The organism is Mycobacterium sp. 050134 (assembly GCF_036409085.1).
In the GTDB taxonomy this organism is placed as follows: domain Bacteria; phylum Actinomycetota; class Actinomycetes; order Mycobacteriales; family Mycobacteriaceae; genus Mycobacterium.
Genome location: NZ_JAZGLV010000002.1, coordinates 280634 through 364103, shown reverse-complemented (window position 1 = coordinate 364103; position 83470 = coordinate 280634). Strand labels below are relative to the sequence as shown.

78 protein-coding genes, 3 pseudogenes and 1 riboswitch (1 of these 82 only partly in view) are annotated in these 83470 nt (G+C 69.4%); of the genes and pseudogenes, 44 read left to right on the top strand and 37 right to left on the bottom strand.

What is annotated here, in order from left to right:
- On the top strand, nt 1-605 hold a 605-nt coding region (locus SKC42_RS03825; RefSeq protein WP_330962963.1), incomplete at its 5' end, for an HNH endonuclease signature motif containing protein.
- Nucleotides 606-673: 68 nt separating this feature from the next.
- Nucleotides 674-2131, top strand: coding sequence for a peptidase (locus tag SKC42_RS03820; protein ID WP_330962962.1), 1458 nt, complete (start codon nt 674-676; stop codon nt 2129-2131).
- Here SKC42_RS03820 and SKC42_RS03815 read toward each other — a convergent pair.
- Genes SKC42_RS03815 through thiC form a run of 3 tightly spaced genes read right to left on the bottom strand, consistent with a single transcriptional unit; the run spans nt 2119 to nt 5246 of the window.
- The gene (locus tag SKC42_RS03815; protein ID WP_330962961.1) at nt 2119-2760 is read right to left on the bottom strand and encodes an alpha/beta hydrolase family protein; all 642 of its coding nucleotides are present in this window, start codon (nt 2758-2760) and stop codon (nt 2119-2121) included. The two genes, SKC42_RS03820 and SKC42_RS03815, sit on opposite strands and share 13 nt — an antisense overlap.
- Nucleotides 2761-2770: 10 nt before the next feature.
- Nucleotides 2771-3607 (bottom strand): bifunctional hydroxymethylpyrimidine kinase/phosphomethylpyrimidine kinase, encoded by an 837-nt coding sequence (gene thiD / locus SKC42_RS03810; RefSeq protein WP_330962960.1) that lies wholly within the window; start codon nt 3605-3607, stop codon nt 2771-2773.
- A 19-nt stretch (nt 3608-3626) separates the two neighbouring features.
- Nucleotides 3627-5246 carry a phosphomethylpyrimidine synthase ThiC gene (thiC, locus tag SKC42_RS03805; protein ID WP_442931969.1) on the bottom strand — a complete coding sequence of 540 codons (1620 nt, stop codon included), beginning with the start codon at nt 5244-5246 and terminating at the stop codon, nt 3627-3629.
- Nucleotides 5247-5248: 2 nt separating this feature from the next.
- Nucleotides 5249-5359: riboswitch (TPP riboswitch) on the bottom strand.
- Between the two features lie 136 nt (nt 5360-5495).
- Here thiC and SKC42_RS03800 point away from each other — a divergent pair.
- The 3 genes from SKC42_RS03800 (at nt 5496) to SKC42_RS03790 (ending at nt 10534) form a co-directional block, all read left to right on the top strand.
- Complete coding sequence (locus SKC42_RS03800; RefSeq protein ID WP_330962990.1) at nt 5496-6170, top strand: PAS and ANTAR domain-containing protein; 675 nt, start codon at nt 5496-5498, stop codon at nt 6168-6170.
- 123 nt (nt 6171-6293) lie between these two features.
- Nucleotides 6294-6656, top strand: coding sequence for an STAS domain-containing protein (locus SKC42_RS03795; protein WP_330962958.1), 363 nt, complete (start codon nt 6294-6296; stop codon nt 6654-6656).
- Nucleotides 6653-10534, top strand: coding sequence for an ATP-binding protein (locus tag SKC42_RS03790; protein WP_330962957.1), 3882 nt, complete (start codon nt 6653-6655; stop codon nt 10532-10534). The genes SKC42_RS03795 and SKC42_RS03790 overlap by 4 nt, the downstream gene beginning before the upstream one ends.
- A 7-nt stretch (nt 10535-10541) precedes the next feature.
- On the opposite strand, the gene SKC42_RS03785 is transcribed toward SKC42_RS03790, so the two are convergent.
- Complete coding sequence (locus SKC42_RS03785; RefSeq protein ID WP_330962956.1) at nt 10542-10820, bottom strand: hypothetical protein; 279 nt, start codon at nt 10818-10820, stop codon at nt 10542-10544.
- A gap of 60 nt (nt 10821-10880) precedes the next feature.
- Between SKC42_RS03785 and SKC42_RS27665 the strand changes: the two genes are divergently transcribed.
- The gene (locus tag SKC42_RS27665; RefSeq protein WP_442931967.1) at nt 10881-11174 is read left to right on the top strand and encodes an Rv1535 domain-containing protein; all 294 of its coding nucleotides are present in this window, start codon (nt 10881-10883) and stop codon (nt 11172-11174) included.
- Here SKC42_RS27665 and SKC42_RS27660 read toward each other — a convergent pair.
- The 5 genes and pseudogenes from SKC42_RS27660 to SKC42_RS03760 form a co-directional block, all read right to left on the bottom strand.
- Nucleotides 11146-13278, bottom strand: a pseudogene (locus SKC42_RS27660) (cation-translocating P-type ATPase); the annotation flags it as partial. The gene SKC42_RS27665 and the pseudogene SKC42_RS27660 overlap by 29 nt on opposite strands.
- A 2071-nt stretch (nt 13279-15349) precedes the next feature.
- Nucleotides 15350-15796 (bottom strand): hypothetical protein, encoded by a 447-nt coding sequence (locus tag SKC42_RS03775; protein WP_330962954.1) that lies wholly within the window; start codon nt 15794-15796, stop codon nt 15350-15352.
- Between the two features lie 121 nt (nt 15797-15917).
- Entirely contained in the window at nt 15918-16724 is an 807-nt protein-coding gene (locus SKC42_RS03770; RefSeq protein WP_330962989.1) for an exodeoxyribonuclease III, read from the bottom strand.
- Nucleotides 16725-16774: 50 nt separating this feature from the next.
- Nucleotides 16775-16915: pseudogene (locus SKC42_RS03765) on the bottom strand (putative acetyltransferase); the annotation flags it as partial.
- Nucleotides 16915-17508: a peptide deformylase gene (locus tag SKC42_RS03760; protein WP_330962953.1), complete on the bottom strand. Its 594-nt coding sequence runs from the start codon at nt 17506-17508 to the stop codon at nt 16915-16917. The gene SKC42_RS03760 and the pseudogene SKC42_RS03765, both read right to left, overlap by 1 nt.
- A gap of 147 nt (nt 17509-17655) precedes the next feature.
- On the opposite strand from SKC42_RS03760, the gene SKC42_RS03755 reads away from it, so the two are divergent.
- From SKC42_RS03755 to SKC42_RS03735, 5 genes are read left to right on the top strand one after another with little or no spacing between them, the layout of a single operon-like run.
- Complete coding sequence (locus tag SKC42_RS03755; RefSeq protein WP_330962952.1) at nt 17656-17964, top strand: DUF3263 domain-containing protein; 309 nt, start codon at nt 17656-17658, stop codon at nt 17962-17964.
- Between the two features lie 19 nt (nt 17965-17983).
- Nucleotides 17984-18460: a LytR C-terminal domain-containing protein gene (locus SKC42_RS03750; RefSeq protein ID WP_330962951.1), complete on the top strand. Its 477-nt coding sequence runs from the start codon at nt 17984-17986 to the stop codon at nt 18458-18460.
- Between the two features lie 28 nt (nt 18461-18488).
- Nucleotides 18489-19148: a superoxide dismutase[Cu-Zn] gene (gene sodC / locus SKC42_RS03745; protein ID WP_330962950.1), complete on the top strand. Its 660-nt coding sequence runs from the start codon at nt 18489-18491 to the stop codon at nt 19146-19148.
- Complete coding sequence (locus tag SKC42_RS03740; RefSeq protein ID WP_330962949.1) at nt 19138-20268, top strand: glutamate--cysteine ligase; 1131 nt, start codon at nt 19138-19140, stop codon at nt 20266-20268. Before sodC ends, SKC42_RS03740 begins: the two co-directional genes overlap by 11 nt.
- Nucleotides 20268-20906, top strand: a complete 639-nt coding sequence (locus SKC42_RS03735; RefSeq protein WP_330962948.1) for an LON peptidase substrate-binding domain-containing protein — start codon at nt 20268-20270, stop codon at nt 20904-20906. The genes SKC42_RS03740 and SKC42_RS03735 overlap by 1 nt, the downstream gene beginning before the upstream one ends.
- Before the next feature lie 23 nt (nt 20907-20929).
- Here the strand turns inward: SKC42_RS03735 and SKC42_RS03730 are convergent, their stop codons facing one another.
- The 4 genes from SKC42_RS03730 to SKC42_RS03715 all read right to left on the bottom strand — a co-directional run bounded on the left by SKC42_RS03730 (nt 20930) and on the right by SKC42_RS03715 (nt 26177).
- On the bottom strand, nt 20930-22339 hold the full coding sequence (locus SKC42_RS03730; RefSeq protein ID WP_330962947.1) for an MFS transporter: 1410 nt from the start codon (nt 22337-22339) through the stop codon (nt 20930-20932).
- A gap of 90 nt (nt 22340-22429) precedes the next feature.
- Entirely contained in the window at nt 22430-24598 is a 2169-nt protein-coding gene (locus SKC42_RS03725; RefSeq protein WP_330962946.1) for an AAA family ATPase, read from the bottom strand.
- Nucleotides 24595-25458, bottom strand: a complete 864-nt coding sequence (gene pssA, locus SKC42_RS03720; RefSeq protein WP_330962945.1) for a CDP-diacylglycerol--serine O-phosphatidyltransferase — start codon at nt 25456-25458, stop codon at nt 24595-24597. Before pssA ends, SKC42_RS03725 begins: the two co-directional genes overlap by 4 nt.
- Nucleotides 25455-26177 (bottom strand): phosphatidylserine decarboxylase, encoded by a 723-nt coding sequence (locus SKC42_RS03715; protein ID WP_330962944.1) that lies wholly within the window; start codon nt 26175-26177, stop codon nt 25455-25457. The genes pssA and SKC42_RS03715 overlap by 4 nt, the downstream gene beginning before the upstream one ends.
- A 63-nt stretch (nt 26178-26240) precedes the next feature.
- Here SKC42_RS03715 and SKC42_RS03710 point away from each other — a divergent pair, with 63 nt between their 5' ends.
- The gene (locus SKC42_RS03710) at nt 26241-27404 is read left to right on the top strand and encodes an MFS transporter (protein ID WP_330962943.1); all 1164 of its coding nucleotides are present in this window, start codon (nt 26241-26243) and stop codon (nt 27402-27404) included.
- Here SKC42_RS03710 and moeA read toward each other — a convergent pair.
- From moeA to SKC42_RS03695, 3 genes are all read right to left on the bottom strand, one after another.
- Nucleotides 27397-28602 carry a molybdopterin molybdotransferase MoeA gene (gene moeA, locus SKC42_RS03705; protein ID WP_330962942.1) on the bottom strand — a complete coding sequence of 402 codons (1206 nt, stop codon included), beginning with the start codon at nt 28600-28602 and terminating at the stop codon, nt 27397-27399. The genes SKC42_RS03710 and moeA overlap by 8 nt on opposite strands.
- A gap of 18 nt (nt 28603-28620) precedes the next feature.
- A complete protein-coding gene (locus SKC42_RS03700; RefSeq protein WP_330962941.1) occupies nt 28621-29556 on the bottom strand; it encodes an SDR family NAD(P)-dependent oxidoreductase in 936 nt (311 codons plus the stop codon).
- A 440-nt stretch (nt 29557-29996) separates the two neighbouring features.
- Complete coding sequence (locus SKC42_RS03695) at nt 29997-30491, bottom strand: cupin domain-containing protein (protein ID WP_330962940.1); 495 nt, start codon at nt 30489-30491, stop codon at nt 29997-29999.
- Nucleotides 30492-30521: 30 nt separating this feature from the next.
- Between SKC42_RS03695 and SKC42_RS03690 the strand changes: the two genes are divergently transcribed.
- On the top strand, nt 30522-31223 hold the full coding sequence (locus SKC42_RS03690) for a M24 family metallopeptidase (RefSeq protein ID WP_330962939.1): 702 nt from the start codon (nt 30522-30524) through the stop codon (nt 31221-31223).
- Nucleotides 31224-31233: 10 nt separating this feature from the next.
- On the opposite strand, the gene SKC42_RS03685 is transcribed toward SKC42_RS03690, so the two are convergent.
- On the bottom strand, nt 31234-32148 hold the full coding sequence (locus tag SKC42_RS03685; protein WP_330962938.1) for an SDR family NAD(P)-dependent oxidoreductase: 915 nt from the start codon (nt 32146-32148) through the stop codon (nt 31234-31236).
- A gap of 102 nt (nt 32149-32250) precedes the next feature.
- On the opposite strand from SKC42_RS03685, the gene SKC42_RS03680 reads away from it, so the two are divergent.
- The 3 genes from SKC42_RS03680 (at nt 32251) to SKC42_RS03670 (ending at nt 35625) form a co-directional block, all read left to right on the top strand.
- The gene (locus SKC42_RS03680; RefSeq protein ID WP_330962988.1) at nt 32251-32817 is read left to right on the top strand and encodes a TetR/AcrR family transcriptional regulator; all 567 of its coding nucleotides are present in this window, start codon (nt 32251-32253) and stop codon (nt 32815-32817) included.
- A 194-nt stretch (nt 32818-33011) separates the two neighbouring features.
- Nucleotides 33012-34637 carry a chaperonin GroEL gene (gene groL, locus SKC42_RS03675; RefSeq protein ID WP_330962937.1) on the top strand — a complete coding sequence of 542 codons (1626 nt, stop codon included), beginning with the start codon at nt 33012-33014 and terminating at the stop codon, nt 34635-34637.
- 151 nt (nt 34638-34788) lie between these two features.
- The gene (locus SKC42_RS03670; protein WP_330962936.1) at nt 34789-35625 is read left to right on the top strand and encodes an endonuclease domain-containing protein; all 837 of its coding nucleotides are present in this window, start codon (nt 34789-34791) and stop codon (nt 35623-35625) included.
- Between the two features lie 45 nt (nt 35626-35670).
- Here the strand turns inward: SKC42_RS03670 and SKC42_RS03665 are convergent, their stop codons facing one another.
- Genes SKC42_RS03665 through SKC42_RS03655 form a run of 3 tightly spaced genes read right to left on the bottom strand, consistent with a single transcriptional unit; the run spans nt 35671 to nt 39281 of the window.
- Nucleotides 35671-36069, bottom strand: coding sequence for a pyridoxamine 5'-phosphate oxidase family protein (locus SKC42_RS03665; protein ID WP_330962935.1), 399 nt, complete (start codon nt 36067-36069; stop codon nt 35671-35673).
- An 18-nt stretch (nt 36070-36087) separates the two neighbouring features.
- Nucleotides 36088-37503, bottom strand: a complete 1416-nt coding sequence (locus SKC42_RS03660; protein WP_330962934.1) for a PPE family protein — start codon at nt 37501-37503, stop codon at nt 36088-36090.
- A 38-nt stretch (nt 37504-37541) separates the two neighbouring features.
- The gene (locus tag SKC42_RS03655) at nt 37542-39281 is read right to left on the bottom strand and encodes an N-acyl-D-amino-acid deacylase family protein (RefSeq protein WP_330962933.1); all 1740 of its coding nucleotides are present in this window, start codon (nt 39279-39281) and stop codon (nt 37542-37544) included.
- A 63-nt stretch (nt 39282-39344) separates the two neighbouring features.
- Here SKC42_RS03655 and SKC42_RS03650 point away from each other — a divergent pair, with 63 nt between their 5' ends.
- Both SKC42_RS03650 and SKC42_RS03645 read left to right on the top strand, forming a co-directional pair.
- Entirely contained in the window at nt 39345-39857 is a 513-nt protein-coding gene (locus tag SKC42_RS03650; protein WP_330962932.1) for a mycothiol transferase, read from the top strand.
- 9 nt (nt 39858-39866) lie between these two features.
- Nucleotides 39867-40742, top strand: a complete 876-nt coding sequence (locus SKC42_RS03645) for a hypothetical protein (protein WP_330962931.1) — start codon at nt 39867-39869, stop codon at nt 40740-40742.
- Here SKC42_RS03645 and SKC42_RS03640 read toward each other — a convergent pair.
- The 7 genes and pseudogenes from SKC42_RS03640 to SKC42_RS03610 all read right to left on the bottom strand — a co-directional run bounded on the left by SKC42_RS03640 (nt 40729) and on the right by SKC42_RS03610 (nt 49382).
- Nucleotides 40729-42405: a cytochrome c biogenesis protein DipZ gene (locus SKC42_RS03640; protein ID WP_330962930.1), complete on the bottom strand. Its 1677-nt coding sequence runs from the start codon at nt 42403-42405 to the stop codon at nt 40729-40731. The genes SKC42_RS03645 and SKC42_RS03640 overlap by 14 nt on opposite strands.
- A 10-nt stretch (nt 42406-42415) precedes the next feature.
- Nucleotides 42416-45286 carry an MMPL/RND family transporter gene (locus tag SKC42_RS03635; protein WP_330962929.1) on the bottom strand — a complete coding sequence of 957 codons (2871 nt, stop codon included), beginning with the start codon at nt 45284-45286 and terminating at the stop codon, nt 42416-42418.
- Nucleotides 45283-45729: an MmpS family protein gene (locus SKC42_RS03630; protein WP_330962928.1), complete on the bottom strand. Its 447-nt coding sequence runs from the start codon at nt 45727-45729 to the stop codon at nt 45283-45285. Before SKC42_RS03630 ends, SKC42_RS03635 begins: the two co-directional genes overlap by 4 nt.
- A 426-nt stretch (nt 45730-46155) precedes the next feature.
- Nucleotides 46156-46617, bottom strand: a complete 462-nt coding sequence (locus tag SKC42_RS03625) for a DUF5078 domain-containing protein (protein WP_330962927.1) — start codon at nt 46615-46617, stop codon at nt 46156-46158.
- Between the two features lie 65 nt (nt 46618-46682).
- Nucleotides 46683-46936: pseudogene (locus SKC42_RS03620) on the bottom strand (crotonase/enoyl-CoA hydratase family protein); the annotation flags it as partial.
- 76 nt (nt 46937-47012) lie between these two features.
- A complete protein-coding gene (locus SKC42_RS03615) occupies nt 47013-47324 on the bottom strand; it encodes a hypothetical protein (RefSeq protein ID WP_330962926.1) in 312 nt (103 codons plus the stop codon).
- Nucleotides 47325-47354: 30 nt separating this feature from the next.
- Nucleotides 47355-49382, bottom strand: a complete 2028-nt coding sequence (locus SKC42_RS03610) for a prolyl oligopeptidase family serine peptidase (RefSeq protein WP_330962925.1) — start codon at nt 49380-49382, stop codon at nt 47355-47357.
- A gap of 64 nt (nt 49383-49446) precedes the next feature.
- Between SKC42_RS03610 and exaC the strand changes: the two genes are divergently transcribed.
- Genes exaC through SKC42_RS03580 form a run of 6 tightly spaced genes read left to right on the top strand, consistent with a single transcriptional unit; the run spans nt 49447 to nt 54003 of the window.
- Entirely contained in the window at nt 49447-50970 is a 1524-nt protein-coding gene (exaC, locus tag SKC42_RS03605; protein ID WP_330962924.1) for an acetaldehyde dehydrogenase ExaC, read from the top strand.
- Nucleotides 50970-51449, top strand: coding sequence for a DUF779 domain-containing protein (locus SKC42_RS03600; protein WP_330962923.1), 480 nt, complete (start codon nt 50970-50972; stop codon nt 51447-51449). Before exaC ends, SKC42_RS03600 begins: the two co-directional genes overlap by 1 nt.
- A gap of 20 nt (nt 51450-51469) precedes the next feature.
- Nucleotides 51470-51745 (top strand): putative holin, encoded by a 276-nt coding sequence (locus SKC42_RS03595; RefSeq protein ID WP_330962922.1) that lies wholly within the window; start codon nt 51470-51472, stop codon nt 51743-51745.
- A complete protein-coding gene (locus SKC42_RS03590) occupies nt 51738-52292 on the top strand; it encodes a hypothetical protein (RefSeq protein ID WP_330962921.1) in 555 nt (184 codons plus the stop codon). The genes SKC42_RS03595 and SKC42_RS03590 overlap by 8 nt, the downstream gene beginning before the upstream one ends.
- A gap of 38 nt (nt 52293-52330) precedes the next feature.
- Nucleotides 52331-53725 (top strand): dihydrolipoyl dehydrogenase, encoded by a 1395-nt coding sequence (gene lpdA / locus SKC42_RS03585; RefSeq protein WP_330962920.1) that lies wholly within the window; start codon nt 52331-52333, stop codon nt 53723-53725.
- A 2-nt stretch (nt 53726-53727) separates the two neighbouring features.
- On the top strand, nt 53728-54003 hold the full coding sequence (locus tag SKC42_RS03580; protein WP_330962919.1) for a hypothetical protein: 276 nt from the start codon (nt 53728-53730) through the stop codon (nt 54001-54003).
- Here SKC42_RS03580 and SKC42_RS03575 read toward each other — a convergent pair.
- The gene (locus tag SKC42_RS03575; RefSeq protein WP_330962918.1) at nt 54000-54578 is read right to left on the bottom strand and encodes a carboxymuconolactone decarboxylase family protein; all 579 of its coding nucleotides are present in this window, start codon (nt 54576-54578) and stop codon (nt 54000-54002) included. The two genes, SKC42_RS03580 and SKC42_RS03575, sit on opposite strands and share 4 nt — an antisense overlap.
- Complete coding sequence (gene ramB / locus SKC42_RS03570; RefSeq protein WP_330962917.1) at nt 54575-55996, bottom strand: acetate metabolism transcriptional regulator RamB; 1422 nt, start codon at nt 55994-55996, stop codon at nt 54575-54577. The genes SKC42_RS03575 and ramB overlap by 4 nt, the downstream gene beginning before the upstream one ends.
- A gap of 162 nt (nt 55997-56158) precedes the next feature.
- Between ramB and SKC42_RS03565 the strand changes: the two genes are divergently transcribed.
- From SKC42_RS03565 to SKC42_RS03550, 4 genes are all read left to right on the top strand, one after another.
- On the top strand, nt 56159-56953 hold the full coding sequence (locus SKC42_RS03565) for an acyl-[acyl-carrier-protein] thioesterase (protein ID WP_330962987.1): 795 nt from the start codon (nt 56159-56161) through the stop codon (nt 56951-56953).
- A gap of 268 nt (nt 56954-57221) precedes the next feature.
- A complete protein-coding gene (aceA, locus tag SKC42_RS03560; protein ID WP_330962916.1) occupies nt 57222-58508 on the top strand; it encodes an isocitrate lyase in 1287 nt (428 codons plus the stop codon).
- A gap of 270 nt (nt 58509-58778) precedes the next feature.
- Nucleotides 58779-59642, top strand: a complete 864-nt coding sequence (locus SKC42_RS03555; RefSeq protein ID WP_330962915.1) for a 3-hydroxybutyryl-CoA dehydrogenase — start codon at nt 58779-58781, stop codon at nt 59640-59642.
- A gap of 105 nt (nt 59643-59747) precedes the next feature.
- Complete coding sequence (locus tag SKC42_RS03550) at nt 59748-60626, top strand: cyclopropane mycolic acid synthase family methyltransferase (protein ID WP_330962914.1); 879 nt, start codon at nt 59748-59750, stop codon at nt 60624-60626.
- Between the two features lie 37 nt (nt 60627-60663).
- Here SKC42_RS03550 and pcaA read toward each other — a convergent pair whose 3' ends face one another.
- Both pcaA and SKC42_RS03540 read right to left on the bottom strand, forming a co-directional pair.
- Nucleotides 60664-61527 (bottom strand): cyclopropane mycolic acid synthase PcaA, encoded by an 864-nt coding sequence (gene pcaA, locus SKC42_RS03545; RefSeq protein ID WP_330962913.1) that lies wholly within the window; start codon nt 61525-61527, stop codon nt 60664-60666.
- A gap of 183 nt (nt 61528-61710) precedes the next feature.
- Nucleotides 61711-62430 (bottom strand): TetR/AcrR family transcriptional regulator, encoded by a 720-nt coding sequence (locus SKC42_RS03540; protein WP_330962912.1) that lies wholly within the window; start codon nt 62428-62430, stop codon nt 61711-61713.
- 63 nt (nt 62431-62493) lie between these two features.
- Here SKC42_RS03540 and SKC42_RS03535 point away from each other — a divergent pair, with 63 nt between their 5' ends.
- The 6 genes from SKC42_RS03535 (at nt 62494) to deoC (ending at nt 66652) form a co-directional block, all read left to right on the top strand.
- The gene (locus tag SKC42_RS03535; protein ID WP_442931957.1) at nt 62494-63894 is read left to right on the top strand and encodes a DUF445 domain-containing protein; all 1401 of its coding nucleotides are present in this window, start codon (nt 62494-62496) and stop codon (nt 63892-63894) included.
- 84 nt (nt 63895-63978) lie between these two features.
- Nucleotides 63979-64407 carry a helix-turn-helix domain-containing protein gene (locus SKC42_RS03530; RefSeq protein WP_330962986.1) on the top strand — a complete coding sequence of 143 codons (429 nt, stop codon included), beginning with the start codon at nt 63979-63981 and terminating at the stop codon, nt 64405-64407.
- 127 nt (nt 64408-64534) lie between these two features.
- The gene (hbhA, locus tag SKC42_RS03525) at nt 64535-65128 is read left to right on the top strand and encodes a heparin-binding hemagglutinin HbhA (protein ID WP_330962910.1); all 594 of its coding nucleotides are present in this window, start codon (nt 64535-64537) and stop codon (nt 65126-65128) included.
- A 90-nt stretch (nt 65129-65218) separates the two neighbouring features.
- A complete protein-coding gene (locus tag SKC42_RS03520; RefSeq protein WP_330962909.1) occupies nt 65219-65506 on the top strand; it encodes a DUF2516 family protein in 288 nt (95 codons plus the stop codon).
- 4 nt (nt 65507-65510) lie between these two features.
- Nucleotides 65511-65963 (top strand): DUF2599 domain-containing protein, encoded by a 453-nt coding sequence (locus SKC42_RS03515; RefSeq protein WP_330962908.1) that lies wholly within the window; start codon nt 65511-65513, stop codon nt 65961-65963.
- Nucleotides 65963-66652 (top strand): deoxyribose-phosphate aldolase, encoded by a 690-nt coding sequence (gene deoC / locus SKC42_RS03510; RefSeq protein ID WP_330962907.1) that lies wholly within the window; start codon nt 65963-65965, stop codon nt 66650-66652. The genes SKC42_RS03515 and deoC overlap by 1 nt, the downstream gene beginning before the upstream one ends.
- A gap of 15 nt (nt 66653-66667) precedes the next feature.
- Here the strand turns inward: deoC and SKC42_RS03505 are convergent, their stop codons facing one another.
- Genes SKC42_RS03505 through SKC42_RS03495 form a run of 3 tightly spaced genes read right to left on the bottom strand, consistent with a single transcriptional unit; the run spans nt 66668 to nt 69080 of the window.
- Nucleotides 66668-67693: an LmeA family phospholipid-binding protein gene (locus SKC42_RS03505; protein ID WP_330962906.1), complete on the bottom strand. Its 1026-nt coding sequence runs from the start codon at nt 67691-67693 to the stop codon at nt 66668-66670.
- Nucleotides 67690-68520 carry a carbon-nitrogen hydrolase family protein gene (locus SKC42_RS03500; protein ID WP_330962905.1) on the bottom strand — a complete coding sequence of 277 codons (831 nt, stop codon included), beginning with the start codon at nt 68518-68520 and terminating at the stop codon, nt 67690-67692. The genes SKC42_RS03505 and SKC42_RS03500 overlap by 4 nt, the downstream gene beginning before the upstream one ends.
- A 35-nt stretch (nt 68521-68555) precedes the next feature.
- The gene (locus tag SKC42_RS03495; RefSeq protein ID WP_330962904.1) at nt 68556-69080 is read right to left on the bottom strand and encodes a DUF2505 domain-containing protein; all 525 of its coding nucleotides are present in this window, start codon (nt 69078-69080) and stop codon (nt 68556-68558) included.
- Nucleotides 69081-69106: 26 nt separating this feature from the next.
- Between SKC42_RS03495 and SKC42_RS03490 the strand changes: the two genes are divergently transcribed.
- Together SKC42_RS03490 and SKC42_RS03485 are read left to right on the top strand one after the other, a co-directional pair.
- A complete protein-coding gene (locus SKC42_RS03490; protein WP_330962903.1) occupies nt 69107-70222 on the top strand; it encodes a UDP-N-acetylmuramate dehydrogenase in 1116 nt (371 codons plus the stop codon).
- Between the two features lie 48 nt (nt 70223-70270).
- Complete coding sequence (locus SKC42_RS03485; RefSeq protein WP_330962902.1) at nt 70271-71644, top strand: L,D-transpeptidase; 1374 nt, start codon at nt 70271-70273, stop codon at nt 71642-71644.
- Here the strand turns inward: SKC42_RS03485 and SKC42_RS03480 are convergent.
- Entirely contained in the window at nt 71622-72377 is a 756-nt protein-coding gene (locus SKC42_RS03480; RefSeq protein ID WP_330962901.1) for an SDR family oxidoreductase, read from the bottom strand. The two genes, SKC42_RS03485 and SKC42_RS03480, sit on opposite strands and share 23 nt — an antisense overlap.
- Nucleotides 72378-72555: 178 nt before the next feature.
- Here SKC42_RS03480 and SKC42_RS03475 point away from each other — a divergent pair, with 178 nt between their 5' ends.
- From SKC42_RS03475 to regX, 6 genes are all read left to right on the top strand, one after another.
- Entirely contained in the window at nt 72556-73863 is a 1308-nt protein-coding gene (locus SKC42_RS03475; RefSeq protein WP_442931955.1) for an ROK family protein, read from the top strand.
- 59 nt (nt 73864-73922) lie between these two features.
- Complete coding sequence (gene mshA, locus SKC42_RS03470) at nt 73923-75263, top strand: D-inositol-3-phosphate glycosyltransferase (protein ID WP_330962900.1); 1341 nt, start codon at nt 73923-73925, stop codon at nt 75261-75263.
- On the top strand, nt 75260-75832 hold the full coding sequence (locus tag SKC42_RS03465) for a YbjN domain-containing protein (protein ID WP_330962899.1): 573 nt from the start codon (nt 75260-75262) through the stop codon (nt 75830-75832). The genes mshA and SKC42_RS03465 overlap by 4 nt, the downstream gene beginning before the upstream one ends.
- Nucleotides 75833-75842: 10 nt before the next feature.
- On the top strand, nt 75843-76592 hold the full coding sequence (locus SKC42_RS03460; RefSeq protein WP_330962898.1) for a phosphoglyceromutase: 750 nt from the start codon (nt 75843-75845) through the stop codon (nt 76590-76592).
- Between the two features lie 149 nt (nt 76593-76741).
- Nucleotides 76742-77962, top strand: a complete 1221-nt coding sequence (locus SKC42_RS03455; protein WP_330962897.1) for a sensor histidine kinase — start codon at nt 76742-76744, stop codon at nt 77960-77962.
- A gap of 49 nt (nt 77963-78011) precedes the next feature.
- Nucleotides 78012-78695, top strand: coding sequence for a two-component sensory transduction protein RegX (gene regX, locus SKC42_RS03450; protein ID WP_085258800.1), 684 nt, complete (start codon nt 78012-78014; stop codon nt 78693-78695).
- 212 nt (nt 78696-78907) lie between these two features.
- Here the strand turns inward: regX and SKC42_RS03445 are convergent, their stop codons facing one another.
- Nucleotides 78908-79126, bottom strand: a complete 219-nt coding sequence (locus SKC42_RS03445) for a ferric uptake regulation protein (RefSeq protein WP_330962896.1) — start codon at nt 79124-79126, stop codon at nt 78908-78910.
- Nucleotides 79127-79673: 547 nt separating this feature from the next.
- On the opposite strand from SKC42_RS03445, the gene SKC42_RS03440 reads away from it, so the two are divergent.
- The gene (locus SKC42_RS03440; RefSeq protein WP_330962984.1) at nt 79674-80096 is read left to right on the top strand and encodes an MmpS family transport accessory protein; all 423 of its coding nucleotides are present in this window, start codon (nt 79674-79676) and stop codon (nt 80094-80096) included.
- Entirely contained in the window at nt 80093-83029 is a 2937-nt protein-coding gene (locus tag SKC42_RS03435) for an MMPL/RND family transporter (protein ID WP_330962895.1), read from the top strand. Before SKC42_RS03440 ends, SKC42_RS03435 begins: the two co-directional genes overlap by 4 nt.
- 329 nt (nt 83030-83358) lie before the next feature.
- On the opposite strand, the gene SKC42_RS03430 is transcribed toward SKC42_RS03435, so the two are convergent.
- Nucleotides 83359-83470 carry the 3' portion of a GMC family oxidoreductase gene (locus SKC42_RS03430; RefSeq protein ID WP_330962894.1) on the bottom strand. Its footprint extends 1748 nt past the window's final position, so the window shows 112 of its 1860 coding nt (coding positions 1749-1860); the start codon falls outside the window, past its right edge; the stop codon is at nt 83359-83361.

The following is an 83470-nucleotide window of genomic DNA, read 5'->3' as shown; positions in this document are numbered from 1 at the left end:
GGGCGGACGGGTTGATCAGCCCCGAGCTGCTGCGGGAGCTGGCTCGGTCGGCCCGGTTGGTGGCGCTGGTGCATCCGGTCGACTCTGCGCCGGAGAGCGGCTACGTGCCGTCGCGGGCTCTGGCCGATTTTGTGCGGTGTCGGGACTTGACGTGTCGGGCGCCCGGCTGTGACCGGCCGGCCACCGGATGCGACGTGGACCATACGATCCCGTGGGCCCAGGGTGGGGCCACGCACGCCTCGAACCTCAAAAGCTTGTGCCGTACGCATCATTTGCTGAAGACGTTCTGGGGCTGGCGCGACGAGCAGCTCGCCGATGGCACGGTGATCTGGTGGCTGCCTGACGGGCGCACCTATGTCACGACCCCGGGCAGCGCGCTGCTGTTCCCCAGTCTGTGTGCCCCCACCGGCATTCCGCGCCGACGCTCAGTGGGCGCCGACCAGCGCTGCGGGGAGCGCGCCGCGATGATGCCCCTGCGCCAGCGCACCCGGGCCCAGAACCGCGCACACCACGTCGCCACCGAACGCCATCACAACCGCCACGCCCGACAGCCAACCCAAACAGGCCCCGCCCCACCCGAAGACGACGATCCGCCGCCCTTCTGAGGGCGCCGGGATCTAGAATGAAACGCCCTTTGATGCTGCCGTGCAGCCCGGCCGGGACGAGGTACGTCATGAATGAGCGCGGGCCCAAACGACGTCTCAAGGCCGCCATCGCAGGGGCCGCGAGCGCACTCGTGGTGGCGGGCTGCGCCACCTTCGTCGACGGGCAGGCGCTGTCGATGCTCAACGACCCGTTCCGGGTTGCGGGCCTGCCCGCCACCAACGGCCCCAGCGGGATTCGCTCGAACGCGGCGAGCCCGGACGGCACGGTGGTCAACACCGACAACGGTCCGATCGACAAGCTCTCGTTGCTGTCGGTCACCGACATCGAGGGCTACTGGAAATCGGTGTACAGCCAATCGCTGAAAGGAACGTTCGTCCCGGTCGGCAAGCTGGTGTCCTACAACTCGAAGGACCCCGACAGCCCGATCGTCTGCCACAACGAAACCTACAAGCTCGTCAACGCCTTCTACACCTCGCGCTGCAACCTGATCGCCTGGGACCGCGGCGTGTTCATGCCCGTCGCGCAGCGCTATTTCGGCGACATGTCCGTCAACGCGGTGCTCGCGCACGAGTTCGGGCACGCGTTGCAGCAGATGGCGAAGCTGGTGACGCGCAAGGACCCCACCATCGTCCGTGAGCAGCAGGCCGACTGTTTCGCCGGCGTCTATCTGTTCTGGGTCGCGGACGGCAAGTCACCGCGCTTCACGCTGAGCACCGCGGACGGGCTGGATCACGTGCTGGCGGGCATCATCACCACCCGCGACCCGGTGATGGACACCGACACCGAGAACGATGACGAGCACGGGTCCGCGCTGGACCGGGTGAGCGCCTTCCAGATGGGCTTCATCAACGGCGCCTCGGCGTGCGCGAGCATCAACAAGAAGGAGATCGAGCAGCGCCGCGGCGACCTGCCCAACGCGCTGCGGGTCGACCCCAGCGGGGATCCGGAAACGGGCGAGGTGCCGATCAACGAAGACACCCTGACCACCCTGATGGAACTGCTCGGACAGGTCTTCACGCCACAGACCCCCCCGACGCTGTCCTATCGGCCGGCCGACTGCCCGGACGCCAAGCCCAGCCCGCCGGCGTCCTACTGCCCGGCCACCAACACGATCGTCGTGGACCTGCCGGCGCTGGCGGCGCTGGGCAAGGTCGCCGACGAGAAGGAACAGACGCTGCCGCAGGGGGACGACACCGCCCTGTCGGTCGTGATGTCGAGGTACGCGCTCGCGGTGCAGCACGAGCGCGGCCTGCCGATGCAGAGCCCGTGGACGGCGCTGCGCACCGCGTGCCTGACCGGGGTCGTGCACCGCAAGATGGCCGAACCAATCGACCTGCCGTCCCATAAGCAATTGGTGCTGACGGCCGGCGACCTCGACGAGGCCGTCGCGGGGCTGCTGACCAACCACCTGGTGGCCAGCGACGCCGACGGCACCTCCGTCCCGGCGGGCTTCACCCGGATCGCCGCGTTCCGCGGCGGCGTCGGCGGCAAGATGGACGCGTGCTACTCGCGCTATCCCGGGTGACGGGGTAGGCCGCCCGCGAGCAGCCGCAGCGCGGCGTCGACGGCCAGCGCCGGGACATCGAGGGTCTTCGAGCGCAGGTCGTGGCGGGCCCCGGTGATCTCGACGACCTCGGTCGGGGCGGCGATCAGCGCGGCGGCGGCGCGCACTTCGGCCGGGCTCCCGAATGGATCCGACGTGCCGTGGGTGAACATGGTGGGGACGCGGATGTCGGGCAGGTGCTCGGTGCGCGGGCGTTCCGGCTTGCCCGGCGAATGAACCGGATAGGAGAACAACGTCAGCGCGTCCACGACGGCGTCGCCGGCCGCGACCGCCATGGACGTCTGTCGGCCGCCGTAGGAATGCCCGCCGGCGAGCAGCGGACCGCCGGCGAGGCCGCGGCACAGGGTGATCGCCTCCGCGATGCCGGCCCGGTCAGTGGCCGCCGAACCCGACGGCGGGCCGGTGGGACGGCGGCGCCGGAAGGGCAGGTTGTACCGGACCGCGAGCCAGCCGCGGCGCGCCCATTCGTCGCAAATCTGCTGCAGGAGCGGCGATTCCCGGTTGCCGCCGGCACCGTGCGTGAGCACTACGACACCGAGCGGATCACCCGCCGGCTGGTGCGCGACGCCCGCGATGTCGTCGAGGCTCATGCGCGGGCAATCATGAGAGCCGGAACAGGGGAGAGACCGGGCCGTGGCCGTGGCCCAGCGGGTAGGCGGCGCGCAAAGACTCGGTGACCCAACGCTTTCCGAATCCCACGGCGTCCGGCACGGCGAACCCGTGCGCCAGCGCGCAGGCGACCGCGGAAGCCAGCGTGTCGCCGCCGCCGTGGTCGTTGCCGGTGGGCACCCGTGGGGCCTCGAATTCGTAGAAGTCGGCGCCTTCAGCGGGACCGTAGAGCAGATCGCAGCTGCGTTCCGACGACCGCAGGTGCCCGCCCTTGACCAGCGCCCAGCGGGGGCCAAGCGCATGCAGCGCCTTCGCCGCCGCCCGCTGCGAGGCGGAGTCCACGACGTCGACGTCCACCAGCAGCCGCACCTCGTCCAGGTTCGGTGTCACCAGCGTGGCCAGCGGAAAGAGTTGGCTACGCAGGGTTTCCAGCGCATCGCGCGCCAGCAGGGCATCCCCGTGCATGGAGGCGCAGACCGGGTCGACGACGAGCGGGACGCCGAGCCCGAGCCGGCGCCAGGTGTCGGCGACCGAGTCGATGATGGCCGACGAGGCGAGCATCCCGGTTTTCGCGGACTGGATGCCGATGTCGCCGACCACGGCGTCGATCTGACCCGCGACCACATCGCCGGGGATTTCGTGGAATCCCTTGACACCCAGGGTGTTCTGCACGGTGACGGCGGTGACGGCGACGCAGGCGTGCACGCCCAACAACGCCATCGTGCGCATGTCGGCCTGGATGCCCGCGCCGCCCCCGGAGTCCGATCCGGCGATGGTCAGCACGCGCAGCGGCGTGGCGCCCGGCGGCGCGAGCGGCAGGTAACTCACTGGGTGATCGGCAGACAGCTCACTGGGTGATCGGCAGGTACACCCGGTTGCCGTGCTCGGCGAACTCCCGCGACTTCTCGTTCATCGCGGCCTCGATCGCCTCTTCGCTGTCGAGCCCGTGTGCGGCGGCGTAGTCGCGGACGTCCTGGGTGATGCGCATCGAGCAGAACTTCGGCCCGCACATCGAGCAGAAGTGGGCGCTCTTGGCGGGCTCGGCCGGCAGCGTTTCGTCGTGGTACTCCCGCGCCGTGTCGGGATCCAGGGACAGCGCGAACTGGTCGTTCCAGCGAAACTCGAAGCGCGCCTTGCTCAACGCGTTGTCGCGCTCCTGGGCGTGGGGGTGGCCCTTGGCCAGGTCGGCCGAGTGCGCCGCGATCTTGTAGGCGATCACGCCGTCCTTGACGTCCTTGCGGTCGGGCAGTCCCAGGTGTTCCTTCGGGGTGACGTAGCACAGCATCGCCGTGCCGGCCTGGGCGATGATCGCCGCCCCGATCGCCGACGTGATGTGGTCATAGGCCGGCGCGATATCGGTGGCCAGCGGTCCCAGCGTGTAGAAGGGGGCCTCCTCGCACAGCTCCTCCTCCAGGCGCACATTCTCGACGATCTTGTGCATCGGCACGTGGCCGGGGCCCTCGATCATCACCTGCACGCCATGGGATTTGGCGATCTTGGTCAGCTCCCCGAGGGTGGCCAGCTCGGCGAACTGGGCGGCGTCGTTGGCGTCGGCGATCGACCCCGGGCGCAGTCCGTCGCCCAGCGAGAAGGTGACGTCGTAACGGGCGAAGATCTCGCACAACTCGTCAAAGTTGGTGTACAGGAACGACTCCTGATGATGCGCGAGGCACCAGGCCGCCATGATGGAGCCGCCGCGGCTGACAATGCCGGTCACCCGCCGGGCTGTGAGCGGCACGTACCGCAGCAACACGCCGGCGTGCACGGTCATGTAGTCGACGCCCTGCTCGCACTGCTCGATCACGGTGTCGCGGTAGATCTCCCAGGTCAGCAGCGTCGGATCGCCGTTGACCTTCTCCAGCGCCTGGTAGATCGGCACCGTGCCCACCGGCACGGGCGAGTTGCGCAGGATCCACTCCCGCGTCTCGTGAATGTTCTTGCCGGTCGAGAGGTCCATGATCGTGTCGGCGCCCCAACGGGTGGCCCACACCATCTTGTCGACCTCCTCGGCGATCGACGACGTCACCGCCGAGTTGCCGATGTTCGCATTCACCTTGACCGCGAACGCCTTGCCGATGATCATCGGCTCGCTCTCGGGGTGGTTGTGGTTGGCCGGGATCACCGCACGGCCGCGGGCGACCTCGTCGCGCACCAGCTCGGCCGGCACCCCCTCGCGGGCCGCGATGAACGCCATCTCGGCGGTGATCTCGCCGGCGCGGGCCCGCTGCAGCTGGGTGCCGCGGTCGCGGACCACCCCCGGCCGGGCCGCCAGGCCCACCGTCAGGTCGATCACCGCGTCCGGATCCGTGTAGGGCCCGGAAGTGTCGTAGAGGTCGAAGTGGTCCCCGGTCGACAGGTTCACCCGACGGACGGGGACCCGCGCTCCGGGCACGCCCTCGATTTCGCGGTACGCCTTGGTGCTGCCGGCGATGGGGCCGGTGGTAACCGAAGGAGCGGTGCTGGACATGGTGTCGGTCATTTTCATCTCCCTACGCCGGCATTACCCGGTCAGGTTCGTACGGTCGACGGCCCCAAGCCGTCCTCTCAGCGCACTCGGCGTGCGCTCCCGCGTCTGGTGGATGGTCCGCACGCGACGTTACTCCCTAATGAGCGGTGGCCGCTCAAATGCCCCGGATGGAAAGATGTACCCGGAGGGAAAGATGTACCCGGAGGGAAAGATGTACCCGGCGGGAAAGATGTAAATGTGCAGCAGCCAATGCGGAAGGCCGATCCGGTCGAGGCTGCCGGCGCGGGACATCTGAACGTCGGCACCATCCGCTTCTGGTTTGTGGGTCAGCGGTGGGAATGGTCCGACGAGGTGGCCCGGATGCACGGCTACGACCCGGGCACCGTGCAGCCGACGACCAAGCTCATGCTCGCGCACCGGCACCCCGAGGACCGCGCCCACGTGCAGGAACTGCTCGACTATGCGCTGCAATTCGAGGGGTCGTTCTCGAGCCGGCACCGGTTCGTTGACACCGCCGGTCGGGAGCACGACGCCATCCTGGTCGCCGATCGCATGCTCGACGACGCCGGCAAGGTGGTGGGCAGCGCCGGTTACTACATCGACCTCACCAACACCTTCGACGAGACGCGCCACGAGACCCGCAGGGAGGTGCTCGATTCGGCCCTGCCCGACCTGTTCGAGAACCGCGCGGCGATCGAACAGGCGAAAGGCGTGTTGATGTACGTCTACCGGGTCAGTGCCGAGCAGGCCTTCCGGGTGCTGCAGTGGCGGTCCCAGGAGACCAACGTGAAGCTGCGGTCACTGGCCAAGCAACTTCTCGCCGAGATCACGGCGCTGCCGGGTCCCACCGCCCTGGTGCAGAGCGAATTCGACCACGTGCTGCTCACGGTGCACGAACGGGTCTCCGACGAACCCGGTGATTAAAGACCGGAATTTGGGGAATAAGCCAGCCCAGCAACCGGATAGGCTCGAGGCACCTTCGATGCGCGCGCTGAGCATCCGTGCCGCGAAGGTGTAGCGGAACGAACCTTCGAGGCGGCGAGAGGCATGGGGATGTTGGCGGTCGATCACGAGGCCCGGGAGGACGCTGTGGTGGTACGGGTCAAGGGTGACGTCGACTCGAGCACCGTCGACGAGCTGACCCCCCACCTGACCGCCGCCCTGGAACTCGCCGCGACCCACCCCGCCCGGTTGGTGATCCTGGACCTGCAGCCCGTGACGTTCTTCGGCAGCGCGGCGCTAAACGCCGTCCTCGATTGCCATGAGGCGGGCAAGGAGGCCGGCACGGCCGTGCGCCTCGTGGCCGACGGCGACAACGTGCTGCGCCCCATCCAGGTGACCGAGCTCGACCAGATCCTCGACATCTACCCCACCCTCACCGAAGCCCTTCATCGCAAGCAACAGCGATGACCGCCCGCCTGCCCGGCGACTTGGCGGCGGCGGTGGGTCTGGGTGGGGAGATGGGCCGTCTTTTTGCCGAATTCGACTGGACGACACATCCGTTGGGTTCACCGGGCGAGTGGTCCAGCGAGGTCCGCGCCGCCGTGGCGATGACGCTGACGTCCCGGTTCCCCATTGTGCTCTGGCTGGGCCGGACGGACCTGTTCCTGGTCTACAACGACGGCTACGCCCAGATCCTCGGCGACAAGCACCCGGCCGCCCTCGGCTGCCCCGCGAAGCAGGTGTGGTCGGAGATCTGGGAGGAGATCGGCCCCATGCTCGCGGGCGTCTTCGCGACCGGCAACGCCACCTGGTCGGACGACCTGATGCTGCCGCTGGTCACCGGGGGCCTCCCGCTCGAGCGGTACTTCACGTTCACCTACAGCCCGATCCTCGGCGGCGACGGCGGCGTCTCCGCGATTTTCTGCGCGGTGATCGAGACGACCGAACGGGTGCTCAGCCAGCGGCGCCTGCACCTGGTCAACGCCGTGGCCGCTGCGACCATGGAGACCCGAACCGTCAACGAGGCCGTCAGTGCGGCCGTCGCCGCCTGCGCGGCTCAGCCCGCCGACCTGCCGTTTACGGCCGTCTACGTTCAGGACGCGGGGGCCGGCGGGATCACCCTGCGCGGGGCGACGGCGTCCGTATTGCCGCTGCTGCCGGCCGAACTCGGCCAGCTCACCGTCTGGGACGTGGCGTCGCGCCCGCGGACGGAGCTACGGCTCATCGACGGGGTGGCCGACGCAATCCCCGGCATCGAGGAGGTCCTGGGGGGCGGCTGCTGCGAGCAGGCGGTGGTGTTGCCGCTGGGCGAGGGCGCGACCGCCGGGGCGCTGGTGGTCGGCACCAGCGCGCGCCGTCCCCTCGACGACCAGTACCTCGGCTTCTGCCAGCTCCTGGCCGACCAGCTGTCGTCGGCCTTCACGTCGATCGACTCCTACGAACGGGAACGCGAACGGGCCGACGCGCTGGCCGAACTGGACCGCGCGAAGACGGCCTTCCTGACCAACGTCAGCCACGAGTTCCGCACCCCGCTCACACTGCTGCTCGGGCCGATCGACGACGCGCTGGCCGACGCCGCGCCGGACAGCGCGCTGGCCGAGCGGCTCGGCACCGCGGGACGCAACGCGCGGCGCCTGCAGCGGCTGGTGGACTCGCTGCTCGACTTCTCCCGCATCGAGGCCGGCCGGGCCAACGCACACCTGGTGTGCACCGACGTCGGTGCGCTCACCGAGCACATCGCGTCGTCGTTCACCGAGCTGTGTCACCGGGCGGGATTGGAGCTGGTGATCGAGTGCGACCCGGCGCCCGCGGACATCGACCCGGGGATGTGGGAGACCATCGTCCTGAACCTGCTGTCCAATGCGGTCAAATTCACGCTGCGGGGCGCGATCTCGGTAGCGGTTCGCACCGACGCCACACACTGCCTGGTGACGGTCCGCGACACCGGGGTGGGCATCGCCGCCGACGACCTGGCTCGCCTGTTCGAGCGGTTCTACCGGGCCGAGAACGCGCGGGGCCGCAGCGTGGAGGGCACCGGCATCGGGTTGGCCCTGGTCCGCGGGCTGGTCGAGCTGCACGACGGCACCGTGCGGATCGACAGCGAACCGGACCGCGGGACGACCGTCACCATTCGGCTGCCGCGGTCCCTCGGCGCCGCTGTCGAGCAATCGCTGGTTGTTCCGCCGGACGAAACCAATCCGTACGTCGCCGAGGCGCGCCAGTGGCTGACGCCCGTGTCGGGGCCCGACAGGGGGCCCGGCGATGGGCCCGCGGGGTTCCACCGGCCGCGCCAGTTGGTGCTGATCGCCGACGACAACGCCGACATGCGAGCGCATCTGGACCGCGTGCTGTCCGCCCACTGGGACACCGCGCTCGTCGCCGACGGCGGGTCGGCGCTGGCCGCGGCCCGCAGGCTGCGCCCGGACGCGATCGTCACCGACGTGATGATGCCCGGCGTGGACGGCTTCGAGTTCCTCGCGGCGATCCGCGCGGACGCGACGCTGGCGGCCACGCCGGTGCTCATGCTGTCCGCCCGGGCCGGGGCCGAGGCCGTCACGGAGGGTTTCGCCGGCGGCGCGGACGACTACCTGCCGAAGCCGTTCCGGTCCCAGGAGCTGGTCGAGCGAGTGGCGTCGAGGCTGTCCGCGGTGGCCCGCGAGCGCGATCGGCAACGGCGCGAGGCGCAGCTGTGGCTCGCGTCGGACCTGGTGCAGCTCGACTCCGCGCTGCAGGCCGCCGACTCGGTCGCGGGGATCCTCGACGCCCTGCTGCGTTCGCCGTTCGGTTCGGGCGGTGCCGCCGCCGTGGCGATCGGCGTGCTCGACGACGAGCGTCACATCCGGTTCGAATACGCCGGTGACATTCCCGTCGAGCTGCGCGACCGCTACCACGTAACGGCGATCGACTCGCCGCTGGTGGGTTCGGACGTCGTGCGCGGCGGCGCGCCGATGATCATCCCCGACACGCTCGACCTGCCGCCCCGCTACCAGCACGCCGCGCAGGACACCGCCGGCAGCGTGCGCGCGTGCGTCGCGCACCCCCTGCGCGACGCCGCCGATCGCGTCGTGGGGGTGCTGCTCCTGCTGTGGCCGGCGCCCCGCGAGTTCGAGCCCGAGGAGCGTGAGACCTTCGCCGGCGTGGCGGAGCTGACGTCTTCGGCGCTGGACCGGATCCGCGTCATGGCGCACGAGCACCGCATCGCCGTCGACTTCCAGGAGCACCTGCTCGACCTGGACCACAGCTCGACCGCCGCGGTGGTCGCCGCCGTCTACCAGCCGGCCGGGGAGGCCCTGCGGGTCGGCGGCGACTGGTATTCGGTCACCCCGTTGGACCGGTCGAGCAGGATCGCCATATCGGTCGGCGACGTCGTCGGGCACGGCCTCGCCGCCGCGATCGTGATGAGCAGGCTGCGCGCCGCGGTGGCGGCCTCCGCCCTCACCGCCGCGCAACCGGCCGCGGTGCTCGGCGCCCTCGACAAGTACGCGGCCGGCGTCACGGGTGCGCGCTGCGCGACCGTCGCCTACGCCGTCGTCGACGCCGGCGGCGTCAACCCGGGCCTCGCCGCCCGCCTCAGCTACAGCTGCGCGGGCCACCCGTACCCCCTGCTGGTCACCCCCGCCGGGCCGCCGGTGTTCCTGGAGTCCGGACGACGCCCGCCGGTCGCCGTCCAGGAATTACCGGGGGAGGGCGCGCCCGGTCCGACCGCGGAGGCCGACCTGCCGCCGGGCAGTCTCGTCGTGCTCTACACCGACGGCCTCATCGAGCGGGCCGGCGAGAGCCTGGACGTGGGATTCGCGCGGTTGCGTTCCGCGGTCGCCGACTGCGCCGACCGTCCCGTGGAATCATTCTGCGCCGAGGTGTTGAGCCGGATGGCTCCCCCGGACGGGTATCGCGACGACGTCGTGGTGCTCGCGCTGCGCCCCCGCCACGCCGCCCCGCGCAGCTTCGCCACCGTGCTTCCGGCGGTACCCGCCCAGATCCCCGTCGGGCGCGGGCGACTGCGCGACTGGTTGACCGGCATCGCCGTCCCGCCACGACGCGAAATGGACATCCTGTTGGCGACCGGCGAGGCCGTGACCAACGCGATCGAGCACGGCAGCCGCGGCGAGCCACGCAAGACGGTGTCCGTCGAGGCGTTCCTGCGGAAGGAAACCGTCTCGGTGACCATCAGCGACACCGGCCGGTGGGTCGGCGACTCGTCGGCCAGCCTGCGCAGCCGCCGCCGCGGGCGCGGGCTCACCCTGATGAGCGGCCTGGCCGACCGGGTCGGCACGGTGCGCACCCCGGCGGGCACCCAGGTGACGCTGGAGTTCGACCACGCGGTCGCGGCGAACGCGCTCGGTTAGGCCTCGGTTAGGCCTCCTCCATCGCGTCCCCGAGCTCCTCGAGGATCTTGTTGTGGTGGTTGGCCGCCAGCAGGTGCCCGGCCGCGATCACCACGGCCACCGGCCAGTCGATGAGCTCGAACGCGGCCAGGGCGGCCAGGCCGCCGAAGTAGGCCAGCTGCTCGGGGCGCGGGATCTCGATCGAGCCGAGCACCGGCAGATTCACCGCGAACGTCTCGCCCTCGCGGATCTTCTGCACCGCGTCGCGTTGTGACGTCCCACGCCGCGCTTTCTTTTCCGCCATCATTTGCCTTTCCGTAACGAAGGATTTGCCCCCTCGCCGGGTGCCGCAACGACCGTCGGACCTATGGCTAGGACCGACCCCGGGACCGACTCCGTGACCGATCCGCTGGTGTCGTCGATTGTTTCCGTGCTGAGGGTTCCTCTGGTGGAACTTTATGCGCTGTTGTGGCGGGTCGGCGTCGTGGAGGTTCGGCGGGCCGATCCGGCGCCCCGGGCGGCCGGCGAGGGGTGTCCGAAATGCCCAACCCCTCCGACACCAGGTTCGCAACGCCGATCGCGACCGTCGCCGCAGCCGCGCTCCCCAGGGCCTGCGCCCACCCGACCGGGCCGAGCGGCGTACAGCCGAGCAACTGGCTGACCACCGGGATGCTGATGATCGTCCCCATCGCCGCGAGCGAACCCCCGGCGGTGAGCAGCACCAGCGGGGCGCGCGAGTCCAGCAGCGTCTGACCCAGCTCGGCGCCCACCAGCGCGACCAGCGCCACGGTGGATGCGCGCTGCGGGCGCCCGGTGACGCTCGCCATCATCCAGGCCGCGGTAGTCGCGGCGGCGGTGGTGACGCCCCGGATCGCGACGGCGCGCCACAGCTCCGGCTGGTCCGGGCCGCGCTTGCCGGGGTCGACCGGCCCGCTGGGCTTGCTGACCGCCAGGGCGGCGGCCGGCAGCGCGTCGGTCATCATGTTGACCAGCAGCAGCTGCCGCGTGTTCAGCGGTGACGTGCCGGTGATCGCGCTGCCGATGATCGCGAACAGCACCTCGCCGGCGTTTCCGCCGAGCAGCACCGACACCGCGGACTGCACCCGCTGCCACAGCTGGCGCCCTTCGATGATGGCGTGCAGCAGGCCCTCGATGCGGGCGTCGACCAGCACCACATCCGCCGCCATATGGGCCGGGTCGCTGCCGCCGGCGACGACGCCGATCCCCACGGTGGCGGCCCGGATGGCGGCGGCGTCGTTGGAGCCGTCGCCGACCATCGCGCACAGCACCCCGGCGGCCTCGAGCGTCTGGACCACCTGGACCTTGTTCTCGGGTGTCATGCGGGCGAAGATCACCCGCTCGGTCACGACGCGCTCCTGGTCCTTGCGCGACAGGGCGTCCCACTCGGCGCCGCTGATCACCTGCTCGGCGGTCACCGCGAGGCCCAGCTCGCCGGCGATGGCCTTCGCGGTGATCGGGTGGTCGCCGGTGATCAGCTTGACGCCCACCCCCTGGTCCCGCAGGTTCGCGAGCAGACCGGCGGCCTCGGGCCGCGGGGTGTCGGACAAACCGAGGAACCCGGCCAGGGTCAGCCCGTCGGCGGCGAACTCCGCGATCGCGTCCGGGTCGTCGCCGATGGCCCGCGCCTGCTGCGGGGTGAGCTCGCGCCGCGCCACCGCGATCACGCGCAGCCCCTCGGCGGCCAGCCCGGCGACCGTCTCGTCCGCCGTCGGGTTGGCGTCCGCGCAGGCGGTCAGCACCACCTCGGGCGCGCCCTTGACCGTCAGCTCGCGGTCGGTGATCGAGGCGGAGAACGACCTGCCGGACCGGAAGGGCAGGTGGGCCCTGACTTGCCCGGCCTGCGGGACCGGGTCCGCCCCCGCGGCCCGGGCGGCCTCGACGATGGCGGCGTCGGTGGCGTGCACGTGCGGGTCGCCGTTCGACGCCGGCGCGGCGTGGGCGGCGTAGCGGAGCACCTCGTCGGGGGAGTGGTCGGGCGCCGGGTGGACCTGCGCCACCCGCAGGCGGTTCTGGCTGAGGGTTCCGGTCTTGTCGAAGCACACCACGTCGATGCGGCCGAGCGCCTCCACCGAACGCGGGACGCGGACCAGGGCGCCGAATTTCGTCAGCCGCCGCGCCGACGCCGCCTGCGCCAGCGTCGCCACCAGCGGCATGCCTTCGGGCACCGCGGCCACGGCGATCGCGATGCCGCTGGCCACCGCCTGGCGCAGGGTCGAGCCGCGCAGCAGCCCCAGCGCGCCGACCAGGCCGCCGCCGGTCATGCTGACGGGGAAGGCCCGGTTGGTGAGCTGGCTGAGCTGGTGCTGCAGGCCGATGTCCGACGAGCTGTCGGCCGACACCAGTTCGGCGGCCCGGCGTTCCTGGGTGTCGCCGCCGACGGCGGTCACCACCGCCAGCGCGGTGCCCGCTACCAGGGTGGTGCCCGAATAAACCATGCACCGGCGCTCGGCGAGGTCGGCGCCGGGGGTGGCCTCGACCTGTTTGTCCACCGACAGCGACTCACCGGTCAGCGTGGACTCGTCGACTTCGACGTCGACCTCGTGGAGGATGCGAGCGTCGGCCGGCACCACCTCGTGGGTTCGCACCTCGATGATGTCCCCGGGCTCCAGCTGCGCGGCGAGAACGTCGGTGTACACCCGCTCCCCGTCGGGACCGGACGTCACCTTCCTGGCCGGCGGGATCTGTTGCGCCAGCAGAATGTTCAAGCGATTCTCGGCGCGCAACCGCTGGCTGGCCGCCAGCATCGAGTTGCCGGCCAGCACCGAGAACACCAGCACCGCGTCGACGGGCGAGCCCAGCACCGCGCTGGCCGCCGAGCCCAGGGCGAGCACGGGCGTCAGCGGGTCGCTCAGCTCCGCGCCGACGGCTTTGACGAACTGCCACAACGCATTCCCGGCCGGCTCGCCGAACTGCGCGGCCTCCCGGCTGGTCGGCGGCCGCGCGCCCGCCGCCAGCGTCCTGCGCACCTGATCGGGCGACATGGCGTGCCATTCGTGCACGGCGGCGGGCCGCGGCGCCTCCGCGCCGACGATGCCGCGCGCCAGCAGGTAACCGGAGAACATGCCCGCCGCGGCGCCGGTGGTGACCGGCCCGCGGCCGATCCCGCGGACTCCGGGGATCATCAGCAGCGACCCCATTGCCGTTGCGCCGGCTGAGATCTCGATGCCGCGCCGCGCGGCGGCCCTGGCCGCCGGGAGCGCGTGCAGCATCCGCCAGGCGGCCGCCAGGTCGGGCAGGAGCAGGTCGGCAGACCACGGCGGCGTTCCGGAACCGGGCCGCGGCAGCAGGCCGAGCGCCACGTCGGCCGACCAGATCGCCTGCGCCGCAGTCGAGGACAGCACCGCCACGACGCGGCCCGTCTCCCGTAGCTCCTCGACCGTCCGGGCCAGGGCATCGTCGATCGATCGGCCCGCCGGCCTGACGTTGTCGAACGCGGCGCGCAGTTCGCCGAGCGAATCGTCGTCGACGGACACCAGTTCGGCTTCGGCGCGGTGCGCCTCGGCGACCACGGCCGCCGCCAATGGGTCGTGGGCCAGGGCGAAGAGCGCCTCCACCTTCGTTTCCGGCCCGCTGGCCGTTATTCCGGGCAGCGGGCGCCAACCCGGCTTCAGGCCGCTGTTCTCCAGCATCAGCTGGGCGCGGTTCCACGCCGCGGGCAGGTCGTGCTCCTGGGCGCCGCGGATGCGCGCCACTCGCAGTCTGTCGCTGCACAGCACCCGGGGGTCGATGACGATTGCGTCCACCCGGTGCAGGTGGCGCAGCGCCTCGGGCCGCAGCGGCAGGACCCCGTGCCGCGCCGCGAGGCCCTGGCCGAGCCCGGCGGCGAAGGCCTCCGGGGTGGTGCGGTTGGCGGCGGGGGTGGTCACCAGGAGCGCGGTGGCGGCCGTCATCGGGTTGCGGCTGGTGGCACCGACCACCGCCGCGCTCACGGCCTGGACCAGCGCGAAGCGATTGGCGTGGCGCTCCGGGGGCCGGCCGCGCGGCGGCTTGAGCCGGGTGAACTCGCCGGCGCGCGGCTGGTCGGCGTACCGGGCCAGGTCCGGCTCGTGTCGTTGCCAGGCGCGCGCCTCGGCGCGCGCCTCGGCCGCTTTCAGCGACTGCATCAGCAGCCCCACCGACAGGGAGGCCGGGTACTGCGTCACCGTTTCCGCGGCGGTCACGGCCAGGGTCATCAGGGTGTCGGTCGCCGGCCGGCCGATGCGGTCCTCGATCAGGCGGCGCAACCAGGGTTGGTAGTCCACCGCGACGACGCCGGCCAGGGCGGCGACCGGTACGCGCGGCCACCGCAGCGCCCGGCCGGTCAGCGCGAGGCCGAGACCGGTCGCGGTGGCCGCGACCGTCAGCGCCCGGGTGGCCAGCACCACGCCGTCGCCCGGCAGGCTGGCCGCGGGCACCGTCACGGGCTCGAGTTTGGTTGCGCGGCTGTCTTTTTCGGCGCTATCGACGATGCGGCACAACTCGCTCAGCGACGTTCCCGGCCCGCCGAGGCCCACGACCACGCGCGACAGGGGATGGTTCAGGCTCGCCGACGTGGTGCCTGGGTGCGCCTCGATCGCGTCGAGCACGCGGCGGCCGAGCCCCTCGTCATCGAGGCCACGCACCTCGATCCAGGCGCGGTCCTCGCCCCGCCAGCAGCGCCGGCTCAGCGTTGTCTGGTAGCCGGAATCCCCCGCGATCGCCCGGGCGCCCTCGCGCACCGGGATTGCGACGATGCCAACCAGGGTGGTGGCCGCGTTGACGCTAGTCGCGACGGCGCGTACGGGCAGCGTTCGTCGTATCGAGGTGGCAATGCTCAAGCTGGCTCTGCGGGCCCTTCTAGTTCGTGCTGCGCAGTTCGGTCGTGCTGCCGGCGGCGCGGCGCCGGGCCGTCTTCTTTGCGGGCGCCTGCTTCGCGGCGGCCTTCGGTTCGGCCGGCTTGTCGGGCGCCGCCGCCACCGGCACCGGCTTGAGGTTCGCCTTGGCGGGCGGCTGCGGCTTGCGGGTCAGCCGTTGCAGCAAGAGCGCGCCGCCGCCGACCGCCAGCAGCACGGGCCACTCCACCAGGCCGGCCACCCCGAGCGCGCCGAACGCCACGGCGGCCGCGGGTGCCGAGTGGCTGCCGCTGCTGATCCCGCGCTTGACGCCCTCCGCCGCCCCGGTCACGCCGCCGACGACCCCGTTCACGGCGGCGCCACCGATCGCGCCGGCGGCCGCCGTGGTTGCCGTTGCCGCGCGGTTCACCGTCTGGCCAACCCCCCGGATCGCCCCGCCGATGACACTCATGCTGACTCCCTGGCTTTTGGTGCTCTTGCGGCACGTGAATAATGTGAAAGCCTGCCACGTTGTGTACCCGCAGACAACGTGAGTACGCATCTTATTTCCCCTGCGTTAACCCGCACCCGCCCTATTCGGGCCGGATGTCGACGAAGACGGGCGCGTGATCGCTGGGCGCCTTGCCCTTACGTTCATCGCGGACGATCTGCGCACCGGTCACCCGCCCGGCCAGTGCCGGCGAGGCGAGGATGAAGTCGATCCGCATGCCCTGGCGCTTCGGGAACCGCAGCTGTGTGTAGTCCCAATAGGTGTAGACCCCCGGGCCGGGCGCGAAAGGTCTTACCACGTCGGTGAATTGGGTGTCGACGATGTCGTTGAACGCGCGACGCTCCGGCGCCGAGACGTGGGTGGCGCCGGCATAGAACTCGGGGCTCCAGACGTCCTCGTCGGTGGGGGCGATGTTCCAATCGCCGACCAGCGCGATCGGTGCCGCGGGGTCGTCGCGCAGCCATCCGGCGGCGGTATTGCGCAGCGCCGCAAGCCATTCCAGCTTGTAGGTGTAATGCGGGTCACCGAGCGCCCGGCCGTTGGGCACGTAGAGGCTCCACACCCGGATTCCGGCGCAGGTGGCGCCGAGCGCGCGCGCCTCCGCGGTCGCGGCCACATCGGGCTTGCCGCTCCAGGTGGGCTGCCCCTCGAAGCCGATTCGGACGTCGTCGAGCCCGACCCGCGAGGCGATGGCGACGCCGTTCCACTGGTTGAAACCGACGTGGGCCACCTCGTAGCCGAGCTCGAAGAACGGCAGGGTGGGGAACTGGCCGTCTGAACACTTGGTCTCCTGCATGGCAAGCACGTCCACGTCGGCGCGGGAGAGCCAGTCGACGACGCGGGGCAGCCGGGTGCGGATCGAGTTGACGTTCCAGGTGGCCAGGCGGATGGGGTGCGGCTCGCCGGGCATGGCTAGACGGTATCCCAGCGGCCGGGGGAGGCCGCCGCGTCGGTGGGCGCGAACTCGACAGGGCTGACCTGGAGCAGGTGACCGACCGCGTCGGTCAGTGGCGGAACCGATCCCGCCGCGGGCCGGTAGCGCACCGCCACCCGCGTGCCGAGCGGCGGCCACGAGATCATCAGTGCCCGAACGGGTCTGGACCCTCGCCCGGCAGCCAGGACAGGCCTGGAACGCCCCAGCCGTGACCTTTGACCGTCCGTTTCGCGCTACGGGCGTACCGGCCGATGAGACGGTCCAGATAGAGGAAGCCGTCCAGGTGCCCGGTCTCGTGCTGCAGCATCCGCGCGAACAGGCCGGTGCCCTCGATGTCGACCGGCTTGCCCTCGGCGTCGAGCCCGGTGACCCGCGCCCACTGCGCCCGCCCGGTGGGGAACGACTCGCCCGGGACCGAGAGGCAGCCCTCCTCGTCGACGCCCGGGTCGGGCATGGTCTCGGGAATCTCCGAGGTCTCCAGGACGGGGTTGATGACGACGCCGCGGCGGCGGTTGGCCATCCCGCGGTCGTCGGAGCAGTCGTACACGAACACCCGCACCCCGTGGCCGATCTGGTTGGCGGCGAGCCCGACGCCGTGCGCGGCGTCCATGGTGTCGTACATGGTCTCGATCAGCTCGGCCAGGCCCGCCGGCAGCGATCCGTCGGCGCCGACCGGTACCGGCGTCGTCGGGGTGTGCAGCACCGGATCGCCCACGATGCGGATGGGTACGACTGCCATGGTCGGCTAAGGTACCGCACGACGCGCGGGTCTTGATGACCGCTTGAGGGTTCGCGGCGTGATTCAATAAGCGCCGAAACATGCCCCTAGGTAAGTCAAATCAGTTGAGCAGTTCGAGAATCTCCGGAAGGGTCCAGGGGAAGCGATATGGACAGCGCCATGGCGCGGGCAAATCGAGCGGGGGACGACGCTGAGATCGCCGATGGGCTCACCCGCCGCGAACACGACATCCTGGCGTTCGAGCGGCAGTGGTGGAAGTACGCCGGGGTCAAGGAAGACGCCATCAAAGAGCTGTTCTCGATGTCGGCGACGCGCTACTACCAGGTGCTGAACGCTCTCGTGGACCGGCCGGAGGCGCTGGCGGCCGACCCCATGCTGGTGAAGCGGCTGCGGCGGCTGCGTGCGAGCCGCCAGAAGGCGCGGGCGGCCCGCCGGCTCGGCTTCGAGGTCACCTGACTAGCTACAGTAGGGCTCGATGAAAGAGCGAGTTCCCGACTCCACGGGCCTTCCGCTGCGGGCCATGGTCATGGTGCTGTTGTTTTTGGGCGTCATCTTCCTGCTGCTCGGGTGGCAGGCCCTGAGCTCGTCGGGGAAGGCCGACGACGAGTCGTCGTCGCCCGCCTCGAGCGTCACCACCAGCTCGTCGCAACCGTCGACGAGCGCCAAGCCCGCGGCCGCCAACCAGGCCGAGGTGCGCGTGTACAACATCTCCTCGAAGGAGGGGGTGGCCTCGCGCACCAAGGACCAGCTCACGGCGGCGGGCTTCAAGGTCACCGACGTCGGGAACCTGTCGTTGTCCGATGTCCCGACCACCACGGTGTACTTCACCGACGCCGAGGGGGAGCGCGCCACCGCCGACGCCGTCGGCCAGCTGCTGCAGGCGCCCGTCCAGCCGCGCATCCCTGCGCTGAGCAACCAGCCGCCCGGCGTCATCGTCCTGGTTACCGGCTGACGCTCGCCCGGCGCGTTACGCTTCCGCTATGCCTAGGCCCGACTGTCGTCACATCCTGCTCGCACTCTCCGCCGCCACCTGCGCCGCCGCGGTGGCCGCATGCTCGTCGCCCCAGCACGCGTCGACCAGCCCCGGCACCACGCCGGCGGTGTGGACCGGGTCGCCCGGCCCGTCGGCGGCCGCGGGCCCCGAGGCCGCCCAGCCCGCCGCGGAGGGCATGATGGCCCGGTTGCGGGGACCCGACGGGGTCGAGGTCGCCACCGCCAAGTTCGACTTCGGGAACGGCTACGCCACCATCACCATCGCGACGAGCGGCCCCGGCCATCTCGCGCCCGGACTGCACGGCGTGCACATCCACAAGGTCGGCAAGTGCGAGGCCAATTCGGTCGCCCCGACCGGTGGCGCGCCCGGCGACTTCCTCTCCGCCGGCGACCATTTCCAGGTGCAGGGGCACACCGGCGAGCCCGCCAGCGGTGACCTGAGCTCCTTGCAGGTCCGCAAGGATGGCACGGGCGAGCTGGTCACCAGCACGGATGCGTTCGCGATGGAGGACCTGCTCTCCGGCCAGAAGACCGCGGTCATCATCCACGCCGGCGCCGACAACGCCGCGCCGTCACCCGACGGCATGTCCATGGCCACCGGTGACCCCGGCAAGCGGGTGGCGTGCGGTGTCATCGGTGCGGGCTAGCGGGGCCGGCACCCGGATCGATTTCGCGCCCTCGCCGCGGCCGACAATCGGCGTCGAGTGGGAGTTCGCTCTCGTCGACGCGCATACCCGCGACCTGAGCAACGAGGCCACCGCGGTGATCGCCGAGATCGGCGAAAGCCCGCACGTGCACAAGGAATTGCTGCGCAACACCGTCGAGATCGTCACGGGCGTCTGTAACAGCGCGGGGGAGGCGATCGAAGACCTGCGCGGCACGCTGGGGCCGGCCCGGCGCATCGTCCGCGACCGCGGCATGGAGTTGTTCTCGGCGGGTACCCACCCGTTCGCGCGGTGGTCCACGCAGAAGCTCACCGACGCGCCGCGCTACGCCGAGCTGATCAACCGGACACAGTGGTGGGGCCGCCAGATGCTGATCTGGGGCGTGCACGTGCACGTCGGGATCTCCTCGGCGAACAAGGTGATGCCGATCATGTCGTCGCTGCTGAAGTACTACCCGCACCTGTTGGCCCTGTCGGCGTCGTCGCCGTGGTGGGGCGGTGAGGACACCGGCTACGCCAGCAACCGGGCGATGATGTTCCAGCAGCTGCCCACCGCCGGGCTGCCGTTCCAGTTCGAGACCTGGACGGAGTTCGAGGGTTTCGTCCACGACCAGAAGAAGACCGGCATCATCGACCATATGAATGAAATCCGTTGGGACATCAGGCCATCCCCACATCTGGGCACGCTCGAGGTGCGGGTCTGCGACGGGGTGTCCAACCTGCGCGAGCTCGGGGCGCTGGTCGCGTTGACACACTGCCTGATCGTCGACCTGGACCACCGGCTCGACGCCGGCGAGACGCTGCCGACCATGCCGCCGTGGCACGTGCAGGAGAACAAGTGGCGCGCCGCCCGTTACGGGCTCGACGCGGTGATCATCCTGGACGCCGACAGCAACGAGCGCCTGGTGACCGAGGACCTCGCCGACGTGCTGACCCGGCTGGAGCCGGTCGCCAAGTCCCTCGACTGCGTCGACGAGCTGGCCGCGGTGGCCGACATCCCGCGCGCGGGCGCGTCCTACCAGCGGCAGCGGCGGGTGGCCGAGGAGCACGAGGGTGACCTGCGCGCGGTGGTCGACGCGTTGGTGGGTGAGCTGGAGATCTGATGCTGAACTCGATTGAGCTGCCGATGTTTCCGCTGGAGACCGCGATGCTGCCCGACGAGGACCTGCCGTTGCGGATCTTCGAGCCCCGCTACGGCGCGCTGGTGCGGCACTGCACCGAGAACGGCGACCCGTTCGGTCTGGTGCTGATCGCCGGGGGCCGCGAGGTCGGTGGCGGCGACTCGCGCTGCGACGTCGGGGTGGTGTCGCGGATTGCCGAATCGGCCGACCAGGGCGGGGGCCGGTACACGCTGCGCTGCCGGACCGGGGAGCGGATCCGGGTGGCGGAATGGCTGCCCGATGATCCCTATCCGCGGGCGCTGGTGTCGCTGTGGCCCGACGAGCCGGGCGCCGCGGTGACCCGGGCGCAGCTGCGCGACATCGAGGACCGGGTGATGGCCCTGTTCGAGCGGATCGCGCAGGCTCGGGGCGCGGTGCTGCCGGATCGGGATGTGCTGCTGGGCCGCGACCTCGGCCGCGACGCCGGTCTGCGGCTCTTCGAGTTGGCGTCCCGGATCCCGATCGGCACCGCCGACCGTTATTCGGTGCTGGCGGCCCCCACGGCCGCCGGCCGGCTGGCCGCGCTGAGCGAGGCCGTGAACGCCGTTGCCGACATCGTGGAGTTCCAGCTGTCCGAATGAGCGACGTGGCGGTGCCGCCGCGGTCACGCTTCGACACCGGCGCGGTCGGCCCGGTTGCGGATGGCGAGCCCGCCGAGGGCCGCGCCCACGAAAAAGAGCACGGCACTGACCCGAAGCAGCTGGGCGAAGCTGGCATCGGTCAGCCGATTGGACGTGATCACACCCATGACGGCCACCGCGATCAGGGCGGACGTCCGGCCGGTTGCGTTCTGGATCGCGGCGGCGATTCCGCTGTGCGCGGCCTTGACCGCGGACAAGCCGACGGCGGTCAGCGGCGTGATCGCGAGGACCATGCCGATGGCCAGCACGATCCTGCCGGGCAGCACGTCGGCGACAACGTGGCCGCCGTGGGCGATCGGGCGGATCAGCAGCAGGCCCACCCCGGCCAGCGCCGGACCCGCCATCAGGAAGACGCGTGGCCCGATCCGGGCGGCCACGCCGCCGACGCCGCGCGCGAACAGCAACGACATGATGGGGCTGGGCAGCGTGATCAGGCCCGAAGCGGTGGCCGAATAACCCCCGACCTCCTGCAGGTACAGCGCGATGGCCAGCGAGCCCATCGTGATGCCGCCGTAGACGAAGGCGGTGACCAGGTTGGCGCCGGCGAAATTGCGTGTGGTGAACAGGCTGGGCGGCACCATCGGGTAGGGCGCCCGGCGCTGCCACGCGACGAAGGCGCACAGGGCGGCGACGCCCGCCACCAACGCCCCGCCGACCAGCGGGTCGTCCCAGCCCCGCCGGCCCTGTTCGATCAGGGCGTACACCGTGGCGGTCAGCCCCACCGCCGACAGGGCGGCGCCGGGGACGTCGATGCGCGCGCGCTCGGAGGGCGCGGGCACCGGCCGCAACCAGAACGTCAGCGCCACGCCGATCGTCACCGGGATCGCCGACAGCACATAAATCCAACGCCAGCTGAGGAAGTCCACGGCCAGCCCCCCGAGCAGCGGCCCCACCGCGAAGGCGGTGCCGGTCCAGGCCGTCCACGCACCGAGCGCCCGCGCCCGTCCTTGTTCGAACGACGAGTTGATCAGCGCCAGCGAGCCGGGCACCAGAAACGCGCCGCCCAGCCCTTGCACCACCCGCCCGGTGATCAGCATCGACGGGCTGCCCGCGGTGGCCGCCAGCGCGCAGCCCGCGCCGAACGCCACGAGGCCCAGGCGCATCACCGGTATGCGACCGAACAGGTCGGAGATCGCGCCGCCCGGCAGGACCATGGCCGCAACGGCCAGCAGGTAGGCGTCGACGATCCATTGCTGCGTGCACATGCCGCCGCCGATGTCGCGCGCGGTGGCCGGCAGCGCCAGGTTCACGACCGTGCCGTCGAGGAAGACGACGGTGGACGCCACGATCGCCACCAGCAGCACCCGCGTCGTCGGCGCGACGCCGCGCATGGCGGTAGACGGTTCGATCGCGGTCATTGGGGCGGCGGTCACGGGGTCTCCTTCGGGTCCGGTCATTGTTGAGTAGCCGAACCGGTTACAGCCGGGCCCACGACGTCGTCACGGGCGACGACGCCCAACGGTTCACCCCCGGGCGAACGCGCGCAGCGAATCCACCTGCCCCGGATCCAGCGAGGGCCGGACGACTTGGCGCGCGGCGGCGAGGTCGGCCGCCGTCACGTTGGTGGCGTCGATCGATCGGCGCATCGCGGTCAGCGCGGCCTCGCGCAGCAGCGCCACGCAGTCGGCAGCGCTGTAGCCGTCGAGGTCGGCCGCCACCTGGTCGAGGTCGACATCCGCGCTGAGCGGGACGGATTTGCCCGCGGTGCGCAGGATCTCGCGGCGCGCCGCGGCGTCGGGCGGCTCCACGAACACCAGGCGTTCCAGCCGGCCGGGGCGCAGCAGCGCGGGATCGATCAGCTCGGGCCGGTTGGTGGCGCCCAGCACGACGACGTCGCGCAGCGGGTTGACGCCGTCCAGCTCGGTGAGCAGCGAGGCGACCACCCGGTCGGTCACGCCCGAGTCGAAGCTCTGGCCGCGCCGCGGGGCCAGCGCGTCCACCTCGTCAAGGAACACCAGCGCGGGGGCGGAATCCCGGGCGCGCCGGAACAGTTCGCGCACGGCGCGCTCACTGCTGCCCACCCATTTGTCCATCAGCTCCGAGCCCTTAACGGCGTGCACGCTGAGCTGGCCCGTGCTGGCCAGGGCGCGGACCACGAACGTCTTCCCGCAGCCCGGCGGCCCGTACAGCAGGACGCCGCGCGGCGGCTCGACCCCCAGCCGGGCGAACGTGTCGGGATGCTGCAGCGGCCACAGCACGGCCTCGGTCAGCGCCTGGCGCGCCTCGACCATGTCACCGACGTCGGCGAGCGTCACGTTGCCGACCGTCACCTCCTCGCCCGCCGAGCGGGATAGCGGCCGGATGACGGTCAGCGCGCCGAGCAGGTCCTCCTGGCTCAGCTGGGGCGGCCGGCCGTCGGCACTGGCCCGCGACGCCGCGCGCAGCGCGGCCTCCCGGATCAGGGCCGCCAGGTCGGCGACGACGAAACCGGGCGTGCGGCCGGCGATCTCGGCCAGCTCGACCTCGCCGGTCGGCACCGGCTTGAGCAGCGACTCGAGCAGCGCCTTGCGCGTCCCGGCGTCGGGCAGCGGCAGGCTCAGCTCTCGGTCGCACAGGTCGGGCGCCCGCAGGCGGGCGTCGAGCTGGTCGGGGCGGGCCGAGGTGGCGATCAGCGCGACGCCCTCGGTGGCCACGGCGGTGCGCAGCTCGCCCAGGATGAGCGCGGCCACCGGTTCGGGGCTGGCCGGAAGCAGGGCGTCGACGTCGGTGATCAACAGCACGCCGCCGCCGTCGCGCACCGCGGCGACCGCCGCGGCGACGGCGCGCAACCGGTCCTCGGCGTTCAGGGCACCGACCTCCGGCCCGTCGAGCTTGACGAGCCTGCGCCCGTCGCACACCGCCCGCACCAGCGTCACCTTGCCCACCCCGGCCGGGCCGGACACCAGCACGCCCAGGTTCGCGCCGGCGCCCAGCGTCTTGAGCAGGTGCGGTTCGTCGAGCGCCAGCTTCAGCCATTCGGCGAGCTTGGCGGCCTGCGGCTGCGAGCCCTTGAGCTCCTCGACGACGGTTTCCGGGCTCGCGACGCCGACCAGCTCCTGCGCGGGCGGGGCCGCGCCGACCGGGACGCCGGTGCCCCAGGTGACCAGCGAGTTGGGCTGCACGCTGACCGGCCCGGCGGGGTCGACGCCGGTGACCGTCAGCAGCTCCGAGGTCCAGCTGATGCCGACCGAGGCGGCCAGCGCGCGGGTGGCGGCCGAGCTGGACGTGCCCGGGCCGAGGTCGCGCGGCAGCAGCGACACGGCGTCGCCGACGGTCAGCACCTTGCCCAGCAGCGCCTGCCGCAGGGTCACCGGCGAGATCGACCGGACGGCCAGCGACGACCCGGACAGCGTCACCGACCGCGCGCCGTACACGGTGACGGGGCCGACGATCACCGGCGTGTCCTCGCGCAGCCCGGCATTGGACAGCGTCACGTCGTCGAGCAGCGCGGTGCCGACCGGGGACCCGGGGCCGGTCAGGCCGACGACGGCGGCGGTGGTGCGCGACCCGGTCAGCGACACGGCGTCCCACTCCCGGATGCCCAGGGCGGCGACGACGTTCGGGTGCAGGCGCACGACGCCGCGGCGGGAGTCGACGGCGGACGTGTTCAGCCGCGCGGTCAAGGTCAGTTGCCGGGCCGCGCCGGGGATCATGGCAGGCGCCCGCCCGGTTTGCGCAACCCCAGCCGGGCCACCGACCGGCGGCTGGGGTGCGCCCGGCGGTTCGCGCGCCGCGCGGCGCGGCGCTGCTCCGGCTTGTCCGTCCAGGACTCCGGGTGGGCGGCGAGCCAGCGCTGGTTGCGCACGGCGAATGGCACGTGACACAGGTAGGCGACGATGATCACCCAGATCAACAGGTAGGGGGCCAGCACCGCGGCCGCCGCCGCGATCGCCAGCAAGGCCAGCAGCGGGGCGGCCCAGGTCGGCGGCACCGCGGCGGCGTGCATCTTGCGCATCGGGATCTTGCTGATCATCAGCATCGACGTCCCGACGATCCAGATGCACAGGAACGTCGTCGACGTCCACCAGCCCTCACCGAACTGCAGCTTGAGGCCGATCAGCCCGATCATCGACACCGCGCCCGCCGGCGCGGGCATGCCGACGAAGAACTCGTGGGTGTAGGCGGGCTGGCTGCCATCGTTTTGTAGCGCGTTGTACCGCGCCAGCCGCAGGACCACGCACACCGCGTAGAGGAGGATCGCCACCCAGCCGGGCGGCGACTTCGTCAGCATCGTCACATAGAGCACGATCGCCGGCGTCACGCCGAAGTTCACCGCGTCGGCCAGCGAGTCGATCTGCTCGCCCATGCGCGACTGCGCGTCCAGGATCCGGGCCACGCGGCCGTCGAGGCCGTCGAGGATGGCGGCGGCGGCGATCAGCGCCATCGCGGCCTTGGGCTGGTGTTCGAGCGCGAACTTGATCGAGGTGAGGCCCGCACAGATGGACAGCACGGTCATCGCGCTGGGCAGGATCTGCAGGTTGACCGGCCGCCTGGCGCGGGGCTTGTTGATCATGGCAGGACGGCCAGCGTGGTCTCGCCGGCGATGGTGCGCTGCCCCACCTGCACCACCGGCTCGGTGCCGGCCGGCAGGTAGGTGTCGAGCCGGGAGCCGAACCGGATCAGGCCGTAGGTGTCGCCGATCGACAGCTTGTCGCCCAGATGGGCGTCGCACACGATGCGGCGGGCCAGCAACCCCGCGATCTGCACCGCCACCACCTCGGCGCCGGACGCGGTCCGGATCCGCAGGCTACTGCGCTCGTTGTCGGTGCTGGCGGCGGGGAGGTCGGCCGACCCGAACCGGCCCGGCCGGTGCTGTACCCCGATCACCTCGCCGCTCACCGGCGCCCGCTGCACGTGGGCGTCCAGCAGCGAGAGGAAGATGCTGACCCGCGGCAGTGGCGTGTCCGGCATGCCGAGTTCGGCGGGCGGGGCGGCCATGTCGATCACGCACACCACCCCATCGGCCGGCGCCACCACGACGCCGGGCCGCGACGGCGGCACGCGCGGGGGGTGGCGGAAGAAACCGGCGCACGCGCCGGCGGCGAGCAGGCCGGCCCGGCGCAGCCAGCGGTGGCGGCGCCCGGCCAGGGCCACCCCCAACCCGGCGGCGACGAACGGCCGCCCGGCCGGGTGGACCGGCGGAACGGCGGAGCGCACCAGCTCCAGCACGTGCTGCGGGCTGAAGGCCGGGTCCTGCGCGGTCGGACCGATCGTGCGGGGGCGTCGTGCCACGCGGCCATCTTACGAAAGGCGCGGGATTCGCCGCGGGTCGCAACGGGAACGCCATACTTCGACATGCGATCGGGGACGAAGCTGCGCCGGGCGAAGGTCGGCGTCATCGCCGTTTTCCTCATCCACGCCGTGGTGTTCTCGTCGTGGGCGGCCCACATCCCGCGGGTGAAGGCCGAACTTGGCCTGTCCGACGCCGCGCTGGGGACGGCCCTGTTCGGGGCGCCGCTCGGCTCGGTCGCCGCGACGGTCCTCTGCCACTGGGCGCTGCCCCGCTGGGGCAGCCGCCGCCTGGTCCGCCTCACGCTCGCGGGCTACGCCGCGGCCGGGACCACGGTCGGCCTGGCCGGTTCCGGCGCGGCGCTGTTCGCCGCGCTCGCGCTGTGGGGCTTCTTCCAGGGGGCGCTGGACGTCGCGATGAACACCCAGGCCGCCGCGGTCGAGCGGCTGGAGCGGGCGCCGATCATGGCGCGCTTCCACGGCATGTGGAGCGTCGGCGCGATGCTCGGCGCTTTGCTCGGGGCCGCGTGCGTCGGCGCGGGGATCGGGCTGACGCCCCAGCTGGCCGTCGTCGGGATGCTCGTCCTCATCGGCGGGGAGGCGCTCACCCGCCACCTGATCGCCGACGCGGAGCCCGGGTCGCCGGGGGCGGTGCGGACCGGCCGGAGCTGGATGAACCCGACCGTGGCGATCCTCGCGGCGGTGGCGTTCGTGTCCTTCCTGTGCGAGGGCGCCGCCACCGACTGGTCGGCCACCTATGTGCGCGACGTCGTCGGCGCCGGCGTGGGCGTCTCTGCGCTGAGTTACGCCGCCTACACGTGCACGATGGTCGTCACCCGGTTCGGCGCGCTGCGCCTGCACGCCCGGGTGCCGGGCCGCCGACTGTTGCCGGCACTGGCGCTGGTCGCCGCGACCGGCATGAGCGCGGCGCTGGCGACGGGTGCCGCGGGCGCCGCCGTCGTCGGGTTCGCCTGCCTGGGCGCCGGCGTGGCGCTGCTGGTGCCGAGCGCCTTCAGCGCGGCCTACTCGGCCGGCGCGGCCGGGTCGTCGATCGCCGTCGTGGCCGCCACCGGATGGGTCGGCTACCTGCTGGGGCCGCCGCTGATCGGCCACCTGGCCGGGCGGTTCGGCCTGTCGGTCGCGCTGGTGACGATCCCGGTGATGATGACGATCGTGGCGATCGCCATCCGCTGCAGCCCCGCCTTCGACCCGCTGGCCGCGCCTAGCTGAGGTCCCACACCGGCAGCCGCGTCCCGGCGGCCACCTCGACCACGTCCTCCGGGATGTCCAGTAACCCGTTGGCCGACGCCAGCCACCGCAGGTGATGCGACGCCGGGGGGCCGTAGCTGATCACGGTGCCGGCCCCGCGGTCGAGGATGGCCCGACGGAACTGGCGCTTGCCGCGCGGCGATGTCAGCGACTCGGCCAGGACGGCGTCCCGGTGTGGTCGCTCGGCGTCGGGCAGCCCCATCGCGCGGCGCAGCGCGGGCCGGATGAACACCTCGAAGGAGACCAGCGCGCTGACCGGGTTGCCGGGGAGGGTGACGATTGTGGCGCCGGCGACCCGCCCGATGCCCTGCGGCATCCCGGGCTGCATGGCCACCTTGACGAATTCGACGCCCTGGTCGCCCTCCCGGCCGAAGGCGTCCTTGACGACTTCGTAGGCGCCGGCGCTGACCCCGCCGCTGGTGATGATGAGGTCGGCGTCCGGTGCGTACCGGTCGATTAGCGCGCTGAACTGCGCGACCTCGTCTTCGGCGGTGGCCACGGCCGTCACCTCCGCGCCGGCCTCGCGCACGGCGGCCGCGAGCATGACCGAGTTGGACTCGTAGATCTGGCCGGGCCGCAGCGCGTTGCCCGGCGCGACCAGCTCCGACCCGGTGGACAGCACGAGCACCCGCTGGCGGGGAGTCACCCGCAGCTCCGCCATGCCGAGCGCCGCCACCAGGCCCAGCACCGCGGGCGTCACGACCTGGCCGCCGCGCAGCACGGTGGTCCCCGCCGCGACGTCCTCGCCCGCTCGCCGGATGTGCTTGCCGGCCTCCCGCGGCTGCCGGATCGCGACCTCGTCCACGCCGCCGTCGGTGTCCTCGACCGGCACGATGGCCGTGGCCCCGGCGGGCACCGGAGCCCCGGTCATGATCCGGTGCGCGGTCCCCGGCCGCAGGGCGAGCTCGTCGGTGCGCCCGGCGGGGATGTCCTCGGCCACCGGCAGGACCACCGGCCGCTCCGGCGTCGCGCCGGAGGTGTCCTCGGCGCGGACCGCGTAGCCGTCCATCGCGGAGTTGTCGAAGACCGGCAGGGCCAGCGGCGCGACCACGTCGCCGGCCAGGACGAGGCCCAGGGCGTCGGCCAGCGGGACGGCGACGGGCGGGCGCGGGCGGATCAGCCCGCTTACGACACGCTGATGTTCATCGACTGAGCGCACCCGGCCATTATTCGCCCGTCACTCGAACCGGATGCCGGTGAGTTCTTCGGAAACCGCCCAGAGCCGGCGCTGCAGTTCCTCGTCGTGCGACTGCGCGCTGGATTCCACGAGCTTGGGCTGGCCGCGCTGCTCGAGGAAGCCGCTGGGGCCGTAGTACTGCCCGCCGCGCACGGCGGGATCGGTCGCCGCGCGCAGCGTCGGCAGCGCGCCCATCGCCGGGCTTTGGAACAGCACCGGCCCGAGCACCGCCTTGAGCGGCTGGAAGATGCCGGGCAGGTTGCGGGCCAGGTCGGTGTTGGATCCGCCGGGGTGGGCGGCCACGGCGATGGTCTTCGCGTCGGGACAGGCCGCCAGCCGGCGCTGCAGCTCGTAGGTGAACAACAGGTTGGCGAGCTTGGACTGCCCATAGGCGGCGATGCGGTCGTAGCGGTGTTCGGATTGCAGGTCGTCGAAGTGGATCGCCGCACGCAGCCGGTGGCCGAGGCTGCTGACGGTCACCACCCGCGAACCGCGCACCGGCAGCAGGTGGTCGAGCAGCAGGCCGGTCAGCGCGAAGTGGCCGAGGTGGTTGGTCCCGAACTGCAGCTCGAAGCCGTCCTCGGTGGTCGACTTCGGGGTCCACATCACGCCGGCGTTGTTGATCAGCAGGTCGATGCGCGGGTAGGCCTCGCGCAGCGCGGCGGCGGCGGACCGCACGGAGTCCAGCGACGACAGGTCGAGCCGTTGCAGCGTGACGTCCGCGCGCGGACTGGCCGCCACGATGCGCGACAGGGCGGCGTTGCCCTTCTGCAGGTCGCGCACCGCCAGCACGACGTGCGCGCCGCGGAACGCGAGGACGGCCGCCGTGTGATAGCCGATGCCGGTGTTCGCACCCGTGACGACGACGACGCGGCCGCTCTGGTCAGGCACGTCGGCCTCCGACCAGCCGGGCTTCTCGATGGCGGTTGCAGCCATGGTCCAAAAATACCCATCCGGCTGCCCGGACGGGTGCAAGGTGGCCGATCCCGAACTCCGCGCAAAGCTGACGCCGGCCTACCCGGTCAGCTGGAAGCGCCGTGGCTCGCGTGCGCGAACTACTTCCGCCGCCCCAGCGGCAAGGTTGTCACCCAGTTGCCTTACCGCGGACGGACTTTCTCCGAGCGCACCCGCGAGCCGGTCGACGGCGACTACCGCTTCGGGCGGTAGCGGCCGCCGGGTGGCCCGGCTGCTGCGCGGTCCTCGCGAAATATCCCGCCCGCCGCCGGGGGAAGCGCGGTTCCCCCTTCAGGCGTTCACTCGCTCGGATCGGGGCGCTCATCGCCATGTCGATTTTCTGCCGCAAGTTGGCCGCGGCCCGCTTCGAGCGCTTCTTCGCCGGCACGGCCACACCCTACGCAGCATTCCGGGCGGCCGGGTTAATGCACCCAGAAATTGTCGTGGCGGACAAACCACTCGCGCCGCTCGTCGTCGGTCATGTCGGCCAGCTCGGCAAAGCCCTCGAAGTAGGCCTCCCGCGGAGCGCCCGGCGCGAAGAGCATCAGAATGGACGCCGGCTCGTTCGCCCCGTTGCGGAAGCCGTGTACCCCACCGGGCGGCACATAGAGGAAGTCGCCCTGATGGCCGTCGACCCAGTCGCTGCCGTCGTAGAGCTTCATCGTCCCGGACAGCACGAAGAACGCCTCGGACATCGCGCGGTGAAAGTGCGGCCCGGGCCCGCCGCCGCCCGCGGGGATGTCGACCCGGTACAGCCCGTAGTCGCCGTCGGTGGCCCGTTGGTCGGCCAGGTAGTGGTACTTGACGCCCCCGGTTTCATAGTCCGGCGGTGAGTCGGCCCGCTTGAGCCAGGCGCTGACTTCCGGCCGGTCCTTGGTGTAGCGCGGTGGGGGATAGGGCGGCACGACCAAGGACATGCGTCCAGCCTGCCAGCTAGCATCGCCGATGTGGAGGGTCCGGCGACCGAAGAGAGCGTGCGGGTGCGGCGACTCCTCAATGCCGAACGCCAAGCGGCGCAACTGTTCGACGAGATCGACCGTCGCGCCATGGTCCGCCCCGGCGTCGGCGAGCGGGAACTCTCCGATGAGATTCAGCGCCTCGCCGCCGACCTGTTCGGCGTGACCCGGCACTGGCACCGGCGGATCGTGCGGGCCGGCGAGAACACCCTGCAGCCGTTCGCCGAGCGTCCGCCGGACCGGGTGATCGCCGCGGACGACATCGTCTTCCTGGATCTGGGCCCGATCTTCGAGGAGTGGGAGGCCGACTTCGGCCGTACCTTCGTGCTCGGCGGCGATCCGGCCAAAACGGCCGTCCGCGACGCGCTTCCGCGGGTGTGGCAGGCCGGGCGCGGGTACTTCCACGAGCACGAGGGCGTGACGGGCGCGGAGTTGTTCGACTTCGTGGTCGGTGTGGCCCACGCCGAGGGCTTCGAGTGGGGCAGCCCGATCGCGGGCCACCTGGTGGGCGAGTTCCCGCACCGCAAGATCGCCGGTCCCGGCCGGCAGTGGTACATCATGCCCGGGTCGGGCAGGCCGATGCGCCGCACCGATCCCGCCGGCCGGGTCTGCCACTGGATCCTGGAGATCCATTTAGTCGATCGCGCCCGCGGTTTCGGTGGCTTCTACGAGCAGCTGCTCGACCTGCCCTGACCCCGGCTCGTCAGTCGACGGGGTAGGTCACGCCCGTGAGCTGTTCGGAGACCTCCCACAGCCGCCGCTGCAGCTCGGCGTCGTGGGACTTGTTGCTCGAGCCCACCACCTTCGGGTAGCCACGGGTCTCGGCGAACCTGTCGGGGCCGTAGTACTGGCCGCCCAGCACCCCGGGGTCGGTGGCGGCGCGCAGCGTCGGGAGCGCGCCCATGGCCGCGTCCTGCGCGATCACCGAGAAGAACACGTTGACGAGCGGCCGGAACGCCGTGGGCGTGTAGCGGCCCAGTTCGGTCTTTGACCCGCCGGGGTGGGCGGCGGCGGCGATCGTCGTGCCGTGCGGGGCGAGCCTGCGCTGCAACTCGTAGGTGAACAGCAGGTTGGCCAGCTTGGCCTGCCCGTAGGCCGCGACCCGGTTGTAGGAGCGCTCCCACTGCAGGTCGTCGAAGTGGATGTCGGCGAAGATCCGGTGGCCCATGCTGCTGACGGTCACGACCCGCGACCCGGGGACCGGCAGTAGCCGGTCCAGCAGCAGTCCGGTGAGCGCGAAGTGGCCCAGGTGGTTGGTGCCGAACTGCATCTCGAAGCCGTCTTTGGTGGTCTCCTTCGGCGTGTACATGACGCCGGCGTTGTTGATCAGGAGGTCGATGCGGTCGTGCGCCGACCGGAGCTGCTCGGCGGCCGCGCGGATGGATTCCAGCGACGTCAGGTCCAGTTCCTGCAGGGCGACGTCGGCCTGGGGGCTGGTGGCCGCGATCCGCGCGGCGGCGTCCTTGCCCTTGTCGAGGTTGCGCACCGCCAGCACGACGTGCGCCCCGTGGGCGGCCAGCGCCAGGGCGGTTTCGTAGCCGAGGCCGGTGTTCGCGCCGGTGACGACGGCGACGCGGCCGGTCTGGTCGGGAATGTCCGAGGTGGTCCATTTGGCCATGAGGGGCTCCTCAACTAGTAAGCTAAACGGGGCGATCGCTCCGGTTGATCCCGACTATACGGAACGAACGCCCCGTTTTGTCAACCGATGGGTGGTGAACACTTGGCCGAACCCGCCCGGCGGTTGCGCGCCGACGCGGCGCGCAACCGCGCCCGCGTGCTGGAAGTCGCGTACGAGACCTTCGCGGCCGACGGATTGTCGGTGCCGATCGACGAAATCGCCCGCCGCGCCGGCGTCGGCGCCGGGACGGTGTACCGCCACTTCCCGACGAAGGAATCGTTGTTCGCGGCGGTCATCGCGGACCGCATGCGGCATCTCATCGACGAGGCGCGCGGCCTGCTGGCGAGCGAAGGGCCGGGCGAGGCGCTCTTCACGTTCCTGCGCGCCACCGTGTTGCGGTGGGGCGCGACCGACCGCGGCCTGGCCGACGCCCTGGCGGGGCTGGGCATCGACATCGAGACGGTCGCGCCCGACGCCGAAAAGGCGTTCCTGGACATGCTCGCGGACCTGCTGCGCGCCGCCCAGGAAGCGGGAACGGCGCGGCCGGACGTCGGCGTCCGCGAGGTGAAGGCGCTCCTCGTCGGCTGCCAGGCGATGGAGGCCTACAACCCCGCGCTGGCCGCGCAGGTGACCGACGTCGTCATCGACGGTTTACGCGCCAAGCGATAAGGCCCGACTCTTCTTGCACTCGGCATAGGCGAGTGCTAAGAATGACGTTGGCACTCGCGACCGTTGAGTGCTAGGTCGGGACGGTGAGACCAGTCTGGTCGTCCGTCGCGGGCACTGCACCCGGCCAGCGTAAGTAATGGTGGCCCGCACGTGGTCACCAGGAGTCATCCCCAATCCGGAGGAATCACTTCGCAATGGCCAAGACAATTGCGTACGACGAAGAGGCCCGTCGCGGCCTCGAGCGGGGGCTCAACGCCCTCGCCGACGCGGTAAAGGTGACGTTGGGTCCCAAGGGCCGCAACGTCGTCCTGGAGAAGAAGTGGGGCGCCCCCACGATCACCAACGATGGTGTGTCCATCGCCAAGGAGATCGAGCTGGAGGACCCGTACGAAAAGATCGGCGCAGAGCTGGTCAAGGAAGTTGCCAAGAAGACCGACGACGTCGCCGGTGACGGCACGACGACGGCCACGGTGCTCGCCCAGGCGCTCGTCAAAGAGGGCCTGCGGAACGTCGCGGCCGGCGCCAACCCGCTGAGCCTCAAGCGCGGCATCGAGAAGGCCGTCGAGAAGGTCACCGAGACCCTGCTCAAGCAGGCCAAGGAGGTCGAGACCAAGGAGCAGATCGCTGCCACCGCGGCCATCTCGGCCGGTGACCAGTCGATCGGCGACTTGATCGCCGAGGCGATGGACAAGGTCGGCAACGAGGGCGTCATCACCGTCGAGGAGTCCAACACCTTCGGCCTGCAGCTCGAGCTCACCGAGGGCATGCGGTTCGACAAGGGCTACATCTCGGGTTACTTCGTGACCGACGCCGAGCGTCAGGAAGCGGTCCTCGAGGACCCCTACATCCTGCTGGTCAGCTCCAAGGTGTCGACGGTCAAGGACCTGCTGCCGCTGCTGGAGAAGGTCATTCAGGCCGGCAAGCCGCTGCTGATCATCGCCGAGGACGTCGAGGGCGAGGCCCTGAGCACCCTGGTCGTGAACAAGATCCGCGGCACCTTCAAGTCGGTGGCGGTCAAGGCCCCCGGCTTCGGTGACCGCCGCAAGGCGATGCTGCAGGACATGGCGATCCTCACCGGTGGTCAGGTGATCAGCGAAGAGGTCGGCCTGTCCCTGGAGAGCGCCGACGTCGCGCTGCTCGGCAAGGCCCGCAAGGTCGTCGTCACCAAGGACGAGACCACCATCGTCGAGGGCGCCGGTGACACCGACGCGATCGCCGGGCGGGTGGCCCAGATCCGCAGCGAGATCGAGAACAGCGACTCCGACTACGACCGCGAGAAGCTGCAGGAGCGCCTGGCCAAGCTGGCCGGCGGTGTTGCGGTGATCAAGGCCGGCGCCGCCACAGAGGTGGAGCTCAAGGAGCGCAAGCACCGCATCGAGGACGCGGTCCGCAACGCCAAGGCGGCCGTCGAGGAGGGCATCGTCGCCGGTGGTGGCGTGGCCCTGCTGCACGCCGCCCCGGCCCTGGACGAGCTGAAGCTCTCCGGTGACGAGGCGACCGGCGTCAACATCGTGCGCGTCGCGCTCGAGGCTCCGCTGAAGCAGATCGCCTTCAACGGTGGTCTGGAGCCTGGTGTGGTGGCCGAGAAGGTCCGCAACTCGCCCGCCGGAACCGGCCTGAACGCCGCGACCGGTGAGTACGAGGACCTGCTCAAGGCCGGCGTTGCCGACCCGGTCAAGGTGACCCGTTCGGCGCTGCAGAACGCGGCGTCCATCGCGGCGCTGTTCCTGACGACCGAGGCCGTCGTCGCCGACAAGCCGGAGAAGGCGGCCGCTCCCGCGGGCGACCCGACCGGTGGCATGGGCGGCATGGACTTCTAGAAAGTCAACGAGAGAGCCCGGCTTGCCTTGCGCAAGCCGGGCTTTTTCGTGCGCCGAGCGTGGGGCCCAGGTACGTCCACACCTCGAATTTCGTCCACAGGCCCCACGCTCGGCGCATACATGGCGGGGCGGTGGCAGCGAACATGCCGGCATGCACCCGTTTCTCGGCAGCGAAGCGCTGAGCGGCGGCGCCCTCACCCGCAACCAGTTGCGCACCCGCTATCGCCCGGTGTTCCGCGATGTGTACATCGCCCGCGACGTGGAACTGACGGCGGACCTCAAGGCGCGGGCCGCGTGGCTGTCGACGGGTGCAACGCTGGCCGGCGTGTCGGCCGCCGCGGTGCTCGGCACGAGATGGCTCGACGGCGCCGCCCCCGCCGAGATCGCCCGCGCCGACCGGCACGCTCAGCCCGGCATCGTCGTCCACAGCGATCGGCTGGCCGATGACGAGGTGCACATCAGGCGGGGAATGCGCCTGACGACCGCGGCGCGGACCGCATTCGACATCGGCCGCCGCCTGCCCGTCACTAGGTCGGTACCGGTCCTGGACGCGTTGCTCAATGCGACGGGCATCAAGCCGGTGGACGTCGCCGCAGTGGCTGACCGGCACCCCGGGACGCGTGGCGTCCGGCGGCTGCGCGCCGCGCTCGGCGTGGCTGACGGCGGGGCGGCGTCGCCGCAGGAGACCAGGCTGCGACTCGTGCTGGTCAATGCCGGACTGCCCAAGCCGGAGACGCAGATCGAGTTCCGAGAGCTGCGGATTCGGGTCGACATGGGCTGGCGCGAGTGGCAGGTGGCCGTCGAGTACGACGGCATCCAGCACTGGGTGGACCGTTATCAGCGGTCGTGGGACATCGAGCGAATCGCGCTGCTGGAAGCGGCCGGCTGGTGTGTGGTCAGGGTGAGCGCCGAGATGCTGGCACGCCGGCCCGAGGCGATTGTCGAGCGGGTGGCCACGAAGCTCCGCGAGCGTGGGGCCTTTGGATGAGATCCGGCCCCGGGACGTCCACAGGGCCCACGCTCGGCGCAGACGTCAGGCGGGCAGGGAGAACACCACGCAGTCGTGCAGGCAGCCCTTGGCCGCCTCCGGGGAGTCGGGGTCGGCGTCGCGGTGCAACAGCGCGCGGCTCGGGACGACGTTCAAGCGGCCGGCGTCGTCACCGGAGACTTCGGCCGCACCGTCGACGATCAGCGAATACCCACCGGGCTCGCGCGGCGGCCACAGCAGCGTGACCTCGGCGCGCCGTGCCAGGTTCTCGCGGGTGCGGCCGCCGATGGCCCCGACGTCGAGCACCGAGCCATCGCGCAGTCGCGGCTCAACGGTCACCGTGTGCACGCGATAGCCGTCGTCAACGGTGATCAGATACGCGAACGGGTAGTCGGGGAGGGCGGCGGCGAGCCGGTCCAGGTCGACCTTCTTCTTGGCGCGCATGGCTTCGAGGATAGGCCGCTATTCGGGGAGGAACGGCTCCCTGGTGCCCGGGGTCGGCGCGTCCGGCGTCCGGTCCTTGGGGAAGAAGCCCGAGCTGGGAATGCCGGGCTCGCGGGTGACCGCCGGGTTGCGGAAGGCCGCGTCGTTCGCCGCGGGGACGACGGGCCCGGGGGCCGACGTCGTGGTGCGCAGGGCGGGCGGGATGGGGGTGGGCCCGCCGGCCGCCGCTGCGACGCCCGCCGCCGCGCCGCGCGACTCGAGGGTTCCGGCGATGGCGCTCGCGTCACCCGGTCCGCCGAGGGTCGGGGCCGCCGGCGGGTTGAGCAACGCCTGCGACGAGAGGCTGCCGGTGACGCCGCCGGTGTTCGCGACCGAGTTGAGCAGGCCCGAGCTGAGATTGGCCGCACCCGCGCCGCCGGTGAGGTAGTGGGAAGCGGTCAACGGGGTGGACTCCGCGGCGCCGGAGGCGGCCAGACCGTTCTCCTGGAAGAAGCCGGTGTTGGCCGTGCCGGAGTTGAAGAAGCCGGTGTTGACCGTCCCCGAGTTCAGTACGCCGGTGTTGGACAAGCCGGCGTTGCCGATGCCCAAGTTCCCCGAGCCGGAGTTGAAAAAGCCGATGTTGTTGTTGCCGGAGTTGAACAAGCCGATGTTGCCGGTCCCGGAATTGAAACCACCGAAGCCGATTTGGTTATTGCCGGTCAATCCGATGCCGAAATCGTTGTTACCGGTATTGCCGAAGCCGAAGTTGTTATTGCCCAGGTTGCCAAAGCCGAAGTTATTGTTGCCGGAGTTTCCGGATCCGACGTTCTGGGTGCCGCTGTTGCCCATCCCGAAGTTCGACCCACCGGGCGTCAACGGCACCGGGCCCCAGCTGATCTGCCCATTGCTGAACGAGAACCCGAGCTTTTGCAGGGCCTCCTGCCATGGCGCCAGCTGCGCGGCGGCGTTCGACGCGTCGGCGTGGTATCCGAACATGGCCGCCACGTCGGCGGCCCACATCGCCTCGTACGCGGCCTCGGTGTCCATGATGGCGGGGATGTTGAACCCGAACCAGTTGGTGGCGGCCAGGGCCTGCACTAGCGCGCGGTTGGCCGCGACCACCGCCGGTTGCACGGTGGCCGCCAGGGCGGCCTCGAAGGCTCCCGCGATGGCCGCGGCCTGGGTGGACGCAGCCTCGGCCTGGGCCGCGGCCGCGGTCAGCCAGGTCACGTACTGGGTGGCGACCTGCATCATCGCCGTCGCCGACGCGCCCTGCCACGAGCCGTTGACGAGATCCGAGGTCACCGAGAAGAACGACGATGCCGACGAGGCCAGATTCTCGGCCAGCCCGTCCCAGGCTTCGGCCGCAGCAAGCAGCGGCGCCGCTCCCGGACCGGCGAAGATGAGTGCCGAGTTGATTTCTGGCGGCAACCACGCAAAATGCGGGTTCGTCACTGACCCAACTTAACCGGGATGGGTGGCCCTTCGTGGCGTTATCGGGCAGGTACGGGAATGGGTCGTCGTCCCCGTACCAACTTGCCCGGACGGGCGTCGGTGGGGATGCCATTTTCGGCGATTATTGCGCCGGAAACGACCGTTGTCACGTATCCGTCGGCGTTTTGGTCTAAGCGGCGGCCGCCGGCGGGCAGATCGTAGGAGATGACCGGCTTGTGCAGGCGCAGGGCGGCATGGTCGATGACGTTCAGGTCGGCCTTGTACCCGACGGCGATGCGGCCGCGGTCGCCGAGCCCGGCGACGCGGGCCGGCGCGGACGTCAGCTCGCGGACGGCCTCGGCCACCGTGAACCGGCCCGCCTTCCGGTCGCGGGCCCAGTGCGTCAGGAAGTACGTCGAGTAGCTGGCGTCGCAGATCATCCCGTAGTGGGCGCCGCCGTCGCCCAGACCCAGGACCACGTCGTCGCGGTGCAGGAGTTTGCCGACGGTGTCCAGGGAGTTGTTCGGCAGGTTGCTGGTCGCGACCAGCAGGGTCGCGTGGCCGTCGTCGTCGAGCAGCCGGTCGTAGGCCTCCTCCATGGGGCTGACGCCGCGCGCCCGCGCCCGGGCGGCGATGGACGTCGACGGGTCGGGCTCGTAGTCGGGCACGTCGCCGAGCGGGTAAATCCAGTCCCACGCCTGCGCCACGTACAGGATGGGGTGCCCGTGGCCCGGCTTGTCGGCCAGGATGCGGGCGCGCACCTCGGGCTTGCGCATCTCGGCGACCCGCTCGGCCAGCGGCAGGTGCGCGATCTCGCGGTAGCTGGGATACAGCACGAACGGGTTGGCGCTCAGCTCCAGCCCGATGATGAGCCCGATCGGCCGGGGCAGCAGCTGCGCGGTGACCCTGGCCTCGCCGCCCGCGTTGGTGTTGGCCTTCTCGACCATCGTGATGGCGTCTTCCCACGTCGGGTCGCCGGAGTTCGCCACGACCAGCGTGAACGTCACCGGCAGCCCGACGTCCTCGGCGACGTCGAACACCGTCTGGAGCACCGGCTGGTAGCCGCCGGCCGGAATGTCCGGCACGAACTGCAGCAGGCCGCCGCCGTCGACCACGCCCCGGGCGATCGCCTCGATCTCCTCACGGGCGGCGTCGTAGCTGGGGATCGGCGAGCCGCTCTCCGTCTTGTGGATGGTGAGCCGCGACGACGCGAAACCCAGGGCGCCCACCTCGATGGCTTCCTTCGCCAGCGCCCGCATCTTCGCCAGGTCATCGGCGGTGGCCGGCTCGCGGTCCGCCCCCCGCTGACCCATCACGTACACCCGAAGCGGGGAATGAGGCAGGTAGGCGGCCACGTCGATGTCGCGCTTGCCCGCCTCCAGCGCATTCAGGTACTCCGGGAACGTCTCCCAGGTCCACGGCAGACCGTCGGTCATGACGACGCCCGGAATGTCCTCGACCCCGGCCATCACGTCGACCAGGACGTCGTGGTCGGACTGGCGGCACGGCGCGAAGCCGACCCCGCAGTTGCCCATCACCACCGTGGTCACGCCGTGCGCGGACGACGGCGTGAGGCGCTCCGACCAGATCGCCTGACCGTCGTAATGCGTGTGGAGGTCGACGAAGCCGGGCGTGACCAGCAGCCCGGTCGCGTCGATCTCGCGGGCGGCGCCGCCGGAGTCGATCGAGGGACCCACCGCGGCGATGACGCCGTCACTCACCGCCACGTCGCCGACGTACGGCTCACCTCCCAGCCCGTCGACGATGGTGCCGTTGCGGATGATCAGGTCGTAAGCCATCCCAACAATTTACGACCGGTGGCGGGGTCGTGCCAGGCGCCGGCTGTCCGTACTGTCGCAGGTATGGCAAGCCCCGACCAGACCGTGCAGGAACTGCTCCGCGACGCGTTCACCCGGCTGATCGAGCACGTCGACGACCTCACCGACGGCTTGACCGACGAGGTGTCCGACTACCGGCCCGCCCCCGGCGCCAACAGCATCGCGTGGCTGCTCTGGCACAGCGCGCGGGTGCAGGACATCCAGCTGGCGCAGGTCGCCGGGGTCGAACAGGTGTGGACCCGCGACGGATGGGTCGACCGGTTCGGCCTGGACCTGCCGCGCAACGACACCGGATACGGGCACGGGCCCGACGAGGTGGCGAAGGTGCACGGGCCCGCGGACCTGCTGTCCGGCTACTACCACGCCGTGCACAAGTTCACGCTCGAATACGTCGCCAGCGTGACCGCCGACGAGCTGGCCCGCGTGGTCGACGACAACTGGGATCCTCCGGTGACCGCCAGCGCCCGGCTGGTCAGCATCATCGACGATTGCGCCCAGCACCTCGGTCAGGCCGCGTACGTGCGGGGAATTCGCTAGGTTCGCGCGGTGCGGTTTGCGGTGGCGACGGTGCTATGGTTCGCCGCCACGGTCGCCCTGGCCGCGGCGATCCCCGCGGCGTGGGCCCAGCTTCACGTCGTCGACTCCGACGGCTACGCCGCGCTGGCCCGCGAGGCGGCCGGCGACCCGGCCCTGCAATCCGCGATGGCGTCCGAACTGACCACCCGCGCCATGGCGCTCGCCAACCAACGGGGCGCCCGCTACGCGCTCGACGTCTCGGAGGTGCACGCCGCCGCCAGCGCCTTCACCGCCGGCCGCGCGTTCCCCGCGCTGTTCGCCCAGGCCAACCGGGCGGTGCACAGCTGGCTGTTCACCGACCCGGGTGCCGGCTTGGGTGGCGAACCGTGGGTCATCGACCTCGCCCCGATGCTCAAGGACGGCGCCATCGCGGCGCTGCTGAGCCGCCACCACGTGACCGTCCCCGATACCCTGGCGGTCCCGGTCACCGAGTCGCTGCCGCGCTCGTGGCGGCAGGGCCGGCTGAGCCGGTTCGCCACCTGGGGGCCGTGGGCGAGTGCGGGCGCGGCGGCGCTCGCCGGTTGCTGCGCGTTGCTGACGTTGGCCGCGGCGCGCAGCCGCGGCAAGGCGCTCAGCAGCCTGGGGGTGTCCGCGCTGCTCGTCGGCGCGGTGGGTTGGGCCGGGATCGAGGTGGGCCGTGGATACGTCAACGGCGCGCTCAACCTGACCACCGGCGACCTGCGCGACATCGCCGACGTGATGATCGGGCACGCCGAGGTCGGTTTGCACCACTGGCTGAACCTGACGCTGGTCGCGGGCGGAGCGCTGGTGGGAGTCGGCGTCCTCGCCGCGGTCGCGGCTGGCCTGCGCCGAAAGCCGGCGGACGGGACGGCTAGCCGAACGTGAACGAGAAGACCTGCAGGCCGGGGCTGACCTGCAGGTCGAGCTGGTCGCGGCCCGCGGCGGGGTCGGCGACGACCTGATGCAGGGTGGGTGGGCCGCCGATCGCCGTCGTGGTGGTCTTCCCGCCCCGGTTCGCCGTGATCGTCCCGGTGCCGCCGACCACGACGTAGACGTCCTTGGCCGTGTAGTTGAGCCGGATGGCGGCGCCGGGCCCGTCGGCGGTGGCGCCCTGGTCGTCCAGCGTCCACCGGCCGGTTAGGGCGAACCGGTCGTCGGGCAGTGTCGCGGGGTAGCCGAACGTGGCGGTGCCCTTCTTGTAGTCGGCGCCGCCGCCGTAGTTGACGGCCCGGTCGACGCCCAGATAGGTCTCCGGGGTGAGCCGCGTGCGCGGGGTGGTGTCCTCGGTGTGCGTCGCGCCGGGGAGGCGTGCGTTCGGGTTGGCGCTCGTGAGCAACTCGCGGATCAGCCTCTCGGTGACGTCGTAGTCGCCCTCGCCGAACTTGGTGTGCCGGACCGTCCCGTTGGCGTCGATGAGGTACTCGGCCGGCCAGTACAGGTTTCCGAAGCTGTTCCAGGTCGCGTAGTCGTTGTCCAGCGCGACGGGGTAGGTGATGTGCAGGTCCGCGGCGCCGCTGGCGACGTTCGCCGGGACCCGTTCGAAGGCGTACTCGGGGGTGTGCACGCCGATGACGACGAGTCCGTCGTCGCGGTAGCGGTTGTACCAGTCGACGACATGCGGGATGGCGCGCTGGCAGTTGATGCACGAGTACGCCCAGAAGTCGATGAGGACGACCTTGCCGCGCAGGGACGCCGGTTCGATCGGCGGGGTGTTGAGCCACTGGGTGATCCCGGTGATCGGGGGCGCCTGGCCGCACCGCTGCAGCTGGTCGGCACCGTCGGTGCAGTCGGCGAGTTGGCCCTTGGGTCCGGGGTTGAGCTCGTGGCGGATGTTGTTCGCGCCGATCCCCCGCTGCATGGCGGTCGTGTAGTCGGGGACGGCGCGCTGCAGCACCGCCGGCAGGTTGAAGACCAGCGCCACGGCCAGCACGATCATCGCCACGCCGCCGGCGACCTGGATCGCGCGTTGCCGGCGGCGGAACGCGGCGACGCGTTCGGTCACGCCCCGCCCGGCCAGCGCGAACGCCAGCAGCGGCAGCGCCGTGCCGACCGCGAAAGTCGCGGTGAGGACGAGGATCGGCACCCCGATCGATGCGGTGCCGCCGGCGACCACGATGGCCGCCAGCACGGGGCCCGCGCAGGGCACGTACAGGGCGCCCAGGGTCAGCCCGAGACCGAATCCGCTTCGGCCGCTTTTCGTTTCCCGCAGCGGGATGCGAGCAAACGGCCGCTCGACCAACCGCTGCAGCGGCGGGAAGATCAGGCCCAGGCCGATCACGGTGAGCGCCACGAGCGCAGCCCAGCGGATCGCGTCCTGGGGCAGGTGCAGCGCCGAGAGCAGGCTCGAGCCGGCCAGGGTCACCACGCTGAAGCTGCAGACCAACCCGGCGATCACCAGGTACGGGCGGGAGGCGGGCGTCGCGTCCTTGCCGCCGCCGACGCCGACGCCGACGCCCGAGAAGAACACCACCGGGAGCACCGGGAGGATGCACGGCGAGATCCCGGTGATCAGGCCGCCGAGGAACCCGATCAGGGCGATGGTCTGCATGACTACCGGTTTAGTCGCTCAGTGCGAACGACGAGTCCCGCGGCTGTGGTTCGGCCGGCCGGGCGGGGATCCGTGGCGGCCGGGATCGTACGCGTATGGGCCACCAGAACCAGCGGCCGAGTAGTGCGGCGATGGAGGGGGTCATGAATGCGCGCACGATGAGGGTGTCGAAGAGTAGGCCGAGGCCGATGGTGGTGCCGACTTGGCCGATGACGCGTACGTCGCTGACGATCATGGAGGCCATGGTGAAGGCGAACACTAGGCCGGCGTTGGTGACGACTTTGCCGGTGCCGCCCATTGATCGGATGATGCCGGTTTTGAGGCCGGCGTGGATTTCTTGTTTGAACCGTGAGACCAGCAGCAGGTTGTAGTCCGAGCCCACGGCCAGCAGCACGATGACTGACATGGCCAGCACCAGCCAGTGCAGTTGGATGCCGAGGACGTGTTGCCAGACCAGCACCGAGAGCCCGAATGAGGAGCCCAGCGAGACCGCGACCGTGCCGACGATCACCGCGGCGGCCACCAGTGCGCGGGTGAGGATCAGCATGATGATGAAGATCAGGCACAGCGAGGAGATGCCGGCGATGACCAGGTCCCACTTGGCGCCCTCGGAGATGTCCTTGAACACCGCGCCCGTGCCGGCCAGGTAGATCGTGGCGTCTTCGAGTGGGGTGCCCTTGAGTGACTCCTCGGCCGCGGTGCGGATCTTGTCGATGCTGGCGATGCCCTCGGCCGAGGCGGGGTCACCGCGATGCAAGATGATGAACCGCGCCGCGTGCCCGTCGGCGGACAGGAAGTTCTTCATGGCGCGTTTGAAGTCGGCGTTGTGGAACACCTCCGGCGGCAGGTAGAACGAGTCGTCGTTTTTGGCCGCGTCGAACGCGTGGCCCATGGCCGTGGCGTTGTCGCTCATCTGGTCCATCTGGTCGAAGATGCCCGACATGGTGCTGTGCATCGTGAGCATCATGGTCCGCATGTTGACCATGGTCTCGATCATGGTGGGGAACTGCGCCACCATCTGCGGCATCAGCCGGTCGAGCTCCTTGATGTCACCGACTAGGACGTTGAGCCGCTCGTCGATCTCGTCGACGCCGTCGAGCGCGTCGAAGATCGCCCGGATCGACCAGCAGAGCGGGATGTCGTAGCAGTGCCGCTCCCAGTAGAAGTAGCTGCGGATCGGCCGGAAGAAGTCGTCGAAGGTGGAGATCTCATCACGTAGCTGGTTGGTGATCTGCTGTATCTGTTCGGTGTCGCCGACCATCTTGTGCGTGACGCCCTCCAGCCTGGTCATCAGGTCGTACATGCGCTGCATCGTGGTGATCGTCCGGGTCATCTCGTCGGCCTGCTTGAGCAGGTCGTTCATCCGGTCGCGCTGGTATTTCATGTTCTGCAGCTGACCGGCGTTTTGCATGCTGATCTGAAACGGGATCGACGTGTGGTCCATCGGCGTCCCGTCGGGCCGGGTGATCGCCTGCACCCGCGAGATCCCCGGCACCCGAAACACGCCCTTGGCGAGCTTGTCGAGCACCAGGAAGTCGGCGGGATTGCGCAGGTCGTGATCGGACTCGATCATCAGCAATTCCGGCTTCATCCGGGCCTGGGAAAAGTGCCGGTCGGCGGCCAGGAACCCCTCGTTGGCCGGGATGAAGTCCGGCAAGTACTCGCGGTCGTTGTAGTTGGCCTGGTAGCCGGGCAGCGTGAGCAGCCCCACCAGGGCGACCGCGCAGGTCACCGCCAAGATCGGCAGCGGCCAGCGAACCACCGCGGTCCCAACCCGCCGCCAGCCGCGGACCTTCAGCAGCCGCTTGGGGTCGAACAGGCCGAACCGGCTGCCCACCGTCAGCACCGCGGGCCCCAGCGTCAGCGCCACCGCCACGGCCACCAGCATCCCCACCGCGCACGGGATGCCCAGGGTCTGGAAGTACGGCATGCGCGCGAAGCTCAAGCAGAACGTCGCCCCGGCAATGGTCAACCCCGAACCCAGGATGACATGCGCCGTCCCCCGATACATCGTGTAAAACGCGGCTTCCTTGTCCTCGCCGGCCTGCCGGGCCTCCTGGTAGCGCCCAATGATGAAAATCCCGTAATCGGTGCCCGCCGCGATCGCCAACGACGTCAACAGCGACACCGCAAACGTCGACAACCCGATCAGGCCGCTATGCCCCATCAACGCAACCGCCCCACGCGCCGCGGTCAACTCGAAACCCACCGTGACCAGCAACAGCAAGACCGTGACGATCGACCGGTAGACGAACAGCAGCATGATCAGGATGACCGCGACGGTCGTCAGGGTGATCCGCACCATCGACTTGTCGCCGCTGTGGTGCAGGTCCGCGGCCAGCGCCGACACCCCGGTGACATAAGCCTTCACCCCCGGCGGCGCCGGCGCGCCGTCCACGATCTTGCGGACCGCCTCCACCGAATCATTGGCCAGCGGCTCCCCCTGATTACCCGCCAAGTTCACCTGGACCGTCGCGGCCTTACCGTCGTTGCTCTGCGCGCCCGCCGCCGTCAGCGGATCACCCCAAAAATCCTGGATGCTCAGCACGTGCGTCTTGTCCGCCCGCAGCTTGCGGATCAACACGTCATAGAACCTATGAGCGTCGTCGCCCAGCGGCTTGTCCCCCTCCAACACCACCACCGCCGAGCTGTCGGTCTCCCCTTCCTGGAAGGCGTGACCGATGCGCTTCAGCGCCACGAACGACGGCGCGTCGGTCGGGCTCAGCGAGACCGACCGCTCCTGCCCGACCACCTCCAGCGAGGGGACGAGGACGCTGATCGCGACGGCGACGCCGACCCAGAACAAAATGATCGGCACCGCGAAGGTATGGATGAGACGCGCGAACAGCGGCCGCTCGGCGTGCGGAGCGGGGGCGCTCACGCGGACTTCACCAGGCAGAACGTGTACGCGTTGACCTCGTTGGAGATCCGCTCGGCCTTCACCACGTCGTCCACCGTGATGCGGCACCCGATGCTGTCGCTATTGCCCTGTGCCACAAGGTTTCCCATTACGGCGGCCTTGTCCGTGGTGATGCGCAGGGTCCACGGCAACGGGGCTTGGTCCACCCGTTGCGGATCGGCGTTGACGTCGAAGTAGCTGATGTCGGCGACCGTACCCGCGGGCCCGAACACCTCGTAGGTGATCCGCTTGGGGTTGAAGGGCTTGGGGTTCTGCAGGTTGCTGTCGGCGTACGACTCCCGCTTGCCGGAACCGAAGTAACCGTGCACCCGGTCCACGATGAAGCCCCCGACGGCGACCACAGCCAGGACCACCAGCGGGATCCAGAACCGCGACAGAAACCTGAAAATCTCCCGTCCCCTCACCGCTTGGCAGTGCGCCGGCGGACGGTCCGGCCGGCCGCTCGAATGTGTCGGCTACGGAGGGCGGCGCCGCCTCGCGGCGCGCGCGACACGGCCCCCAAGGCAGCCAAGGCTTGCCTAAGTAAACCATGTCCGTGTGGCCGCCCGGACCGGACCGTCGACGCTTCCGTTGCGCACCCAGGAGTGTAACGCATATCACGTGCGTAACGGAGGCGTTACCGTGCGCAATATCCGCATGACGCTGCCGCCGCAGGGCTCACCGCCGACGGGTTCCGGCTGCGCCGCGCTACTGAGTCAGGAGGCCGGGCGTTCTCGACCGTGCATTCAGGGACTCGACTGTGCAACCCAGAACGCGAATCATCCGATACTTCCGCTCTCAAAGCGCACTTGACGCCCGGAATGCACACTCAAGCTTCTGCGCCGGGAAAGCTAGGACCAGTTCCAGACTGACATGTCGCCCTTGGGGTACTGGTCGCACACGTCGGTGGACTTGGCGACGACACCCTTGTTGTTGAAGAAGATCTTCATGTGGTTCGGCCAGGCGAACCACAGCGGGTCGCCGCCGGAACCCAGGGGCGGGTAGAAGTTCTCCGAGTAGTTCCGGCGGTCCGCGGCCGACAGCGAGTAGAACCAGTGCGCCTTGTCGATCGTCGCCTGCTGGACGTTCGGGTGGTTGTTGAAGTCGATCATGTACCGCTGGTAGTACACCGGGCTGGTGTCCCGGGTGGCGGCCAGGATCTGCTCGGCGTCGCAGTCGGTGTTGATCATCCGGCGTGGGATCGGGAAGTCTTCCGTCGAGTCGGCCCGAGCGGTGCTGGGCAGGGCCGTGGCGGCAACGCCGAGGGCGAGGAAAAGTGCGCCTGCACGCAGGCTAGAAATCAGCCGAGACATAGTTGTAACCGTAGCACTTCCCGGCCCCGAAGTAGAGCCCGAGCGCCAATTCGTAGCCCAGCTCACTATCCTTTCTGATCAGGGATGATGACGTGGCTCGGGTCGGGTCGCAGCTCCGGCGGCGCCTGCCGCGGGACTCGGCCGGCGTGATGAACTCGAGGGCGTCGGGGGTGTTGCGCATCAGTCCGTCGAGGATCCCGCCCAGGGTCCGGGTGCTCGCCCCGCCCGTGTTCTCCTAGGCCTGGTTCACGATCAGCTTCTGGGCCTGCAACTGCGACAAGGGGATTCGCGACAGCTCGGCGGCGATTTCGGCGACGCGCAGCACGATGACCTTGACCGCGGGGTCCCGCTCGCCGTGTAAGGCAGGGTCTCGAAGTCGGGCATAGCCGGGCGGCCTACGGGTCGGGCTGGCGGTCTTCCGGGTTCGAGGCGTAGATGCGACCGTTGATCTTGAGGTAGGGAGTCATCAGGTAGGCCGAGCCCACGATGATGGCGGTGAAGAAGGCCGCGGCGAGGATGGCGTTCGGCCAGAGCTTGCCCACCCCGACCGCGAAGCAGACGACGCCGAGCGCCGACGTCGTCCAGTAGTACCGTCGGCCCGCGCGGCGGTGCGAGATGTAGCGAAAGCGCGCCTGGGTCGCCCCGGCCGCGATGCAGATCAAGCCGGTCACCAGCAAGGTGAGTTCGATGCGTTCGGTCGCGGACACGTCGATGATCTTAGGTTCTGTCGGGCCGGTTTATCGGGGCGCGCCCAGCATCCGCCACAGGAACGAATAGGTGAGCGCCGACTTGAAGGCGACCTGCTCGTTGTCGGCCGCGCCGGCATGGCCGCCCTCGATGTTCTCGTAGTAGAAAACCCGGTGACCCGCGGCTTGAAGGGCGGCGGCCATCTTCCGGGCGTGGCCCGGATGCACCCGGTCGTCGCGGGTCGACGTGGTGAACAGCACGGGCGGATACTCGCGGGTCGCCGAAATGTTGTGGTAGGGCGAGTATTCGGAGATGAACGCCCAGTCGTCGGGGTTGTCGGGGTCGCCGTATTCGGCCATCCACGAGGCGCCGGCGAGCAGGAGGTGATAGCGCTTCATGTCGAGCAGCGGCACGCTGCACACCAGCGCCCCGAACTTCTCGGGGTACTTCGTCAGCATGATGCCCATCAGCAGGCCGCCGTTGCTGCCACCCTGGGCGCCGAGCTGCGCGACGTCTGCGATGCCGCGGTTCACCAAATCGGTTGCCACGGCGGCGAAGTCCTCGGCCACCTTGTGCCTGTTCCCGCGCATCGCCTGCGTGTGCCAGCCCGGTCCGTACTCGCCGCCGCCGCGGATGTTGGCCAGCACGTACGTGCCCCCGCGGGCCAGCCACAACCGGCCCATCACCCCGCTGTAACCCGGCGTGTTGGCGGACTCGAATCCCCCGTAGCCGTACAGCAGGGTGGGGCCCGGACCGTCGGCGTCGTTGGGGCGCACCACGAAGTAGGGGATCGGTGTGCCGTCCTCCGACGCGACGAAATTCTGCGTGACCGAGAACCTTTCGCCGTCGAAGAAGGAGGGTGCGGATTTGACCTGCTCGAGCCGGAGGTCGCCGGCGGCGCGCATCAGCCGCGACGGCGTGACGAAACCGCTGGAATCGAGGAAGAATTCGTCACCCAGGTCGTCGGCCGCGGCGACGACGGTGTTGGTCGCGGCCGGAACGCCCGCAAGCGGCTTACGCTTCCAGTCTCCCGGTGTGGCTACCTCGACCCGGCTGGCGACGTCGGCCAGGGTGACGATCAGCAGGCGGTCCCTGGTCCAGGCGTACTGGTACAGGGCGGTGTGCTCGTCGGGTTCGAAGACGACGCGAAAGTTCGCCGTGCCGGAAAGGAACTCCTCGTAATTCGCCGCAAGCAACGAACCCGCTCGATAGCTCCGTTCGCCGAGGTACCAGTCGGTGCGCAGCTCGACGAGCAACCATTCGCGGTGGATCGACACGCTGGAGTCGGTGGGCGTGTCGATGCGGATGAGTTCCGGGCCGCGAAGCTCGTAGACCTCTTCGTTCCAGAAGTCGACGGCGCGGGACAGCAGGATGCGCTCGAATCCGGGCGTCCGGTCCACCGCCACCGTCACCATGACGTCGTCGGGGGCGCCCTCGAACACCGTCTCCGCGGCGCTCAGCGGGGTGCCCCGGCGCCATCGCTTGATCACCCGCGGATACCCGGAATTGGTGAGCGTGCCGGGTCCGAAGTCGGTGCCGACCATGGTGGTGTCGGGATCGGCCCAGGAGATGTAGGATTTGGCCTCCGCCAGCGCAAACCCGTCGACAACGAATTGCCTTGTGGCCATGTCGAACTCCCGGACGATGGTCGCATCCGAACCACCCCGGGACAGCCCGATCAATGCGCGGGTGTGGTCGGGTTCGATCACCCGCGCGCCTCCCCACACCCACTTCTCGCCGTCGGCGCGGCCGAGCTCGTCGACGTCGATCAGCACGTCCCAGTCCGGGGAGTCGGTGCGGTAGCTGTCCAGGGTGGTGCGTCGCCACAACCCGCGCGGGTTCTCGGCGTCGCGCCAGAAGTTGTACAGGTATTCGCCGCGACGGGTTACGTACGGGATCCGGGCGTCGGTGTTGAGCACCTCGAGCGCCTCGGCGCGCATGCGCTCGAACTCCGGGCCGCCGAATTCGGCGAGGGTCGGTTCGTTGCGCGCCCGCACCCAGTCCAGTGGCTCGTCGCCGGTGACTTCTTCCAGCCACAGGTAGGGGTCGTCGGGGGAGGCGGGGGCTTGCGACGTCATGGAGCCATTCTGTCTCCGGCGGTAGTGTGAGCCGTATTACACAGTGGAACAAGGAGTCGAGAAGATGACCGTCTTCGCACGTCCCGGAACCGCCGGGGCACTGATGTCGTACGAATCGCGGTACGAGAACTTCATCGGGGGCCAATGGGTGGCGCCGGTGGCGGGCCGGTATTTCGAGAACCCGACACCCGTGACGGGGCAGCCGTTCTGCGAGGTCGCCCGCTCGGAGGCGGCCGACGTCGACAAGGCGCTCGACGCCGCCCACGCCGCGGCGCCCGCGTGGGGCAAGACCGCCCCCGCCGAGCGGGCCGCGATCCTGAACAAGATCGCCGACCGGATCGAGGCGAACTCGGCCGCGCTGGCGGTGGCCGAGGTCTGGGACAACGGCAAGCCGATCCGCGAGACGCTGGCCGCCGACATCCCGCTGGCCGCCGACCACTTCCGGTATTTCGCCGCGGCGATCCGCGCCCAGGAGGGCTCGCTGTCGCAGATCAACGACGACACCGTGGCCTACCACTTCCACGAGCCGCTCGGCGTCGTCGGCCAGATCATCCCGTGGAACTTCCCGATCCTGATGGCCGCCTGGAAGCTCGCCCCCGCGCTGGCCGCCGGCAACACGGTGGTGCTCAAGCCGGCCGAACAGACGCCGGCGTCGATCCTCTACCTGATGTCGCTGATCGCCGACGTGATCCCGCCCGGTGTGGTCAACATCGTCAGCGGATTCGGGGTCGAGGCCGGTAAGCCGCTGGCGTCCAGCGACCGTATCGCCAAGATCTCGTTCACTGGGGAGACCACCACCGGCCGGCTGATCATGCAGTACGCGTCGCAGAACCTGATCCCGGTCACCCTCGAGCTCGGCGGCAAGAGCCCCAACATCTTCTTCTCCGACGTGATGGCGGCCAACGACAACTTCCAGGACAAGGCGCTGGAGGGCTTCACGATGTTCGCGCTCAACCAGGGCGAGGTGTGCACCTGCCCGTCGCGCAGCCTGATCCAGTCCGACATCCACGACGAGTTCCTGGAGCTGGCCGCGATCCGGACCAAGGCGGTCCGGCAGGGCGACCCGCTGGACAGCGAAACCATGATCGGCTCGCAGGCGTCCAACGACCAGCTGGAAAAGATCCTGTCCTACATCGAGATTGGCAAGGGGGAGGGCGCCAAGATCATCACCGGCGGCGAGCGCGCCGAGCTCGGCGGTGACCTGTCCGGTGGCTACTACGTGCAGCCGACGATCTTCTCCGGCAACAACAAGATGCGCGTCTTCCAGGAGGAGATCTTCGGGCCGGTGGTGACGGTGACGTCGTTCACCGATTACGACGACGCGATCGGCATCGCCAACGACACCCTCTACGGCCTGGGCGCCGGCGTGTGGAGCCGCGACGGGAACATCGCCTACCGCGCCGGCCGCGACATCAAGTCCGGCCGGGTGTGGGTCAACTGCTACCACATGTATCCGCCGCACTCGGCGTTCGGCGGATACAAGCAATCCGGGTTCGGCCGCGAGACTCACCAGATGGCGCTCGACCACTACCAGCAGACCAAGAACCTGCTGGTGTCCTACACCGACAAGGCGCAGGGCTTCTTCTGATGGTGTCCGGGGCCGTCATCACCGCACCCGCCGCCGAGTTGGTGGCGTCGCTGCAGGATCGGCACGGCCCGGTGATGTTCCACCAGTCCGGCGGGTGCTGCGACGGGTCGTCGCCGATGTGTTACCCGCGCGGCGACTTCCTCGTCGGCGACCGCGACGTCCTGCTCGGCGTCCTCGACGTGGGGACCGACGGTGTGCCGGTGTGGATCTCGGGCCCGCAGTACCAGGCCTGGAAGCACACCCAGCTGGTGATCGACGTGGTTCCGGGCCGCGGCGGTGGATTCAGCCTCGAGGCCCCCGAAGGGGTGCGGTTCTTGTCCCGCGGCCGCGTCTTCTCCGACGGCGAGCAGGCCGAATTGCAGGCCGGCCCGGTCATCACCGGTGCCGATTACGAGCGGGGCGCGCGCCCGTCGACGCGAGGTCAGGTGGTGGATTCGGACCTGGCGGCGGGCCTGAGAACCTGCCCTCCCGCCCGGTAACCAGCAGTACAGTCGTCAGCGTGGTGCCCCTTCCGCGTCCCGGGCTGCTGGCCAGCGCCATGCTGGTCGGCGCGGCGGTCGGTTTGCTGGCCGGGGTGGGATTCGCGGTGGCGCATCCGGGAATCCGGCCGGAGCTCGCCCTGGCGCTGGTGGTCGGGATCCCCAGCGTCACCGGGGTGTTGATGATCCTGTTCTCCGGCCGCCGCTGGGTGACGATGCTGGGCGCGTTCGTCCTGGCGCTGGCGCCCGGTTGGTTGGGTGTGCTCGCGGCCCTACAGGTGGTCTCCGGTGGCTGACCACGACCCGGAGTCCAATCCGGGGACCGCGCCGTTCGTGCCGGATTTCTCCGACGACGAGGACACCGGTACGCACTCGTGGGTGCCCGACTTCTCGGACGACACCGGCCCGCAGCCGGCCGCCGGACAATCCGAACCCGCCGACGGCAAGGAACAATCCGAGGTGGCGGGCGGCGGCGAGCCGGGCGGCGTGCCCGTGCAGTCGGTCACCGTTCCGGGCCGCTACCAATACCTCAAGTGGTGGAAGCTGCTGCTGGTCATCCTCGGCGTGTGGTTCCTGGCGGCCGAGGTCGGGCTGGGCCTCTGCTACTGGTGGTATCACGCCGTGGACAAGACGGCGGCCGTGTACGTGGTGCTCGTCTACGTCGTCGCCTGCACGGTCGGCGCCGTCATGCTCGCGATGGTGCAGGGCCGGCCGCTCGTCGCGGCGCTGTCGCTGGCGCTGATGTCGGGGCCCTTCGCCTCCCTCGTCGCCGCGGCTCCGCTGGACGGCTACTACCACTGCGCCCGGTTGGGTCACTGCCTGATCGGCGTCATTCCCTACTAGCAGTTTCGCCGTCCGCCCCGGCCACTAGGGTTGGGGGCGTGACTCACTATGACGTCGTCGTCGTCGGGGCCGGCCCGGGCGGATATGTCGCAGCCATCCGCGCCGCACAGCTCGGCCTGAACACCGCGATCATCGAACCGAAGTACTGGGGCGGGGTGTGCCTGAACGTCGGGTGCATTCCGTCCAAGGCGCTGCTGCGCAACGCCGAACTCGTGCACATCTTCACCAAGGAGGCCAAGACCTTCGGCATGACCGGGGAGGCGACCTTCGACTACGGGGTCGCCTTCGACCGCAGCCGCAAGGTGGCCGAGGGCCGCGTCGCGGGCGTCCACTTCCTGATGAAGAAGAACAAGATCACCGAGATCCACGGGTACGCCAGATTCACCGACCCCCACACGATCGCGGTCGAGCTCAACGACGGGGGCACCGAGGAGGTCACGTTCGACAACGCGATCATCGCCACCGGCGCGAGCACCCGGCTGGTGCCGGGGACGTCGCTGTCGACGAACGTCGTCACCTACGAAGAGCAGATCATGTCCCGGGAGTTGCCCGAGTCGATCGTCATCGCGGGGGCCGGCGCCATCGGCATGGAGTTCGGCTACGTGATGAAGAACTACGGCGTCGACGTGACCATCGTGGAGTTCCTGCCGCGGGCGCTGCCCAACGAGGACGCCGAAGTCTCCAAGGAGATCGAGAAGCAGTTCAAGAAGCTGGGCGTCAGGATCCTCACCGGCACCAAGGTCGAGTCGATCACCGATGACGGCTCGCAGGTAACGGTCACCGTCAGCAAGGACGGCAAGTCGGAGGAGCTCAAGGCCGCAAAGGTGTTGCAGGCCATCGGCTTTGCGCCCAACGTGGACGGGTACGGGCTGGACCGGACCGGCGTGGCGCTGACCGACCGCAAGGCGATCGGCATCAGCGAGTACATGCAGACGTCCGTTCCGCACATCTACGCCATCGGGGACGTCACCGGCAAGCTGATGCTGGCCCACGTCGCCGAGGCCATGGGTGTGGTGGCGGCCGAGACCATCGCAGGCGCGGAGACCATGTCGCTCGGCGACTACCGGATGCTGCCGCGCGCGACGTTCTGCCAGCCCCAGGTCGCCAGCTTCGGGCTGACCGAGCAGCAGGCCCGCGACGAGGGCCACGACGTCGTCGTCGCCAAGTTCCCGTTCACCGCCAACGCCAAGGCGCACGGCCTGGGCGACCCGAGCGGGTTCGTCAAGCTGGTGGCCGACGCGAAGTATGGCGAGCTGCTGGGCGGCCACCTGATCGGCCACGACGTCTCCGAGTTGCTGCCCGAGCTGACCCTGGCGCAGAAGTGGGACCTGACCGCCAACGAGCTGGCCCGCAACGTGCACACCCACCCGACGCTGTCCGAGGCGCTGCAGGAATGCTTCCACGGCCTGGTCGGCCACATGATCAACTTCTGAGGATGATTCGCAGCGACACCGCCGTGGGCGCCATCGCGGGCGCCGCCGCCGGATACGTGCTGTGGCTGGTGGCCTTTTCGATCGCCGACGACAACGCGGCGGTGGGCCACTGGGCCCCGACGGTGCTGCTGGGATCGGTGGTGCTGGCGGTCGGCGCGCTGCTGTGGGGTTCGCTGCAGCGCAGGCGCCGCAAGTACCTGTGGTCGGCGTTCGGGTTCGGCCTGCCGGTGTTGCCCCTCGTGCTGACCCTGGCCGTGCTGGCCGACGTGTACTTCTAGTAGCGCGGATTGTCCAGCGGGATGTCGAGCGCCGACATCGTCGCGGCGAGCCCGTCGTATTGCGTTGCCAGCAGGCAGAATTCGATGAGCTGACGCCGGTCCAGGTGACTCGTCAGCTCGCCCCAGGTGGCGGGGCTGACGGTGCGGTCCCGGACGAGTTCGTCGGTGGCCGCGAGCAGCGCGCGCTGGCGGGCGGTCAGCGTCGCGGCGCCGTCGCCGGCGTCGGGCCAGCCGAAGATCGCGGCCTGCTTGTCCGCGTCGAGCCCCTGGTTGCGCGCCATTCGGCGGTGGTGCTGCAGCTCGTATTCGCAGGCGCGCAGGTGTGCGACGCGCAGGATCACCAGCTCCGTGTCGACCGCGGGCAGCCGCCCGCGCAGCAGCCGTCCGCTGTAGATGCTCCACGCCACGAACAGCAGGCGGTGCTGGCCGAGCGTGGTCATCAGGTGCATTTCGGGTGCGTGGACCGCCCGCGCGCCGAGCTTGGCGATCACCCAGTTCAGCGGGCCCAGCTCGCGCAACCGCCCGGACGGGATGCGGCCGGCCTGGCCGGCGTGGCCGTTGAGTTCGGCGCTCACGGTTGCTTGACCAGATAAGGGGACACGGTGCTCCGGTGCTCGTCCAGGTCCAGGGCGCGCCCCAACGCGGGGAAGGCGCGCTGCGGACAGTTGTCGCGCTCGCAGACGCGACAGCCCGCGCCGATCGGTGTGGCCCCGATGTTCTCGCCGGACAAGTCGAGTCCTTCCGAGTAGACCAGCCGGTGGGCGTGGCGCAGTTCGCAGCCCAGCCCAATCGCGAACGTCTTTCCGGGCTGACCATACCGCGCGGCGCGGCGCTCCACGGTGCGGGCCACCCACATGTAATGGCGGCCGTCGGGCATCTGCGCGATCTGCACCAGGATCTTTCCCGGGTTGGCAAAGGTCTCGTAGACGTTCCACAACGGGCAGGTTCCCCCGCTGGAAGAGAAGTGAAAGCCCGTGGCGGACTGGCGCTTTGACATGTTGCCGGCGCGGTCGACCCGAATGAACGAGAACGGGACGCCCCGCATCGACGGCCGCTGCAACGTGGAAAGCCGGTGCGCGATCGTCTCGTAGCTGACCGCGTAGAACGACGACAGCCGCTCGACGTCGTAACGGAAGTTCTCGGCCACGTCGTGGAATTGGCGGTACGGCAATACCGCGGCGGCGGCGAAGTAGTTGGCCAGTCCCAGCCGGGCCAACGTGTGCGACTCGTCGCTGGTGAACTTGCCTTCCTCGACCAGGTTATCGATCAGGCCGCCGTACTCCAGGTAGGCCAGCTCGGCGGCCATCTTGAACACCTGCTGCCCCATGGCCAGGTGGTTGCTGATCTCCAGCGTCTTGGTGCGGCGGTCGTACCGGTGCAGCACGGTGTCGCCGAGATCGATGCGCCTGGTGATGTGCACCCCGTGCACCTCGGTGAGCCGGCGGGTGAGCTCGCGGGCCAGATCGCCGTGGTGCAGGCGCATCTTGATGGTGAGGTCCTCGGCGGCGGTGTCCAACTCGTGTAGGTAGTTCTGCCGCTGGTAGAAGTAGTCGCGCACTTCCTCGTGGGGCATGGTGATCGACCCGCTGCCGCTGCCGTCGGAGTACCGCTCCTCGGTGGCGGCGGCCAGCTGGGCGGTGGTGATCCGGTAGCGGCGGTGCAGGTTGACCACCGCCCGGGCCAGGATGGGGTGGGCGTTGACCATCTCGGCGACCTCGGTGGGGTCGACGTCGATGTCCAGGTCGCGGTCCATGGTCACCTCGCGCAGCTCGGCGACCAGCCGCGTGTCGTCCTGAGAGGCGAAGAACGTCGCGTCCACCCCGAACACCTCGGTGATGCGGAGCAGCACCGCGACCGTCAGGGGACGCACGTCGTGCTCGATCTGGTTGAGGTAGCTCGGCGAGATGTCCAGCATCTGGGCGAGCGCGGCCTGGCTGAACCCGCGCTCGCTGCGCAACTGGCGCACGCGCGCGCCGACGAAGGTCTTGGCCATTTGGCGCCAGCGTACCCGTCGCTGCGAAGGCTCGCTTTGCAGACTTGGCACGGTTCGGTCGGTGGTCATGATTGGTGTTTGAAAGAGGCGATTGGCATGATTCGCACCCGGATCCCGCGGTACAACAGGGGGAACGGCGAAGAGGGAACGGGGAGCGATGCGGTGAGCCTGGACAAGACACTGATGCCGGTGCTGGACGGCCACCCGGACGTGTTCGGGCGGGAATGGCCGCTGCGCGTGGGCGACATCGACCGCACGGGCCGGCTTCGCTTGGATGCCGCCGCCCGGCACATCCAGGACATCGGCCAGGACCAGCTGCGCGAAATGGGCTTCGAGGAGACGCATCCGCTGTGGATCGTCCGCCGCACCATGGTCGACCTGATCCGGCCGATCGAGTTCCAGGACATGCTCCACCTGCGCAGATGGTGTTCGGGCACGTCGAACCGCTGGTGCGAGATGCGGGTGCGCATCGACGGCCGCAAGGGCGGCCTCATCGAGTCCGAGGCGTTCTGGATCAACATCAACCGCGACACCCAGATGCCGTCGCGCATCTCCGACGACTTCCTGGAGGGGCTGCACAAGACCACCTCCGTCGACCGGCTGCGATGGAAGGGTTACCTCAAGCCGGGAAGCCGCGAGGACGCGGCCGAGATTCACGAGTTCCCCGTCCGGGTGACCGACATCGACCTGTTCGACCACATGAACAACTCGGTGTACTGGAGCGTGATCGAGGACTACCTGGCTTCGCACCCGGGCCTCCTGGATGCCCCGCTGCGCACCACCATCGAGCACGAGGCGCCCGTCGCGCTGGGGGACAAGCTGGAGATCATCTCGCACGTCCACCCGGCCGGGTCCACCGATCAGTTCGGTCCCGACCTGGCCGATCGCACTGTTACAACCCTCACATACGCCGTCGGCGACGAGACGAAGGCGGTCGCCGCGCTCTTCTCTCTGTGATATCGCCGCCGAGGCGTCAAATACCTGAATGACCTGCGAGTTTGGGGTTACCGGCGGGTAGCTTCTGAAACGGTTAAGTTCCGGGGTGAATTTGCAAGATTCGCAAATTCACCTGCGCTCGTTGCTGAAATTGGCAAGAGAAACGGGTGGACCTGCATGAACGGCTGTGCCATTGTCGAGTTAGCACACCAGCGAAGTTGAGCCGCTAGCTACGCGCCGGTGAGGCTTCCCGCTAATCAGCAGTGAAGATCGTTAAGGAGTAAGCCGCATGTCTGTCGTTGGCCAACCGAAGAGCGCCGAACAGATCCAGCAGGACTGGGACACCAACCCGCGCTGGAAGGACATCACCCGGAACTACACCGCCGAGGACGTCGTCGCGCTGCAGGGCAACGTGGTGGAGGAGTTCACGCTGGCCCGCCGCGGCGCCGAGGTGCTGTGGGACCAGCTGCACGACCTGGAGTGGGTCAACTCGCTCGGCGCGCTGACCGGCAACCAGGCCGTCCAGCAGGTGCGCGCCGGCCTGAAGGCCATCTACCTGTCGGGCTGGCAGGTCGCCGGTGACGCCAACCTGTCGGGTCACACCTACCCCGACCAGAGCCTCTACCCGGCCAACTCGGTGCCGCAGGTGGTTCGCCGCATCAACAACGCGCTGCTGCGGGCCGACCAGATCGCCAAGCTCGAGGGCGACACCTCGGTCGAGAACTGGCTGGCCCCGATCGTCGCCGACGGCGAGGCCGGTTTCGGTGGCGCGCTCAACGTCTACGAGCTGCAGAAGGCCATGATCGCCGCCGGTGCTGCCGGGACGCACTGGGAGGACCAGCTCGCGTCGGAGAAGAAGTGTGGCCACCTGGGCGGGAAGGTGCTGATCCCGACCCAGCAGCACATCCGCACCCTGACCTCGGCCCGCCTGGCCGCCGACGTCTGCGGCGTCCCGACCCTGGTCATCGCCCGCACGGACGCCGAGGCCGCCACGCTGATCACCTCGGACGTCGACGAGGCCGACCGGCCGTTCATCACCGGTGAGCGGACCAAGGAGGGCTTCTACCGCACCAAGAACGGCATCGAGCCCTGCATCGCGCGGGCCAAGGCCTACGCCCCGTTCTCCGACCTGATCTGGATGGAGACCGGCACGCCCGACCTCGAGCTGGCCCGGAAGTTCTCCGAGGCGGTCAAGGACGCGTACCCCGACCAGATGCTGGCGTACAACTGCTCGCCGTCGTTCAACTGGCGCAAGCACCTGGACGACAGCACCATCGCCAAGTTCCAGAAGGAGCTCGCGGCGATGGGCTTCAAGTTCCAGTTCATCACGCTGGCCGGCTTCCACGCCCTGAACTACTCGATGTTCGATCTGGCCTACGGCTACGCCCGCAACCAGATGAGCGCGTACGTCGAGCTGCAGGAGCGCGAGTTCGCCGCCGAGGAGCGCGGTTACACCGCGACCAAGCACCAGCGCGAGGTCGGCGCCGGGTACTTCGACCGCATCGCCACCACGGTCGACCCCACCTCTTCGACGACGGCCCTGACGGGCTCCACCGAAGAGGGTCAGTTCCACTGACGAGGAGTGGGCGTAGCCCGCGACGAGGAAGTGGAACCGAGGTTGTAGCCACTGACGAGGAGTGGGCGTAGCCCGCGACGAGGAAGTGGAACCGAGGCTGTAGCCACTGATAGCCCGCAGGTCCTTCGCCGAACGTGAAACCCTGGCGGACAATCCGCCGATTCTCCGCCCACGATTCACGTTCGACGGGCTGAAGTAGCATAGGCCCCGCCCGGCCACCCGGGCGGGGCCTATTGCGATGCACGACAACACGACTCGGGAGACGGAACAGTGAGCGACGCAGCGATAGAGCGGGTAGGGGTCGTCGGGGCCGGGCAGATGGGATCCGGCATCGCCGAGGTCTCGGTCCGCGCCGGCGTCGATGTGACGGTGTTCGAGCCCACCGAGGCACTGATCACGGCGGGTCGCAACCGTGTCGTGAAGTCGCTGGAGCGGGGCGTCAGCGCCGGCAAGGTGACCGAGCGGGAGCGGGACCGCGCGCTGAGCAAGCTGACCTTCACCACCGACATCAAGGACCTGGCGGACCGCCAGTTGGTGATCGAGGCGATCGTCGAGGACGAGACCGTCAAGGCGGAGATCTTCGCCGAACTTGACCGCGTCGTCGCCGACCCCGATGCCGTGCTGGCGTCCAACACCTCGAGCATCCCGATCATGAAGATCGCCGCGGCGACGAAGAACCCGCAGCGCGTGCTGGGCCTGCACTTCTTCAACCCGGTTCCGGTGCTGCCGTTGGTCGAGCTGGTCAGCACGTTGGTCACCGACGACGCCGCGGCCGCGCGCACCGAGGAGTTCGCCAGCGCCGTGCTCGGCAAGCAGGTGGTGCGCTGCTCCGACCGGTCCGGCTTCGTGGTCAACGCGCTGCTGGTGCCCTACCTGTTGTCGGCCATCCGGATGGTCGAGGGCGGGTTCGCCACCATCGAGGACGTCGACAAGGCCGTCGTCGCCGGGTTATCGCACCCGATGGGCCCGCTGCGGCTGTCCGACCTCGTCGGGCTGGACACCCTCAAGCTGATCGCTGACAAGCTGTACGAGGAATTCAAGGAGCCACACTACGGCCCGCCGCCGCTGCTGCTGCGCATGGTGGAAGCCGGCCGGCTGGGTAAGAAGTCGGGTCAGGGCTTCTACAAGTACTGACGCCCGGCCCGCCGTGTGATCCTGTCGGGCCGAGGTTCCCGCGCACACCGGCATGTCGCTCAGTTACTATATCCGCGTCAAACAGACGAAGGGTATTTGCCGAGCATGACCACAATGAGGCCTTTTTACGAAGAGTCGCAGTCCATTTACGACGTTTCGGACGAGTTTTTCGCGTTATTTCTAGACTCGACGATGGGCTATACCTGCGCGTACTTCGAGCGTGAAGACATGACGCTCGAAGAAGCGCAGAACGCAAAGTTCGACCTGGCGCTCAGGAGGCTGAATCTCCGGCCCGGGATGACGGTGCTCGACATAGGTTGTGGCTGGGGCGGCGCGCTGCGGCGCGCCATCGAGAAACACGATGTGAACGTCATCGGGATTACGCTGAGCCGCAATCAATTCGAATACAGCAAGGCCAAGCTCGCGGCGATCCCGACCGAACGCCACGTCGAGGTGCGCCTGCAGGGCTGGGAAGAGTTCGACGACAAGGTCGACCGGATTGTCACCATCGGCGCCTTCGAAGCCTTCAAGAAAGAGCGCTACGCCGCCTTCTTCGAGCGCGCTCACGACATGCTCCCCGATGACGGCCGCATGCTGCTGCACACAATTTTGGGGTATCCGCAAAAGCAACTACGGGACCGCGGTGTCTCGCTGACGATGAATGACATCAGATTCATCAAGTTCATCTACACGGAGATTTTTCCCGGCGGCCAGCTGCCCGCAATAGAAGACATTCTCGAATTCGCGGGCAAGGCCCGATTCGGGGTCGAAAATATTCAATTGCTCCGGCCGCACTACGAACGGACGCTGAACATGTGGGCGGCCAATCTCGCGGCGAACAAGGAAAAGGCGATCGCGATCCAGTCGCAGCAGGTCTACGACCGCTACATGCACTACCTGACCGGGTGCGAGAATTTCTTCCGCAAAGGCATCTGCAACGTCGGGCAGTTCGCGCTCGTCAAGGAGCCGCCCCGGTCCGGGTAGGCGCGCCGGTCCGGGTAGGCGCGCCGGCCGGCGGCGGTCACTTCTCGCAGGTGAACTGGTTGACGTCGGTGTAGCCCTGGCGGAACAGCTTGGCGCAACCGGTCAGGTACTTCATGTACCGGTCGTAGACCTGCTCCGACTGGATCGCGATGGCCTCGTCCTTGTTGGACTCGAGCGCCGCGGCCCAGATTTCCAGCGTCCTCGCGTAGTGCAGTTGCAACGACTGGATCCGGCTCACCTTGAAACCGGCGTCGGCCGCGTGCTCTTCGACCGACGGGATCGTCGGCAGCCATCCGCCGGGGAAGATCTCGGCCAGGATGAACTGGGTGAAGTGGACGACCTCGTGGGTCAACGGGTTGCCCTGCGCTCTGGCCTCTTTGAAGGTCGGACGGGTGATGGTGTGCAGCATCATGACGCCGTCGGCCGGCAGCACCCGGTAGGCCATCTTGAAGAAGTGGCCCCACCGCTGGCGGCCGAAGTGCTCGAACGCGCCGATGGAAACGATGCGGTCGACCGGCTCGTCGAACTTCTCCCAGCCCTCCAGGAGCACCCGCGTCTCGCGCGGGGTATCCATCTCGTCGAGCATCGACTGCACGTGGGCGGCCTGGTTCTCCGACAGCGTCAGGCCCACGACGTTGACGTCGTATTTCTCGATGGCGCGACGTATGGTCGCGCCCCAGCCGCAGCCGATGTCCAGCAGCGTCATGCCCGGCTCCAGGTGCAGCTTGCCCAGCGCCAGGTCGATCTTCGCGATCTGCGCCTCTTCCAGCGTCATGTCGTCGCGTTCGAAGTACGCGCAGCTGTAGGTCTGAGTGGGGTCCAGGAACAACCGGAAGAAGTCGTCGGACAGGTCGTAGTGGGCCTGTACGTTCCCAAAATGCGGCGTGAGCTGCACGGACATAGCTGAGCGGGCCTTTCTTTACGCGGAACCCAGACGGGCGGTCTGGCGACGCAACCCCGTCTCCCCCCGATGCATCCCCTGCATGCTAGCGGGTCGGGCGGTCCAAGTCGCCGTTCTGACCGCCAAACAGGTTCACATGTGACCCGACTAATTCGCAAAACGTGCAGGCGGTGAGCCGGTCATCTACCCGCGGGATCGGTCCCGATGCTCGCGCGGCGGCAGGATCGGCGAGGGGTGCGGCTGCCCGCGGAACTTCTCCAGCGAGCCGCCAGCCTCGACGATCCCGCAGATCGCGCTCCAGCTCAGCATGGTCAGGTAGTCGATCAGCTCGTCGGCGCTCATCCGCGGGTCGGAGATCCAGGAGTGGGTGGCCAGCTGCACGCCCCCGACCATGATGTACGACCACGTCTCCACCCCGCCGGTGTCCATCCCGGCCTCCTGCATGCGGCGCCGCAACATCATGGCGAGCATGCGGGCGATGATTCGCTCGGAGTCGGCGATCACCTTGCTCTTGGTCGGCGAGCTGTTGGCCATCACGAACCGGTACGGCTCCGGCTCGTCGGCCACGGTCTCGACGTAGACCCGGATGATCTCGCGGGTGAGCTCGAAGCCATCGAGGTTGGAGGACAGCGCCCCGGCCATGTTGGGGATCAGCGTCGACTGCGCGAATCGCATCAGCACGGCGGTGGTCAGGTCGTTCTTGTCGACGAAGTAGCGGTAGAGCACGGTTTTGGAGACGCCGATCTCGGCCGCGATCTCGTCCATGCTGAGGAAGCGGCCCAGTCGGCGGATCGCCACGATCGTGCCGTCGACGAGCTCGTTGCGGCGCTCCACCTTGTGTTGGTGCCAGCGCCGTTTGCGACCATCCATCTTGACGGTCACAGCCGGGATTTCCTCTGCCACTTTCGCCGATTCCCATTCACTAGAACGTCCTCGATATTACGGGTCAGTAGGCGCGGTCGGCGCATGGGCTGCAAGGGGAAATGGCGCCGCGCCACGGTGTCGCCACCCCAATCGGTCCGGGCAGGACATGATGGACTTGTGGCACACAGAGCTGAGGCCCCGCGGACGCACACGTCGTTCGCGGAATCGTTCGCGGGGGCCGACCCTGAGGCCGACGCGCAGCGGCGCGTCGCGCTGCGTCGCATGAAGACGGTGGCGCTGAGCTTTCTGGTCGGCGCCACGGGAATCTTCCTCGCCTGCCGGTGGGCCCAGGCCCACGCCACGGGAAGCTGGGCGGGTAGCTGGGTCGGGTACGTGGGGGCGGCCGCGGAGGCCGGCATGGTGGGTGCGCTCGCCGACTGGTTCGCCGTCACGGCGCTGTTCAAGCACCCGCTAGGGATACCCATCCCGCACACCGCGATCATCAAGCGCAAGAAAGACCAGCTCGGCGAGGGGCTGGGCACCTTCGTCCGGGAAAACTTCCTGTCGCCTCCGGTGGTGGAGACCAAGCTGCGCGACGCCGAGGTGCCGGGCCGCCTCGGCAAGTGGCTGTCGGAGACCGCGCACGCCGAGCGGGTGGCCGCCGAGACGGCGACGGTGCTGCGCGTGCTGGTGGAGCTCTTGCGCGACGACGATGTGCAGCACGTCATCGACCGGATGATCGTGCGCCGCATCGCCGAGCCGCAATGGGGCCCGCCGGTCGGGCGGGTGCTGGCCAGCCTGCTCGCCGAGAACCGTCAGGAGGCCCTGATCCAGTTGCTGGCCGACCGGGCGTTCCAGTGGTCGCTGAACGCGGGGGAGGTCATCCAGCGAGTGGTGGAGCGCGACTCGCCCAGCTGGTCGCCGCGGTTCATCGACCACCTCGTCGGCGACCGGATCCATCGCGAACTGATGGACTTCACCGACAAGGTGCGGCGCAATCCCGATCACGAACTGCGCCGTTCCGCCAACCGCTTCCTGTTCGAGTTCGCCGACGATCTGCAGAACGATCCGGCGACCATCACCCGCGCCGACGAGATCAAAGAGCAGCTGATGGCGCGCGAGGAGATCGCCACCGCCGCCGCAACGGCGTGGAAGACGCTCAAGCGCCTGGTGCTCGAGGGGGTGGACGACCCGTCCAGCGCGCTGCGCACCCGGATCACCGAGACGGTGATCCGGATCGGTGAGTCGCTGCGCGACGACGCCGACCTGCGCGACAAGGTCGACAACTGGCTGGTGCGCGGGGCCCAGCACCTGGTCTCCCAGTACGGGGTGGAGATCACCGCGATCATCACCGAGACGATCGAGCGCTGGGACGCCGGCGAGGCCAGCCGGCGCATCGAGCTGCACGTGGGCCGTGACCTGCAATTCATCCGCATCAACGGCACCGTGGTGGGGTCCCTGGCGGGGCTCATCATCTATGCCGTCGCGCAGCTCCTCTTCTAGGAGTGCTAACAAGTGCTTGCAATTGCAAGCACTTGTTCGTAGTCTGATGGCGTCATGACGGTCCGTCAGTCTCAGGAGCCCGAGATGCCATCCGAGGAGAAGCTCTCCGCCAAGGTGTCGACCGCTGCCTCCGACATGGCGTCGACCGTGGCTTCCGATATCGGCAGTTTCATCCGGGACCTGCGTGAGAACGCCCAGGTCTCGGTGCGGCAACTCGCCGAACGTTCCGGCGTCAGCAACCCATACCTGAGCCAGGTGGAACGCGGATTGCGCAAGCCGTCCGCCGACGTCCTTAACCAGATCGCGAAGGCGTTGCGGGTGTCCGCCGAGGTGCTCTACGTCCGCGCCGGAATTCTGGAGCCCAGCGAGAAGAGTCAGGTGCGCGACGCCATCGTCACCGACACGGCGATCACCGAGCGCCAAAAACAGGTTCTGCTCGACATCTACGCCTCATTCATCCAACAGAACGAATCCGCCCGCGAGGATTGTCCGACGCACGACAGCGACGATTGAGGGGCGTCCGTACGACGCTCCCATTGGCCGCTCCGGCTAGCCGAAAGGAAGGGACCAAACTCCCCTAGCTTCCCGAAGACACACGTAGTAACGCTGGTAATTAACACAATCCATGAAAGGAAACACCATGGCTGAAAACCCCAACATCGATGACTTGCGGGCACCCTTGCTGGCGGCCCTGGGTGCGGCCGACCTGGCCCTGGCCACGGTCAACGACTTGATCGCCAACCTGCGCGAGCGTGCCGAAGACACCCGCACCGACACCCGCAGCCGCGTCGAGGAGAGCCGCGCCCGCCTGACGAAGCTGCAGGAGGACCTCCCCGAGCAGTTCACCGAGCTGCGCGAGCGCTTCACCACCGAGGAGCTGCGCAAGGCGGCCGAGGGCTACCTGGAGGCGGCGACCAACCGGTACAACGAGCTGGTCGAGCGGGGCGAGGCCGCCCTGGAGCGGCTGCGCAGCCAGCCGGCCCTCGAGGACGCGTCGGCGCGCGCCGAAGGCTATGTGGACCAGGCTGTGGAGCTGACGCAGGAGGCGCTCGGCACCGTCGCATCGCAGACCCGCGCCGTGGGTGAGCGTGCGGCCAAGCTGGTCGGCATCGAGTTGCCCAAGAAGGCCGAGGAGCCGAAGCAGGTGGCGGCCAAAAAGGCCCCGGCCAAGAAGGCCCCGGCGAAGAAAGCTCCCGCCAAGAAGGCCTCGGCCAAGAAGGTCACCCAGAAGTAGGGCCAGCCACTTCGGGAGCATCGGCTCGGAGTTGCCGCCACGGCGACTCCGAGTCGACGTTTGGTACGGGGCGCGCATAGGCTTGTGGGCGTGAATCACCTCGTGGCCGACGTGATGTTGGTCTTGCAAATCGCCGTGTTGATGACCGCGGTCTACGCGTTCGTGCACGCGGCGATGCAACGCCCCGACGCCTACACCGCCGCCGAGAAGCTGACAAAGCCGGTGTGGCTAGTGATCCTCGGCGGTGCGGTGGCGCTGACCTCCATCCTGAGCTTCGTTTTCGGGGTGCTCGGCATGGCCATCGCCGCCTGCGCTGCCGGTGTGTACCTGGTCGACGTGCGGCCCAAGCTCCTCGAAATCCAAGGGAAGTCACGCTAGCGGGATGAAAGTCCTGCTGACCGCGCCCGCGGTGGCGCTGGTCGCCCTGCTGGGCCCGCTGCCGGCGGCGGTTTGCGCGCGGGCCGAACCGGGGACCGGCGCGGCGAATGCGTCTCCGGTGTCGCCACCGTTCATCGATCACGCCCAATGGGCGCAGTGGCATGGGCTGCCCAGCCTGCGGGTTTTTCCAACCCCGTCGGGGCGGGCTGCTTCGAGGCAGGCGGGCGCCGCGGCTTCGGGGGCCGACGCGGACGAGGCCTGGTCCGAAGTGCTCAGGCTGGCGCCGGACGCCGACACCCCCGGCATGCGCGCGCAATTCGTCTGCCATTGGCAGTTTGCCGAACTGGCGCTACCGGGCAAGACCAGCTGGAACCTGGAGCCGTGGCGGCCCGTCGTCGACGACGCCGAGATGGTCGCGACGGGCTGCAATCCGGGCGGCCCCGAGGAAGCGTTCTAGTGGCGACCCCACCGGGCCGGTCCGAGGTCGCCGCGCTCGTTGACCACACGCTGCTCAAACCCGAGGCCACCCCGGCCGATGTGGAAGCCCTCGTCGCCGAAGCGGCCGAGCTGGGCGTGTACGCCGTCTGCGTCTCACCGTCGATGGTGCCCGTCGCGGTGCGTTCCGCCGGCGGCGCGGTGCGCGTGGCGACCGTCGCCGGTTTCCCGTCGGGCAAGCATGTGTCGGAGGTCAAGGCGCACGAGGCCGCCCGGGCGGTGGCATGCGGTGCCGGCGAGGTCGACATGGTCATCGACGTGGGCGCCGCCCTGTCCGGCGATGTCGACGCCGTGCGCTCCGACATCGCGGCGGTGCGCGCCGCGATCGAGGGTGCCGTGCTCAAGGTGATCGTGGAGTCGGCGGTGCTGCTGGCGCACGACGGCGACGACACCGGGCGGACGCTGGCGGCGGTGTGCCGCGCCGCCGAGCAGGCCGGCGCCGACTTCGTCAAGACGTCGACGGGGTTTCATCCCGCGGGCGGCGCGTCGGTGCGCGCCGTCGAGGTGATGGCCGGGGCCGTCGGCGGCAGGCTCGGCGTCAAGGCCAGCGGCGGCATCAGGACGGCGGCCGACGCGCTCGCGATGCTGGGCGCCGGCGCCACCCGCCTCGGCCTTTCGGGCACCCGTGCGGTGCTCGACGGGCTGGCTTAGCCCGGGCCTAGACCGTCAGAGGTTCGCGAAGCAAGGGTCGTTGTCGTTGCCGGCGGGAATGCTGGCGTTCTGCGTGGAGAAGTGGCTCGTCACGCCGGAATCGGTCACCTGCACGCTGTCGGCGTGGATGCCCAGCGGGTAGTTCTTGGTCAGGTTCGACGTGAAGTCGTCCAGCGTCGACTGCACCGACTCCTTCGGCATGGTGAATCCGAGCGCGTTGAACGTGACGATCTGCAGCTCCAGCCCGTTGCCGGAAACCACCGGCTTGGCGGTGATGTTGTCGAGCATGCCCTTGAGCTCGATGGTGCCGTCGCTGGGATGGGTGGTCACCGAGTTCGTGACGAACGGACCCAGCACCGGGATCGCGTTCTGCACCGAGTCCTTGATGCCCTCCGTGGACCAGGTGATGGTGGCGTCTAGCGAGCCGATCGTGCCCTTGGAGTTGGACGACGAGCCGATCCGGACGTCCCGGATGTTGAGGGCGAGCTTCATGCCCTTGGCGTCGCGGATGTTGTTCCCGGCCGTTGTCACCGAGATGTTGGTGTAGTGCTTGGTCGCCTGCTGCCACAGCATCAGCGGCGTCACGCCGAACGACGCGGTGGCCTGGTCCTTGACCTCACACGCGACGGCCTGGGCGACCTTGCTGTCGGCAACATGCCGAACGTAAAGCTCGGCGCCGATCAGCCCGGCGATGACGAGCGCGGCGACGATGATGCAGATCAGCATGATGGACAGCGGGTCGCGCAGGAAACGGCGCTTCTTCTTCACCGCGGCCGGCTCCTCGCCGGGGGTCGGCAACTTCTCGGTCGGGCCCGCGGGCGGGATCGGGGGAGGCGGATAGCCGGGGCCCTGCGCGGGCGCGGTGTGGATTCGCTCGGTCTGGCCGGGGGCCAGCGGAGGCGTCTGGGCGGGGCCGCCGGTGTTGATCCGCTCGGTGGGCCGTTCGGTGGGTGGGCGGCCGAAGGGGCCCTGGCTGCCGGGACGAGCCCAGGTCGACGGGCCCTCGTGCGCGGGGCCCTGGGGGCCCTGTGGGTTCGTCACCCGACCGATTGTGCCCTATCGACCTGAGCAAAGTCTGAGTGGTTGCGGAGCACCGCGATGGCTTCCCGGGCCTCGGCCACCAGGCCGATGTCGACGTCGGCCACCACCAGTTGCGGCTCCGGACCGGCCGACGCCACGACTTCGCCGAACGGCGAAACGACCAGGCTGCCGCCCACGCCGGTCGGCGCACCGGAGCTGCTCAATGCCTTTCCGGGGTCGGCCTGGCCGGCGGCGGCGATGAAGCTCATCGAGTCCAGCGCGCGGGCGCGTGCCAGCAGCGTCCACTGGTCGAGTTTGCCGGGCCCCGAACCCCACGATGCGCAGACGGCGATCACCTGGGCGCCGCGCCGCGCCAGCTCGGTGTAGAGACCGGGGAATCGGACGTCGTAGCAAACGGTCAGTCCGACGCGGACGCCGTCGACCGTGATCACCACCGGCTCGCGGCCCGGGGCGACGGTGCGCGACTCGGCGAAACCGAACGCGTCGTAGAGGTGGATCTTGTCGTAGTGGGCATCGGGCTCGTTGGGCGTGGCCGGTCCCGCCGCGATCAGCGTGTTGGTCACGCGCCCGTCGCCCGACGGCGCGAACATGCCGGCGATCACGGTGACGCCCGCGTCGGCGGCGATCCGCCGGACCCCGTCGGCCCACGGCCCGTTGACCGGCTCGGCGATCGGCAGTAGCGGCACGCCGAACCGGCACATGGTCGCCTCGGGGAAAACCACCAGTCGCGCGCCCGCGTCGGCGGCCCGGCCGGCGTACTCGCGCACCAGCTCGAGGTTGGCGGCCGGGTCGGTGCCGCTGAGGATCTGCGCCAACGCGATTCGCATGGCCGCCAGCTTAGGCGCGCCGACGATGCGCGGCGCTAGCCGTTGTTGGCGATCCAGTCGGCGGTGAACTGCTGTTCCCGGCTGACCAGGTCGGCCAGGTGGGTGCCGATCAGCCTCTCAACCTTGCCGCCGATGATCGGGACCCGCACCTGGACGGCGATCTGGAACGCGAGCCGGGCGCCGCCGGAGTCGGTGATCGGCGTCAGCTCGGCCGTGCCCGACACCTTGACCGGGGTGTCGACTATCGAGCCGGCGATCGAGGCCGTGGCGGCGCCGTCGACGACGGGCCCCCAGCTCTCCTGGCGTCGGACGCACAGGTCGCCGCGATGCAACTGCTTGACGAGGGCGTGCAGATTGTGACTGCGCACCACCTGCAGCGTGATCACGTCGACGCTGCCGTCCTCGCCGGACTCGCCGCCGACGCGCATCAGCTCCAGCTTCGCCTCGTCGACGGGGATGTCGTCCAGCCTGGCGCGCCAGTAGTCCTCGTCGAGGAACGCCCGGTGCACCTCTTCGACGCTCTCGGAGTAGTCGGCCGACAAGTCGAATGAACGCGGCATAGCTGGCCAGGCTACCGTTACGGGCCATGAAATCCAGCGGTGCCGGTTCGCTCTTTGCCGGTGCGGAGCTCTGCGAGGCGGCGCCCCTGGCCCCGTTGACGACCCTGCGTATCGGGCCGATCGCCCGCCGCCTGATCACCTGCGCCAGTAGCGAGCAGGTGGTCGCCGTGCTGCGCGAACTGGACGCCGAAGCAACCCGCGCGGCCCGTCCGGTGCTGGTCTTCGCGGGCGGCTCCAACCTGGTGCTCGCCGACACCCTCACCGACCTGACCGCGGTGCGGCTGGCCAACGACCGCATCACCGTCGACGGCAACCTGGTGCGGGCGGAGGCCGGCGCGGTCTGGGACGACGTGGTGGTCGCGGCCATCGAGCGGGGCCTGGGCGGGCTGGAATGCCTGTCGGGCATCCCCGGCTCGGCGGGGGCGACGTCGGTGCAGAACGTGGGCGCCTACGGGGCCGAGGTCTCCGACACCATCACGCGGGTGCGGGTGCTCGACCGGGCGCGCGGCGAGGTGCGCTGGGTGCGCGGCGACGAACTCCGTTTCGGTTACCGCACCAGCGTCTTGAAGCGGGCCGGTCCCGAAGTCCCGTGGGTGGTGCTGGAGGTGGAGTTCGCGCTCGACGGGTCGGGCCGCAGCGCGCCGCTGCGCTACGGCGAACTCACGGCGGCGCTGGGCGTCGCGCCCGGCGGGCGCGCCGACCCCCGGGCAGTCCGGGAAGCCGTGTTGCGGTTGCGCACCCGCAAGGGCATGGTGCTCGATGCGGCCGATCACGACACCTGGAGCGTGGGCTCGTTCTTTACCAACCCCGTCGTGTCGGCGGAGGCCTTCGAGAGCCTGGCCGGCACCGCCGAAGCGCTGCCGGGTCCCGTGCCCCACTACCCGGCGCCGGACGGCGTCAAGCTGGCCGCCGGCTGGCTGGTGGAGCGGGCGGGCTTCGGCAAGGGCTACCCGAATCCCGCGCCGGGCGAACCCGAACCGCGCTGCCGGTTGTCCACGAAACACGCGCTGGCGCTGACCAATCGCGGCGCCGCCGCCACCGCCGACGTGATCGAACTGGCGCGCACCGTGCGGGACGGCGTCCGTGATGTGTTTGCTGTCACATTGGAACCGGAACCCGTCCTGCTCGGCTGCAGCCTGTAGCTCGGATTTTCCGAGATTCGCGCTCAGACCTCGAATCGTCTCGGCGGGATGGATTGCCATCTCCCGGTATCTTTAGATGTCGTGAGTACGTCCAGCGCCCCACCGCCGATGAACCGGCGCATGGCTTTGACGGCTCTGGGTCTGGGTGTGCTGGCCCCCGGCGTGCTGGCCGCCTGCGCGGGCACCGTCACCAAGCATGCCGAAAAGAAGGAGGCGGCGGCGCCGAGCCTGAAGTACCAGCCGGCCGACGCCAGCGAGAACGTGGTGCCGGTCGCGCCGGTCAGCGTCGAGGTGCACGACGGCTGGTTCCAGCACGTCGCGCTCACCAATTCGTCGGGCAAGGCGGTGGCGGGGACGCTCAACCAGGACCGGACCGTGTTCACGACGATCGAGCCGCTGGGCTACGACTCGACCTACACGTGGAGCGGGTCGGCCGTCGGGCACGACGGCAAGGCGATCCCGGTCGCGGGCAAGTTCACCACCGTGTCCCCGAACAAGAAGATCAGCGGGGCCTTCCAGCTGGCGGACGGCCAGACCGTCGGCGTGGCGGCGCCTATCATCATTCAGTTCGACGCGCCGATCAGCGACAAGGCCGCGGTCGAGAAGGCGTTGACGGTCACCACGAACCCGCCGGTCGAGGGCAGCTGGGCCTGGCTGCCGGACGAGCGGCAGGGCGCGCGCGTGCACTACCGCACCCGCGAGTACTACCCCGCGGGCACCACCGTCAACGTCGACGCCAAGCTCTACGGCGTGCCGTTCGGTGACGGCTCGTACGGCGCCGACGACATCTCGCTGAACATCAACATCGGCCGGCGGCAGGTGGTCAAGGCCGAGGTCTCGTCGCACCGCATCCAGGTCGTCACCGACGAGGGCGTGATCATGGACTTCCCGTGCAGCTACGGGGAGGCGGACAAGGCGCGCAACGTCACCCGCAACGGCATCCACGTTGTCACGGAGAAGTACGCCGACTTCTACATGTCCAACCCGGCCGCCGGCTACACCAACGCCCACGAACGGTGGGCGGTGCGGATTTCCAACAACGGGGAGTTCATCCACGCCAACCCCTCGAGCGCCGGGGCGCAGGGCAACAGCAATGTCACCAACGGCTGCATCAACCTGTCGACCAGCGACGCCGAGCAGTACTACCACACGGCCATGTACGGCGACCCCGTCGAGGTGACGGGCAGCAGCATCCAGCTGTCCTACTCCGACGGCGACATCTGGGACTGGGCGGTGGACTGGGACACCTGGGTGGCGATGTCGGCGTTGCCGCCCCCGACGGCGCGCCCGCCGTCGACCCAGATCCCGGTCACCGCGCCGGTCACCCCGTCGACCGCCCCGAGCTTGTCGGGCACCCCCACGACGACCACCACCTCGCCGACGTCGACCTCGCCGTCCCCTAGTTCGGGCCCCGGCGGTTGAACCGGGTCGCGCTGGCCTGATCGCGCGGCCGGATGACGACCAGGTCAAGGTTCACGTGGGGCGGTCGCGACGCCACGAAGCCGATCACCTCGGCCACGTCGGCAGCAACCAGGGGCGTGATGCCGGAATAGACGGCGTCCGCTCGCTGCTCGTCCCCGTCGAAGCGCACCAGTGAAAACTCGGTCTCCACAGCTCCCGGCGCGATTTCGGTGAGCCGCACCGGCTTTCCCAGTAGTTCGCCGCGCAGCGTGCGATGCAGCGCGCCCTGCGCGTGCTTGGCCGCCGTGTAACCGGCGCCGCCGTCGTAAGTCTCAAGCGCCGCAATCGAAGTGATGGTGACGATCAGGCCGTCGCCGGAATCAACGAGCTTGCCCAGCAACGCGCGCGTGACACGCAGGGTGCCCATCACGTTGGTCTCCCACATCCACCGCCAGTGCTCGAGGTTGGCGTCCGCGACGGGTGCCAGCCCCCGCGCGCCGCCGGCGTTGTTGACCAGCACGTCGACCCGGCCCAGTTGGTCGGCCAGCGCGCTCACCGCCGCGTCATTTGTGACGTCGGCCACAATCGCGGTGCCGCCGATCTCGTCGGCCAGTGCGCTGATCCGGTCCGCCCGGCGCGCCACCGCGACCACGTGAAAGCCCTGCGCCGCAAGGGTTTTTGCGGTCGCCGCGCCGATTCCGGAACTGGCGCCCGTGACCACCGCGACCCGCTGAACCTCGTCCGTTCCAGTCATCGGTCCAACTCTAATAAACGTGCTAAATTCGCGGTGTGCTCCACAGCGCCCAGTTCAACAACGCCGCCGCGTGCCTCTGCGCGGCAAGTGAGTGTTGTTGCCGCGCTCTTTGCCGCTCCTGACTCGGATTCAGGCGTGGCCAAGGACCGGCCATTGGAACTGAAGACAAAGGACGCTCGTGCGCACGACTACCCTCGCTCACACCCATTCCCCCAGCCGTAACGGCCTGCGGCGGCAACACCGCTTGATCCTGCCCCCGGCTCTGCACATCCCCGACTCGGCGGCGGCGTCGGTCTTCCGCGCCGTCCGGCTGCGCGGCCCGGTCGGCCGCGACGTCATCGCCGGCGTCACGTCGCTGAGCATCGCGACGGTGAACCGCCAGGTCATCGCCCTGCTCGACGCCGGCCTGCTGCGCGAACGCGCCGACCTCGCCGTGTCCGGTGCCATCGGCCGCCCCCGCGTGCCGGTGGAGATCAACCACGAACCGTTCGTGACGCTCGGAATCCACATCGGCGCGCGAACCACCAGCATCGTGGCCACCGACCTGTTCGGCCGCACGCTGGACACCGTCGAGACCCCGACCCCGCTGAATCCGGCGGACGTGGCGCTCGCGGCGCTGGCCGAGAGCGCCTCGCGGTACCTCCGGCGCTGGCATCGGCGCCGCCCGCTGTGGGTCGGGGTTGCGATCGGTGGCACGGTTGACGGCGTCACCGGCCAGGTCGACCACCCGCGGCTGGGCTGGCGGCAGGCACCGGTCGGGCAGGTGCTGGCCGACGCGTTGGGGCTGCCGGTGTCGGTGGCCTCCCACGTGGACGCCATGGCCGGGGCGGAATTGTTGCTGGGCATGCGGCGGTTCGCCCCCAGCTCACCCACCAGCCTGTACGTGTATGCCCGCGAGACCGTCGGCTACGCGCTGGTGATCGGCGGCCGCGTGCACTGCCCGACGAGCGGCCCCGGCACGATCGCGGGCCTGCCGGCCTACTCCGAACTGCTCGGCGGCACAGGCGAATTGGAGTCGACCGTGAGCGACGAGGCGGTCCTGGCCGCCGCGCGCCGCCTGCGGATCCTGCCGGCCGCTCCCGTCGGCCGCGCCAACGGGCCGGCCGCCGCCATCACCGATCTGCTCCGGGTGGCCCGGGCGGGGAACCAGCAGGCCAAGGATTTGCTGGCCGAGCGGGCGCGGGTGCTCGGCGAGGCCGCCGCGCTGCTGCGCGACATGCTCAACCCGGACGAGCTCGTCGTCGGGGGCCAGGCCTTCACCGAGTACCCGGAAGCGATGGAAGACGTGGAGGCCGCGTTCGTCGCGCGCTCGGTGCTGCCGGCGCGCGACATCCGCGTCACGGTGTTCGGCAACCGGGTGCAGGAGGCCGGGGCCGGGACGGTGTCGCTGGGCGGGCTGTACGCCGATCCGCTCGGCGCGATGCGCCGCGCCGGGGCGCTGAACGCCCGGCTGCGCGAGGTCGCGGCGGACGAGTCGTCCGCCTAGCGCCGACGACCGGACTCCGCGCGTGAGCCCGCCGGATGGGCGTCCTGTAAAGATGAGGTGTGCGGCACGATGAGGTCCTCCGGCGGGCAGACCCGCGCCGGGTAGCGGTGCTTGCGGTGCACACGTCGCCCCTGGCCCAACCGGGCACCGGGGACGCCGGCGGCATGAACGTCTACGTGCTGCAGACCGCGCTGCATCTGGCCCGGCGGGGCATCGAGGTCGAGATCTTCACCCGGGCCACCGCGTCGGCCGACCCCCCGGTGCAGCGGGTGGCGCCGGGCGTGCTGGTGCGCAACGTGGTGGCCGGGCCATTCGAGGGCCTGGACAAGTACGACCTGCCCACCCAATTGTGCGCGTTCGCGGCCGGAGTGCTGCGCGCGGAGGCGTCGCACGAGCCCGGCTATTACGACATCGTGCACTCGCACTACTGGCTGTCCGGGCAGGTCGGTTGGCTGGCCCGCGACCGCTGGGCGGTGCCGCTGGTGCACACCGCCCACACGCTGGCGGCGGTCAAGAACGCGGCGCTGGCGTCCGGTGACGCGCCCGAGCCGCCGTTGCGCACGGTGGGCGAGCAGCAGGTGGTCGACGAGGCCGACCGACTGATCGTCAACACCGAGGACGAGGCGAGGCAATTGGTCTCGATCCATCGCGCCGACCGGGCCCGGATCGACGTGGTCCACCCGGGCGTAGACCTGGCTGTGTTCCGCCCGGGTGACCGCGCGGCGGCGCGGGCCACGCTGGGCATCGCACCCGACGAGGCCGTGGTCGCGTTCGTCGGACGGATCCAGCCGCTCAAGGCGCCCGACATCGTGCTGAGGGCCGTGGCGAAGCTGCCCGGGGTGCGGGTCGTCGTCGCCGGCGGCCCGTCGGGCAGCGGCCTGGCCTCCCCCGGGGGGCTGGTCCGGCTGGCCGACGAACTCGGCATCACCGACCGGGTGACGTTCCTGCCGCCACAATCCCGCCCGGACCTGGCCACCCTGTTCCGGGCCGCGGACCTCGTTGCCGTGCCGAGCTATTCGGAATCGTTCGGCTTGGTGGCCGTCGAAGCGCAGGCGTGCGGCACGCCGGTGGTGGCGGCCGCGGTCGGCGGGCTGCCGGTGGCGGTGCGGGATGGCATCACCGGGACGTTGGTGCCGGGTCACGATGTCGACCGGTGGGCCGCCGCCCTGGACCGGCTGCTGCGGCTCGGGGCGCCCGAGGCCGGTGAGATGCGGCGCGCGGCGGGGGCGCATGCGGCGACGTTCTCCTGGGACAACACCACCGACGCCTTGCTGGCCAGCTATCGCCGCGCGATCGGCGACTTCCCCGGCGAGCGGCAGCGCCGCCTCGGCGTCAAACCGGACCGGGCGGCGATGCGCAAGCCGCGCCGCTGGGTGTCGCGCCGCGGGGTCGGCGCATGACGCGTTCCGCCGAGTTGGTGCAGCGCATCATCGTCGACGCGCTGGACGCCAGCGGCTTGACCTATTCGGACATCGCCGGCGCGCACGGCGGTGCGCCGGGCCTGGTCGTCGAGTTGCCCGGCGAGCGCAAGCTCAAGACCAACACGATCCTGAGCATCGGCGAGCACTCGGTGCGCGTCGAGGCGTTCGTGTGCCGCAAACCCGACGAGAACCACGAGGGCGTCTACCGATTCCTGCTCAAGCGCAACCGGCGGCTCTACGGGGTGGCGTACACGCTCGACAACGTCGGGGACATCTACCTGGTCGGCCGCATGTCGCTGGCGTCGGTGGACGCCGACGAGATCGACCGGGTGCTCGGCCAGGTCCTCGAGGCGGTGGATTCCGACTTCAACACGTTGCTGGAGTTGGGCTTTCGCTCGTCGATCCAGAAAGAGTGGGAGTGGCGGGTGTCGCGCGGTGAGTCGTTGAAGAACCTGCAGGCGTTCGCCCACCTGCGCCCGACGACGATGCAGGCCGCTGAGCGGCCTGAGGAGGAGTCGGGCAGTCTGATCGACGAAGACGACGAATAAGCTAGCCGGCATGGGAGAAACTGCGAGGTTGGTGCTGCTCCGCCACGGCGAGAGCGACTGGAACGCCCTCAACCTGTTCACCGGTTGGGTGGACGTCGGGCTGACCGACAAGGGCCGCGCGGAAGCGGTGCGCAGCGGCGAGCTGCTGGCCGAACAGGGCCTGATGCCCGACGTGCTGTACACCTCGCTGCTGCGACGTGCCATCACCACGGCCCACCTGGCGCTGGACGCCGCCGACCGGCTGTGGATCCCGGTGCGGCGCAGCTGGCGGCTCAACGAACGCCACTACGGCGCGCTGCAGGGCCTCAACAAGGCCGAGACCAAGGAACGCTACGGCGAGGAACAGTTCATGGCCTGGCGGCGCAGTTACGACACGCCGCCACCCCCTATCGAGAAGGGCAGCGAGTTCAGCCAGGACACCGATCCCCGGTACGTCGACATCGGCGGCGGCCCGCTGACCGAGTGCCTGGCGGACGTCGTGGCGCGTTTCCTGCCGTACTACACCGACGTCGTCGTCCCGGATCTGCGGTTCGGGAAGACGGTGCTGATCGTCGCGCACGGCAACTCGCTGCGCGCCCTGGTGAAGCACCTCGACCAGATGTCCGACAACGACGTCGTCGGGCTGAACATCCCCACCGGCATCCCGCTGCGCTACGACCTCGACGCCGAGCTGCGGCCGGTGGTGCCGGGCGGCACCTACCTGGACCCGGAGGCCGCCGCCGCGGGCGCCGCGGCGGTTGCCAGCCAGGGGCGCGCCTGAGCCGGTCGGGCCCGAGACGTGTCCAAAAGACATCTTTGCCAAACTTCGCGTAAACGACAGCGGAACACCTGTAGCGCAGACTGTGACTTGTCCGATTTTGGCCTCGCTCCGCTAGGGCGGTGTTCAGGAAGATTTGTAGGATTTTCCATGTGACTGTGTTCTCGGCGCTGTTGCTGGCCGGGGTCTTGTCGGTGCTGGCGCTGGCCGTAGGTGTTGGGGCCGGCTACCGGCTGTCGGCGCGCTCGCGCCAGTCCAGCCAGCGGGCGCCCAGCCAATGGACCGGGATCACCGTCGCGCAGATGCTGCAGCGCATCGTCGCCCTCATGCCGTTGGGCGTCGCCGTGGTGGATTCGCACCGCGACGTGGTCTACCTCAACGATCGGGCCAAGGAGCTCGGCCTGGTGCGCGACCGGCAGCTCGACGATCAGGCGTGGCAGGCCGCGCATCAGGCGCTGAGCGGCGACGATGTCGAGTTCGACCTGCGACCGACCAAGCGTTCGGGCGGCAGGTCGGGGCTGGCGGTGCACGGGCAGGCCCGGTTGCTCAGCGAGGAGGACCGCCGCTTCGCGGTCGTCTTTGCCCACGACCAGTCCGACTACGCGCGCATGGAGGCCACCCGGCGCGACTTCGTCGCGAACGTCAGCCACGAGCTCAAGACTCCGGTGGGGGCGATGGCCTTGCTCGCCGAGGCGCTCCTGGCGTCGGCGGACGACTCCGAAACTGTGCGCCGGTTCGCCGAGAAGGTGCTCGTCGAAGCCAACAGGCTGGGCGACATGGTCGCCGAGCTGATCGAGCTGTCCCGGCTGCAGGGCGCCGAACAGCTGCCGAACGTCACCGAGGTGGAAGTCGATACCGTTGTCTCCGAAGCGATTTCGCGTCACAAGGTGGCCGCCGACAACGCCGATATCGAGGTCCGCACCGACGCGCCCAGCCGCTTGAAGGTGCTCGGCGACGAGACGCTGCTGGTGACAGCCCTGGCCAACCTGGTCTCCAACGCGATCGCGTATTCGCCGCGCGGCTCGCTGGTGTCGATCAGCCGTCGCCGCCGGGGCGACAACGTCGAGATCGCCGTCACCGACCGCGGCATCGGGATCGCCCTGGAAGACCAGGAGCGCGTCTTCGAGCGCTTCTTCCGCGGGGACAAGGCCCGCTCGCGGGCCACCGGCGGCAGCGGGCTGGGCCTTGCCATCGTCAAACACGTCGCCGCCAACCACAACGGCAGCATCGGGGTGTGGAGCAAGCCGGGGACCGGGTCGACGTTCACGCTGTCGATTCCGGCCTATCAGGACAGCGATGAGGAACCCGAGCAACTGCGCGGCCGCGAGGTGCGGCCCAGCAGGTCCGAAAGAGAGGAAGAGCTAAGTCGATGACCCACGCCTACGACGCTGCAGAACGCCGTGAGGAAAAGGAGTGGCGCCGATGACCAGTGTGTTGATCGTGGAGGACGAGGAGTCGCTCGCCGATCCGCTGGCCTTCCTCCTGCGCAAGGAGGGCTTTGAGGCCACGGTGGTGACCGACGGCCCGGCGGCGCTCGCCGAGTTCGACCGCACCGGCGCCGATATCGTGCTGCTGGATCTGATGCTTCCCGGGATGTCGGGCACCGACGTCTGCAAGCAGCTGCGCGCCCGTTCGGGCGTCCCGGTGATCATGGTGACCGCGCGGGACAGCGAGATCGACAAGGTCGTCGGTCTGGAGCTCGGCGCGGACGACTACGTGACCAAGCCGTATTCGGCGCGAGAGCTGATCGCCCGAATCCGCGCCGTGCTGCGCCGCGGCGGGGACGACGACTCCGAGATCAGCGATGGCGTGCTGGAGTCCGGGCCCGTCCGGATGGACGTCGAGCGCCACGTCGTCTCGGTCAACGGCGACGTGATCACGTTGCCGCTCAAGGAGTTCGATCTGCTCGAATACCTGATGCGCAACAGCGGTCGGGTGCTCACGCGTGGTCAGCTGATCGATCGGGTGTGGGGCGCGGACTACGTCGGTGACACCAAGACGCTCGACGTGCACGTCAAGCGCCTGCGGTCCAAGATCGAGGCCGACCCGGCCAATCCGGTGCACCTGGTGACGGTGCGGGGGTTGGGCTACAAGCTCGAGGGCTAGGGCTAGGGCTAGGGCTAGGGCTAGGGCTAGGGAGGGTGCCGACCAGACCCTGGTTCGGTGCACGAATCTGGCGACGCACCACCATAGTGAGCGCCCACAACGTCATGACCGGCAACGGCTGGCCCCGGGTATTTGTCGCCGGGGCGCGACTTCCTCGAAGAAGTCGACTCCGGCACGGAAAGTGGCGTGGCGTTAGTTTGCAATAACGCGGATCAGCGCGCTGCCTTCGCGGCTTCGCGCCGAGCCTTCTCTTTCACGTGGGTCGAGCAACAGTGCGCCATATCGCAATGGAAGCGGTCACTGCATTCCGGCGAACAATAATTCGCCGCGGCCGGAAGCCACTCCGGGTCGGACAGGTCATGCCGTCGGTCGCTCGGATCGAACGTATGGCCACAATGTAGACAGGTCTTGACCTTGGTGTTGGTCGCCATGCAGGTCAGGGTACGCGCGGTGAACGCAAATCGGTGCGGGTTTCAGTTCGCCACCGATAATCGACTCCCCGCGAAACGAATGGCGTGTGGGTCGAAGCCATTCCCTTGCGCGCCAGCGAATTACTTTTTGCAACTAATTCAGCCGTCGTCGGTTTTCGCTACCGCCTTTGCGGCGCGCGCTCTCGGGGACTCGCCGCGGCAGGCGGAACCGATCCGCCGAGGAGTAATTTGGCCGCCATCGGGGAATTGCCCTGCGGCGCATGATGTCTGGATGTCGCAGACTTACACAAGCGCGCCGCAGCGGTGTCCGCCTGCCGTCCGGTCGCGCGTGTCCGCTGTCGAGCGCCGTCGGTGCTCTCCGCATGCGGATAGGCCGCCCCGGCGCTACGCGCTCCCCGGCAAACGGGCCGGGCCGGGCCGGCACGCCGCAGGAATTAACTCGGCCACCGTGGCGTTCGCCTACCCGTGGCGCACGCGACGAAATGTGTCGATAGATGAGTTGTCCTAATATCTGCCTAGCGGGCATGCGTGATCGGGGGGAACCATGTTGACGCTTCTCAGGCGGGGATGGGTTCCGCTGGTCGTGGTCGTGGCGGTGATCGTCGGCGGTGTCGCGGTGGACCGCCTCAGCAGTGTCTTCCCGGGGCCGGGTGTACCCAAGCCCGATCCGCGGGATGCCACCCCGCCGTACGCGGCCAAGACGGCCATCTACGAGATCGTGGGTCCGCCCGGGACGACCGGAGTCGTCAACTGGATGGATGCGGAGGCGCAACCGCAGAAAGCCAACTTCACCACGCTGCCGTGGTCGCAGACGATAGTCGCCGAGATGCCCGGCATCTTCGCCTACGTCGTGGCCCAGGGTGACAGCCCCTACATAGGCTGCCGCATCACCGTCGACGGCAAACTGGTCGATCAACAACAGGTCGACACCCGTGACGCGCAGGTTTCCTGCTTGGACAAGTCCGCGTGACCGACGACCCGAGCGACACGGACAGGATCCCCGTCGCGCAACGCACCGAAGTCGAACACAAACCGCGGGTGGCCCGCACCATCCGCGTCCTGGCACTGCCGATCGTCGTGTTCTGGCTGCTGATCGCGGTCGGCGTCAATATCTTTGTCCCACAGTTGGAGAAGGTCGCCGAGGACGTCTCGGTGCCGCTCTCGCCGTCCGACGCGCCGTCGGTGACCGGGATGAAGCACATCGGCGAGAAATTCAAGGAGTACGACTCCGACAACCTCGTGCTGGTGACCCTGGTCGGTGACAAGCCGCTCGGCGAGGATGCGCACCGGTATTACGACGATCTGGTCAGGAAGCTGCAGCAGGATACCGGGCACGTCGAGCACGCGTTGAACTTCTGGGGGCAGCGGTTTACGGCCTCGGGTGTCGAGAGTTACGACCACAAGTCCGCCTACGTCCAGGTCAACCTGCGGGGGGACCAAGGCGGCGCCGTCGGTGACAAGTCGGTTGACTCGGTTCGCGAGATCGTCGCGGACTCGAAGCCGCCGCCGGGGGTGAAGGCCTACGTCGCGGGTCAGGGGGCCCTGACCGACGACACGATCGTCGTGGGCAACGCGAGCCTGTTCAAGATGACGATCATCACCATCATCATCATCGCGGTCATGCTGATGTTCGTCTATCGGTCCGTTGGCACGGTGCTGCTGACGATGGTCATCCTGTTCGTCGGGCTGGCCACCGGCCGGGGCGTGGTCGCGCTGCTGGGCGACACCGGCATCATGGGGTTGTCGACCTTTGCCGTCAACCTGCTGACCGCGCTGGCCATCGCCGCGGGTACCGACTACGCGATCTTCATGGTCGGCCGCTACCAGGAGGCCCGCGAACGGGGACTGGACCGCGAAGCCGCCTATTACGACACCTTTGCCGGGGTCAGCAAAGTCGTGCTGGGCTCGGGTCTGACGATCGTCGGGGCGCTGGCTTGTCTGCATTTCACCCGGCTGCCCTATTTCAGTTCGCTGGCGTTTCCGTGCGCGATCGGTCTGCTGGTGGTGGTGGCCGCCGGGGTGACCCTCACACCCGCGCTGATCGCGTTCGCGAGCCGCTTCGGGCTGTTCGACCCGAAGCGAAAGTTCAACTACACCCGATGGCGCCGCCTGGCGACCGCCATCGTGCGGTGGCCGGCACCCATCCTCGCTACCTCCGTCATCCTTGCGATCGTCGGAGCCCTGGGATTGATGGGCTTCAACCCGCGCTACAACGACCTGTACTACCTGCCGAAGAGCGCGTCCTCGGTTCAGGCGTACGACGCGGCCGATCAACACTTCACTCAGGCCCGGCTGAACCCGGACATCCTGATGATTGAATCGGACCACGACCTGCGCAATCCCACCGACATGCTGGTCCTGGACAAGATCGCCGGGGCCATCTTCCGGGTGCCCGGAATCGAACGGGTGCAGAGCATCACCAGGCCCCTCGGGCCGCCCATCCAAGACGGTTCCGTTCCGTTCCAGCTCAGTGTGCAAACCGCGCCGATCCGCGACAACCTGAGCTATCTGAAGGCCCGCGTCGGCGATATCAAGAAGATCACGGGGTTCCTCGACACCCAGATCACCCTGTTGGAGCGCCAGTACGCGGTGACTCAGAAGCTCGCGGACGCCGCGGACGACAGCTCGAAAACCACGGGGGAGACGGCGGCCATCACGGACGAGATCCGCGACCACATCGCGGATTTCGACGACTTCTGGAGACCGATCCGCAGTTACTTCTACTGGGAGAGGCACTGCTACGACATCCCGATCTGCTGGTCGCTGCGCAGCCTGTTCGACGCCCTGGACGGGTTCGATCAACTGGCCGAAAAGTTCCACGCCCTCACCAGCGACCTCAACCACACGGCTGCCGCCACCCGCGAATTGCTGGCGATCATCCCCGAGAACATCGCCGTCAGTAAGGCGATCCGCGACACGACGCTGACCATCTACAGCACCTTCGACAACCTGATCGACCAATTCGATCGGCTGACGGATACCAACGCCGTGATGGGCAAGTCCTTCAACGACTCTCAGATCGAGAGCCTCTTCTACCTGCCGCCCGAGATCTTCGGCAACCCGGACTTCCAGCTGGGGCTGCGGTTGATGGTGTCACCGGACGGTAAGGCCGCTCGCTTTATCATCACCCACGCGGTGGATCCGGCGACGACGCAGGGAATCTCGTCCGTCGACAAGGAGCGCCAGGCGGCCAAGGAGGCGCTGAAACTCACCTCGCTGCAGGACGCCGACATCTACCTCGGCGGCACGGCCGCAACGTTTTACGACATCGCCAACGGCGCCAAGTTCGACCTGATGATCGCCGGGGTGGCCTCGATCGTGCTCATCTTCATCATCATGGTGATCGTCACCCGCGCCCTGGTCGCGGCGGGCGTGATCGTCGGCACGATCGTGATGTCGCTGGGCGCGGCGTTCGGGTTCTCGACACTGATCTGGCAGCACCTCCTGCATTTCCAGCTGCACTGGGTGGCAACAGAATTCGCGTTGATTGTGCTGTTGGCGGTGGGGTCGGACTACAACCTGATGCTGGTGTCCCGAATCGAAGAGGAGATCGGGGCCGGCTTGAAGACGGGACTGATCCGCGGCATGGGCCTGACCGGTCCGGTGGTGACCGCGGCCGGTCTGGTGTTCGCCGTCACGATGGCCACGATGATCACCAGCGATCTGCGGGCGATCGGCCAGTTCGGCACGACGATTGGACTCGGCTTGATGTTCGACACCTTCGTCGTCCGATCGCTCATCACGCCGTCGATCATGACGGTGATGGGGCGCTGGTTCTGGTGGCCGAAGCGGGTGCGGGTCCGCCCGGCCAGCCAGATGCTGCGGTCCGTCGGGCCGCGGCCGCTGGTTCGCGCGTTGCTGTACCAGCCGCGGCACGCGGTTCCGGCCGACTCGCAGACGTAGCGCCGCCGCTCGCGAGGGCGAGCCGCGAAGCGGATTGACCGTGTCGGCGTCCCAGGTGATGCGCTGATCACTGCCGACGTGCATCGCTTCTAGGGCGTCGTCCCCGACGATCGCCCACGCGTAGGCCGTCGAAGACGGGCGGCACGCAGGACGCCACGTCGTACTGGAATGGATGCATGTCGTCCGTCAGCCATGCGAAGGGACCGCCGACGCCTTTCAGTGTGCATCGACGGCGTCGATTGTGAAGTGAGAGCGGGGTTTCGGCCGTGAGGCCGCCCTGGATGCACACTGAAGACCCAGGATTCACACTGAACGCCCCGAACGCACACTCAACCCGAGCGGGCGGCGACCACCTCGTCGGCGACGGCCAGCGCCAGCCCCATGATCGACACCTGGGGGTTGACCTCGGGGCAGCTGGGCAGGATCGACGCGTCGGTCACC

Coding starts and splice junctions, on each gene's coding strand:
- SKC42_RS03820 (WP_330962962.1), top strand. CDS start 674: ATGAATGAGCGCGGGCCCAAACGACGTCTCAAGGCCGCCATCGCAGGG.
- SKC42_RS03815 (WP_330962961.1), bottom strand. CDS start 2,760: ATGAGCCTCGACGACATCGCGGGCGTCGCGCACCAGCCGGCGGGTGAT.
- thiC (WP_442931969.1), bottom strand. CDS start 5,246: ATGTCCAGCACCGCTCCTTCGGTTACCACCGGCCCCATCGCCGGCAGC.
- SKC42_RS03800 (WP_330962990.1), top strand. CDS start 5,496: ATGCGGAAGGCCGATCCGGTCGAGGCTGCCGGCGCGGGACATCTGAAC.
- SKC42_RS03795 (WP_330962958.1), top strand. CDS start 6,294: ATGGGGATGTTGGCGGTCGATCACGAGGCCCGGGAGGACGCTGTGGTG.
- SKC42_RS03790 (WP_330962957.1), top strand. CDS start 6,653: ATGACCGCCCGCCTGCCCGGCGACTTGGCGGCGGCGGTGGGTCTGGGT.
- SKC42_RS03785 (WP_330962956.1), bottom strand. CDS start 10,820: ATGATGGCGGAAAAGAAAGCGCGGCGTGGGACGTCACAACGCGACGCG.
- SKC42_RS27665 (WP_442931967.1), top strand. CDS start 10,881: ATGGCTAGGACCGACCCCGGGACCGACTCCGTGACCGATCCGCTGGTG.
- SKC42_RS03775 (WP_330962954.1), bottom strand. CDS start 15,796: ATGAGTGTCATCGGCGGGGCGATCCGGGGGGTTGGCCAGACGGTGAAC.
- SKC42_RS03760 (WP_330962953.1), bottom strand. CDS start 17,508: ATGGCAGTCGTACCCATCCGCATCGTGGGCGATCCGGTGCTGCACACC.
- SKC42_RS03755 (WP_330962952.1), top strand. CDS start 17,656: ATGGACAGCGCCATGGCGCGGGCAAATCGAGCGGGGGACGACGCTGAG.
- SKC42_RS03750 (WP_330962951.1), top strand. CDS start 17,984: ATGAAAGAGCGAGTTCCCGACTCCACGGGCCTTCCGCTGCGGGCCATG.
- sodC (WP_330962950.1), top strand. CDS start 18,489: ATGCCTAGGCCCGACTGTCGTCACATCCTGCTCGCACTCTCCGCCGCC.
- SKC42_RS03735 (WP_330962948.1), top strand. CDS start 20,268: ATGCTGAACTCGATTGAGCTGCCGATGTTTCCGCTGGAGACCGCGATG.
- SKC42_RS03725 (WP_330962946.1), bottom strand. CDS start 24,598: ATGATCCCCGGCGCGGCCCGGCAACTGACCTTGACCGCGCGGCTGAAC.
- pssA (WP_330962945.1), bottom strand. CDS start 25,458: ATGATCAACAAGCCCCGCGCCAGGCGGCCGGTCAACCTGCAGATCCTG.
- SKC42_RS03710 (WP_330962943.1), top strand. CDS start 26,241: ATGCGATCGGGGACGAAGCTGCGCCGGGCGAAGGTCGGCGTCATCGCC.
- SKC42_RS03700 (WP_330962941.1), bottom strand. CDS start 29,556: ATGGCTGCAACCGCCATCGAGAAGCCCGGCTGGTCGGAGGCCGACGTG.
- SKC42_RS03695 (WP_330962940.1), bottom strand. CDS start 30,491: ATGTCCTTGGTCGTGCCGCCCTATCCCCCACCGCGCTACACCAAGGAC.
- SKC42_RS03685 (WP_330962938.1), bottom strand. CDS start 32,148: ATGGCCAAATGGACCACCTCGGACATTCCCGACCAGACCGGCCGCGTC.
- groL (WP_330962937.1), top strand. CDS start 33,012: ATGGCCAAGACAATTGCGTACGACGAAGAGGCCCGTCGCGGCCTCGAG.
- SKC42_RS03670 (WP_330962936.1), top strand. CDS start 34,789: ATGCACCCGTTTCTCGGCAGCGAAGCGCTGAGCGGCGGCGCCCTCACC.
- SKC42_RS03665 (WP_330962935.1), bottom strand. CDS start 36,069: ATGCGCGCCAAGAAGAAGGTCGACCTGGACCGGCTCGCCGCCGCCCTC.
- SKC42_RS03655 (WP_330962933.1), bottom strand. CDS start 39,281: ATGGCTTACGACCTGATCATCCGCAACGGCACCATCGTCGACGGGCTG.
- SKC42_RS03650 (WP_330962932.1), top strand. CDS start 39,345: ATGGCAAGCCCCGACCAGACCGTGCAGGAACTGCTCCGCGACGCGTTC.
- SKC42_RS03640 (WP_330962930.1), bottom strand. CDS start 42,405: ATGCAGACCATCGCCCTGATCGGGTTCCTCGGCGGCCTGATCACCGGG.
- SKC42_RS03625 (WP_330962927.1), bottom strand. CDS start 46,617: ATGTCTCGGCTGATTTCTAGCCTGCGTGCAGGCGCACTTTTCCTCGCC.
- SKC42_RS03610 (WP_330962925.1), bottom strand. CDS start 49,382: ATGACGTCGCAAGCCCCCGCCTCCCCCGACGACCCCTACCTGTGGCTG.
- exaC (WP_330962924.1), top strand. CDS start 49,447: ATGACCGTCTTCGCACGTCCCGGAACCGCCGGGGCACTGATGTCGTAC.
- SKC42_RS03600 (WP_330962923.1), top strand. CDS start 50,970: ATGGTGTCCGGGGCCGTCATCACCGCACCCGCCGCCGAGTTGGTGGCG.
- SKC42_RS03580 (WP_330962919.1), top strand. CDS start 53,728: ATGATTCGCAGCGACACCGCCGTGGGCGCCATCGCGGGCGCCGCCGCC.
- ramB (WP_330962917.1), bottom strand. CDS start 55,996: ATGGCCAAGACCTTCGTCGGCGCGCGCGTGCGCCAGTTGCGCAGCGAG.
- aceA (WP_330962916.1), top strand. CDS start 57,222: ATGTCTGTCGTTGGCCAACCGAAGAGCGCCGAACAGATCCAGCAGGAC.
- SKC42_RS03550 (WP_330962914.1), top strand. CDS start 59,748: ATGACCACAATGAGGCCTTTTTACGAAGAGTCGCAGTCCATTTACGAC.
- pcaA (WP_330962913.1), bottom strand. CDS start 61,527: ATGTCCGTGCAGCTCACGCCGCATTTTGGGAACGTACAGGCCCACTAC.
- SKC42_RS03535 (WP_442931957.1), top strand. CDS start 62,494: ATGGGCTGCAAGGGGAAATGGCGCCGCGCCACGGTGTCGCCACCCCAA.
- SKC42_RS03530 (WP_330962986.1), top strand. CDS start 63,979: ATGCCATCCGAGGAGAAGCTCTCCGCCAAGGTGTCGACCGCTGCCTCC.
- hbhA (WP_330962910.1), top strand. CDS start 64,535: ATGGCTGAAAACCCCAACATCGATGACTTGCGGGCACCCTTGCTGGCG.
- SKC42_RS03515 (WP_330962908.1), top strand. CDS start 65,511: ATGAAAGTCCTGCTGACCGCGCCCGCGGTGGCGCTGGTCGCCCTGCTG.
- SKC42_RS03500 (WP_330962905.1), bottom strand. CDS start 68,520: ATGCGAATCGCGTTGGCGCAGATCCTCAGCGGCACCGACCCGGCCGCC.
- SKC42_RS03495 (WP_330962904.1), bottom strand. CDS start 69,080: ATGCCGCGTTCATTCGACTTGTCGGCCGACTACTCCGAGAGCGTCGAA.
- SKC42_RS03490 (WP_330962903.1), top strand. CDS start 69,107: ATGAAATCCAGCGGTGCCGGTTCGCTCTTTGCCGGTGCGGAGCTCTGC.
- SKC42_RS03485 (WP_330962902.1), top strand. CDS start 70,271: ATGGATTGCCATCTCCCGGTATCTTTAGATGTCGTGAGTACGTCCAGC.
- SKC42_RS03480 (WP_330962901.1), bottom strand. CDS start 72,377: ATGACTGGAACGGACGAGGTTCAGCGGGTCGCGGTGGTCACGGGCGCC.
- SKC42_RS03465 (WP_330962899.1), top strand. CDS start 75,260: ATGACGCGTTCCGCCGAGTTGGTGCAGCGCATCATCGTCGACGCGCTG.
- SKC42_RS03460 (WP_330962898.1), top strand. CDS start 75,843: ATGGGAGAAACTGCGAGGTTGGTGCTGCTCCGCCACGGCGAGAGCGAC.
- regX (WP_085258800.1), top strand. CDS start 78,012: ATGACCAGTGTGTTGATCGTGGAGGACGAGGAGTCGCTCGCCGATCCG.
- SKC42_RS03445 (WP_330962896.1), bottom strand. CDS start 79,126: ATGGCGACCAACACCAAGGTCAAGACCTGTCTACATTGTGGCCATACG.